The 115,343-nt window shown below is 32.8% G+C and carries 108 protein-coding genes and 1 tRNA gene (1 of these 109 running past the window's edge); 63 read left to right on the top strand and 46 right to left on the bottom strand.

Annotation, left to right across the window (positions count from 1 at the left end; translation table 11 throughout):
* Positions 1 to 198, bottom strand: partial view of a transcription antitermination protein NusB gene (locus tag OEA66_RS15475; RefSeq protein WP_267282238.1) — the start only. The gene continues 708 nt to the left of window position 1, outside the view; only the first 198 of its 906 coding nucleotides appear in the window; its start codon is at positions 196 to 198; its stop codon lies off the left edge, out of view.
* 90 nt (positions 199 to 288) lie between these two features.
* Here OEA66_RS15475 and OEA66_RS15470 point away from each other — a divergent pair, with 90 nt between their 5' ends.
* Together OEA66_RS15470 and OEA66_RS15465 are read left to right on the top strand one after the other, a co-directional pair.
* On the top strand, positions 289 to 1,950 hold the full coding sequence (locus OEA66_RS15470; protein ID WP_267282237.1) for an ABC transporter ATP-binding protein: 1,662 nt from the start codon (positions 289 to 291) through the stop codon (positions 1,948 to 1,950).
* 99 nt (positions 1,951 to 2,049) lie between these two features.
* Entirely contained in the window at positions 2,050 to 2,385 is a 336-nt protein-coding gene (locus OEA66_RS15465) for a DUF3276 family protein (RefSeq protein WP_029295477.1), read from the top strand.
* A 140-nt stretch (positions 2,386 to 2,525) separates the two neighbouring features.
* Here the strand turns inward: OEA66_RS15465 and OEA66_RS15460 are convergent.
* The 11 genes from OEA66_RS15460 to OEA66_RS15410 form a co-directional block, all read right to left on the bottom strand.
* Positions 2,526 to 2,601 (bottom strand) — tRNA-His (locus tag OEA66_RS15460).
* 36 nt (positions 2,602 to 2,637) lie between these two features.
* Positions 2,638 to 3,357 carry a bacillithiol biosynthesis deacetylase BshB1 gene (bshB1, locus tag OEA66_RS15455; RefSeq protein WP_267282236.1) on the bottom strand — a complete coding sequence of 240 codons (720 nt, stop codon included), beginning with the start codon at positions 3,355 to 3,357 and terminating at the stop codon, positions 2,638 to 2,640.
* Between the two features lie 129 nt (positions 3,358 to 3,486).
* Positions 3,487 to 5,133 carry a tetratricopeptide repeat protein gene (locus OEA66_RS15450; protein WP_267282235.1) on the bottom strand — a complete coding sequence of 549 codons (1,647 nt, stop codon included), beginning with the start codon at positions 5,131 to 5,133 and terminating at the stop codon, positions 3,487 to 3,489.
* A gap of 103 nt (positions 5,134 to 5,236) precedes the next feature.
* The gene (locus tag OEA66_RS15445) at positions 5,237 to 6,109 is read right to left on the bottom strand and encodes a PstS family phosphate ABC transporter substrate-binding protein (RefSeq protein ID WP_267282234.1); all 873 of its coding nucleotides are present in this window, start codon (positions 6,107 to 6,109) and stop codon (positions 5,237 to 5,239) included.
* Entirely contained in the window at positions 6,099 to 6,287 is a 189-nt protein-coding gene (locus OEA66_RS15440) for a DUF308 domain-containing protein (protein ID WP_267267000.1), read from the bottom strand. Before OEA66_RS15440 ends, OEA66_RS15445 begins: the two co-directional genes overlap by 11 nt.
* A gap of 73 nt (positions 6,288 to 6,360) precedes the next feature.
* Complete coding sequence (locus tag OEA66_RS15435; RefSeq protein ID WP_267282233.1) at positions 6,361 to 7,203, bottom strand: energy transducer TonB; 843 nt, start codon at positions 7,201 to 7,203, stop codon at positions 6,361 to 6,363.
* 42 nt (positions 7,204 to 7,245) lie between these two features.
* Positions 7,246 to 7,788, bottom strand: coding sequence for an ExbD/TolR family protein (locus OEA66_RS15430; RefSeq protein WP_267282232.1), 543 nt, complete (start codon positions 7,786 to 7,788; stop codon positions 7,246 to 7,248).
* 13 nt (positions 7,789 to 7,801) lie between these two features.
* Positions 7,802 to 8,410, bottom strand: a complete 609-nt coding sequence (locus OEA66_RS15425) for an ExbD/TolR family protein (RefSeq protein WP_267267003.1) — start codon at positions 8,408 to 8,410, stop codon at positions 7,802 to 7,804.
* A 60-nt stretch (positions 8,411 to 8,470) separates the two neighbouring features.
* Positions 8,471 to 9,334, bottom strand: a complete 864-nt coding sequence (locus tag OEA66_RS15420; RefSeq protein ID WP_267267004.1) for a MotA/TolQ/ExbB proton channel family protein — start codon at positions 9,332 to 9,334, stop codon at positions 8,471 to 8,473.
* A 238-nt stretch (positions 9,335 to 9,572) separates the two neighbouring features.
* Positions 9,573 to 12,386 carry a leucine--tRNA ligase gene (gene leuS / locus OEA66_RS15415; RefSeq protein WP_267282231.1) on the bottom strand — a complete coding sequence of 938 codons (2,814 nt, stop codon included), beginning with the start codon at positions 12,384 to 12,386 and terminating at the stop codon, positions 9,573 to 9,575.
* Between the two features lie 182 nt (positions 12,387 to 12,568).
* A complete protein-coding gene (locus tag OEA66_RS15410) occupies positions 12,569 to 13,036 on the bottom strand; it encodes a lipocalin family protein (RefSeq protein WP_267282230.1) in 468 nt (155 codons plus the stop codon).
* A 143-nt stretch (positions 13,037 to 13,179) separates the two neighbouring features.
* Between OEA66_RS15410 and OEA66_RS15405 the strand changes: the two genes are divergently transcribed.
* Positions 13,180 to 13,932 carry a glycosyltransferase family 2 protein gene (locus OEA66_RS15405; RefSeq protein ID WP_267282229.1) on the top strand — a complete coding sequence of 251 codons (753 nt, stop codon included), beginning with the start codon at positions 13,180 to 13,182 and terminating at the stop codon, positions 13,930 to 13,932.
* Complete coding sequence (locus tag OEA66_RS15400; RefSeq protein ID WP_267282228.1) at positions 13,932 to 14,558, top strand: deoxyuridine 5'-triphosphate nucleotidohydrolase; 627 nt, start codon at positions 13,932 to 13,934, stop codon at positions 14,556 to 14,558. Before OEA66_RS15405 ends, OEA66_RS15400 begins: the two co-directional genes overlap by 1 nt.
* On the opposite strand, the gene OEA66_RS15395 is transcribed toward OEA66_RS15400, so the two are convergent.
* From OEA66_RS15395 to OEA66_RS15370, 6 genes are all read right to left on the bottom strand, one after another.
* A complete protein-coding gene (locus OEA66_RS15395) occupies positions 14,550 to 15,788 on the bottom strand; it encodes a 3-deoxy-D-manno-octulosonic acid transferase (RefSeq protein ID WP_267282227.1) in 1,239 nt (412 codons plus the stop codon). The genes OEA66_RS15400 and OEA66_RS15395 overlap by 9 nt on opposite strands.
* Entirely contained in the window at positions 15,788 to 16,303 is a 516-nt protein-coding gene (locus OEA66_RS15390) for a hypothetical protein (RefSeq protein ID WP_267282226.1), read from the bottom strand. Before OEA66_RS15390 ends, OEA66_RS15395 begins: the two co-directional genes overlap by 1 nt.
* A gap of 24 nt (positions 16,304 to 16,327) precedes the next feature.
* Positions 16,328 to 16,795, bottom strand: a complete 468-nt coding sequence (locus tag OEA66_RS15385) for a DUF1648 domain-containing protein (RefSeq protein WP_267282225.1) — start codon at positions 16,793 to 16,795, stop codon at positions 16,328 to 16,330.
* A 6-nt stretch (positions 16,796 to 16,801) separates the two neighbouring features.
* Positions 16,802 to 17,518, bottom strand: coding sequence for a C40 family peptidase (locus tag OEA66_RS15380; RefSeq protein WP_267282224.1), 717 nt, complete (start codon positions 17,516 to 17,518; stop codon positions 16,802 to 16,804).
* Positions 17,519 to 17,599: 81 nt separating this feature from the next.
* Positions 17,600 to 18,247, bottom strand: a complete 648-nt coding sequence (locus tag OEA66_RS15375; RefSeq protein ID WP_267282223.1) for an O-methyltransferase — start codon at positions 18,245 to 18,247, stop codon at positions 17,600 to 17,602.
* A gap of 375 nt (positions 18,248 to 18,622) precedes the next feature.
* On the bottom strand, positions 18,623 to 19,456 hold the full coding sequence (locus OEA66_RS15370; RefSeq protein WP_267267014.1) for an OmpA family protein: 834 nt from the start codon (positions 19,454 to 19,456) through the stop codon (positions 18,623 to 18,625).
* An 86-nt stretch (positions 19,457 to 19,542) separates the two neighbouring features.
* Here OEA66_RS15370 and tilS point away from each other — a divergent pair, with 86 nt between their 5' ends.
* The 6 genes from tilS to OEA66_RS15340 all read left to right on the top strand — a co-directional run bounded on the left by tilS (position 19,543) and on the right by OEA66_RS15340 (position 25,929).
* Positions 19,543 to 20,865, top strand: coding sequence for a tRNA lysidine(34) synthetase TilS (gene tilS, locus OEA66_RS15365; RefSeq protein ID WP_267282222.1), 1,323 nt, complete (start codon positions 19,543 to 19,545; stop codon positions 20,863 to 20,865).
* 1 nt (position 20,866) lies between these two features.
* Entirely contained in the window at positions 20,867 to 22,933 is a 2,067-nt protein-coding gene (locus tag OEA66_RS15360) for a protein-disulfide reductase DsbD family protein (protein ID WP_267282221.1), read from the top strand.
* Between the two features lie 204 nt (positions 22,934 to 23,137).
* Entirely contained in the window at positions 23,138 to 23,662 is a 525-nt protein-coding gene (locus OEA66_RS15355; RefSeq protein WP_267282220.1) for an ExbD/TolR family protein, read from the top strand.
* Between the two features lie 61 nt (positions 23,663 to 23,723).
* Complete coding sequence (locus OEA66_RS15350) at positions 23,724 to 24,254, top strand: hypothetical protein (protein WP_267282219.1); 531 nt, start codon at positions 23,724 to 23,726, stop codon at positions 24,252 to 24,254.
* An 11-nt stretch (positions 24,255 to 24,265) separates the two neighbouring features.
* Positions 24,266 to 25,048 (top strand): alpha/beta fold hydrolase, encoded by a 783-nt coding sequence (locus OEA66_RS15345; RefSeq protein WP_267282218.1) that lies wholly within the window; start codon positions 24,266 to 24,268, stop codon positions 25,046 to 25,048.
* Positions 25,049 to 25,137: 89 nt separating this feature from the next.
* Positions 25,138 to 25,929: a patatin-like phospholipase family protein gene (locus OEA66_RS15340; RefSeq protein WP_267282217.1), complete on the top strand. Its 792-nt coding sequence runs from the start codon at positions 25,138 to 25,140 to the stop codon at positions 25,927 to 25,929.
* A 34-nt stretch (positions 25,930 to 25,963) separates the two neighbouring features.
* On the opposite strand, the gene OEA66_RS15335 is transcribed toward OEA66_RS15340, so the two are convergent.
* On the bottom strand, positions 25,964 to 26,968 hold the full coding sequence (locus OEA66_RS15335) for a DHH family phosphoesterase (RefSeq protein ID WP_267282216.1): 1,005 nt from the start codon (positions 26,966 to 26,968) through the stop codon (positions 25,964 to 25,966).
* Positions 26,969 to 27,435: 467 nt separating this feature from the next.
* On the opposite strand from OEA66_RS15335, the gene OEA66_RS15330 reads away from it, so the two are divergent.
* The 5 genes from OEA66_RS15330 (at position 27,436) to OEA66_RS15310 (ending at position 30,166) form a co-directional block, all read left to right on the top strand.
* Positions 27,436 to 27,696: a hypothetical protein gene (locus tag OEA66_RS15330; protein ID WP_267282215.1), complete on the top strand. Its 261-nt coding sequence runs from the start codon at positions 27,436 to 27,438 to the stop codon at positions 27,694 to 27,696.
* Positions 27,697 to 27,776: 80 nt separating this feature from the next.
* Positions 27,777 to 28,634, top strand: a complete 858-nt coding sequence (locus OEA66_RS15325; protein WP_267282214.1) for a hypothetical protein — start codon at positions 27,777 to 27,779, stop codon at positions 28,632 to 28,634.
* Positions 28,627 to 29,046, top strand: a complete 420-nt coding sequence (locus tag OEA66_RS15320) for a DUF1573 domain-containing protein (protein ID WP_267282213.1) — start codon at positions 28,627 to 28,629, stop codon at positions 29,044 to 29,046. Before OEA66_RS15325 ends, OEA66_RS15320 begins: the two co-directional genes overlap by 8 nt.
* 95 nt (positions 29,047 to 29,141) lie before the next feature.
* Positions 29,142 to 29,300, top strand: a complete 159-nt coding sequence (rpmH, locus tag OEA66_RS15315) for a 50S ribosomal protein L34 (protein ID WP_034755721.1) — start codon at positions 29,142 to 29,144, stop codon at positions 29,298 to 29,300.
* Positions 29,301 to 29,455: 155 nt separating this feature from the next.
* Positions 29,456 to 30,166, top strand: coding sequence for a cell division ATP-binding protein FtsE (locus tag OEA66_RS15310; RefSeq protein ID WP_267267024.1), 711 nt, complete (start codon positions 29,456 to 29,458; stop codon positions 30,164 to 30,166).
* A gap of 45 nt (positions 30,167 to 30,211) precedes the next feature.
* On the opposite strand, the gene OEA66_RS15305 is transcribed toward OEA66_RS15310, so the two are convergent.
* Genes OEA66_RS15305 through OEA66_RS15295 form a run of 3 tightly spaced genes read right to left on the bottom strand, consistent with a single transcriptional unit; the run spans position 30,212 to position 32,956 of the window.
* Positions 30,212 to 30,916 (bottom strand): tRNA1(Val) (adenine(37)-N6)-methyltransferase, encoded by a 705-nt coding sequence (locus OEA66_RS15305; RefSeq protein ID WP_267282212.1) that lies wholly within the window; start codon positions 30,914 to 30,916, stop codon positions 30,212 to 30,214.
* Positions 30,916 to 32,370 carry a sensor histidine kinase gene (locus OEA66_RS15300; RefSeq protein ID WP_267282211.1) on the bottom strand — a complete coding sequence of 485 codons (1,455 nt, stop codon included), beginning with the start codon at positions 32,368 to 32,370 and terminating at the stop codon, positions 30,916 to 30,918. The genes OEA66_RS15305 and OEA66_RS15300 overlap by 1 nt, the downstream gene beginning before the upstream one ends.
* Positions 32,360 to 32,956, bottom strand: coding sequence for a riboflavin synthase (locus OEA66_RS15295; protein ID WP_267282210.1), 597 nt, complete (start codon positions 32,954 to 32,956; stop codon positions 32,360 to 32,362). Before OEA66_RS15295 ends, OEA66_RS15300 begins: the two co-directional genes overlap by 11 nt.
* Before the next feature lie 49 nt (positions 32,957 to 33,005).
* Between OEA66_RS15295 and pdxA the strand changes: the two genes are divergently transcribed.
* The 10 genes from pdxA (at position 33,006) to OEA66_RS15245 (ending at position 41,706) form a co-directional block, all read left to right on the top strand.
* Complete coding sequence (gene pdxA, locus OEA66_RS15290; RefSeq protein WP_267282209.1) at positions 33,006 to 34,097, top strand: 4-hydroxythreonine-4-phosphate dehydrogenase PdxA; 1,092 nt, start codon at positions 33,006 to 33,008, stop codon at positions 34,095 to 34,097.
* A gap of 84 nt (positions 34,098 to 34,181) precedes the next feature.
* Complete coding sequence (locus OEA66_RS15285) at positions 34,182 to 34,706, top strand: YceD family protein (RefSeq protein ID WP_267282208.1); 525 nt, start codon at positions 34,182 to 34,184, stop codon at positions 34,704 to 34,706.
* Between the two features lie 59 nt (positions 34,707 to 34,765).
* Positions 34,766 to 34,969, top strand: a complete 204-nt coding sequence (gene rpmF / locus OEA66_RS15280; RefSeq protein ID WP_034678990.1) for a 50S ribosomal protein L32 — start codon at positions 34,766 to 34,768, stop codon at positions 34,967 to 34,969.
* 127 nt (positions 34,970 to 35,096) lie between these two features.
* Entirely contained in the window at positions 35,097 to 35,579 is a 483-nt protein-coding gene (accB, locus tag OEA66_RS15275) for an acetyl-CoA carboxylase biotin carboxyl carrier protein (protein WP_267282207.1), read from the top strand.
* Positions 35,580 to 35,677: 98 nt separating this feature from the next.
* On the top strand, positions 35,678 to 37,033 hold the full coding sequence (accC, locus tag OEA66_RS15270) for an acetyl-CoA carboxylase biotin carboxylase subunit (protein WP_056075035.1): 1,356 nt from the start codon (positions 35,678 to 35,680) through the stop codon (positions 37,031 to 37,033).
* Between the two features lie 160 nt (positions 37,034 to 37,193).
* A complete protein-coding gene (locus tag OEA66_RS15265; protein ID WP_267282206.1) occupies positions 37,194 to 37,673 on the top strand; it encodes a hypothetical protein in 480 nt (159 codons plus the stop codon).
* Positions 37,674 to 38,000: 327 nt separating this feature from the next.
* Entirely contained in the window at positions 38,001 to 39,248 is a 1,248-nt protein-coding gene (gene rocD / locus OEA66_RS15260; protein WP_267282205.1) for an ornithine--oxo-acid transaminase, read from the top strand.
* 130 nt (positions 39,249 to 39,378) lie between these two features.
* A complete protein-coding gene (locus OEA66_RS15255; protein WP_267282204.1) occupies positions 39,379 to 40,137 on the top strand; it encodes a glycosyltransferase family 2 protein in 759 nt (252 codons plus the stop codon).
* A gap of 69 nt (positions 40,138 to 40,206) precedes the next feature.
* Positions 40,207 to 40,962 carry a glycosyltransferase family 2 protein gene (locus OEA66_RS15250; protein WP_267282203.1) on the top strand — a complete coding sequence of 252 codons (756 nt, stop codon included), beginning with the start codon at positions 40,207 to 40,209 and terminating at the stop codon, positions 40,960 to 40,962.
* A 3-nt stretch (positions 40,963 to 40,965) separates the two neighbouring features.
* A complete protein-coding gene (locus tag OEA66_RS15245; RefSeq protein ID WP_267282202.1) occupies positions 40,966 to 41,706 on the top strand; it encodes a polysaccharide deacetylase family protein in 741 nt (246 codons plus the stop codon).
* Here OEA66_RS15245 and OEA66_RS15240 read toward each other — a convergent pair.
* A complete protein-coding gene (locus tag OEA66_RS15240) occupies positions 41,703 to 42,782 on the bottom strand; it encodes a glycosyltransferase family 4 protein (RefSeq protein WP_267282201.1) in 1,080 nt (359 codons plus the stop codon). The two genes, OEA66_RS15245 and OEA66_RS15240, sit on opposite strands and share 4 nt — an antisense overlap.
* Positions 42,783 to 42,844: 62 nt before the next feature.
* Here OEA66_RS15240 and OEA66_RS15235 point away from each other — a divergent pair, with 62 nt between their 5' ends.
* Both OEA66_RS15235 and OEA66_RS15230 read left to right on the top strand, forming a co-directional pair.
* Positions 42,845 to 43,816 (top strand): WaaS/CpsH family glycosyltransferase, encoded by a 972-nt coding sequence (locus OEA66_RS15235; protein ID WP_267282200.1) that lies wholly within the window; start codon positions 42,845 to 42,847, stop codon positions 43,814 to 43,816.
* Positions 43,813 to 45,003: a glycosyltransferase family 4 protein gene (locus OEA66_RS15230; RefSeq protein WP_267282199.1), complete on the top strand. Its 1,191-nt coding sequence runs from the start codon at positions 43,813 to 43,815 to the stop codon at positions 45,001 to 45,003. The genes OEA66_RS15235 and OEA66_RS15230 overlap by 4 nt, the downstream gene beginning before the upstream one ends.
* 10 nt (positions 45,004 to 45,013) lie before the next feature.
* Here the strand turns inward: OEA66_RS15230 and OEA66_RS15225 are convergent, their stop codons facing one another.
* The 5 genes from OEA66_RS15225 to OEA66_RS15205 form a co-directional block, all read right to left on the bottom strand.
* Positions 45,014 to 45,856 (bottom strand): glycosyltransferase family 2 protein, encoded by an 843-nt coding sequence (locus tag OEA66_RS15225; RefSeq protein WP_267282198.1) that lies wholly within the window; start codon positions 45,854 to 45,856, stop codon positions 45,014 to 45,016.
* A 44-nt stretch (positions 45,857 to 45,900) separates the two neighbouring features.
* Positions 45,901 to 46,731, bottom strand: a complete 831-nt coding sequence (locus OEA66_RS15220; RefSeq protein WP_267282197.1) for a glycosyltransferase family 2 protein — start codon at positions 46,729 to 46,731, stop codon at positions 45,901 to 45,903.
* Positions 46,732 to 46,752: 21 nt separating this feature from the next.
* Entirely contained in the window at positions 46,753 to 47,877 is a 1,125-nt protein-coding gene (locus tag OEA66_RS15215; protein WP_267282196.1) for a glycosyltransferase family 4 protein, read from the bottom strand.
* Between the two features lie 84 nt (positions 47,878 to 47,961).
* Positions 47,962 to 48,786 (bottom strand): class I SAM-dependent methyltransferase, encoded by an 825-nt coding sequence (locus OEA66_RS15210; protein ID WP_267282195.1) that lies wholly within the window; start codon positions 48,784 to 48,786, stop codon positions 47,962 to 47,964.
* Positions 48,787 to 48,815: 29 nt separating this feature from the next.
* Positions 48,816 to 49,160: a phosphomannose isomerase type II C-terminal cupin domain gene (locus OEA66_RS15205; protein WP_267282194.1), complete on the bottom strand. Its 345-nt coding sequence runs from the start codon at positions 49,158 to 49,160 to the stop codon at positions 48,816 to 48,818.
* A gap of 120 nt (positions 49,161 to 49,280) precedes the next feature.
* Here OEA66_RS15205 and gltX point away from each other — a divergent pair, with 120 nt between their 5' ends.
* Both gltX and OEA66_RS15195 read left to right on the top strand, forming a co-directional pair.
* On the top strand, positions 49,281 to 50,789 hold the full coding sequence (gene gltX / locus OEA66_RS15200; protein WP_267282193.1) for a glutamate--tRNA ligase: 1,509 nt from the start codon (positions 49,281 to 49,283) through the stop codon (positions 50,787 to 50,789).
* 48 nt (positions 50,790 to 50,837) lie between these two features.
* Positions 50,838 to 51,794 (top strand): acetyl-CoA carboxylase carboxyltransferase subunit alpha, encoded by a 957-nt coding sequence (locus OEA66_RS15195; protein WP_267267045.1) that lies wholly within the window; start codon positions 50,838 to 50,840, stop codon positions 51,792 to 51,794.
* A gap of 54 nt (positions 51,795 to 51,848) precedes the next feature.
* Here OEA66_RS15195 and OEA66_RS15190 read toward each other — a convergent pair whose 3' ends face one another.
* The gene (locus tag OEA66_RS15190) at positions 51,849 to 52,547 is read right to left on the bottom strand and encodes a DUF6759 domain-containing protein (RefSeq protein WP_267282192.1); all 699 of its coding nucleotides are present in this window, start codon (positions 52,545 to 52,547) and stop codon (positions 51,849 to 51,851) included.
* A gap of 148 nt (positions 52,548 to 52,695) precedes the next feature.
* Here OEA66_RS15190 and tsf point away from each other — a divergent pair, with 148 nt between their 5' ends.
* The 10 genes from tsf to OEA66_RS15140 all read left to right on the top strand — a co-directional run bounded on the left by tsf (position 52,696) and on the right by OEA66_RS15140 (position 71,318).
* The gene (gene tsf / locus OEA66_RS15185) at positions 52,696 to 53,520 is read left to right on the top strand and encodes a translation elongation factor Ts (protein WP_066674778.1); all 825 of its coding nucleotides are present in this window, start codon (positions 52,696 to 52,698) and stop codon (positions 53,518 to 53,520) included.
* Between the two features lie 199 nt (positions 53,521 to 53,719).
* Entirely contained in the window at positions 53,720 to 57,625 is a 3,906-nt protein-coding gene (locus OEA66_RS15180; RefSeq protein WP_267282191.1) for an FIDD domain-containing protein, read from the top strand.
* Positions 57,626 to 57,702: 77 nt separating this feature from the next.
* A complete protein-coding gene (locus OEA66_RS15175) occupies positions 57,703 to 60,780 on the top strand; it encodes an FIDD domain-containing protein (RefSeq protein WP_267282190.1) in 3,078 nt (1,025 codons plus the stop codon).
* A 139-nt stretch (positions 60,781 to 60,919) separates the two neighbouring features.
* On the top strand, positions 60,920 to 63,769 hold the full coding sequence (locus OEA66_RS15170; RefSeq protein WP_267282189.1) for a T9SS type B sorting domain-containing protein: 2,850 nt from the start codon (positions 60,920 to 60,922) through the stop codon (positions 63,767 to 63,769).
* A gap of 114 nt (positions 63,770 to 63,883) precedes the next feature.
* Positions 63,884 to 67,306 carry an FIDD domain-containing protein gene (locus OEA66_RS15165; protein WP_267282188.1) on the top strand — a complete coding sequence of 1,141 codons (3,423 nt, stop codon included), beginning with the start codon at positions 63,884 to 63,886 and terminating at the stop codon, positions 67,304 to 67,306.
* Between the two features lie 136 nt (positions 67,307 to 67,442).
* Positions 67,443 to 68,231, top strand: a complete 789-nt coding sequence (locus OEA66_RS15160; RefSeq protein ID WP_267282187.1) for a hypothetical protein — start codon at positions 67,443 to 67,445, stop codon at positions 68,229 to 68,231.
* A 166-nt stretch (positions 68,232 to 68,397) separates the two neighbouring features.
* Entirely contained in the window at positions 68,398 to 69,177 is a 780-nt protein-coding gene (locus tag OEA66_RS15155; protein WP_267282186.1) for a DUF6759 domain-containing protein, read from the top strand.
* An 85-nt stretch (positions 69,178 to 69,262) separates the two neighbouring features.
* Entirely contained in the window at positions 69,263 to 69,940 is a 678-nt protein-coding gene (trmB, locus tag OEA66_RS15150; protein ID WP_267282185.1) for a tRNA (guanosine(46)-N7)-methyltransferase TrmB, read from the top strand.
* A 118-nt stretch (positions 69,941 to 70,058) separates the two neighbouring features.
* Positions 70,059 to 70,514: a DUF6759 domain-containing protein gene (locus tag OEA66_RS15145; protein WP_267282184.1), complete on the top strand. Its 456-nt coding sequence runs from the start codon at positions 70,059 to 70,061 to the stop codon at positions 70,512 to 70,514.
* Between the two features lie 81 nt (positions 70,515 to 70,595).
* On the top strand, positions 70,596 to 71,318 hold the full coding sequence (locus OEA66_RS15140) for a DUF6759 domain-containing protein (RefSeq protein ID WP_267282183.1): 723 nt from the start codon (positions 70,596 to 70,598) through the stop codon (positions 71,316 to 71,318).
* A gap of 71 nt (positions 71,319 to 71,389) precedes the next feature.
* Here the strand turns inward: OEA66_RS15140 and rpsB are convergent, their stop codons facing one another.
* The 4 genes from rpsB to OEA66_RS15120 form a co-directional block, all read right to left on the bottom strand.
* The gene (gene rpsB, locus OEA66_RS15135; protein ID WP_066674803.1) at positions 71,390 to 72,154 is read right to left on the bottom strand and encodes a 30S ribosomal protein S2; all 765 of its coding nucleotides are present in this window, start codon (positions 72,152 to 72,154) and stop codon (positions 71,390 to 71,392) included.
* Between the two features lie 183 nt (positions 72,155 to 72,337).
* Entirely contained in the window at positions 72,338 to 72,724 is a 387-nt protein-coding gene (rpsI, locus tag OEA66_RS15130; RefSeq protein WP_267267057.1) for a 30S ribosomal protein S9, read from the bottom strand.
* Positions 72,725 to 72,731: 7 nt separating this feature from the next.
* Positions 72,732 to 73,187, bottom strand: a complete 456-nt coding sequence (gene rplM, locus OEA66_RS15125; RefSeq protein ID WP_079465667.1) for a 50S ribosomal protein L13 — start codon at positions 73,185 to 73,187, stop codon at positions 72,732 to 72,734.
* A gap of 228 nt (positions 73,188 to 73,415) precedes the next feature.
* Entirely contained in the window at positions 73,416 to 73,748 is a 333-nt protein-coding gene (locus OEA66_RS15120; RefSeq protein WP_267282182.1) for a hypothetical protein, read from the bottom strand.
* A 267-nt stretch (positions 73,749 to 74,015) separates the two neighbouring features.
* Between OEA66_RS15120 and OEA66_RS15115 the strand changes: the two genes are divergently transcribed.
* The 3 genes from OEA66_RS15115 (at position 74,016) to OEA66_RS15105 (ending at position 78,453) form a co-directional block, all read left to right on the top strand.
* A complete protein-coding gene (locus tag OEA66_RS15115; RefSeq protein ID WP_267282181.1) occupies positions 74,016 to 77,363 on the top strand; it encodes a methylmalonyl-CoA mutase family protein in 3,348 nt (1,115 codons plus the stop codon).
* Positions 77,364 to 77,566: 203 nt separating this feature from the next.
* A complete protein-coding gene (locus OEA66_RS15110; protein WP_267282180.1) occupies positions 77,567 to 77,692 on the top strand; it encodes a hypothetical protein in 126 nt (41 codons plus the stop codon).
* 50 nt (positions 77,693 to 77,742) lie between these two features.
* The gene (locus OEA66_RS15105) at positions 77,743 to 78,453 is read left to right on the top strand and encodes a Dph6-related ATP pyrophosphatase (protein WP_267282179.1); all 711 of its coding nucleotides are present in this window, start codon (positions 77,743 to 77,745) and stop codon (positions 78,451 to 78,453) included.
* Positions 78,454 to 78,512: 59 nt separating this feature from the next.
* Here the strand turns inward: OEA66_RS15105 and OEA66_RS15100 are convergent, their stop codons facing one another.
* Complete coding sequence (locus OEA66_RS15100; protein WP_267282178.1) at positions 78,513 to 79,448, bottom strand: LamG-like jellyroll fold domain-containing protein; 936 nt, start codon at positions 79,446 to 79,448, stop codon at positions 78,513 to 78,515.
* Positions 79,449 to 79,678: 230 nt separating this feature from the next.
* On the opposite strand from OEA66_RS15100, the gene OEA66_RS15095 reads away from it, so the two are divergent.
* The 3 genes from OEA66_RS15095 to OEA66_RS15085 all read left to right on the top strand — a co-directional run bounded on the left by OEA66_RS15095 (position 79,679) and on the right by OEA66_RS15085 (position 83,598).
* Complete coding sequence (locus tag OEA66_RS15095; RefSeq protein ID WP_267282177.1) at positions 79,679 to 80,170, top strand: T9SS type A sorting domain-containing protein; 492 nt, start codon at positions 79,679 to 79,681, stop codon at positions 80,168 to 80,170.
* Positions 80,167 to 82,416, top strand: a complete 2,250-nt coding sequence (locus tag OEA66_RS15090; RefSeq protein WP_267282176.1) for a carbohydrate-binding domain-containing protein — start codon at positions 80,167 to 80,169, stop codon at positions 82,414 to 82,416. Before OEA66_RS15095 ends, OEA66_RS15090 begins: the two co-directional genes overlap by 4 nt.
* 96 nt (positions 82,417 to 82,512) lie before the next feature.
* Positions 82,513 to 83,598 carry a serine hydrolase domain-containing protein gene (locus OEA66_RS15085; RefSeq protein ID WP_267282175.1) on the top strand — a complete coding sequence of 362 codons (1,086 nt, stop codon included), beginning with the start codon at positions 82,513 to 82,515 and terminating at the stop codon, positions 83,596 to 83,598.
* On the opposite strand, the gene OEA66_RS15080 is transcribed toward OEA66_RS15085, so the two are convergent.
* Genes OEA66_RS15080 through OEA66_RS15065 form a run of 4 tightly spaced genes read right to left on the bottom strand, consistent with a single transcriptional unit; the run spans position 83,591 to position 85,922 of the window.
* A complete protein-coding gene (locus OEA66_RS15080; RefSeq protein ID WP_267282174.1) occupies positions 83,591 to 84,295 on the bottom strand; it encodes a hypothetical protein in 705 nt (234 codons plus the stop codon). The genes OEA66_RS15085 and OEA66_RS15080 overlap by 8 nt on opposite strands.
* A complete protein-coding gene (locus tag OEA66_RS15075) occupies positions 84,292 to 84,900 on the bottom strand; it encodes a hypothetical protein (RefSeq protein ID WP_267282173.1) in 609 nt (202 codons plus the stop codon). The genes OEA66_RS15080 and OEA66_RS15075 overlap by 4 nt, the downstream gene beginning before the upstream one ends.
* A 9-nt stretch (positions 84,901 to 84,909) precedes the next feature.
* Entirely contained in the window at positions 84,910 to 85,602 is a 693-nt protein-coding gene (locus tag OEA66_RS15070; protein ID WP_267282172.1) for a hypothetical protein, read from the bottom strand.
* Entirely contained in the window at positions 85,599 to 85,922 is a 324-nt protein-coding gene (locus OEA66_RS15065; protein WP_267267071.1) for a PadR family transcriptional regulator, read from the bottom strand. Before OEA66_RS15065 ends, OEA66_RS15070 begins: the two co-directional genes overlap by 4 nt.
* 90 nt (positions 85,923 to 86,012) lie before the next feature.
* On the opposite strand from OEA66_RS15065, the gene OEA66_RS15060 reads away from it, so the two are divergent.
* On the top strand, positions 86,013 to 86,540 hold the full coding sequence (locus OEA66_RS15060) for a 2'-5' RNA ligase family protein (protein WP_267282171.1): 528 nt from the start codon (positions 86,013 to 86,015) through the stop codon (positions 86,538 to 86,540).
* Between the two features lie 39 nt (positions 86,541 to 86,579).
* Positions 86,580 to 87,137: a crossover junction endodeoxyribonuclease RuvC gene (gene ruvC, locus OEA66_RS15055; RefSeq protein ID WP_267282170.1), complete on the top strand. Its 558-nt coding sequence runs from the start codon at positions 86,580 to 86,582 to the stop codon at positions 87,135 to 87,137.
* 7 nt (positions 87,138 to 87,144) lie between these two features.
* Here ruvC and OEA66_RS15050 read toward each other — a convergent pair whose 3' ends face one another.
* Positions 87,145 to 87,555 carry a DUF8479 domain-containing protein gene (locus OEA66_RS15050; RefSeq protein ID WP_267282169.1) on the bottom strand — a complete coding sequence of 137 codons (411 nt, stop codon included), beginning with the start codon at positions 87,553 to 87,555 and terminating at the stop codon, positions 87,145 to 87,147.
* Positions 87,556 to 87,719: 164 nt separating this feature from the next.
* On the opposite strand from OEA66_RS15050, the gene OEA66_RS15045 reads away from it, so the two are divergent.
* Complete coding sequence (locus OEA66_RS15045) at positions 87,720 to 88,790, top strand: DUF4407 domain-containing protein (protein ID WP_267282168.1); 1,071 nt, start codon at positions 87,720 to 87,722, stop codon at positions 88,788 to 88,790.
* 270 nt (positions 88,791 to 89,060) lie between these two features.
* Here the strand turns inward: OEA66_RS15045 and guaB are convergent, their stop codons facing one another.
* From guaB to OEA66_RS15010, 7 genes are all read right to left on the bottom strand, one after another.
* A complete protein-coding gene (guaB, locus tag OEA66_RS15040) occupies positions 89,061 to 90,521 on the bottom strand; it encodes an IMP dehydrogenase (RefSeq protein WP_267282167.1) in 1,461 nt (486 codons plus the stop codon).
* Between the two features lie 147 nt (positions 90,522 to 90,668).
* Positions 90,669 to 91,169 (bottom strand): DUF4252 domain-containing protein, encoded by a 501-nt coding sequence (locus OEA66_RS15035; RefSeq protein ID WP_267282166.1) that lies wholly within the window; start codon positions 91,167 to 91,169, stop codon positions 90,669 to 90,671.
* A gap of 12 nt (positions 91,170 to 91,181) precedes the next feature.
* Positions 91,182 to 92,435 (bottom strand): DUF4252 domain-containing protein, encoded by a 1,254-nt coding sequence (locus OEA66_RS15030; protein ID WP_267282165.1) that lies wholly within the window; start codon positions 92,433 to 92,435, stop codon positions 91,182 to 91,184.
* Between the two features lie 63 nt (positions 92,436 to 92,498).
* Positions 92,499 to 93,164 carry a hypothetical protein gene (locus tag OEA66_RS15025; RefSeq protein WP_267282164.1) on the bottom strand — a complete coding sequence of 222 codons (666 nt, stop codon included), beginning with the start codon at positions 93,162 to 93,164 and terminating at the stop codon, positions 92,499 to 92,501.
* A complete protein-coding gene (locus OEA66_RS15020; RefSeq protein WP_267282163.1) occupies positions 93,139 to 93,648 on the bottom strand; it encodes a GFO_1088 family ECF-type sigma factor in 510 nt (169 codons plus the stop codon). The genes OEA66_RS15025 and OEA66_RS15020 overlap by 26 nt, the downstream gene beginning before the upstream one ends.
* Before the next feature lie 244 nt (positions 93,649 to 93,892).
* A complete protein-coding gene (locus OEA66_RS15015; RefSeq protein WP_267282162.1) occupies positions 93,893 to 95,053 on the bottom strand; it encodes a GlmU family protein in 1,161 nt (386 codons plus the stop codon).
* Between the two features lie 199 nt (positions 95,054 to 95,252).
* Positions 95,253 to 95,504 (bottom strand): type B 50S ribosomal protein L31, encoded by a 252-nt coding sequence (locus tag OEA66_RS15010; RefSeq protein ID WP_034678914.1) that lies wholly within the window; start codon positions 95,502 to 95,504, stop codon positions 95,253 to 95,255.
* Positions 95,505 to 95,769: 265 nt separating this feature from the next.
* Between OEA66_RS15010 and OEA66_RS15005 the strand changes: the two genes are divergently transcribed.
* From OEA66_RS15005 to OEA66_RS14935, 15 genes are all read left to right on the top strand, one after another.
* Positions 95,770 to 97,185 carry a hypothetical protein gene (locus OEA66_RS15005; RefSeq protein WP_267282161.1) on the top strand — a complete coding sequence of 472 codons (1,416 nt, stop codon included), beginning with the start codon at positions 95,770 to 95,772 and terminating at the stop codon, positions 97,183 to 97,185.
* Positions 97,186 to 97,245: 60 nt separating this feature from the next.
* Positions 97,246 to 97,572 carry a nucleotide pyrophosphohydrolase gene (locus OEA66_RS15000; RefSeq protein WP_056017526.1) on the top strand — a complete coding sequence of 109 codons (327 nt, stop codon included), beginning with the start codon at positions 97,246 to 97,248 and terminating at the stop codon, positions 97,570 to 97,572.
* Between the two features lie 4 nt (positions 97,573 to 97,576).
* Complete coding sequence (locus tag OEA66_RS14995; protein ID WP_267282160.1) at positions 97,577 to 98,023, top strand: hypothetical protein; 447 nt, start codon at positions 97,577 to 97,579, stop codon at positions 98,021 to 98,023.
* Between the two features lie 10 nt (positions 98,024 to 98,033).
* Positions 98,034 to 99,260: a 3-phosphoshikimate 1-carboxyvinyltransferase gene (locus OEA66_RS14990; RefSeq protein WP_267282159.1), complete on the top strand. Its 1,227-nt coding sequence runs from the start codon at positions 98,034 to 98,036 to the stop codon at positions 99,258 to 99,260.
* Entirely contained in the window at positions 99,261 to 99,755 is a 495-nt protein-coding gene (locus OEA66_RS14985; RefSeq protein WP_267282158.1) for a hypothetical protein, read from the top strand.
* A gap of 11 nt (positions 99,756 to 99,766) precedes the next feature.
* Positions 99,767 to 100,564 (top strand): SDR family oxidoreductase, encoded by a 798-nt coding sequence (locus OEA66_RS14980; protein ID WP_267282157.1) that lies wholly within the window; start codon positions 99,767 to 99,769, stop codon positions 100,562 to 100,564.
* Positions 100,565 to 100,665: 101 nt separating this feature from the next.
* Positions 100,666 to 102,243: a BamA/TamA family outer membrane protein gene (locus OEA66_RS14975; RefSeq protein WP_267282156.1), complete on the top strand. Its 1,578-nt coding sequence runs from the start codon at positions 100,666 to 100,668 to the stop codon at positions 102,241 to 102,243.
* A gap of 193 nt (positions 102,244 to 102,436) precedes the next feature.
* The gene (locus tag OEA66_RS14970) at positions 102,437 to 105,592 is read left to right on the top strand and encodes a SusC/RagA family TonB-linked outer membrane protein (RefSeq protein WP_267282155.1); all 3,156 of its coding nucleotides are present in this window, start codon (positions 102,437 to 102,439) and stop codon (positions 105,590 to 105,592) included.
* Between the two features lie 9 nt (positions 105,593 to 105,601).
* Positions 105,602 to 107,083 carry a SusD/RagB family nutrient-binding outer membrane lipoprotein gene (locus OEA66_RS14965; RefSeq protein WP_267282154.1) on the top strand — a complete coding sequence of 494 codons (1,482 nt, stop codon included), beginning with the start codon at positions 105,602 to 105,604 and terminating at the stop codon, positions 107,081 to 107,083.
* An 89-nt stretch (positions 107,084 to 107,172) separates the two neighbouring features.
* Positions 107,173 to 109,518 (top strand): phosphocholine-specific phospholipase C, encoded by a 2,346-nt coding sequence (locus tag OEA66_RS14960; protein ID WP_267282153.1) that lies wholly within the window; start codon positions 107,173 to 107,175, stop codon positions 109,516 to 109,518.
* Between the two features lie 226 nt (positions 109,519 to 109,744).
* A complete protein-coding gene (locus OEA66_RS14955) occupies positions 109,745 to 110,314 on the top strand; it encodes a hypothetical protein (protein ID WP_267282152.1) in 570 nt (189 codons plus the stop codon).
* A 102-nt stretch (positions 110,315 to 110,416) separates the two neighbouring features.
* Positions 110,417 to 111,217 (top strand): WxL protein host-binding domain-containing protein, encoded by an 801-nt coding sequence (locus tag OEA66_RS14950; protein WP_267282151.1) that lies wholly within the window; start codon positions 110,417 to 110,419, stop codon positions 111,215 to 111,217.
* Positions 111,210 to 113,933, top strand: coding sequence for a COG1470 family protein (locus OEA66_RS14945; protein WP_267282150.1), 2,724 nt, complete (start codon positions 111,210 to 111,212; stop codon positions 113,931 to 113,933). The genes OEA66_RS14950 and OEA66_RS14945 overlap by 8 nt, the downstream gene beginning before the upstream one ends.
* Complete coding sequence (locus OEA66_RS14940; protein ID WP_267282149.1) at positions 113,930 to 114,463, top strand: hypothetical protein; 534 nt, start codon at positions 113,930 to 113,932, stop codon at positions 114,461 to 114,463. The genes OEA66_RS14945 and OEA66_RS14940 overlap by 4 nt, the downstream gene beginning before the upstream one ends.
* A gap of 88 nt (positions 114,464 to 114,551) precedes the next feature.
* Positions 114,552 to 114,998, top strand: a complete 447-nt coding sequence (locus tag OEA66_RS14935; RefSeq protein WP_267282148.1) for a hypothetical protein — start codon at positions 114,552 to 114,554, stop codon at positions 114,996 to 114,998.
* Positions 114,999 to 115,343: the final 345 nt, after the last annotated feature.

The following is a 115,343-nucleotide window of genomic DNA, read 5'->3' as shown; positions in this document are numbered from 1 at the left end:
GTTCTTACCAATTTCCATTTGATTTTCTGCAAGATCTTTCAGACCTACCAAAAAATTCAACTGAAAAATATAGAGATTATAGATTTTCTCTATTCCCGAAAACATGTTCTTTTCTAAAACATCAAATTTTATCGGATTTTGGTAGTACGAATACACACTTTCTACTACTTTTTCACGGATTTGTCTTCTTCCTAACATTCAAAGAGCTTTTTATGGGTGCAAAGATATGAAATTTAAAATTCATGAAATTCTCAGTCTGCTTCAATTTTTGTAATTTTGTGAAAGTTTATGAAAGCACTGAAAACTCTGAACCCTTACTTTTGGAAGCACAAAATATTATTGTTTTGGGGGTTACTATTCATCATCGCCAGTAATTTTTTCAATATATATAAAGTACAGTTTGTCGGAAAATCTGTTGATGAATTGACAAAACATGGAAATCTTGGCTTCAATAAGCAGGTTTTGATCTACGTTGCCATTATTGTCGGCTGTTCACTTCTTACAGGATTTTTCACTTTTATGATGCGACAGACCATTATTGTTGCTTCAAGAAGAATTGAATACGAACTGAAAAATAAAATTTACAGACATTATCAGGAATTATCCTTAACTGATTATAAACAAACGACCATCGGAGATTTAATGAACCGATTAAGCGAAGATATTGTTGCGGTAAGAATGTATTTGGGACCGGGAGTAATGTATGTTGTCAATTTGGTGGTCCTATTGTTGATTACGAGTGTATATATGCTAAAAACTGACGTATCTATGACAGTTTGGACGTTGCTACCTCTTCCTATTCTATCTTTTATTATATTTAAAGTAAGTTCAATTATAAATAAAAAATCAAAAGTGATGCAGAAAAGTCAGTCTGCGATTTCCACTTTTGTACAGGACAGTTTTTCTGGAATCCGAGTGGTAAAATATTTTGCAAAAGAAAAATACATTCAAAAAAATTACGGAATCAAGGTTAGTGATTATCAGGATAAAGCTTTAGATTTAGCAAAAACTGAAGCCTATTTCTTTACGATTATTTTATTCGTAATCGGTTTATTGAATGTTGCCGTCATTTTAATTGGTGGCCAAAAATACATTGCAGGAGAATTGACGGTAGGTAAAATTGCTGATTTCTTCATGTATATCAACATTTTGATTTGGCCGTTTTCAATGGTGGGTTGGGTAACTTCAATTAACCAAAGAGCGGAAGCTTCAATGCAGAGAATTAATGAGTTTATGGAAAAACAATCAGAGATTTATAATAAAAACTTTGAAAACTATCCTATTAAAGGAGATATTGAGTTCAGAAATGTTTCTTACATTTATCCAAATACAGGAATTAAAGCTTTAGATAATTTAAGTTTTAAAATAGAAGCCGGAAAATCTTTAGCCATTATGGGAAAAACCGGAAGCGGAAAATCTACTATTGCTTTACTTCTATGCAGATTGATTGATCCTACTGAAGGCGAAATTTTAATTGACGGTAAAAATTTAAAGGAACATAACTTAGAAAATTATAGAAATTTCATCGGATATATTCCTCAGGAAAGTTATCTTTTTTCAGATACTATCGAGCATAATATTGGTTTCTCTATTGACAATCCTACTCACGAAAAAGTTGTTGAATATTCTAAAATTGCAGATGTTCACAAAAACATTATTGAGTTTAAAGATCAGTACAAAACGCTTGTCGGTGAACGTGGAGTAATGCTTTCGGGAGGTCAGAAACAAAGAATTTGTATTGCTAGAGCCCTAATTAAGAACCCAAACATCATTATTTTTGACGATTCACTTTCCGCTTTAGATACAGAAACCGAACAAAATATCCTTGAAAATATTGACACAAAAATAGATAATGCAACATCTATAATTATCACGCACAGAGAGTCTAGCGCTCAAAGAGCCGATAAAATCCTTAATCTTAGCGAAATTACCAATTCTGCAACTGGTTAGCCAAAACATTTTGAATTGTTAAATAAATCATAAAAAAAACTTTGTGATTAAAAGAAATATTTTATATTTGTTCTTAACAAGATTAAAAAATATCTAATAATGAGTGAATACAAGGAACGCCATGAAAATGAAATTTTCACTAAGGTGTTAAAAGCGGGGAGAAGAACTTATTTCTTTGATGTGCGCGAGACGAAAGCAGGAGATTATTATCTTACGATTACCGAAAGCAAAAAGAATTTCGGAGAGAATGGAGAAGCGACATTCGAGAAGCATAAAATTTATCTTTACAAAGAAGATTTTAAAAGTTTTCAGGAGATGTTTAATGAGTCCACAGATTTCATCATTAATGAAAAGGGTGAGGATGTTATTTCAGAAAAGCATGATAAAGACTTTAAAAGCAGAACTTACACCATTGATTCTGACGACGAAGTTTAGCTAAAAGAATTTCTAAAAACACAAGCATCTTGAGAAAAGGATGCTTTTTTTATGTCTGAATTTAAATAAATCTCAATAATTTTCATCAATATTATTGCATAAAAAAACACATTTTCAATGAAGAAAATGTGTTCAAATGTGGGTGAATGAGGGGTCTCGAACCCCCGACCTCCGGAACCACAATCCGGCGCTCTAACCAACTGAGCTACAATCACCGTTTTTGGTGGTGCAAATATAAGAAAGAATTTTTAATTACAAAATAATTCCGTCAAAATTTTTCAAAGCAAGCAACTTTTCTGTGGTAAACCCTTCTGCATAGGTAACCCCAGATAATCTTCCAAGATCTTGAGCACGGTACGTCAAGCTTTCATAAAAGTCTTTTGATGTAATTGGAGTTTCTGGTTCTGTTGATTTTGGATCGTAAAACTGAGTTTTAAATGCCATACAAGCTTCCAATTTTTTCTCTAGATGTTCTGAAATATCAATTACAAATTCCGGCTCAACATTTTTCCATTGAATATAATGGAAAATTTGTTTTGGTCTCCAAACTTCTTGAACTTCCCCGTCAAGTGTTGTTTCAATTTTTCTTAAACCAGATAAAAAGCACGCATCCGACACTAATTTCGCAGCTTTTGCATGATCTGGATGTCTATCATCAATTGCATTAGCTAAGACGATTTCCGGACGGTATTTGCGGATCATTTTTACAATCTCCATTTGATATTCTTCAGAATTGACCAAAAAACCATCTTTCAACCCCAAATTTTCTCTTGCAGCAACTCCTAATATTTTTGCCGACTCAGCTGCTTCTTCTTTTCTTGTAAGGTCAGTTCCCCGAGTTCCTAACTCGCCTTTCGTTAAATCAACAATAACGCAGGTTTTTCCTTCTGAAATTAATTTTGCTATTGTTCCACCACATCCCAGTTCCACATCATCAGGATGAGCTCCAAAAGCAAGTATATCTGTTTTCATTTATTTAAATTTTGTAAACACTCATGTTAAATTGAGAGTCTATATCGATTTTCCAAAGGTAAGATTTAAACAAAAACTTCCCAAACATTACGAATGGGAAGTTTTTATATGTATAATTTAAATTTTAAATTACTTATTGATTTCTGAATTTAATTTTACAGCATCTTGATATGTAGGATCTAACTGCAAAGATTTTGCAACATAGTCTTTAGCTTTAGCCAAATCTTTATCTTTTTCAAGATAAGCTACCGCAAAATATGCATATGCAAGAGTTTGTTTATTAGCTTCAACATCTGCTGGTTTTACAGTAGAAATAAATTTCTCGTAAGAAATTTTTGCCGCATCATTATTACCTCCCTGTTGGTATGCATACCCCTGACTGTAGTAAGCTGGAGCCCAATCTGGAAGCAAACCACTCATCTTTTGCCAAGTTAACACAGCTCCATTCCAGTTTTTAGCATCCTGATAAGCATTTGCTAATTTGTACAATGCATCAGAATCTTGAGGGTTCGCTGCAACTTGTTTTTTCAAAGCTTCAATTGCCGGATTAGTTGGTCCTGCATCTACTGAAGCCTGAGAAGCTCCTCCTCCATTGATTTTAGCCAATTCCATATCCCATTTCAAAGTTTCATCTTTAGCTCCTTTTGCAATGGCAATTTTCTGTTGAGATTCTGCTTGCAAAGCTGATTTTTTAGTTGCGTCAGTTTCAGTTTTAGCTAAACCTGCAGCAATTAGTCCCATCAAGCCTTGATCAGCAGGTTGAACTCTTGATTTTTCTGCCTGAGATACAAAAGTATCAATATTTTGTTTAGCTTCTGCATATTTTCCATCTGCATAATCTACGTAAGCTCTCAATTTAAATTTGATAGGATCATTGATTTTATCAAAAATCTTATCTAAAATAGCTTTAGAATTTGCATAATCTTCATTGGTAAAATACAATTTTGCAATCTCTAACTGTGTGTAAGGATCTTCATCAGCATATTTTGTATAGTTGATCAAATCCTGAGTTGCTTTAGCATTTTCTTGATACTTGATATTATAAGCAGCTATTGCTTTATAAGCCGGTGCATAAGTTGCATCTGTTGCAACCGCCTTATCTAAACTCGTTTTAGCTTGTTGCCATTGTTGGGCCGCCATCCAAAGTGTACCAATTCTTGTATGAACTGAAGCTTTATTTTTAGCTAAAGGCAAAGCTTTGTCGTAAGCTGACATCGCATCTCCAGGGACTCTCTTTAATCTGTAAGCGTCTCCTAAAGTATAATAGTAATATGCCGGAACTTCTTTCTTAGAAGCTCTTTCAATAGCTTTATTCAAAAACTGAATTGCCAAATCTGGAGAGTTATTTTTCTCAAATAAAGTTAATGCTTCTGCAGCTCTATATTGAACTTCTGCATCTTTTTCTTTAGAATCAGCAATTTTTTGAATTTCAGCAATAGCAGACTTATCTCCTTTTCCTAATTTAACAGTTGCTAAACCGATTTGGTTTAAATAGCTTTTCTTATCAGCTGCTAAACCTTTATTGAAGTTTTCTGTAGCCGAAGCAAAATCTGGTTCTGCTTGTCTTAAGAAAGTATTTCCTAAGTAAAAATAGTTTTCTGCTGTAGGTTCTTTTGCTATCATTGCAGAGAAATTGGTTTTTGCAGCAGCGAATTTATCGCTATCAATACTGTTTATACCGTCTTGCAATGTTTGTGCAAAAGCAAAATTGGTAAAAAATACCACTGATGCTCCTAAAGCAATCTTCTTTACATTCATAATCATTATATCTTTCATTATTATTTTAAACTTTTCTATTTTAAAAAACCGAATTACAATTACACAATTTTCAGACCAAAATAATATATTTAAATTGTATAAAAGCTAATATTAAGATTTTTTAACGCATTTGAACTTCACGTTTATAGATATTATAAGGTTGTAATCCTTCTTTTTCAACAATCATCTGACCTAACTGCGTACAAGAATATCTGATAAAACCATTGGCAATGTTAAAATTACCTTCATTTGTTAAGAAATAAAGAACTCTTGTAAAAGGATATTTCATTTCACTAAGACCATTAAAATCCGGAGAATATGATTTACCATTATTAACAACAGGAAGAATTTTAATCATGTCTCTCAATTTCTGAGCTTCTTTATCATAAGGTCTGCTAATTGTGTTTAAACCAATTACACCAATTTTATTTGGATATTTATTTAATTCTTCAATAACATTGATACTACCGGGAATAATAGAAAACTTAAGATCTTTCGGCTGCTTTTTAAGCTTTTGAGCAACGAAATTTAAATTACTTGAGTTTGTTCCGTCAAAAACAAAATTCTTTTCATCTGACTGTAACCCTGCAGTTATTTCCTCCATCGTAATGCTTGATTTCTCAGAATCTTTAGGAACAAAGAAAACAACAGCATCTGCTGCAAACTTGGCAGGAATGATTTTTAAATCTACTTTATCTTCGTAAGCCTTAATTTCTTCAGGAGATAATTCTTTAGACATTACAGAAATCCTAACTTTATCATTCAATAAATCAAGAAAACCTAAATCTTCTTTGTTGGTAACCACTTTGATTTTAGTCTCGGGATAGCTAATCATATATCCTTCTACCAAAGCTTCAGTTACACTCTTAAAAGATTCATCAGTTGAAATTGTCATTTCTCCTTTATTGTAGGAAACTTTTGATTCAGTTTTTTTTGAACAACCCACAATAAATAAAACAGATAAAATAAACAATGATTTAATACTATTCTTCATCTTCTTCGGTGCTTCTAAATTTAGAAATTGCTCTCCAGATTCTGAAAATTCCGTATAGAATTAATACAGCTCCTAATGAATAAGCATAAATAGGTTCGAGGAATTTATAAATCATCATTACGATTCCTAAGACAACGTAACAGATTCCTGCGACTAAGGATAACCAATTGAACATCATACAACAAAAATATTAAAAAAAATAAAAAGAGAAGCATAAGCTTCTCTTTTTTAATTATTATTTAAAATAAATATTACCCTTCAAAATTCATTGAAACCGGGAATCTAAAACGTAAACGTACAGATTGTCCATTGATTTTTCCAGGAGTCCATTTATTTTTAATAGACTTGATTGTTCTAACAGCTTCAGCATTAAAGTCTGAGTTTTTACCGTTAGCTTTTATGTCTGTAATTGATCCGTCTCTTTCAACAACGAAAGTAATTTCAGATTTCACAGCACCTTCATCACCGTTCATCGCAGATCCATCAAAACTATTTTGGAATTTATTTCTAAAAGCATTAATACCTCCAGGGAATTCCGCATTTTGTTCTACTTCATTATAAATCTGTGTATCACTCACTTGAGGTTTTACTTCAGCAGTTGAAGCTTTTGTTCCTGTAGATGGTGGTGGTGGTGGTGGTGTATAAGCTGGAGCTACAACACCTTTTTGATTTTCCAAACCTGTAGTAGTTTTCAATTGCTCAGAAATTGGAGGTGGCGGAGTCTCTACTTTTGGAGCTTTCACCGGTTCCGGAACTACATTTTGGATAATTTCAATTTTTTCCTCTTCCACTGGTGGCGGAGGTGGTGGTGGTTCTTCTTCTTTTGGCTGCTCAATAATTGGATCCTCTTCAATGATTTCCATCAATTCAGAGTTTACAACTTTTGGTGGCTCTGCATTCATATTCTTAATCGTCATATAAATGAAAGGAGACAAAGCAGTCACCAAGAATAATCCTGTACCTATAATAAAAGACTTTGTCAGCAATCTAGGATACTGATGTCTTATGTCATAAGCACCATATTCTTTATTTCTATTTTCAAATACAATCTCGTCTAAAGTAAGATTTTGACTGTAAATATTTTCATCTGCCATTGTATTGCAAATTTAAATGTTAAATTACTCTGCAGTAACTAATTAGTTACCTACTTTCTTGTCGTAGATAGCTTTTTCATAAGGCTTAAGGTCGGTTACACCGTACCTCTCACTTTTTGTAATTGCCATCTCGTCAAGAATATCTACAAAGTTCTTATATACTGCATCGTCAGTAGGCTTAATAATCACTGTAAACAGATCTTTCTTTTTAGCCCTTGCTTTTGCTTGCTTAATTACTTCTCTAATACCCTCTCTATCTGAAGAAGTTTCATTCATCGTCTGATCATTAAGACCCGCAGGATCTTGCTGATGCCAAAAAATCTTATTATCCTTTCCTAATAATAGGGTAATTGAATTAGATAAATCAATTTCTGTTGGTGGTGGTTGTGGCTTTGTAGGATCCGGTTTTGCCGGAAGACCCAAATCCATCACATTCGGTTTACTAAACGTTGATGTAAACATAAAGAACATCAATAGTAAGAAATTAAGGTCAACCATTGGTGTCATATCGACAGCCGGGTTGTTTTTCTTGGATCTAACTTTGCCTCCTTTGGCGCTGTTGTCCTGTACTTGTACTTGTGCCATTTCTTCTTATTAATTATTCGTTAGGTTTACCTTCTTGTGACGTAATCAACCAAAATTTAAGAAAATTAATATCTCTTAAACCCTCAAATAAACTTTTCACTTTAGGATATTCTGTTGTAACATCACCCTTGATTGCTAATTTGTAATCAGGCTTAACGCTTAAACTTTGTTCTACCCAGTCTATTAATTGCTTATTGGTACTATCCATCGGAATCCCAGTAGGACTCTTATAACTTTTTTGCTCATCTTCTGGCAAATCCAAATAGCTTTTCAATTGGCTCATAGGAACACCAATAGATTGTACTTTTTGGAAAGATGCTTTTTGATTATTGTCAAAAGTAACATTGTACTTTTTACCCATTTTTTCTAAAAGCTCTAATCTCTCTGTTGCATTTTCTACTGGCTGGAAATAAAATTTTCCGTCCGGAGTAGCATTAATAGTCATTAAACTTGCATCAGGAAGTAACTTCTCTGAGATTGAAGATGGCGGTTTGATTTGCTCCACGTCAGGTTTTTTAAACTGAGTGGTCATAATAAAGAACGTAAGTAGTAGGAACGTAACGTCGCACATTGCGGTCATATCCGTAACTACACCATGTCTTTTTGGTTTTATTCTCGCCATTATTAATTATCTAATTATTAAAACTTCTTTTTTTGTGTAAAAACACAGGCTCACTATTTCTTAGTGAAATTCTGCAAAAGACTGCTGAATACTCATAGCGATCTCATCGATCTTATAAGTCAATCCGTCAATTTTAGAAGTAAAGAAGTTGTAAAGGATAATTGCTACTGCAGAAGTACCAATACCTAATGCCGTGTTGATCAAGGCTTCAGAAATACCGATTGATAATGCAGCCGCATCCGGAGTACCACCTCCAGCTCCTAAAGCGAAGAATGCTCTAATCATACCGATTACCGTTCCCAATAGTGCTACTAATGTTGCAACAGTACCTAAAGTAGAAAGGATCATCATGTTTTTCTCTAACATTGGCATCTCAAGAGTTGTAGCCTCTTCGATAGCTTTGTTTAGAGCAACCATTTTCTGCTCTTTATTAAGAGTAGTATCGTGAGCTAAAGCTTTGTAAGTTGTAAGACCTTCTTTTACAACATTCCCTACAGAACCTTGTTGTCTGTCACACTCTTCTAAAGCTTCGTCAACTTTATTGCTATTTAATAAACTTCTTACTTTTACTACGAAGTTATCTACGTTACCTGCACCTGAAGCTTTGCTCAAAACAAAATATCTTTCAAATGAGAAAACGATTACAGTAATCATGAATGTTACCAATAACGGTACAATAATACCTCCCATGTAGATCATTCCCAAAAATCCTTCAGGATGCATCTCTTTACCTTCTACATCAGAAAATGCTACTGACGCACCTGCCAATCTTGGATCAGCCTTAAAGTTACCCGGGCTACCCAATACGAATAACCAAATACAAATTCCTATAACCAATAGAATAGGAATAATTACAGCTGGATTAAGACCTCCTGCTTTTCTAGCAACTACTTGCTCATCACTTTTTGAAACATTCATTTCCATATTTAACTAAATTATATTGTTTTAAAATTTTAAAGTTGTAAAATAAAGGCAAAATTAATTAAAATGCAATAGTATCAAATAACATTTTGCCTTTTTTTGATAACGATAATTTGATAAGATTCCGATATCGTAATTATTTTTAAATATTTTATTAATTTTTATCATTTTGAGAAAATACATTAGAAAATCAAAAATTTAAACTCCCTAAAATTTTGATTTTACCAATGTTAAATTTCTTTTAAATAACAATATTAACGATTTTTTTTGGCACAACAATGATTTTTTTAGGTGTTTTTCCCTCCAAGAGAGCTCCCATTTTTTCATTTTGAAGCACTAAATCTTCAACCTCTTTAGCAGATAATGTTGCAGCTAAAGGAATTTTAAATTTCATCTTCCCGTTAATGCTTACAGGATATTCAATTTCGTCTTCAATTAAATATTCTTCATTCAAAATTGGAAACTTTTCAAACTCAATTGAAGAATTATTTCCCAGCAAATTCCATACCTCTTCACAAATATGTGGTGCATAAGGGGAAATTATAACGGCTAATGGTTCTAAAATATTGCGTTTGTTACACTTTAATTTCTGCAATTCGTTTACAGCGATCATAAATGAAGATACAGAAGTATTGAAAGAGAAATTTTCAATATCATAAACCACCTTCTTTATTAAGGTATGTAAAACTTTGTATTCTTCTTTTGTAGGCTGTTCGTCTGAAACTTCAAATTGATCTTCTTTAAAAAATAGATTCCAGAATTTTTTCAGGAAACCATAAACCCCACTTAGACCTTGCGTGTTCCAAGGCTTGGATTGTTCTAACGGACCTAAAAACATTTCATACAATCTTAAACCGTCTGCCCCGTATTCTTCACAGATGTCATCAGGATTTACAACATTGTATTTTGACTTAGACATTTTTTCTACTTCACGACCTGTGATGTATTTTCCATCTTCTAAAATAAATTCTGCATCTGCATAATCTGGCCTCCAAGATTTAAAAGCTTCTGTATCTAATTCGTCAGAAATTCCTTTTAATAAAGATACATCAACGTGGATAGCCTGCGTTTGATAATCTTTTGCCAAATTTTTAGAAACATATTGATTCGTTCCTTCAACTCTGTAAACAAAAGCACTCATTCCCAAAATCATTCCTTGATTAATCAACTTTTGGAAAGGCTCATCATTATTAATATACCCTCTGTCTTTTAAAAACATATTCCAAAAACGGGAATACAATAAGTGACCGGTTGCATGCTCGCTACCTCCGATGTATAAATCTACCTGTCCCCAATAATCTGAAAGTTCTTTGTTCGTAAAAACTTCTTCATTTTTAGGATCCATATATCTAAGGAAATACCAAGAACTTCCTGCCCAACCTGGCATTGTAGACAATTCTAATGGGAAAACAGTTTTTTCGTCAATTAAATCTGTAGCAACCACTTTTTGGTTTGCTTCATCCCAAGCAAAAGTTTTTGAATTTCCTAATGGCGGATCTCCGTCTTCTGTCGGTAAATATTTTTCAACTTCAGGAAGCTCTAAAGGCAAAGCGGAAGTCGGCAATGTGTAAGGCATTCCATCCTTATAATAGATTGGAACTGGTTCTCCCCAATATCTTTGTCTTGAGAAAATCGCATCACGCTGTCTGTAGTTCGTTGTTCCGTGACCAATTCCTTTATTTTCTATTTCAGCAATTATTTTTGATTTTGCATCATTATAATTAAGACCGTTTAAGAAATCAGAATTTACACAAACAGAATCTTTAGAATCAAAAGATTTTTCCTGAATATCTTCTTCAGTCTCTACAACTTTTTTAATTTCAAGATTAAATTTCTTCGCAAATCTATGATCACGCTCGTCATGTGCAGGAACAGCCATTACAGCTCCCGTTCCGTACCCCATCAATACATAATCTGAAATATAGATTGGCATTTTTTCTCCGCTGAATGGATTGACTGCATAACTTCCCGTGAAAGCACCTGAAACGTTTTTCACATCAGACATTCTGTCTCTTTCAGTTTTTTTAGAAGTATCTTCAATATAAGTATCTACCTCAGTTTTTTGTTCGGCTGTAGTAATTGTTTCCACTAAAGGATTTTCAGGAGCCAAAACCATAAATGTTGCTCCAAAAATCGTATCAGGTCTTGTGGTGAAAACCTCAACGATTTCGTCATGACCTTCAACATTGAATCTCACCTGCGCTCCCTGAGATTTTCCGATCCAGTATTCCTGTGAATCTTTCAAAGGTTGTGGCCAGTCTAAAGTTTTAAGACCTTGTAATAATCTTTCAGAATATGCAGAAATTCTCATGCTCCATTGCATCATTTTCTTTTGGAAAACAGGGAAACCTCCTCTTTCAGATTTTCCGTCTTTTACTTCATCGTTTGCCAAAACAGTTCCTAAAGCGGGACACCAGTTTACAGTCGTTTCCGCTCTGTACGCTAAACGGTAATTTAATAAAATATCTTCTTTATCAATTTCAGAAGCATTTTTCCATTCTTCTGAAGTGAAATTTAATTCGTCGTTTTGATTGGCATTTAAACCTTCTGTTCCTTTTTCTTCGAAATGCTGAATTAAAGTTTCGATAGATTCTGCCTTGTCTGTATCTTTATTATACCAAGAGTGGAACAACTCAATGAAAATCCATTGGGTCCATTTATAATAGGAAGCGTCAGAAGTTCTTACTTCTCTGCTCCAGTCGAATGAAAAACCAATTTTTCTCAATTGCTCTTCATATCTATTAATATTTTGCTCAGTTGTAATCGCAGGATGTTGCCCTGTCTGAATTGCGTACTGTTCAGCAGGAAGCCCGAAACTATCGTAACCAACCGGGTGGAGAACGTTGAAACCTTGATGCCTCTTGTATCTCGCATAAATATCTGACGCAATATATCCAAGAGGGTGACCTACGTGAAGTCCTGCTCCAGACGGATATGGAAACATGTCGAGAACATAAAATTTTGGTTTATCTGCTTTATCGGAAGTTTTGTAAGTTTGATTGTCTTCCCAATATTTCTGCCACTTTTTTTCTATCTGCTGATGATCGTAAAACACTTTATTTATAGATATTAGATGTTAGATATTAGATATTAGATTTTTAAATCCTAATCCTAATTTTCACAAAAATAATGAATTTAAAAGAAATGGAAATTGATTTTGAATTAAATCTAATCTATTATTTAAACAAAAAAATCTCACCTTACGATGAGATTGTATATTTTGGAAAATAACTTTTGTTATTGAGCAATTCTTTTGAAAGTATACGTTGTAGACTTATAAACTGTAGGATCTGTAGTATCTTCAATTTTAAGATTTAAAGTTTGAGCATCCAACAAAGTCACTTTTCCTTTATCTGAAACAACAGTCCCTTGGTATTTGATCTCAAAATTCTTTTCTGAAGCATTATAGATATAAGAAAAATTACGCTGAGAAATTGTAGAACAAGTTGGAGTTGTGCCCGCCAAATCTTTATTAGTTCTTTGCCCAGACATATTTTCATTAAACACCCATCTTGATTCTTTTTGACAGTCTGTATAAACAATTTCATCAGAAACACCTGCTCCACTAGCTGGAACCGACGTTCTTACTTCTTTGGTTGGTGACCATGTTCCAACAAGAGGAAACACCTGCTCTGGCGTATCGTCGTCATTACATCCTGTAAAAGCTAATAATGATAATCCTGCAATTAATGCTAATTTCTTCATAGATCAAATTTTTCAAGGCTTAAAATTATGACTTTTTTTAAAATTTCAATCATTTTTTTTGAATTTTGAACTATAATTTACATTTTCTTAAAAATTCCCCGACATGACTCTATTATCAAACTCTTATATTTGTAAAAAAACACATGCCTGAAGTTTCTATCATTACGCCCTGTTACAATTCTTCTCCTTTTTTGGAAGAAACAATAAGCTCGGTAATGAATCAAACTTTTACCGATTGGGAATGGCTCATTACAGACGATCAATCGACCGACAATTCTGTTAAGATCATTCAAAAATATCAAGATTCAAGAATAAAACTGACTATTGCAGAAAAAAATGGTGGTGCAGGTCATGCAAGAAACCTTTCTTTACAGCAAGCTACAGGAAGATTTATCACTTTTTTGGATGCCGATGATTTTTGGGAACCCAATTTTATCGAAGAAATGGTTAATTTCATGAAGAAAGAAAATGCAGAAATTGCTTATTCTAACTATGCGAGATGTAATGAAAATTTAGTTCCACAAATTGAAGATTTTAAAGCTGACAAAGAAGTTACTTTTAATAATTTATTGAAAACCTGCAGGCTTTCTCTTCTGTCATCAATGTACGATTCTAAAAGAGTCGGTAAAGAATTTTTCCCCGAAGGAAGTAAGAGAGAAGATCACGTCATGTGGCTGAATTTGTTAAAGAAAATTCCTATCGGAAAACCGCTTCCAAAAACAATGGCAAAATATAGAATGCGCGAAAACAGCATTTCAAGAAAGAAACAAAATATTGTAAAAGATCAGTATCTGGTCTACAAAGATTTTATGGGATTTTCGACTTTAAAATCTTTGTATTATACAACAAACTGGGCATTGAACGGATTTATGAAGTATTCGAAAATATTTAATTAATGGAGTATTCTAAAGAATTTAAAGCAGCATTAAGTCAACTTTCAACGATTGAAAAAGACCGATTGATTTTCAGATTGCTGAGAAAAGATGAAATTTTATCTAAAAAATTATATTTTGAATTAATCGATGAAGAAACCGTTGATCAAAAGCGTGATGCTATGGAAGATTTGATTAAAGAAAAAGTAGAATATGCTTCAAAATACATCAGCAATCAAAAATATTTTATTGTACTTATCCGTAAAATAAGCGCTCAAATCACTGAGCACGTAAAAGTAACTAGCGATAAATTTGGTGACATCAGTTTGAATCTTTTATTAATCAATGAAATTCTTGAAAGTAACGAGAAACTTAGCAGACAAAGATTCAATGATGTTTACAAACTTTATCTTTACATTATCAATAAAGTAGTAAAAGCCTTAACTTTAACTAAAAAACTAGACGAAGATTACTGGATGGAAATTGATGAATATCTTTCAGTTAGTCATGAAAGAGTTACAGGCAATATTTATCTTGAAAAGCTTTTCATCAATAATGGAATCGATTTTAATTGGTTTAATACAGATAGAATCCCAGATCATTTTGATTTAATTATAAAAGATATTAAGAATCAAGGATTTCTAAAGTGATAAAATCTTTTCAATAATTAGTTTTGAAGAATCGGGTTGTTGAGCAACAAATTTCTCTGCATTCCCAGACATTTCTGCTAATTGCTTTTCATCTTTAATTAAATTTAAAACAAATTTAGCTGCCGAATTTTCTTCTTCAAAAGACCTTCCTCCTTTAGCCGAAATCAAACCATCTGCTTCAGGATTTTTCTTGTACTGATTTCCAAAAAATACAGGAACACCAAAAGTTGCCGCTTCTAAAATATTATGAAGTCCCGCATCATGGAAACCTCCTCCAACTATTGCAATATCTGCGTAAAAATAAAGTTTGGAAAGAAGTCCGATACTATCAATAATCAGAATTTGAGAGTTTGAGAGTTCAGGAACTTGAGAGTTTTTCAATTCGCTGTACAATAAAGCTTCAGGAAAAATTTCTTTTAAATTCCCTACTCTTTTTAAATCGTGTGGAGCGATTATTATTTTTAAATCATTATTCTTTTCTGAAATAATTTTGGCTATTTTTTCTTCAGATTGCCATGAACTTCCAAAGACAATTGTTTTTTTACTTCCAATAAATTCTTCAACGAAATCAACATGATTATTTCGAAGCTTCAAGTGTTTCACCCTATCAAAACGAGTATCTCCGGTTACCGAAGAATTTAGTAGACCAATACTTTTAGCCAAAACATAAGAATGCTGAGTCTGATGAAAAAACCAAGTAATATTTTGTTTTAATTGTCTCACAAACCACTTCCCATAACTTGTAAAGAAAGACTGGCTTTCATAAAATAAAGCAGAAATGACAAAAGTTTTTACATTCCTATCTTTAAGTTCAGCCAAAAGATTATACCAATAATCATATTTTACTGTAAAAAATAACTCGCAGTCAAACTGAGAAACAAATTCTTTAACTGTTTTTTTTTTATCGAAAGGAAGATAACAAACTGCATCTGCAATATGTTCTTTCTTGACAACATTTTCATAACCCGAAGGTGAAAAAAAAGTAATCAGAATTTTATGATTTGGAAAATTTTCTTTTAACTTTTCTAAAACAGGAAGTCCTTGTTCGTATTCTCCAAGACTTGCAGCGTGCATCCACAAAACCTTATCAGATTTTGAAAACCCCGATTTTACAATATTTAAAGATTGTCTTCTTCCTTCAACGCCTTTTTTAGTTTTATCATTAAACAACGACAAAACTTTCATTCCGAAAATGAGAAGATGTACAAATATGGAGTATAAAAAAGTCATTAACTTTTCGTTAAACCTCTGAAGAATTGAATTCCTCCAAAAATCACGGCTCCGTAAGCAATGAAACCTCCTTTTCCACTTGCCACAGAAACTAATGTAACAGCAAGACCACCAACAAACCAAATTCCGCCATAAAGAACGTCTTTATTTGCTTGTTTTTTTTCCAGAGCCTGTCTTTGAAACATTTGGTCACGTCTCAATTTTTCAAGCTTGTGACTTTCTTCATTTGAAATTTCAGAATAGGTAGGTAAAGAATTAAAATATTCCTGATAATTTGCAACATTTTTACTTTCAAACAATTCAGTTTCAAGTTGCGAAATAGGTTTTCCTTGAGCTTCAGAAAATGTTGTAATCAGTTTTTCGATTTCTTCATTAATTTGAATTCCTCTTCTTTTAATTTCAGAATAAGCAAGAATTACGGTTTCTTCAGTATAATATTGCCAACTTACCAAAATCTCAGAAAGCTGGAAACCTTTCGAACTTGAAATTTGAGCTAATGTCTTAGTGGTTTTCATGTTTAGTTAAAAAAATATTAGTTTTTATTTATAGATATATGCGGTAATAATTGCTGCCATTACACTTATAAAAATAATGGGTATAAATAATAAGATGTGAACTCTAGCTTTTGAATCGGGGTTAAAGCTGTACCTAAAAATATAATCCTGAAGATTTAAAAACAGGAGCAAAACCAAGAACAGAAGCCACTTCATCACAAGAGTCATTATGAAATATTGAATTTCATAATTTGCCTTCGTAAGTTCTATCGGGAAATTTCCATTTTCAGGATTTTGAGTAATGAAAAGGAAAGCTACATAGAAAATACCTGATAAAATGGGCAATAAAAAAGCAAATTTCTTCTTTCCAAAATGATCTGGCTTACCTTCAAAATCAAAGTGAGTGGGTATTTTTTCAGGAAGTTTTTTATAAGTTCTGAGAGTATAGCTCCATAAAAACAGAACCAATAAAAAATTCAGAATATCTAAAATTATTAAAACTGCACTTCCCATAAAGATTTAAAGAACGTTTTTAATGACTCTCAATTTATGAGTATGTTTGTTTAATTCTTTATTGAAAATTCCACTGGAATCCAATGTATCAATTCTTACTTTTCCTGAAGCGTGAATGATTTTTTGGTTTTCAAGCATAATACCGACGTGAATAATCTTACCTTCAGAGTTTTCAAAATATGCCAAATCACCGGGTTGACTTTCTTCAACAAAACTCAAAGCTTCACCAACTTCTGCCTGCTGATAAGTATCTCGAGGCATTTTTATATTATGAATTTTATAAATCAACTGTACAAATCCGGAACAGTCAACCGCAAAAAAGCTTTTTCCACCCCACAAATAAGGAATATTCAGAAATTCTTTTGCCGTTAAAGCAATACTTTCACGCACATCATGACTTCTTCGTGAGGCAACCGCAGGAAATTCCACCTCAGAACCCATTGAAAGCAATGTTCTTCCGTCAAGAGTCATTACCGAAGAAAAATCTTCTGTAATCAACGTTACTTTTCTGTTAGCAAGATATTCTTCTGTGACAGGTTTGATTTGTTTGGTATCCATCCAACCTTCATAGCCATCGTAGTGCATTTTAATTTTCGTCCAGTTTTTATTGACTTCCAAAATATCTGCACTTTCACCATACAAAATTTCGGTCACAATTTCTGCTCTGTCCGAATTTTCAGCACGAACAGGCGCAACAGTCACGATACAAATTCCTTTTTCCATTTATATTTTAATTAATATTAAGGTTTAGGCACAGGTTGAGAAAATTATTTTACATATCTCAACCTTAAACTCAACCTCAAATTATTTCCTTCTCAGGAAATTCACTCCGTCTCGCAAAGGTAAAATAAGATTTTCAAAATCTTCATCTTTTGCCGCTAAATCATTTAGTTCTTTGATAATCTGCGTTGATTTTTGCTTTGGATTTTCCTCTAAAACCTTCCCGTACCAGAGCACATTATCAAATAGAACAACAGAGCCGGATTTCGTTTTTGGTTTAATTAATCTGAAATATTCAGCGTAATTTTCTTTATCAGCATCAATAAAAACCAAATCGAAAACCTCTTCTGTATTTCTCAAAAACTCTTTCGCATCTTGGATTTTAAAATCTATTTGCTTGGAATATTCACTTTCAGAAAAATATTTTCTTGATAAATAAGCTAAATCTTCATTCACATCAAGTGTTGTAATTTTACCTTCAGAAGATAAACCTTCCGCTAAACAAAGCGTTGCATATCCTGTAAAAGTTCCGATTTCCAAAACATTTTTAGGATTAAGCATTTTAGAAATAATCGTTAAAAGTCTTCCTTGCTGATAACCGGAAATCATGTGTGGCTGAGTCGTTTTCTGAAAAGTTTCCCTTCTCAAATTTTTAAGAATTTCAGGCTCTGATGAGGCATGATTTTCTAAATACCTATCCATTTCAGGATTTTTTTCTTCAAAAAAGCTCATTTTTTTTATTTGTTCAAATTTAATTAAAATAAATTGGTGTGTTTAAGGAAAATTCAAACTTCGATAAAAAATACCGTAAAAACACGGATTGCCGAGATGACCATTCTCCGTTAACTTTGCACCACTGCAACGAAACTGACAGGAGGTAAAAATACTATATGAAGATGGTGAAAATAAAGTTATTATCAGCGAAAAGAACTCAGAAAAGCACTAAAAACAATCCTTCCGCACAACACAAAACCCTAAAAAGAAAGCGCAGTAATTTCTTAGATCAAATTATATTACTTCTCAAAAAAGAAGATGTAGTCTAACAAAACACAATAAAAAAATTCCGATAATTGCTTATCGGAATTTTTATTAATATTAAATCAGAAATTATTTCTTAGGAGTGATATCCATTAATTTCATGAATTCATCAAGCTTAGGCATAATGATGATTTCAGTTCTTCTGTTCTCAGCTCTTCCTGTAACGCTCATATTTGTCGCTTTTGGATTGTACTCTGAACGACCTCCCGCTGTAATTCTTGCAGGATCTACACCAAATTGACTTTGTAAAACTTTAGCAATCGCTGTACCTCTCAATGCAGAAAGATCCCAGTTATCTCTTGGTAAGTTTGCAGAGCTTAATGGCGCATTATCTGTATTCCCTTCGATTAATACAGAATATTTATCATAATCATTGATTACTTTCGCTACTTTGCCTAAAACTTCCTGAGCTGCAGGTAAAATATTGTAATCACCAGTTTTGTACAACAATTTATCTGATAATGAAATCATTACCACACCTTTAAGAACTTTCACCTGAACATCCTGATCTGTTACATTATCCAAAGATCTTTTCAGTTTGTTTGATAAAGCTAAATTTAAGCTGTCATTTTTAGCATTTGCCGAAATAAGCTGCTTGATATAAGAATTTGAAGAATTGATTTCTCCAACCAATTTATCAATATTCGCAGAGCTTTTTCCTGTATTTGAAAGACATGCATCCAAAGATGATTTCAAAGCATCATGCTGACTTTTTAATAAGTTGTTTTCCGCTGTTAACGTAGAATTTTGACCTTTCAGATCCTGAATTTCACGTTGTCTTTCACCAATATTCTCAATACACTGTTTGTAGTTACCACTTAAGGCATCATACTGCTTCTTACTTACGCAAGATGTCATTCCCAACACCACTGCCGAAGCCATTAAAATTTTAAAAATCTTCATAAATAAACTTTTTAAACGATTTCAAAGGTAACAAAATTCATTTTAATAAATAGGCCTATCTTTGTCTAAAAGAAATTCAGAGCATCATGCTTTCACAATTAACTTTCGAAAAACGGCTTCAAAATCTTATAAAAACTTCTAACCAAAAAACCTATCTTTTAGCAGTAAGCGGAGGTGCAGATTCTATGGTTTTGGCGTTCCTGTTTAATGAGTTACGGATTTCAGGTTGCAAATTTCAGGTTGCGCATATCAATTACAAACTTCGTGGAGGAGATTCAGATTCGGATCAGAAGATTGTGGAAGATTTCTGCAAAAAAAATAATGTTAAATTTCATTTATATGAAGCTTCGCAGAAAGATGAAAAGCCCGAAAATTCAATTCAGCTTTGGGCAAGAGAACTTCGTTACAGATTTTTCAGAGAGATTCAGCTAAAAGAAAATTTATATTTTTTGGTAACGGCTCATCACCTGAACGATCAGCTAGAAACATTTATTATCAATCTTTCAAAAGCTTCAGGAATTAATGGTTTAAGCGGAATTCCAGCGAATGAAAATAATATTTTGAGACCATTGCTGAATTTTTCAAAAGAAGAAATCTACCGGTTTGCTGAAGAAAACAAAATTGATTTCCGTGAAGATCTTTCGAATAAAAAAAGTGATTATTTAAGGAATAAAATCAGAAATGAGATTGTTCCAAAGCTTTCAGAAACCAACGAACAGTTTTTGGAAAACTTCAGAAAAAGTATTTTATATTTAAATCAAACTAAAGATTTTGTCAATCAACAAATCAATGAAATTGAAAAAAATCTTTCAATTAAATCTGAAGAAAACATTATTTTAAATAAAGAAAAACTGAATCAAGAAACGGATTTTATTCAATTTGAAATTTTAAAAAAATACGGATTCAATCAACCAGAAGAAATTCAGAAAATCTTTACCGCAGAAACCGGAAGTTCATTTAATTCAAAAGAATTCAAATTAATTATCAACAGAAACGAATTGATTTTCATTAAATTAAATTCAAACACAGCAATTCAGGAAGAAATAATTTTAACCAATACCATAGAATCTAATCAAAAAACAAGCATCAATCTTTCTCAACACATTGAAATCATTGACGAAATCAATAAAGATTTGAATTGGAAATTTGATGCCGAAAAAGTTACACATCCGCTGAAACTTCGTGTAAAAAAAGAAGGAGACCTATTCTACCCTATTGGTTTTTCGGGGAAAAAGAAAGTTTCGAAGTTTTTTAAGGACGAAAAATTGTCTATTTTAGCGAAGCAAAAAATCTGGCTTCTGACAGATGGAAATGACGCTGTTTTGGGCATTATTCCGTTCAGACAAGATCGGCGATACGCAAAAGATGAGAAAACTCAAAAGGTTCTCACAATTTTTAATCAAAAGTAAAATGAAATTTAAAAACTGGTTTTTACTGATTCTTCTGTTTTTGGCAACAGGAATCAATGCACAAATCAAAAATCCCGTAAAATTCAAATTCGCAGTCAATGACCTTGGCAACAATCAGTACGAAGCCGTTCTGAATGCAACATTGGAAAGCGGATGGCATATTTATTCAAGAGATATTCCGGAAGACACAGGAATTCCTACAGAATATGTTGTTTCGGGAAAAAATATTGAACTGATTGGAAAATTTCAGGAAATCGGAAAAAAACATGAAGAATTTTCTGAAGCTTTCGGCGGAACGATTATTTATTATTCTAATTCAGCAGGTTTTAAACAAAAATTTAAATTAAAAGATCCAACGAAAGCGGGAGATCTTGTTGCAGAAATTACATATCAAACTTGCGACGACAGAGTTTGCCTTGCTCCGAATACTTTAGAGTTCAACAAAAAGATCAGTCCAACCGGAATTACAGAAATAACAACTGATGAACAGACAGAATCTGCTAAAGATTCTACAAAAGCTGTTGAGAAAGTTATTGAAAACCCTTCAAAAGGAGAAATTGTTATTACAGAAGCTTCAAAATTAGACCCTAAACAATTAAAAATCTCATCTATTGATATTTCAAAACCATTAACAGATTGTGGCGTTGAAACTAAAATGGAAACAAATTATTGGAAAATACTAATCTTAGGTTTTCTGGGCGGTTTGATTGCACTATTGACTCCGTGCGTTTTTCCGATGATTCCGCTAACGGTTTCTTTCTTTACAAAAGGTAATAAAAACCCAGCAAAAGGAAAAAGAGACGCTTTTGTTTACGGTTTTTTCATCTTGCTTATTTTTGTATCACTGAGTATTCCTTTTCATCTAATTGATGGTATTGCAGGAAACATATTTAACGAAATTTCGACTAATGTATGGTTGAACATTTTGTTTTTTGTTGTGTTCATTTTCTTTGCGGGAAGTTTTTTCGGATATTACGATATTACTTTACCAAGCTCAATTGCCAACAAATCTTCGAAAGCTGAGGAAGTAGGCGGAATGGTTGGTATTTTCTTCATGGCTCTTACTCTAGTAATCGTATCTTTTTCTTGTACCGGTCCTATTTTAGGAGGTATTTTAGGAAGTATTTTAAGTGACAGTTCGGTGGATATCCCTACGGTTCTTACGTTTGCTTTGGCAGGTTTTGGCCTGGCTTGGGCAATTGTTTTCGGATTATTAGCATTGTTCCCACAGGCTTTACAGAGCCTTCCAAAATCTGGAGGTTGGATGAATACGGTAAAAGTTGTTTTAGGTTTTGTGGAATTGGCTTTGGCTTTAAAATTCTTATCAAAAGCAGATTTAGTATCTAAAACTTTCTTAATTAAAAGAGAACTGTTCATAGCCATCTGGATTATTATTGCAATTGGATTGGTCATTTATTTATTCGGATTGATAAGGTTTCCGCATGACGATAAAAAGCCAAAAATCTCCCTGGGAAGAAAAATTATCGGTGTTTTAGGAATTGGTTTTGTGGTGTATTTAATTCAGGGATTAATTCCAGCAGAAAGACCAAAACTGCAATTATTAAGCGGAATTCTACCTCCACTGAATGTAAGTTATTTCCATGACGAAAAAGACGGAATTTTAGGTATGCATCCTGAACATGATTTCTTTAAATCAATTGAATTAGCTAAAAAAGAAAACAAGCCCATTTTGATTGACTTCACTGGTTATGGTTGTGAAAACTGTCGTAAAATGGAGGAATTTGTTTGGAGCGAACCCGATATTTTACCTATTCTTCAGAACGATGTAGTACTTGCATCTCTTTACGTAGATGACAAAGAAGAACTTCCTGAAGATCAAAAAACAAAAATTGATTTAGGCGACGGGCAAGTAAAAAAAGTAAAAACAATTGGTGATAGATGGAGCCTTTTCCAAAGTGTAAATTTCAACAATAACTCTCAACCCCATTATGTTTTGATTACTCCGGAAGGAAAATTAATCAACACGCCTGTTTCAGGATATATGGATAAAGAAGATTTTAAAAAATTCTTGGAATGCGGTGTTAATTATTTTAAGAATAACAAATAAGATCGTTCAATTATACATTCCAGCCTTATCAATTTTGATAAGGCTTTTTTAATTAAAATAACCATTACTTATTAAAATTAGAATCATTTTAACAATTTAACATTAAATTAAAAATTTAGGTATAAACTTTGCATCGAATCAATTTAAAGTGAAATAAAATTTAACTGATTTTTAAAATTTGTTCAACATTTAAAAAACTGAATTATGGCTGAAGTTATTACCCAAGAAAAATCCGGAGGCAAACAAAAAAAGAAAAACGTCAAAATCGATATGACACCAATGGTCGATTTAAATTTTTTATTATTGATGTTTTTCATGTTTACATCAAGTTTCTCAAAACCCAATGTGATGGATTTGGGATTGCCTGGAAAAGATCCAAATCCCCATCCTATTAATGATATAGTGATTGACCAACGCAATCAAATCACTTTCATCATTGGAGAAAACAACAGAATCTTTTATCATCAAAGCAATGAAAAAGATTTAACAGACTCAGGTTTAAAAGAAACAGATTACAATGGTCTGAATGTTTCAAAAATTATTTCTGAAGCCTATCAAAAAGCTCCGAAAAAAGAAATTTTCACCATCATTGTAAAACCAACCGATGATGCGAATTACAAAAATTTCGTAGATATGATGGATAATATTTCAATCTCCAAAAAAGAACGATACGGAATAAGCGACATCAAACCCTGGGAAAAGAAAGTTTACGAAAACGTAATAAAATAAAACCTTCGAGCATTTTTATAATGCTCTTTTTTTATATAAATTTGAGAATAAATTTCAAACCATGATGAAAAACATTTTAGTTTTAGCAGGAATCGGAATTCTTACTTTATCGTGTTCAAAAAAAGAAACGACAACTGTTGAAAATAAATCAGACAGCACAAAAATTGTAGATTCTATCAATGCTGCCAGAACAAAAATTAACGACAGTATTAAAGCCAAGAAAAGTGAAAACCGTTTCAAAGATTTTAACGGAAATCATAAATTCACCTACGAAACTTCAAACTTTAAAAAAATTATCGGAAATATTGATTTCAAAAAAATTGAAGGAGAAAGAGACAATTACAATGTTTCAGGAAGCATTAAATCTGGAAATAACTCTGTAAATATTCAAGGCTTTGTACAAGTTGTTTCTCCTAAATACATGAATTTCACAGGAGAAATCACTCAAAAAATACCTGAAAACGACAACGGAAAACCGTACACCAGAAAAGGCACAAAAACATTTGCCTCTAAAGACGGTGGTAAAACCTACAGACTTCAGGATATGGTAAATGGTTCAGGATTTGTAGATTATATCGACATTCAATATTAAAATTTAAGGTTATGCTCAATTTTGAAAAAAAAGGCGAAGGAAAAGAGACATTGGTTCTGCTTCATGGTTTTATGGAAAACATTTCAATCTGGAGCGACCTTGAAAAAAAACTCTCCAAGGATTTCGCCCTTTTAAAAATAGATCTTCCGGGACATGGAAAATCCGATATTTTAGCGGAAGTTCACACCATGGAAATGATGGCTGAAGAAGTAAAGAAAGTTCTTGATCATCAAAATTTAGCTAAAATACATTTGCTTGGTCATTCGATGGGTGGCTACGTTTCATTAGCTTTTGCCGAGCAATTTCCTGACATCTTAAAGAGTTTAACTTTATTTTTTTCCACTTATTTTCCGGATGATGCAGAGAAAAAAGATCAGCGTATAAAAAGCTACAGAATTATAAATGATGCTTTTGCACATTACGCAAGAGCCGGAGTTCCCAATTTATTTAATCCCAATGAAAGAGATGTTTTGGAAGGAAAAATAGAAACTGCGCTGGAAGTTGCGCTATCTACCAACAATCTCGGAGCTTTAGCCTGTGTAAAAGGCATGGTTGAAAGAACCGATAAAAAACATATTTTAGAAAATTTAGAGTGCCGGATTTTAGTTTTAGCAGGAAAACATGACAATGCAGTAAAAACTGATAAAACAATCAATAATCTTCCCGATCGCACCAATATAAAATCTTATATTCTCGATTGCGGTCATAATGGTCATTGGGAAAAACCTGAAATTTGTGCCGAAATTATCAATACCGAACTTCTTCATCACTTGCCCAAAAAATTTTTGCTGTAAAGCATAAACTAAGATTTAAAATCAATACAAAACAGAATCAACAAGGTTTTAAAATAAATCATGTATCTTAGTAAGGCTTAAATTTTTCAATGGGTTTATTCTCTTTCAAAAAAAAGAAACCGATTATAGGACTTACACTTTCCGGCGGCGGAATGCGCGGAATTGCCCATATTGCCGTTCTAAAAGCTTTGGAAGAATATGATTTGAAACCTGACATTATTTCGGGAACAAGCGCAGGATCAATCGTTGGAGCGTTTTATTCTTTCGGGAAAACTCCTGATGAAATGATGAAAATTGTACATGAGACAACTTTTTTTTCACGTTCATATCTCAAACTTTCTAAAAATGGAATTTTCAGTTCAAAATTTATTCTAAAACTTTTTAATGATCATTTCCCTGAAGATGATTTTAAAGTTTTAAAAATTCCGGTCTACGTTGCAGCAACAGAAATGACCCACGGTATCGTAGATTTTTTCTCTGAAGGTGAACTTTTCGGACCACTTTTAGCCTCATCAAGCGTACCTTTTGTTTTACCTCCTGTAAAAATTGGTGAAAAAATTTATGTTGATGGCGGAGTTTTAGACAACCTTCCAATTGAGCCTATTATTGATAAATGCGATTTTTTAATTGGATCACACGTCAATTCCATCAGTTATGACGGATTAGAAAACATGAGTTTAATGAAAGAATTTGACCGCATTTTACACTTAGCGATTGCAAAATCTGTTTATTCTAAAGCCAGTCACTGTGATATTTTTTTAGACCCTCCAAAAATGACGAAATTCAGTTTATTCAATAAAAAATTTCTGGACGATATGTTTGCAGAAGTTTATGATTACGCTTGTAAAGAGCTTGAGGAAAAAGGTTATAGAAAGTTATAACTTTTGAATTATACATTATTGCGTAACTAACTTACTACAAATTCTCTTCAGCAATTCTGTTTTTAAAAGTTTCGATTGTATCCGGTAAAGACTCCATTGATTTCCCTCCCGCTGCATTAATATGACCTCCTCCACTGAAATATTTTCTTGAAAATTGATTCACATCCACATCATCTTTACTTCTGAAAGAAATTTTAATAAAATCTTCATACAAATCTTCCATGAAAAATGCTGCCATTCTGACCCCGACAATACTCAGTCCGTAATTTACAAAACCTTCCGTATCGCCTTTCTGGAAACCATATTCCTGAAGTTCTTTTCTCGTCAAATATAAAACTGCAACTTTTCCGTCATTTACCACTTCAATTCTACCTAAAATTAAAGCCAACAAATGCATACGTGAAACGGTATTTGTATCCCAAGTATTCGAAGTAATCACAGAAGGATCTGCACCTTTTTCAATCAAATTAGCTACAATTCTATGCGTCGCCGCACTGGTAGAACGGAAACGGAAACCGCCTGTATCGGTCATAATTCCTGTATAAAGACATTCTGCAATATCTTTATTAACCAACTTTTCATCACCCATTGCTTCGATAAAATGATAAACCATCTGACAAGTTGCCGGAATAATTGTATCAGAATATACAAAATCAAAATCTTCAGGTTGTTGATGGTGATCGATAAGAATTTTTTTAGCTTTCGCTCTCATCAACCAATCACCTAAAAGTCCGATTCTTGCAGGAGAATTAAAATCAAGACAGAAAATAACATCGGCTTCATTAATAATGTCAAAAGCTACCTTTCTTTTGTATTCACCGATGATATTTTTCTTTGCTTCAGGCATCCATTTCAGAAACTTCGGAAAATCATTTGGAACGACAACTTCAGCTTCCAAACCTTTAGCTTTCAGATAATGTTTTAAACCTAAACTTGATCCAATAGCGTCTCCATCCGGGTTATAATGGGTAAGAATTACAATTTTATTTTCCGGAACAAGCAATGTATTGATTTCTAAAAGTTCTGCAGGTGTAAACATTTTCTTTAAATTTGAGTTTCCAAAGATAAAGGTTTTTAATCTAGATAACATTTACAAGTTCTCAAACATTTTTTTGCTTTTTTAAAATTAATTATTACATTTATTACTAATCAATAAAAACACAATAACTAAAACAACACTAATGATGAAAATATCCTCAGTTACAAAATACCAAAATTCTTTTTTATAACAATATTTAAGTTATAAAACAAAAACTCAAATCTAGCAATTATTATTTTTCAACGTCGATTGAAAAATTCAAAACATTTGTAAATACTATTCGCCTTTATTATTTTTCACGTTGCGTTTTAAAAGGATAGCAAAGAACGATATAAAAAAATAAAAGAGTTGATAATATTTCAAAAAGGTAGGAAAACCTGAAGCCTCCCTCAGAAAGGAAAGATTAAAAATTTCAAAGAGAAATAAAAATTGAATAAGTAGGGATTAAAACATCAATATTTATAAACATGAAAAAAAATGTAATTTTATCACTTGTTATGATTTTAACAAGTTCATTATTTGCTACTAATGCGAAAGCAGATTGGAATTGTACAAAAGACGGATATGTTGGACCAGATGGAACTAGCTGTTTATACTATGATGCTTCAACTAAGTGTTACATGAGAGTAGAACATCATAGGGCATTCTTTGGACTATTTCAATGGAATACTGTTTCAATTGCTGGTTGCAGTCAGCAATCCACAGAACTCACATCATCAGTAGAGTAAAAAAATAACACTTGGTATTGTAGAAAATTTCCTACAATACCAAGTTTAATAAAAAGATATTTTATCAACTTAAATATTTTATGAAAAAAATATTAAATATTGTTCTCCTTTTTATTTTTGGCTGTTATTTCTGTCAGGATATCCAAGGATTTGTTTCTAATGAAAACTTAATAGGAATCGAAAATGTAACTATCAGCATTAATAATAAAATAATAGCTCATACTAACGAAAAAGGCAACTTCGTAATTGCTAATTCAAAAGAATCAGACACCATACTATTTAGTAAAAGTGGTTATTTAACAAAAGATATTCTGATGAAAAATTTCAAACAGAATAATTATAAAATAATTTTAGAAAGAGTATACGACATTGAAGCTGTGATTTTTAACGAAAAAGAATATAAAAAAATAAATTACGACTATACTCTTAAAAAGCAGGCAAATATAAGATTCATACCATATCCTAACTGGGAAATGGGCATGAAATTTAAAAATGATTTAGGAAAGAAAGGCTTCGTAAGCGATGTAACTTTATACTTACATAAAACAGATACAGATGTAAGAAACACTGATGTAGAAATAAACTTTTATACAATAGACTCTCTTACAGGGAAGCCTAAGACAAAAATTAATAAAACTAAAATCATTTATACGCCCACAAATAAAAGCAGAAAACATGCAGTTGTAAACGTAGAAAAACTAAAAATTCCTTTTGCTTTAAATGGTGTTTTTGTAAGTATGAAATGGCTTCCCAATGAATTTAATGATAAAAAACTGGGCCCATCTATTAGATATACAACATCATCCGATGAAAAACTTACTTATGAGAGATTATACGGAGACTGGGAATTAAGTGGTGGACAAAACCCTCGTAAAGAGAGCTTCGTTAATATGATGATGGGTCTTAAAGTTTATATTAAAAAAGCAAAAAATGAGTAAAAAATATCTATATATCATCATAGGAATATTAGTTCTTGTAATAATTGGTTTTGCAACACATGAGAAAACAGTCACTTTAATTATGAAAAATAAGGAAAATGGAACTACTGTTGACTTTGGAACATTAAAGAAAAAGAATATTTTATCAAAAAACTATACTTTTAAATATATTAACGACATGCATGATACTCTAAATGTCTATGGAGTTCTTGATGGATGTGACTGCACAGCGAGTAAAGTAAAAGAAGGAATATACTTTCGTAATGACACAATTTCAGTTGAAACAGATTACAATCCTAACAAATATAATGATAAGGGACTTACTGTTAAGCAAATATTTTTAGTAACAAATAAACCTGTTTCAAAATTTGATACGATTTATCCTTTGACACTGAAAGGCATTGTTGAATAAATTAAAAAAAGATGTATAATATTTGCATCTAATAAAAAAATCTATATCTTTGCAACCTGAAAATTAATAGATAATTACGACTTAAACATATAGTAATGAGTAAAAGAACATTCCAACCATCAGAAAGAAAGAAAAGAAACAAGCACGGTTTCAGAGAAAGAATGTCTACGCCAAACGGAAGAAGAGTTTTGGCAGCGAGAAGAGCTAAAGGTAGAAAGAGTCTATCTATCAGTTCTGCAAGAGCTAAAAGATAATTCTTTAGTTACAATATACAGATTATGCTTGAAAAGTACTTTTTCAGGCATTTTTTGTTGTTAAAATATACTAATTTTTTAGGTTTATAGAATATCTTTTTTTATTTTTAAAATCTGAAAAATTGCTTTCTGAAAAGCCTCTTAAAAATCAAATTATGCCACATACAAATATCACGGGAGACAGCATCGTAAGTCTGCAAAATGCAAAGATTGCCCAAAAAAACTTTACGGTACTTTCTGACGTCAACCTTAATATCAAAAAAGGAAGATTCTGCTACCTTATCGGGAAGACAGGTTCGGGAAAAAGCTCATTGCTTAAAACTCTTTACGGACACATTCCGTTGGTTGCAGGACAGGCAAAAGTTGTTGGTTTTGATTTGGCAAAATTAAAGGCTTCAGATATTCCAAATTTGAGAAGAAAACTGGGAATCGTTTTTCAGGATTTTCAATTATTGTCTGACAGAACGGTTGAAAAAAATCTAAAATTTGTTTTGGAAGCTACAGGATGGAGCGACAAACAAAAAATGGACGACCGTATCAACGAAGTTCTTTCAAGCGTAAACATGAAAGGCAAAAAACATAAAATGCCGCACGAACTTTCCGGTGGAGAACAGCAACGTATTGCGATTGCAAGAGCTCTATTGAATCATCCAGATTTAATTTTAGCAGATGAACCTACAGGAAATTTAGATCCCGAAACTTCAAATGAAATCATGACTCTCCTTAAAAAAGTTGCTGAAGATAATCACGCAGCAGTTGTAATGGCAACTCATGATTATCACATGATTCAAAATTTCCCGGGAGAAGCAATCAGATGTGAAGATGGGAAAGTATCTGTTTTAGATACGGCAGAATTATTTGAATAAAAAATTTAGATATTAATAGATTGAGAAAACACTACTTTCTAAAATCTAATCTCTAACTTCTTTGAATACATGAAACTCTTTGGTGAGTTCAAGATATTGGTCCGAGTATTTTCTCGGACTTTTTTCTATCGTAAATTCAGATTCTTCTAAATCTTTTTCAGTTAATGAAAATTCCAGAATCAATCTTTTTATTTTTGAATTATCTATTCCTTTAATATTAATTTTTCGGATTAAAAACAATTGATTTTCATGAGCCAATCCAATAAAAATATCCCCAATTTCAAAGGGAATAATTACTGAAAAAATTCCGTTTTCAGAAAGTAGTTCTGAGGATTTCGAAATCAACTGCTGAAAGTTCAATTCTACAGTTTGCCGCGCTAATTTATCTTTTTCAGAACCCGATTCTTCAAAATATGGCGGATTTGAAACGATGAAATCGAATTTCTCATTGGTGTCAAAATTTTTAAAATCTTGATGACTATTTTTTAATCTTAAATTAAAAGAAGAATTCACAAAATTAATCTGGGTAAGATTAGCTGCTTCTTCATTAATATCAATTCCTAAAAACTGCGCAGAAGAATTTCTTTGAGCCAACATTAATGAAATCAAACCCGTTCCAGTTCCTATTTCCAAGACTTTTGTTGCACTGGAAACATTTGCTAAAGCACCTAACAGAACACCGTCTGTTCCAACACGGAAAACGTTTTTTGACTGTTGAATTTCAAATTGCTTAAACTTAAAAGGTTTCACTATAAATTTGTAGGTAAAGTGATTGTAAAAGTAGAACCTTTCCCAACTTCAGATTTCACAGAAATTTCACCTTTGTAATCTTCTACCATTTTTCGAACCATTGATAAACCCAGTCCCATTCCGCTGTTTTTGGAAGTAAAATTCGGCTCAAAAATTCTTTCGTACATATCATCGGGAATTCCTATTCCATTATCCTGAACTGAAATAATTACCCTCCTTTGATGCTGTTCGATATCGACATTAACTAAAAGATTTCTGTTGTCACTTTGCGCCTGTTTCGCATTTGTAACCAAATTCGTAATGATTCGTGAAAGAAAAACACGATCCATTGTAATCATAATATTACTCTTATTAGCATGAACAAATATCTGATCATCATTGAAAACCCTTAAAATATCTTCAACCTCAGTATTTAGATTGATTACTTCATTATTTTTTTCGGGAAGTTTTGCAAATTCAGAAAAAGCAGAAGCAACTGTTGCTATAACATCAATCTGATCAACCATCGTTTTACTCATTTGCTTCACTCGTTCAGTAACATTCGGATCATTTGGATCAAATTTTCTCTCAAAATTCTGAATGGTCAGTTTCATCGGTGTCAAGGGATTCTTCACTTCATGAGCAACCTGTTTTGCCATTTCACGCCAAGCTTCTTCGGATGCTTTAAAACGTAGTCTTTCTTTTTGATCCTGAATCTGAAGAATCATTCGATTATAAGCTCTCGCCAAAGCATTTAATTCATCATTTTTATAATATTTGATAGGTCGCATTTCATTCTCAAAAAGAGTGATACGCGTAATCATGTCTGAAAATTTTGTAATATTTTTCGCTAAATTATTTGAAGTAACCCAGCTCAGCCAAATACTGAAAATTATAATTAAAAGATCTACCAACAGAATATAAATTACATACTTATGCAAAACATCCATATAGGCAGATTCGTTGTGATACAGAGGAATATAAATGATCCCGATTGGTTCCCAATTATTATTTTTCAGCACCAGATATGAAGAGGTATAAACCGCATCTTTTACTGCATCGTAACCACGAATATCATATCTCGTTTCTTTAGAAAGAATACTATTGACAATCTTAATAGGAATTTTCTTTCGATCAACTTGGTTTTGCTCTTTATTAGAAAGTAAATAATTACCTTTTAAATCATAAATAATAATATCGTGCTGATTGATATCGGCAATTTCAAAAATCTTACTGCTTAAAACTTTTTTAAGATCACTCGTTTGAACAGAAGAACGGCTCAAAGCATAATCAAAATATGCCATGACTGCATTGGTTTTGTTCTGCATATCAATCTTACTCTGCTGAAGCGCATTATTTCGCAAAACAAAATAAGGAACAAGAGAAGATGCCACAACACTTAAAAGACATATTAACAAGAAACCGAAAAATACCCGGTTTCTCAAACTATATCCTTTATATTTATTAAATGCCATTCTGCCTATTAACTAATTTTGAAATGTACTTACCTATGATATCAAATTCCAAGTTGACTTTATCGCCCACCTGAAGAGTATTCATATTGGTAAATTCCCAAGTATAAGGGATTATAGCTACAGAAAATTGAAAATCTTCACTTTTAGCTACCGTTAAACTAATTCCATTTACGGTGATTGAACCTTGAGGAACTGTAACAAAATTACCTTCTGAATTATATCTTACAGTAACAAAATAACTGCCATCTTTGTTTTCGATGCTTACAATTTCTCCGGTTTTATCTACGTGACCTTGTACAATATGTCCGTCAAGCCTCCCATTCATCATCATACAACGTTCAAGATTGACAACACTACCCTCTTTCCAGTTTCCTAGATTTGTTTTTTCTAAAGTTTCATTAATTGCCGTAACTACGTATTGATTGTCTTTAATCTCAACAACGGTTAAACAACAGCCATTATGAGCAAGACTTTGATCTATTTTCAATTCGTTCGTAAAAGGGCAACTTAGTGTAAAGTCTATATTAGTTCCGTTCTCCTGTATTTTTTCAATAACTCCTACTGCTTCAATAATTCCTGTGAACATATTATTTTTTGCTAAATTTGTAAAATTATAATCTTCAAAGATAATCAAAATGAGCCCAAAAAACCATAAAGTACGAGTAGGAATTTCAATTGGTGACTTCAACGGCATCGGCCCGGAAATCATCATGAAATCTCTGAAAGACAAAACCATTACAGATTTTTTCACTCCTGTTATTTTTGGTTCGGGTAAACTTTTTACTTATCAGAAGAATCTTTTTAAATTAAATTTAAACTTCAACTACATCACAGAAGCCTCACAAGCACAAAACGGGAAACTGAATATGGTAAACCTTGTGAAAGAAAATTCTAATGTAGAACTAGGAAAACCTACCGAAGAATCAACAAAAATGGCAATCGATTCTCTTGAAGCAGCGACCGAAGCTTTAATAAAAGGAGAAATTGATGTTTTGGTAACTGCGCCTATCAACAAAGATGAAATGGTGAAAATGGGTTTCAAGCACGCAGGTCACACCGGTTATTTTGAAGAAAAATTTAACAAAAAAGGATTGATGTTTTTGGTAACGGAAGATTTAAAAGTTGCCGTTTCTACACATCATATTCCTTTATCACAAGTAGCTGAAAACATTTCTAAAGAAAAAATTAAGAAGCAGATTCGAGCTTTAAACCAAACATTAATTGAAGATTTTGCAGTAAGAAGACCAAAAATTGCTGTTTTAGGTCTAAACCCACATTCTGGTGACGGCGGCGTGATCGGAAATGAAGAAATTGAAATTATTTCTCCGGCAATAAAAGAACTTTCAGACAGCGGATTCCTTACTTTCGGACCTTTTCCTGCAGACAGTTATTTTCAACCAGGAAAATATAAAAACTATGATGCTGTTTTGGCGATGTACCACGATCAGGGATTAGCTCCGTTTAAAACATTAGCGTATGAAGAAGGGGTAAATTATACTGCTGCACTTCCTTTCATCAGAACATCTCCGGATCACGGTGTTGCTTATGATATTGCAGGAAAAAATATTGCAGACGAACAAAGTTTTGTGGAAGCTATTTTTATGGCAATCAAAATTTTCAATAACAGAAATGATTATAAAGATTTGATGAGCAGCCGTTTGCAACCAAAAAGAATGCCTTCAGATAACGGAATTGATGAAGATTTACCTGTAGAAAATGAAATGTAAAATTTACAAACGGATTAAAAATTAATTTGTTACGGATTTTATTTGTAATATTAAAAAAATTGCATATTTTTGCACACTCATTTTATGGACAAGTTAAGAAACTACGATGTAAGCTTTTCCGGATTAAAAACCGGCAAACATGAGTTCAAGTTTGAGATAGATAAAGAGTTCTTTCAATTATTTGACACTGAACAGGAATTTACAGAGCCTAAAATTACAGTAGATGTTTTGCTTGACAAACACACTACTTTTTTAGAATTTGAAATTAAAGTTGATGGTACAGTAGAGTTGGTTTGTGATATTACAAACGAAAATTTCACTCATCCCATCGAAAACCAAATCGGTATTTTGGTAAAGTTTGGCGAAGAATACGATGACAGCGAAGAAGATGTGATCACCATTCCTACAAACGACCATGCTTTTAATGTATCTCATTTGATTTACGAAAACGTGGCACTTTCAATACCAATGAAAAAAATATCACCTAATATAAGTGATGAAGATTTGGAAATTCTTGAAAAATTCAGTCCAAAAGAGATAGAAGAAGAGGAAGAACAGCAAGGCGATCCTAGATGGGACGCACTAAAAAATTTAAAGAATAAAAATTAAATAGTTTAATGATGGGATGAGGAATCTCATCGATCATCAATTAAAAAAGTTATTACAAAATGGCACATCCAAAGAGAAGACAGTCGTCTACAAGAAGAGATAAGAGAAGAACTCACTACAAAGCTGTAGTTCCTCAATTAGCAAAAGATGCTACAACAGGTGAAATGCACCTTTACCACAGAGCTCACTGGCATGAAGGAAAACTTTATTACAGAGGTAAAGTAGTATTGGAAAAAGAAGTAGCAACTACTGAAGAAAACTAAGAGTCGCTTTTCTTCGAAAAACACTCGTTTTAATACAGAAACCGCCCGATTTTTATAAAATTTGGCGGTTTTTTGTTGTTTTTTATGTTTTTTTGGTATCTTTGGCCCAAAATCAAATATCAAATTTATGGACATTAAAGACATACAAAATCTTATTAAGTTTGTATCTAAAGCCGAAGTTTCTGAAGTAAAATACAAAACAAAAGATTTCGAAATTACTATTAAAACACCACTTGGAGGTAATGAAGTAAGCTATGTTGCTCAACCTGCAATGTATCAGCAAGCTCCTCAACAAGTTGCTCCAGGTCATGCTCCTGCTCCAGTTTCTGCATCTCCAGAAAAGACTGAAGCTGTTTCTGATGACAGTAAATATGTAACTATTAAATCTCCAATGATCGGAACTTTCTATAGAAAACCATCTCCCGATAAAGACGTTTTTGTAAACGTAGGTGACGAAGTTTCTGTGGGGAAAGTGGTTTGTGTAATCGAAGCAATGAAATTATTCAACCAAATTGACTCTGAAGTAAGCGGTAAAATCGTTAAGATTTTAGTTGATGATGCTACTCCAGTTGAATATGATCAGCCATTATTCTTAGTAGATCCATCTTAATAGAAGTTAGATGTTAGACATTAGATGTTAGACTACAATTCTACATTCAAATAACATTAATCTAATTTTCAAATTATCTAATTTTCAAATTTAAGAAGATGTTCAAAAAAATATTAATTGCCAATCGTGGCGAAATTGCAATGCGTATTTTACGTACTTGTAAAGAAATGGGAATCAAAACAGTTGCAGTATATTCTACTGCAGATAAAGACAGTCTTCACGTAAGATTTGCTGATGAGGCTGTTTGTATTGGTCCTGCGATGAGTAAAGACTCATACCTAAAAATACCTAATATTATTGCGGCTGCAGAAATTACAAATGCAGATGCAATTCACCCTGGTTATGGTTTCTTATCTGAAAACGCTAATTTCTCAAGAATCTGTCAGAAAAACGGTATCAAATTTATTGGTGCAAGTCCTGAGCAGATTGAGAGAATGGGAGACAAAGCTAACGCTAAAGCAACCATGAAAGCAGCAAATGTACCTTGTGTACCAGGTTCTGAAGGTTTAATTGAATCTTACGAACATGCTGTAAAAACTGCTGAAGAAACTGGCTATCCTGTGATGATCAAAGCTACTGCCGGTGGTGGTGGAAAAGGGATGAGAGCTGTTTGGAAAGCTGAAGATCTTAAAGAACACTGGGAATCTGCAATTCAGGAAGCTGTTGCTGCATTCGGAAACGGAGGTATGTATATGGAAAAACTGATTGAAGAGCCAAGACATATCGAGATTCAGGTTGCAGGTGACCAATTTGGTAAAGCTTGTCACCTTTCTGAAAGAGATTGTTCTGTACAGAGAAGAAACCAGAAATTAACTGAAGAAACTCCTTCTCCGTTCATGACTGACGAGCTTCGTGAGAAAATGGGTGAAGCAGCAGTGAAAGCAGCAGAATTCATCGGTTATGAAGGTGTAGGAACGATTGAATTTCTTGTGGACAAGCATAGAAATTTCTATTTCATGGAAATGAATACAAGAATTCAGGTTGAGCACCCGATTACTGAACAGGTAATTGATTATGATTTGATCAGAGAGCAAATTCTTTTGGCAGCGGGAACTCCAATTTCAGGAATTAATCATTATCCGAAATTACATTCAATTGAATGTAGAATCAACGCGGAAGATCCTTATGCTGATTTCAGACCTTCACCGGGAAAAATCACTGGATTAAATATTCCTGGAGGACACGGAATCAGAGTAGATACTCACGTTTATTCAGGATATACAATTCCTTCTAACTATGACTCAATGATTGCAAAATTGATTACAACGGCTCAAACCCGTGAAGAAGCAATTGCAAAAATGAAACGCGCTTTGGAAGAATTCTATGTAGAAGGTGTAAAAACTACAATTCCTTTCCACAGACAATTGATGGAAGATGAAGCTTATCTTTCAGGAAATTACACGACAAAATTCATGGAGAGTTTTGTAATGGATAGAAAATATGATAATCATTAAGATTATTTTGATATAAGTTTTAAACCGTCTCACATGAGGCGGTTTTTTTATTTTAAAAGCAAAAATAAAAGCTTAAAAAATACTCCTTTTGGGTGATTGCAGTTTTTGAATATCTCTAATATATTTGGATAATAAATTTATCTAACTAATACTAAAAACTATGAAAAATTTACAATTACTATTTCTTTGTCTGTTTGCAAATATCCTTTTTGGCCAGACAAAATTTGACAATGAAAAATTAACGCTTGTTCAGGATGTCTATCACAATTCTACAAAAAACAATCTCTCGTCATTTATGGAAAAAAAAGGCTTTAAGGTTGGAGAAATGGAAAAAGCAGAAGGTCAGTATGGTGATGCATACAATTTCTCTTCACAATTTAACATGGTTCATGTAGAATACACTCCAAAAGGAGCAATGTACGGCGTAACGCTGCTTTATGCCGGAGCTCCTAATAATATATTTATTGAAATGAAATTAAAAGATGGAGGTTATACTTCCAAAGAACACGAAATGGAGATTGAAGGAAAAAAGTTTATCAAAAAGCAATGGACAAAAAGTGGCCAAAAAAATTCTTTTGTAACTTATGCAGATAGCGATGAGAAAATCGGTTTCCTTGGATATGGTGAATTTGAAGATTAAACTAAGTAATTAAATATCTTTTAAATCTCACAATTTTCTGAATTGTGAGATTTATAGTTTTAAGCTATTGAAACTTTAATGATATCGGACAAAAAACTCGTAATTTTTTTTACTAAACAATTATCAGCCCATACTTTTTTAATTAAATAAAGATGCTGGAATTCAAATGAAAAAAAAGATATAAAAACCAAATCCGCTCTGCCGTTTACTAAATATCTCTAAATTAAATACCAAACATGTAAAAGAGTTCTGTATCTTGACTTTAAACAGAAAAATTTACTTTAACCAAGTTATTTATAATAGCTAAATTTGTGAAAAACAAAGTTTATGTCAACAATTACAGCAAAAAACTCACAATATTTTATCGAACTTGAAGAAAAACATGGCGCTCACAACTATCATCCGCTTCCAGTGGTTTTAGATAAAGGTGAAGGTGTTTTTGTTTGGGATGTTGAAGGTAAAAAATATTATGACTTTCTTTCAGCTTATTCAGCTGTGAACCAAGGTCATTCTCATCCTAAAATTGTTGATGCTTTAGTAAATCAGGCTAAAAAATTAGCACTAACTTCAAGAGCATTTTACAACTCAAGTTTAGGAGAATACGAGAAAAAAATTACAACTCTATTCGGGTTTGATAAAGTTTTACCAATGAATTCCGGAGCTGAAGCAGTAGAAACTGCCGTAAAATTAGCAAGAAAATGGAGCTATGAAGTAAAAGGAATCTCTGAAAATGCAGCTAAAATTGTAGTTTGTGAAAACAACTTCCACGGAAGAACGACAACAATTGTTTCTTTCTCAAACGATCCTGATGCAAATAAAAACTACGGACCTTTCACTCCGGGATTTGTAAAAATTCCATATAATGATCTTTCAGCTTTAGAAGAAGTTTTAAAAAATGATGCTCAAAATATTGCTGCATTTTTGGTTGAACCGATTCAAGGCGAAGCTGGAGTTTACGTTCCAGACGAAAATTTCCTTAAAAATGCTTCAGAATTATGTAAAAAACATAATGTTCTTTTCATTGCAGATGAAGTTCAAACCGGAATTGCAAGAACAGGAAAATTAATTGCTTGTCATCACGAAAATGTACAGCCGGATATTTTGATTTTAGGAAAAGCACTTTCAGGTGGAATGTATCCCGTTTCTGCGGTTTTGGCGAATGACGAAATCATGAATGTCATCAAACCAGGGCAACACGGTTCTACTTTTGGTGGTAACCCGATTGCTTGTGCGGTTGCAATTGCAGCTTTGGATGTTGTGGAAGAAGAAAAACTTTCTGAAAGAGCCGAAAAATTGGGAAAAATATTCAGAAGTGAGATTGAAAAAGTAATTGAAAAATCTGATTTAATTACTAAAGTTCGTGGTAAAGGTTTATTGAATGCGATTTTAATCAACGATACACCTGAAAGTTCTACTGCGTGGAATCTTTGTTTACAATTAAAAGAAAACGGATTACTAGCAAAACCAACTCATGGAAATATCATCAGATTAGCACCACCTTTGGTCATTACAGAAGAACAATTATTAGATTGTATAAAAATAATTGAGAAGACCATTTTAGAATATAAAAAATAGATTTTTCATCATATTTAAAATTAATAACACTCTAAATCAGAGTGTTATTTTTTATTTAAGAAATTAAACAAACGATTGCTTAACTTTTTGAGATTTCTTTCATCTAATTATTTTAATAATGAAAATGACTATGAAAGATCCGAAAATAAGCGCATTGCTGATTGTATTTAATGAAGAGAAAAATATTGAAGAGGCCTTAAAATCAGTTGAGTTTGCAGACGAAATCATCGTCCTGGATTCTTTCAGCACCGATAAAACCGTTGAAATTATTAAATCTAAATTTCCACAAGTGAAATTATATCAAAATAAATTTGAGGATTTTACCAAACAACGCAACCTGTGCATTTCTTACGCAAAAAATGATTGGATTCTTTTTTTAGACGCTGATGAAAGAATTACTCCCGAATTAAAAACTGAGATTTTAAAAGAAATTAAAAAACCGATTACCCAAAAAGCTTATTTCTTCAAAAGAAAATTCTTTTTTATGGGAGAGAAAGTAAATTACTCAGGAACTCAAAATGACAAAAACATCCGTCTTTTCAAAAAAGAAATTGCTCATTATGACGAAAACAAAAGAGTACATGAAGGTCTAAGCAATGTCGATAATCCCGGAACTTTGCAAAATTATCTCCTTCATTTTTCATTCGATTCTTATGAAGCGTATTATCAAAAAATACTTCATTATTCTCACTTAAAAGCTCGGGATCTTCACGAGAAAAAAATTCCTTACAAGAAGATAAAACAACTTTCTAAAAGTGCATTCAATTTCTTTAAAATGTATTTTTTAAAACTCGGTGTTTTAGATGGGAGAAAAGGCTTTATACTGTCCTACTTAAGTGCGTTGAGTTCGTTTAAAACCTACGAATTCCTTAAAGAAGAATATGCATAACGATTATTTTACCGAAGGCAGAAAATTCTGAAAATAAACTGTATTTTTGCATTAGTAAGTCACATTTTTATGAAGCTTTCTGTAGCAATAATTACTTATAACGAAGATAGAATAATCGAAAAAAATCTGAACGCCGTTCACGATTTAGCCGATGAAATCATCATTGTAGACAGCTTTTCAAAAGACTGTACAGGAGAAATTTGTTCTAAATTTCCGAAAGTGAAATTTATTCAGCAAAAATTTTTAGGTTTTGGAAAACAGAAAAATTTTGCAATCGAAAAATGTCAGTCAGAGTGGATTCTTTTTTTAGATTCAGATGAAATTCCTGATGAAGAATTGAAAAATTCCGTCCGAAAAATTATATCTGAAAATCAATCAGAATTCAATGTTTATGATGTTGAATTTAATAATATTTTCTTAGGCGAAACTTTAAAATACGGAGGTTGGGGAAACATCAAAAGAGAACGACTTTTCAGAAAAGGTCACGGAAAATATTCTGAAGACATCGTTCATGAAGAATTTATTACAACCGAGTCCAAAGGCAAGTTAAAAGGCAAAATCAATCATTATACCTACAAAGATATTTATCATCACATCGAAAAATCTAACAAATATACTTCGATGATGGCCGAAAAAATGTACAAAAACGGTAAAAAATCTAATTTGTTCAAGATTTTGTTTAAACCTCTTTTTCAGTTTTTCAAGTCTTATTTTTTACGTTTAGGTTTTCTGGATGGTTTGGTTGGATATTATGCGGCGACAACTGCGGCGTTTTACACTTTTCTCAAATATAAAAAACTGCACGAAATTCATAAATTCAAATAAGTCATGATTCAATTTCTAAAAATGATTTTTGGCTTTTCGAAGAAAGAAAGCATCAGAATTTTGATGTATCACCAAGTTTTGCCAAAATCGATCGCTCCAAAAAATGATTTAATTGTAACTGTTGAAAATCTTGATGAACAATTAAATTTCATCAAAAACAATTATAAAACCATATTTTTCAAGGATTTGGAAAAGAAAAAATCTACTGAAAATAAAATCATCCTAACTTTTGATGACGGATATTACAACAATTTGCAATACCTCCTTCCTTTATTGGAAAAACATCAATTAAAAGCGACTATTTTTATTCCTACCGAATATATTCAGAAAAACGAGAATAGCGAAGAGAAAGTTTACATGAATTTTGATGATATAAAATCTTTGAATCCCCATGTAATTGAAATCGCATTACACAGTCATTCTCATCGCAATTTTTCTCAATTGTCAATTGAAGAAGCAGAAACAGATTTGCTGAAAAACATTGAAATTTTAGAGCAAAATAAAATTAAATTCACAAAAGTTCTTGCCTATCCTTACGGGAAATTTCCGAAAAAAAAACAGAAGAGAAAAGAGTTTTTCACATTGCTCGAAAGAATTGGAATTACATCTGCGATGCGAATTGGAAATAATGTAGATTTTTATCCTTTTAAAAATAAATTTGAAGTAAATAGAATCGACATCAAATATGGAGACACTTTAAAAACTTTCAAATGGAAAATGAAATTTGGGAAAACTAAGCTCTAATCTAATAAATCTTTGTACAGTTTTTCGTAAGAATCTGCCATTTTTTGATAACTAAATTTCGCAGCTCTTTCTTTTAATTTTACTTTATAATTTTCAGTATCAGCATTAAACATTTCCATTCCATCATCGTACACTTTCTTCATATTTTCAGGTGAAAAATCATTAAAATAAAAAGCTAAATCTCCGCCAATTTCCGGAAGACTTGTTAGATTGCTTAGAAAGATTGGTTTTCCAAAATACATTGCCTCAACCGGAGGAATGCCAAAACCTTCTGCCAAAGATGGATGACAATATGATTCACAATGTTGAAGAAGAAAATATTTCTCATAATTTTCAATATTTTCTAAAAGATGAACTCTTTTTTCTAAACTCAAATCTTTAACTTTTTGTAAAAATTTCTCTTTGTAATCCGACTTTGCCGAAGAAGTAATTAAAACTAAATCACGGTCATTTAGAGCAATTAAATTCAATAAAACTTCCTGATTTTTCTTCGGGAAAAGAACTCCGATATTTAGGATAAATTTTTTATTTAAAAATTGATAGTTTTTATCAGAGATATACTTATCATTTTCAGGGAAGACCAATCCGTTATAAATTACCTCAACTTTAACATCGTTTTTTAAGTTAAATAAATACTTATTTTTAAGAAAATCATCTTTTACAAACTCTGAAATACAAACAACTGCATCCGTATTTCCGATATTTTTTTGAACAAGTTTCTTTGATTTTTCAATTTTTCCGGCAGAACTTTTATCATGAAGAAAGTTTAGATCATGAAGTGTAACCACCTTTTTCTGGTTTGATTTTTTAGAATGAAAATAATCTGAAAGTTGATGTGTAACGTGAATTAAATGAAAAGTTGATGTGTTTATTTTCAATATTTTTTGCCAAAAGTTCCAATTGATGAGTTTGAAATCTTGTTTTAATACTGGAATATTTTTTTGTGGACCATATAATGTATAATTGAAATGGCATAATTTTTCGTTTAACCCTTTTATAAGGGAAATACAAACGTTAGCAATTCCAGATTTGGGATATTTTAATCGTTCAACGTCGATAAGAATGTTCTTTTTCATTAAAAACCGGGGCTTTTCCCCAAAAATAAAAATTTAAACTTAAAAATCTTTACTTTTGCTTTATGAAAATTTGTTTAATCAGTTTTGATTTTTGGCATTATGATGAACATATCGTTAATAAACTGAAAGAAAAAGGTGTTGAAGCATATCATATCAATATCGGAGCTTTTACGCATAAAAATTTTGGAGCAAGAATAACGAACGCAATGAGCAAAGTTTTTATTGGTAAAAATCTGAAACACGAAAAAAGACAAGATTTCATCATCGACTCTCTTAAAAAGATTGGGAAACAGGATCAGATTTTAGTGATCAATCCTGAGAATATAGAAGAACGTGTACACGAATTTATCCGAAAACATACAGACAGAAATATAGCTTATTTATATGATAGTATGTCGAGAAACCCAGCTGATCATATTTTGCATTACTTTGATACCGTTTTTTCTTTTGATGATGAAGATGTGAAAGAATATGGATTTAAAAAAATTACGAATTATAATTATCTTGAACACTGCCCAGCTGAAAAACAAAATCCTAAACTTGATTTATTTTATATCACTTCGTATGATACAGGACGGCTTGAAAGGCTGAATACTCTTATCAATCAAATACAAAATTTAAACATAAATTTTAGAGCAATAATTGCCGGAAAAAAAGGCTGGAAAAATCAAATCACACAGATTGTTGATCAGAAAAATATTAATATTCTGAATTTTAGAAGGACTAATATTCCACAGCAATCTTTGCCGAAATTATATAAAAACACGAAAGTAATTCTTGATCTTCAGAGACAGAATCAAATGGGATTGAGCTTTCGGATTTTTGAAGCCATGGCATTAGAAAAAAAATTCATAACTGATAATCAGAACATTAAAAATTATGACTTTTATAATCCAGAAAACATTTTGATCCTTAAAGAAGATTTCAGCAATATTGAAAAGTCTTTTTTTGAAACCAAGTATCAGAAACTTTCAGACGAAATTTATTACAAATACACACTTGACAATTGGGTGAAAACAGTTTTTAACTTATGAAACAAATTCATCATGTTTTGTTTATCACCAAAGAATTTCAGTCTGAATTTCAAGAAAATACAGGAGGAACCGGAGTTTTTTATAAAAATATCACAGATTCTCTAGTTGAAAAAAATATTCATGTTTCAGTTTTCGGTTCATCCAAGAAACCTTTTTCTATTGAAAATGATAAGCTTTCTGTATTATTTGTAAAAGATTATTTTAAAAAATATAAATTCATGGAGTTTTTACGCTCCATTTCCGGTAAAATTCCTTTTTTGAAAGATCTGCATTTCAAAATTTATGATTTGGAGATTAATTATTTGGAAAAAGAGTTATCAAAATTTATTGAAAATAAAGAAATAGATATTATTGAAACTCATGATTGGGAAGGAATAAGCCGTAGTGCAGAAAGTCTACCAATTCCCTGTGTAATCCGTTGTCATGGTTCATGGTCGATATTACGGGATTTCTTTGGATATGGCGCTGCAAAAGGTAAAATACATAATGAAAAGCTAGCTTTTAAAAATGCCGATAACATTATTACCATATCTCAGAATAACGAAAAAATGGTTCAGCAGATTTTTGGGGACAAAAATTATCAATTAATTTATAATGGAATTGACACTGATATTTTTAAGCCTCAAAAAAACAATCCGATTATAGAGAAATCTATATTCTATTTAGGAAATATTTCGTCAGAAAAAGGAGCTGAAACTGCATTGAATGCTTTTATAAAGGTGAGTAAGATCGAAAAAAATGTTACACTTCACTTTATAGGAAAAGAAACTAATCTAGTTAATCAATTAAAGGAAAAAATTTCACAGGAAAAGCTGGAGCAAAAAGTTTATTTTCATGGTAAAAAAAACCGTGATGAAGTAATAAAGCTGATTTCTCAGGCTGAAGTTGTAATATTCCCTTCTAAAGGTGAAACATTTGGTTTGGCACTTGCAGAAGCTATGGCATTAGAAAAACCTGTAATCTGCTCAAATCTGGAAGCTTTTAAAGAAATAGTTTCTGATGGTAAAAACGGTTTGATTGCAGAATCTGAAGACGAATTTGCTGATAAAATATGCGATGTATTTTCAAAAAAATTATTTGCTTCAGATCTGGCAAAAAATGCAAGAAAAACAATAGTCGAAAAATTTTCGTCTGACAAGATGTTGGAAGAAACTTTATCTTATTATACTAAAGTAATAAACCAGTAAATCAACTCTTTTAAAGTTTCTGAAAAGCTTTTGCTTCTTTTTTTCCTGTAAAAGAATTTAAAATATTTAAAAAAACTTTCAAAAGCTTCCACAAAAAAGAATGATTGTTCTGGATGTTTTTAATTTGTAACATTCTACGGGAGCTTGCAAACTCAATTAATTTAATTTCGTTCTGTAAGTTGGGGAATAACTCCTCATAAACAGCTTGTTTTTCTTTATAAATGATTCTTTCATTTTCAGAATTACTTGAAATACCTGAATTATCAAAATCACTGATTACCTCATCAATATGTATATAACTTGCTTTATTTACAATTATTGCTCTCAGAAAAAACTCCCAATCTGAAATAATTTTAAACTTTTCATTATAAAAACCGATTTCCTGAAAAAGAGTTTTCTTTATAAAAGATGAAGGATGAGGAAGAAATGAATGTAGAAAATATGTTAAATCGATATTTTTTGACGGACTAAATAATGTCTGAGGAACTTCGTTTAAACTATAAATTAAATTACCATAAATAATATCTGTATTGCTTAATAAAGGTAAAATTTTAGTTATTACATCAGGATTGGCAAGTTTATCACCACTATTTAAAAACAGCAAATAATCACCGCTTGCCATTTCGATGCCTTTATTCATTGCATTATAAACTCCGGAATCCGGTTCGCTAATCCATGCATTGATGTTATTTTCATTTCTCTCAATAATTCTTCTACTTTCATCAGTGCTACTTCCGTCCACAACAATATATTCAAAATCCTTTGAATTTTGACCGATAACACTTTCAAAGGTTTTCTCTAATCCTTTAGCATTATTGTAATTGATGGTGATTATTGACAGCTTATAGCTCACTTTTTAAATTTTTAGTTTGAAGAAAAATTGAGTGTTTTAAGAAATTAATCTTTTTTCATTTTGAATTTTGGTAAAAATAATAATACCAAACTAATCATCCATTTTAAAATTCTCCATGCTGCAGGGAATTTTTTTATATAAATTACCTGTTGAATTCTTTTAATTCTGGCTTCTTGGCTAAATTTCAGATCTTCTAAGAAAGCAGAAAAATATTTATTTAAAGTAATTTCTCTTTCCGAATGATAAACTGATAAATTCTCAGGTTTTGAAGATATACCTGAAAAATCATAATAGCAAATTGTTTCGTCTAAATGCTTATAAGATGCATTATACAGACATATTGCAACAATAAAAAATTCCCAGTCTGCACTGATTTTATATTCTTCATTGTAAAAGAAATAATCATGAAACAGATTTCTTTTAATGAAAGCAGCCTGATGATTGATTCCTCCTGTATAAAAGAAGCTAAATGTCAATTTTCTAGGGGGAACTTCTACTCTTCTGTAACCTGTATCATTAAAATAAACTGAATCACCGTACAAAATATCAATATCTGAAGTAAGCTGTTGTTGCACTTTCTCTAATACATTATTGTCATAGAAAAAGTCACCACTATTCATAAAAATGATGTAATCTCCAGAGGCTTTTCTAATACCTTTATTCATCGCATTATAAACTCCGGAATCTTTTTCGCTAACCCAATAATTAACTTTAGAATTTTTTTCAATTAATTCTTTACCACCATCTGTGCTTCCACCATCAATTACAATATATTCAAAGTCTGACCACGTTTGATTATTAATCGATTCGAAGGTCTTTATAAGACCATTTTTGTTATTATAATTGATTGTTATAATGGATAACTTTACACTCATTATTAATTTTTGCCTTTTAAATTATTTTTTTGCCGCATCAATATAAACCTGCAAGCATTGTTCCGCAGCATCTTTCCAATCAAACTTCTTTACATGTTCCAAGCCTTTTTCAGCATATAGCTTTCTAAGTTGATTATCGGATAATAACATTTGTATTTTTTCCTGTAAATCTTCTTCAGAATCAGAGTCAAAATAAATTCCTGCATCTCCTGCAACTTCCGGAAAAGAACCATGTTTAGATAAAATAATCGGACAACCACAGGCCATAGATTCTAAAACAGGAATTCCAAAACCTTCATATAAAGATGGAAAAACAAAACATTTTGCATTTTTATAATAATGTCCAAGCTCCTCTTCTTTAAAATATCGTTGGATTACTTGTTTTTCAACACCCAATTTTTTGATAAATGTAGTTTCTTCATCATTAAACTTACCTCCTCCGGCAGCGATTAACACCAAATTAGGATCATTTTTTAATAAAGGTGCTGCAGATTTCACTAAAAATTTAAAGTTTTTATAGTTAGGTCTGGCTCCAACATATAAAATATAATTTGCAGGCAAATCAACATGAGCAGTCGGATCAATTTTAATTGAACTCCCGTGATGAATAACAACTATTTTATCTGGATCAATCTGCGGATAAACTTTAATAATATCATTCTTTGTATTATTGGAAACTGCAATTATTTTAGTTGCTTTTTCCAACAGTTGAAGCTTACGCTCAAAAACTTTAAAGGAATCACCCTCAAAATATTGTGGCAAAAGCTCATGGATCATATCATAAACTGTTAAAACAAATGGCTTTCCATTAATTTTATCTAAAAAATACGGATTATAATATGTTGGAACAAATACATCAAAATTATTATCCTGAAAAGCTTGATTTAATAATTTTTCAGATTTTTTTCTCCTTAAAGTTCTCGTACTTATTTTAAAAAAAGCTAAAGTTTTATAAAGAAAATTTAAACCCTTATTTTTAACGAGAAGATTGGTGTTTTTGACATAAGCATTATCTGAACTGTAAATCGGCAAGATAACCTCTACATCCTCTTTTTGATTGAGTATAGAAAAAACCTCTGTATAATACCTTGAAATTCCTCCATAGGTTTGCTGATCAAAAATCTGCGGATCTAAAAGTATCTTCATATAACTATTGAAATTAGCATACTTGTAATTAACGATTGTATTTTATAAAATCCTTTATGTGGTGATTTTTTTTTCAAAAACAATCTATTTTCGTTCATTATTGGATGCATTATTTTCTAAAATTTTTTGAATTTTCGCATAATCATCTTCAAGAAGCCCTATTCTATCAATTCTGAAATTAAGTCTTGTCTTTTTTAATCCAAAAAACTCTCTGTATTTCGAGATATCATTTATAGCATAATCAATTTGCTCTTTCGAAAATTCTGTAGCAGAAAAAACATGATAATTTTTCTTTCTGTAATAACTTTTACCAAATTTATCAGCAATAATCCTTAATGACTTTTCAGTATAAAAGGCGATGTGCTGTCCTGTTTCATTGGCTATATAAACCCAATTTTCTACATTAGCTTTTGGAACAACATCTGTAGAAAATATTAAATTGTCTGCATAGCTCAATATATTTCCAATCTCCTCTAATGGATTTTCTAGATGTTCAAAAACCTCAAATGCTGTCACAACATCAAATTTATTTACATCAATATCCGTAATATCAAAATGTTTTGAAAAAATATTTTCGCAATAAATATCCTGTCTGTAAAAATCATAACCCAAATCTCGCATCAAGCGTACAAAAATACCATACCCGCCTGCAAAATCAAGATACATCTTAGACTGAGGAAAAAAAGTATCGATAAACTTCGGTATTGTTTGCAATAGCTCATTATTTCTTTTTAAGATACCAATATCTAAAGACGTAATCGCATTATTATAAGCTTCTTCAAGCCAAAAAGGTTCATCTGTTTGGATGAAACCACAATTTTCACATTGATGATAGTCAACATTGTACTTCAGTAAAATTTTCTTTGAGAAAATCTTATTTGCACTGCTTGAACAAATTTTACATTTCATATGAGCTATTAATTTATTTATTATCTCAATTAGCTCCTATCATACTCATCATCCAACCTCACAATATCATCTTCACCAAAATAAGTTCCTGTTTGCACTTCAATGAAGACAACAGGTTTTTCTGATAAATTCATAATTCTGTGTTTGGCTCCCAATGGAATGAAAATACTTTCTCCATAAGACAATTTTATTTCTTTATCATCCAAAACTATAGTAGCATCACCTTCGATGATTGTCCATTGTTCCTGTCTTTTATGATGATATTGGTAAGACAGTTTTTGTCCTGGGTTTACTTCGATTCTTTTCAGTTTATAATTGGCTTCGTCTGCCAAAACGTAATATTTCCCCCAAGGTCTTTCGCCGATTTCTAGCATAATTAATGAATTCTAAATTTGTACAAATGTAGATAATAAGATTAAAAAATCCCAATATCAAAAATATTAAACATCTTTAAAATATTTAATTTAAGTAAATTTGCAAAAATTTTATTTAAAATGGAGAAAGTAAGAGTCCGTTTTGCTCCAAGTCCTACAGGACCTTTGCATTTGGGAGGTGTAAGAACCGCATTATATGATTATCTTTTTGCTAAAAATCAAGGTGGCGCGTTTGTATTGAGAATTGAAGATACAGATACCGCAAGATACGTTGAAGGAGCAGAAGATTACATCGAAGAAGCTTTGGAATGGTGCGGAATTATTCCCGATGAAAGTCCTAAAAAAGGCGGAAAATTTGCTCCATACAGACAATCTGAGAGAAGAGATATTTACGACAGATATACAGAGCAAATCTTGAAAACAGACTATGCTTACATCGCTTTCGATACGGCTGAAGAATTAGACGCAATCCGTGCTGAATATGAAGCTAAAGGTGGTGTTTTCTCTTATGACAATAAAACTAGAAACCGTTTAAGAAACAGTCTTTCGCTTTCTGAAGAGGAAGTTCAAAAACTATTGGATGAAAAAACTCCATATGTTGTAAGGTTTAAAATGCCGGTTGACAGAACGTTAGGCTTAGTAGACATTATCAGAGGGAATTCTGCGGTAAACACAGACGTTTTAGACGATAAAGTTTTAGTTAAAAACGACGGAATGCCAACTTACCATTTCGCCAACATCATTGATGATCACGAAATGGAAATCTCCCATGTCATCCGTGGTGAAGAATGGTTACCTTCATTAGGTTTACATATTTTATTATATGAAGCAATGGGTTGGGAAGCTCCCCAATTTGCTCATCTTTCTTTAATTTTAAAACCAGAAGGCAAAGGAAAATTAAGCAAAAGAGACGGCGACAAATTCGGATTTCCTGTTTTCCCTTTGAATTTTACAGATACTGCAACTGGAAACGTTTCTAAAGGATATAGAGAAAGTGGTTACTTGCCGGAAGCTTTCATCAATATGGTGGCGCTTTTAGGATGGTCTCCTGCAGATGACAAAGAAATTTTGACTTTGGAGGAAATGGCACAAGAATTTGATTTAAATAAAGTTCATAAAGCCGGAGCAAGATTCAGCAAAGAAAAATCTGAATGGTTTAATCATCAATATATTCAAAAAACTTCGGATGAAGATTTAATGAATATTCTTAAAAATTCAGATTTAAATTTAAATATCGAAGATGAAAAATTGCTAAAAATCATTCATTTAATGAAAGAAAGAGCAACGTTTCCGAAAGATATTTATGAAAATGGAAAATTCTTCTTTGAAGCACCAACTTCTTACGATGAAAAAGCTTCAAAAAAAGCATGGAATGATGAAACTTCTAGCCTTTTGACTGAATTTGCAGAAAATTTAAATTCATTAAATGATTTTACCTCTGAAAACATTAAACAAAATTTACATGATTTTGCAGAAAGCAAAGGTTTAGGAATGGGGAAAGTAATGATGCCTCTTCGTCTGGCTTTGGTAGGAGAATTGAAAGGACCAGACGTTCCTGATATTTTAGAACTCATTGGTAAAGAGGAAAGTACCGCAAGAATAAGCAATGCAGTGAATAATTTTAAATAGATTTATCATAATTTTTCATACATTTGAAAGATTTAATTTACTTCAAGAATGGAATATTTAAGTTTCGAACTTCCTATAAAAGAACTGATGGATCAGTATCAAACCTGTTCATTGGTAGGAGAAGAAAGTGGTGTTGATGTAAAATTAGCATGCAGCCAAATCGAAGACAAGATCAGAGATACTAAAAAAGAAATCTACGGAAATCTTACACCTTGGCAAAGAGTACAGTTATCGCGTCATCCGGATCGCCCATATACTTTAGATTATATTAAAGGAATGGTAGATAAAGGAAGTTTTTTGGAACTTCACGGTGACAGAAACTTCGCTGATGATCCTGCATTAATTGGTGGCTTAGCTACTTTAGACGGTCAGAGAATTATGATTCTTGGAACTCAAAAAGGAAGAACTACTAAAGAAAGACAGCACAGAAGATTCGGAATGCCGAATCCTGAAGGATACAGAAAGGCTTTAAGACTAATGAAGCTTGCAGAAAAATTCAAAATCCCTGTAGTAACTTTGGTTGATACACCGGGAGCTTATCCAGGTTTAGAAGCTGAAGAAAGAGGACAAGGTGAAGCAATTGCAAGAAACATTTTCGAAATGACTATGCTTAAAACGCCTATTTTCACTTACATTATTGGCGAAGGAGCAAGTGGTGGAGCATTAGGAATTGGTGTAGGTAACAAAGTTTATATGTTGGAAAACACTTGGTACACCGTAATTGCACCGGAAAGTTGCTCATCAATTCTTTGGAGAAACTGGGATCATAAAGAAGATGCAGCTAATGCATTAAATCTTACTCCAGCAGATGCATTAAGAGAAAAATTCATTGACGGAATTGTAGAAGAACCACTTGGTGGCGCTCATTATGATCCTGAAGTTGCTTATTTAAATTTAAAAGCTTCAATTTTACAAAATATTAAAGCTTTCTCTAAATTTACAGGTAAAGAATTAGAAACACACAGACAAGACAAGTTTATTGCGATGGGGCAATTTAAAGGATAACAAAAAAGCGGTTAAGAAATTCTTAACCGCTTTTTTTATTTTATCGATTTGCTTTTATTCTGCAACATTAAGCTGAATCTCAATATCTTTCGTAACTTTTTTAAGCGAAGAATATTTGGCATCACAAACCGAAGTCGTCAAAACATACTCTCCTTTTTCTACCATTACAAAGTTATGTCCATTTGCGGGAACATCAAGATTGTAATATTTTTTTCCACTGATTTTTACAATCAATCGGCATTTTGATTTATTTTTAATATTAATATAAGCTTCATTATCATTAGGATCATTATTAAAAAGATGCGTCAGATAAGAAGCTGTCTTTTTTGCTTCAGCACTGGGCTCAGATTTTTTACTTGAACTTCCCACCGCAGCATAATTTACTGTACGTTGTGGTGTTGCAGCTTTAGAATTAGATGTTAAATCTTTCCCTTTATTAAGCTCATTATTGCTTACTATTTTTTCAATTTTATCTTTGCTGATTGGTCTTATAGTAGGTTTAGCCTCTATAGAATTATCTGCCATAATAATATCAATAAGTTTTCTTTTTAACTTATCTGTTTTTTCGTGCCCTGGATTTTGTTTGATAAAACCTGCAATAATTCTTGCTTCAGCAGTACTTTCTGCTTCTTCGAGTGTATAAATGATAACAGTTTCTTTTTCTGCAACGACTTTGGCTTTGGCTTTTTTCTTCTTTTGAGCAAAGCCCACACTGAAAATAGATAGGAATATAATTAGAAATAATTTTTTCATGTAGCGGAAACCTTTAAAAATTTATTAAATAAATACTATAACGTGAAAAGTCATTTTTTAGTTTATCATTAAAATCATTATCTTTGCACATCTTTAAAATAAACTATTAAAGTTAATCATAATTTTAAATAAAAAAATAATAAATATTATGTCTTATTCACCAGCTGCTGCAGACGTAGCAAAATTGAGAAACCAAACAGGTGCAGGTATGATGGACTGCAAGAAAGCTTTAGTTGAAGCAGAAGGAGACTTCGAAAAAGCAGTTGATATCCTTAGAAAAAAAGGACAAAAAGTTGCAGCTAACAGAGCCGACAGAGATTCTTCTGAAGGTGCTGTAATCGCTAGAGTAAACGAAGATAACACTTTAGGTGTTGTGATTTCTCTAAACTGCGAAACTGACTTTGTTGCTAAAAACGAAGCGTTCATCGAGCTAGCTTACGAAATTGCTGAAATGGCTATTTTCGCTGCTACTAAAGAAGAATTATTGGCTACAGATTTCCACGGAATGACTGTTGCTGAAAAATTGATCGAGCAAACTGGAGTTATCGGTGAGAAAATCGAGATTGGTGCTTTCGAAAGAATTACAGGACCTTTCTTAGGAGCTTACATCCACGCTGGAAACAAAATTGCTGCAATCACTGCACTTTCTGCTAAAGTAGACGGAGCTGACGAAGCTGCTAAATCTGTTTCTATGCAAGCTGCTGCTATGAACCCAATTGCTCTTGACGAAACTTCTGTTTCTCAGGAAACTATCGACAAAGAACTGGAAATCGAAAGGCACAAACTTACTGAAGAAGGTAAACCTGCAAACATTATCGACAATATCTTGAAAGGTAAAATGCAGAGATTCTACAAAGACAATACTTTGGTACACCAGGATTTCATCAAAGACAGTTCTATTTCTGTTGCTGATTACGTAAAATCTGTAAACGGAGACCTTAAAGTAACAGGATTTGTAAGAGTTAGCTTATAATACCTTTTCAAATTTAAATATTAATCCCGATGATTTTTTTCATCGGGATTTTTTATGCCTAAACACTTTTATGACATTAATAAAACATAGAGTATTTTTTTGAAATTTCGAAAGTATATTAAATTATAATTAAATGTTAAAAACATTACATAAAAATTTGATTATTAATATGTAAATTTGTCGCCCCTAAAACTGAGGCATGAAAAGATTTTTACTTATTATTTGTACATTTTGGTGTTTAATCATTAATGCTCAACTTGATACTGAACATTGGTTTGCTCCGATGTCTGCAAAAGCCGGAACCGGCGGATTGGAAGGATATTTATATCTGTCTACTGATGAAACCACTCCTTTTGCAGTACAGATTTACAATAATAATACATTGTATTCTACAGTTCAGGTAAGTAAAAACAATCCTGCACAGGTAATAATTCCCAATAACTTTTTAATTGCATCGTCACAAAGTCAATTATTCACACCGAATAATATGGGATTAAATGTAAAAGGTTCTAAAAAATTCTTTGCCAATTACAGATTTGCGATGACCAATCATGCTGAAATTTTAACTTCAAAAGGCGCAGCAGGTTTAGGAACTACATTTTATGCGGGAGTTGCTCCAATTACAGGATCAGAAGATCACATGAATGCAACCATCGGAGTAACAGCTACTGAGGACAATACCGTTGTGACAATTTCCGGTTACAATCCGGCTATTACTTTTTCGGATGGAATTTCTTCTCCAACAAGAACTTTTACTCTTAATAAAGGAAAATCTTACATTCTGGATGTTGTAAGTTCGTGGTCAAACGCCAATAAAACAGGTTTAGTAGGTGCTAAAATTGTTGCGACAAAGGCAATTTCTGTAACCAACGGAAACTTTAATGCAGCTTATACTACTCAAAACCTTACCAACAATGATATTTTGATGGATCAGGCTGTTCCTGTTGATCGTTTAGGAAAAGATTTCGTAGTTGTAAAAGGAAACGGAACGGTGACTTCTCAAATGGAAACCGCTTTAATTATTGCTACAGAAAATAATACTCAGATTACATTTAACGGAACCGGAGCCGCAATTACGCTAAATGAAGGACAATATTATCAAGTTCCAAGTGCAAGGTATATAAATCAAGCTGGTAGCGGACATTACAACATGAATATTTCTGCAACCAAAAATGTTTATGTTTATCAATTACTTTCTGGCGCAACCAACGGAAACGAATATGCTTCCGGAGGAATGAATTTCATACCCCCTTTAAGCTGTTTTATGCCTAATAAAATTGATGAAATTGGGTTTATCAACAGAATTGGAGGTCAAACTTTTGCTACTAGATTAAATATTATCACCCAAACCGGCGCAACGGTAACTTTAAACGGCGGACCAATTGCAGCAGGAAACGGACCTTATCCTGTAACAGGAAATCCAAATTGGGTAAGCTACTCTATTCAAAATGTGACAGGAAATATTACTTTAAATTCTACAAAAGCTATGACTGCTGGAATCGCTGCAGGAAGTGGTGCCGTAGGATATGGAGGTTATTTCTCAGGATTCTCTTCTGTTCCTGCAATTACGAAAACAGGTGACTGCTATGCAGGAATTGAGCTGCAGGTTGATAATAATTATGACGCTTATCAATGGTACTTAAATGGAGTTGCAATTAGCGGAGCTACAACTTATTTTATTAATCCTGAATTGTATGGAGCAGGAGCATATACTTGTTCGGTAACGAAAAACAACTGTGAAACAAAATTGACGACAATTTACAATTACACATTATGCCCGCCAATTTCAACAACAACTTATACAATCGGATCTTGTAATACAAAAGTAATCACGCCTGCATTTACAAGTTCTACACAAACAATTGTTCCTTCATTAACGGCAATTATTGCTCAACCAACTAACGGAACAGCAACTGTAAATTCAACTACAGGACAAATTACATATACACCAAATGCGACAACTGTAAATACTACAGATCAGTTTATTTATTATATTCAAGGAAACGGAAATCCTTTTGCTTTTGAATATTTTAAAATTATAATTAACACGGATGTTCTTCAGGTGAATAATACTTCAATAAGCATTTGTAACAGTACTTCAGTAAATGGAACTTATAATTTAACGACTGCAAATGTAACATCGGCTGTTGGAGCAAGTATTACTTATTTTACCAATTCAAATTTAACCGGTCAAATTGCTGTTCCCGCAACTTATACGGGACCTGCAGGAATTATTTACGCTAATGTAACTTCAGCTTACGGATGTTCTAAAGTTGCGCAGATTACATTAATAATAAATCAATCTCCAAACATCAATACAAGTGCTTATAATGCAGAGTTTTGTGATGATAATTTTTCTGGAGTTATCAATATAAATTTTGCAGCAGTTACTCCTCAGATTGTTACCAACTCTGCCAATTTTACCGTAAAATATTATTTAAATCAAGCTGATGCAACCGCAGGAAATAATAACACATTGCCAACTAACTGGAATTACACTTCAAATACAACAGTTTATGTAAGAGTTGAAAGCACAAACGGATGTCCTCCTGCTTTTGGACAAATTAATTTTGTGATTAAAAATAAGGTTCCTTTGTTAACTCCTACGCATGTATTAGAAATTTGTGACACAGACATGAATGGTTCTGAAACTGTCAATTTAATTAATTATAAAAATATTTTCACCACAGATCCTGCAACTACAGTTACTTTCCACAGTAGTTTAGCAGACGCACAATCAGGAGCAAATGCAATCTCTGCAACACAAACAATCAACAACGGAACGACAGGAACTTTTTATTTAAGATTTACTAATGCGACGCAGTGTTTTAATACAGCTAATTTAGCTATCAAAGTAAATGCTGTTCCTAATATCAATATTGCGAATTTTAACGGAAATCTTTGTGATGATAATTTTGACGGAATTGTGAACGTAAATTTTGCTACAATAACTCCACAAATTGTAACAAATTCGGCAAGTTTTACAGTAAGATATTATTTAAGTCAAGCTGATGCAACCGCAGGAAACGGGAATACACTTCCAACTAACTGGACATATACTTCAGCAACAACTGTTTATATAAGAGTAGACGGTACAAGTACAACTTGCCCGACTGCTTTTGGACAAATTAATTTCACTATTGGTAATAAACTTACTCTTCTAACAACCAATATAACAACACAAGTTTGTGATAATGATTTAGATGGTTCTCAAAGTGTAAATCTTAGTGATTATAAAAATCAATTTACGGCAGATCCGTCAGTTACACTTACTTTTTATCCTACTTTAGCTAATGCGCAAGCTGGAACCAATGCAATAGCTGCAACTCAAGTTATTACAACTTCAGCAACTTTCTATATTAGATTTACCAGCAATATTGCTTGTCCGAACATCGGAACTTTAACAATTAGTTTAAAATCTCCAAAAAAATCAAACACCTTACAAAATCAAACCATTTGTTTAGATGCAAAAGCGATTCTTAATGCAGGAGATGGTTTTACCTCTTATCTGTGGAGTACAGGAGCAACTACCTCGTCAATTACCGTTGGTGTAGGAACTTACTTTGTAGACTTAGGATTTAACGGTTGTATTTATAGACAAACAGTAACTGTGACTGCAGCTCAAGCTCCTACAATCACAAGTATTGTTGTTACAGGAACAAGTGCAACAATTAATGTTACGGGAGGAACTGCACCCTATCAATATTCATTAAATGGTTCAGATTACCAAAGTTCAAATGTATTTTCAGGATTAACGAGAGGTCCGCACAAAGTTTACGTGATTGGAAGAGATGGATGTCAACCTGTGATTAAAGACTTCTTAATTTTAAATTTAATTAATACAATTACTCCAAACGGAGACGGAAGAAATGATGTATTAGATTATTCTGATTTAAAAATTAAGGATCAAGTAAATATTGAAGTGGTTGACAGATATGGAGCACTTGTGTATAAATCATCTCCAAACAACTACAAATGGGACGGAAAATCAGGTGGAAGAAATCTACCTACAGGGACTTACTGGTATATTATCCGATGGATTGAACCAGACACAAAATTGCCAGTTTCTCATTCAGGATGGCTTTTAATTAAGAATCGAGAATAGATTTTAAATTTTATTTATGATTTATTAACAATATATTAAAATTTATTTTAATTTTGTAGAAATCCTAATTCCATATTATGAAAAGATTTCTACTAAGCTTTGCAGTAATGCTTCTGACAATCAACAGTCTTTTTGCACAAAGAGATACTGATCACTGGATTGCACCCTATTACAATTCGGGCGGAACATATTCCACTGCCGTTTATCTGTCAACAGATTCTGTAACGCCATTTGCAGTTAATATTTTCAGTAATAATGTGCAGATCAATACTACGCCTATTATGGTCAGTAAAAACAATCCTGTTACTTATGATGTAGGAACTTATATTTCTACAGCTTCCACAAGTGACGGTTTTAAAGTTCTTAATAAAGGATTGTATTTAAAAGGAGCAAAACCTTTTTATTGCACTTTAAGAACAGCGCAAATCTCTCATGGCGAAATTGTAACAAGTAAAGGAAAAGCTGGAATAGGTAAAGAGTTTTATGTCGCAAACACACCTTACGCGGGAAGTACAGCCACCCTTTACAGTTTTACTGCAGGGGTTATGGCTACTGAAGATGCTACAACTGTAACTGTTAGCTGGCCAGGAACAATAACGTTTTTTGGACAACCAGCCACCCCACCGTCCAATCCTTATACTTTTACATTAAATAAGGGGCAATCATTTATATTTGCAGGAAACGCTGCAAGTGCCGCTCCGTTTATGGGAGCCAAAATAACTTCAACTAAACCAATCACGCTCACTAATGGTAACATGAATGGAAATTTTGGAAATTCACCTTCAGGTTCAGATGCAATTCTTGACCAGTCTGTCCCTACCGAAAGATTGGGAAGTACTTTTGCAATGGTGAGAACACTTTCCACATCTTCAGATCTTGAAGGAGGTATAGTGATTGCTACAGAAGATAATACGGAAGTATTTCTAAATGGATCATCAATACCTGCAGCTACTATTAATCAGGGACAATGGTACCGAATTCCAGGTTCTTCATATCAGTTGCAAGGAACTAGCGGACATTACAACATGCTCGTATCTACTTCTAAAAACGTTTACTTATATCAGCTGGTTTCTGTAGATGATAGCAATGCCACTTGTGGATTTAATTATATTCCTCCCCTCAACTGTTTCCTCCCAAGAAAAATTGATGAGATTGGTAATGTAAACGAAATGCCAAACACATCATCTACTATTGTGCTTAAACTTAATATTCTTACTGAGGCAGGAGCTACGGTCACTTATAGTTCTAATGGAGGAACACCAATCACACCAACGGCAGCACAAGGACCTTATCAGCTTCTCGGAAATACAAACTGGGTGACTTATGCAATAGAAGGTGTTACAGGAAATCTAACTATTCAATCTACCAAAGCGGTTACAGCTGGTGTAAACGGAGGATATAGCACTGCTGGCTACGGTGGTTATTTTGCAGGATTCTCTTCAATACCAGTTATTGCAAAACAAACTGGAGATTGTATTCCTGGTATTATTTTAGAAGTTGATGACAGCTACGAAACTTACCAGTGGTATTTGAATGGTGGAATTATTACTGGAGCTACTTCATCAACATTCACACCAGCAGTTGCAGGAGATTACACTGTAAAAGTAACGATGGGAACTTGCCCACCTGTAACTACACCAATATATAAAGTATTTACCTGCTTAACAAATACAGTTAAAACCTTAAATATTTGCGGAACGAAAGCTATTATACCTGCATTTACCAGCTCAACCCAAACACCAGTACCTGGAACTGTACAAATTATTACAGCGCCAACACAAGGAACTGCTACCATAAATCCTGCTACAGGAATTATTACTTATGTACCAAATGCAGGTTACTTAGGAGCAGATAAGATTATTTATAAATTCTGTGGAAATGCTGCTGAATTTGTAGATTGTGAACAAATTACACTAAACCTGAATGTTGTGCCATTTGTACTTACAGATGTAACAATCAAAACTTGTCAATATGCAGGAAAAGGATATTTTGATTTAACTACTGCAGCTGTAACTTCTTACAGCCCTACAACCAAAAAGTTCTATCCAACTTTAGCAGACTTGAATGCAAATACAAATCAAATCAATAATCCTACAAATTATTTCTTTGGATTAGGATCTGTATATGTACAGGTAACGACTGACGAAGGATGTATCGGAACCGCAAAAATCACTCTTGATTTCTACCCTACCCCAGTTGTAAATGAAACTACTTTAACGGTATGTTTTATTGAAAATAATGAAACAAAAGGAGTATTTAATCTTCCAAGTGCAAATGTTACATCACAAACTCCGGTTACTAAAAAGTATTATCCAACGTTTACGGATGCAAGCAACGGAACAAATGAAATAGTACTTCCTGTAGACATGTATATTTCCGGAGACGGTGCTGTTTATGTAAGAGTATTTAATAGTAACGGATGTTATGCAATTGCAAAAATCAATCTTAAAGTTACACCTCCAAAGAGATCACCTTTATTGGTTGACAAATATATCTGTATTGATAGCAGAACTACATTAGATGCAGGAGCAGGATATCAGTCATACGAATGGAGTACTGGTGCAACTACTCAAACAATTCAAGCAGTACCTGTAGGTGATTATTGGGTAATTCTTCAAAATGCTGGATGTTATACCAAACAAACAGTTAGTGTGAAAAAGGCTCTAGAGCCAGTAATTACTTCTATAGAAATTTCTAATAATACAGCGACAGTTATTGTAACAGGAGGTACTGCACCTTTCAAATATGCGGTAGACGGAACAGCAACTTGGCAGGATTCTAATGTATTTACAAACTTGAGCAGAGGTCAACATACTTTCTATGTGAAAGATGAGTTCAACTGTTCTCCGGTTTCTGTAGAGATTACAGTTCCAAATCTTGTAAATGCAATTACTCCAAACGGAGATAAAGTAAATGATTTCATCGATTATAGTGAATTAGCTTACAAAGACAACCTTTCTTTCATGATTTATGACCGATACGGAAACAAAGTGTTTACTGGTGATAAATTCAATAATTATAAATGGGATGGAACTCACTCTAATAAAAAGATTGTTACCGGAACATATTGGTATCATATCAATTGGACAGAACCAAACGCTACTAAAACTCCAATAAAATACACAGGTTGGATTTTAGTTAAGAATAGAGAATAGAATCTTAAATAATAAAATGAGAAATGCCATAACTTAACTGTTGTGGCATTTTTTTATTATAAATTTAATTTTTTTTATATTTTTTTTATAAAACATATGAATTATTACATTATTTTTGTATGAATCCTAATCCTAGACTATGACAAAACTTCTACTTACTTTTTTAATGGTAATTTTTAGTGGTAATATCCTATTTGCTCAGAGAGATACAGAGCATTGGATTGCGCCCTACTATGAATCTACTTCTTACACTGGACGAACATTATATTTATCCACAGACTCGACCACACCTTTTACCGTTACGGTTTACAGCAATAATATTGCACTCGGAACAGTAACAATAAGTAAAGGATCTCCTCAAATTTATGCAGTTCCAGCGCAATATATTGCCGGTTCTGCTGTGTCTGATGCCTTTAGAGTAATTAACAAAGGACTTTATTTGAGTGGAGAAAAGCCATTTTATTGTACATTAAGAATGGCCAGTAGTACAACGCACGCTGAAATCGTTACCAGTAAGGGTAAAGCAGGTATCGGTAAAGAATTTTACGTAGCGGCAACTCCTTCAATTTATACTTCTACAAGTAACAACTTTACTGCGGGAGTTTTAGCAACAGAAAACAATACAACAGTTACTGTAACATGGAGTGCAACTACACCTATAACATTTATTGGTAGTACACCTGCAACAAACACCCATACATTTGTATTAAATAAAGGGCAATCTTTTATTTTTGCCGGAAACGGGGCAACGGCTGCAAATATGCAAGCTTTTATCGGAGCTAAAATTGTTTCTGATAAACCAATTACGTTGACCAACGGTAACATGAATGGAAATTTTGGTACTGTAAGCAATCTTGGTTCTGACTCGATTTTGGATCAATCTGTTCCAGTTGAAAGACTTGGAAATACTTTTGCAATGGTAAGAACAAGATCTACTGCTCCGGATGTAGAAGGCGGAATTGTAATTGCAACTGAAAACAATACACAAGTATATTTGAACGGTTCTGGAACTGCTGTTGCTACTTTAAACCAAGGTGAATGGTACAGAATTTCAGGAAGCAACTATATCGTACAGGGCGGAACACATGCAAATATGTTCATCAGTACTACAAAAAATGTTTATTTATATCAACTTGTAGCTGTTGAAAACAGTAGTGCGACTTGTGGTTTCAACTACATACCACCATTGAACTGTTTTTTACCTAGAAAAATTGATGAAATTGGTAAAATTAACGAAATGCCTTCTGGTACTGGTGGAGCGAGCGTAGTTGCATCAAATACTAATGTAAAATTAAATATTCTTACTGAAGCGGGAGCTGTTGTTACTTATACCATTAATGGAGGAGCACCAATAACTCCAACTGCAGCACAAGGGCCATATACGGTAACAGGAAATACCAATTGGGTAACATATGCCATAGAAAACATGACCGGAACCGTAGCCGTAGTTTCTAATAAAGCTGTAACTGCGGGAATCAATGGTGGATATAGTACATCAGGGTATGGTGGCTATTTTGCCGGGTTCTCCTCTATTCCACTTATTGCAAAACAGACGGGAGATTGTATTCCAGGCTTAGTTTTGGAAGTTGATGATAGTTATGATACTTATCAGTGGTTTAGAAATGGGGTCGCAATTCCTGGAGCTATAACCAATTCATTCACCCCTACAACCGCAGGAAACTATACTGTAACTATTACAGTTGGATCTTGTATACCTGCAACAACGCCAATCTATAAAGTTTTTACTTGTTTGCAAAAAACAACAAAAACAAAAACAGTTTGTGAAGGTTATTTAAATATTGTACCAGAATTCACAACATCTCAACAAAACTTCACACCAGGAAGTGTACAAATTATTACACAACCAACAAATGGTACTGCAATATTGAACCCTACAACGGGTGTTATAGGGTATACTCCAAACTTTGGTTTTGTAGGAAATGATAAAATTGTATATAAATTCTGTGGAAATGATCCTGAGTTTGTAGACTGTGAAGAAATTACACTTACTTTAACAATAGCAGAAAGCCCTACAGTTAATTCTGCGACATTAAGAACTTGTTTTCTTGAAAGTAATGTAGCAACTGGATTATTTAATCTAACAACCGCTAATGTAACGACACAATCAGGTGTTATTAAAACATATTATCCTTCATTAACGGATGCTCACAACCAGACTAACGAAATTTTAAACTTTGCAAATTATACCGCTCCTAATGGTGTAGTTTATGTAAGAGTGCGTAATGCAAACGGATGTTATAATGTTGCTCAGATTACTCTTGTAGTATTTCCACCAACAAAATCAACAGTTCTTGTAGACAAGGTAATTTGTATTGAAGATAAAACTATATTAGATGCCGGTACAGGTTTTTCAAGTTATGAATGGAGCACAGGAGCTACAACTCAAACCATATCTAATGTAGGAGTTGGTACTTATTGGGTGAAACTTAAAACGGGAGACTGTATCACAAAGCAGGAAGTTAAAGTCTATGCTTCAGAACAGCCGGTAATTTCAAATATTGATGTTTCAAACAACAGCATTACTATAACTGCAGTTGGAGGAGTAGGACCTTATGAATATTCAATTAACAATAATAATTTTCAATCTTCAAATGTATTTACAGATCTTCCGAGAGGTGATGTAAAAGTTTATGTAAGAGATACTTTTAAATGTATTCCGATTGAGGTAAGCATTACAATTCCTAATATTGTAAACGTAATTACCCCTAACTCTGACGGAGTAAATGATATTTTAGATTATTCAGCTCTTGCTAACAAACCAAATTTAGTTTTTGATATTTTTGATAGATACGGAAACAGAATTCACCAAGGAAATAAAGAAAATCGTTACACTTGGGACGGAACAACCAATGGTAAAAAGAGAGTTTCTACAGGAAACTATTGGTTCAGCATCAGTTGGAATGAGAATGGTCAAGCTAAAACACCAATCAAATTCTCAGGCTGGATTTTAGTTAAAAACAGAGAATAACAATTCTTCCACTTAAATATTATAAAAACCACGATGTCAAATCGTGGTTTTTTGTTTATTTTAATAACTATTAACGTATTTTATTATTAAATTTGTGATAAAATCAAGTGCAAAATGAAGAAAATTCTATCTTTTTTTCTTATTTTTTATATATTCTCTACTACATTCGCTCAATTAGATAGAGATCATTGGTTCGCACCTATGGTAGATCGTACAGGAAACCCAAATCCGTATCAGAGATTATACCTTTCTACAAATCGTACGACTCCATTCGCAGTCACTATTTACAATAATAATGTGGTTATTGGTACTGTAACGATTAGTAAAAATAATCCTCAGAGATTTGATGTACTCCGCGATTATATTATTACTACTCAGCAAACAGATCTTTTCACACCTACTTCAAAAGGTTTATACTTAAAAGCAGACTTTCCTTTTTATGCCAATCTAAGATTTTCTGTTTTCAATCATGCAGAAATTATTACTTCAAAAGGTATTGCATCAACGGGAACTACTTTTCATGTCGCAACTGCTCCAATTACTGTAAATAATAGTATTCTAAATTTTATGACGAGTGTTTTGGCTACAGAAGACAATACAACCGTTACAATTTCGGGATATAAAAACACCGTACAGTTTTCGAATGGAACAAGTGGTGCTACAAATCCTACACTTACTTTCACATTAAATAAAGGACAATCTTACATCCTCGACGGAATTGGAAATATTACAGGAAATTTTGACGGATTTATCGGTGCTAAAATTGTTGCAACAAAACCTATAAACGTTACCAACGGAAATTTTAACGGTCAATACGCAGGAAACAATCCTACAAGTTCTGATATCTTGATGGATCAATCAATACCTGTAAACCAATTAGGAAATACATTTGCATTAGTAAAAGGTAACGGGAATGTGGGAAGTAGTATGGAAGGTGCTTTGGTTGTTGCGACACAGGATAACACTTTAGTTTACGTCAATAATGAAGGATTACCAATCGCCACTTTAAATACCGGACAATATTTTATAATTCCCGATACCAAATACCAACTTCAAGGAACTACAGGTCATTATAATCTTTATATTGTAACAAGCAAAAATGCGTATGTTTATCAATTACTTGCCGGAGCAGCAAGTACAGGAAATGAAGTTGCAACAGGAGGTTTCAATTTCATTCCGGGGTTAAACTGTTATCTTCCGAAGCAAATTGATGAGCTCGGTTTTATTAATGAAAACTTTGTGCATACCAATGTTAATCCTGCAGGGATACTTACAAATCCAACAAAATTAAATCTAATTACAGAAAGAGGCGCCTCCGTCCTTGTAAATGGAGCTCCCCCTCCCGTAGGAACGGGACCTTTCGACATGACGGGAACTCTAAATTGGGTAACTTATGGCATTCCCAATATAACCGGTACAATTACGGTAACTTCGACAAAAGCAATCACAGCAGGAATTACAGCAGGAAGTGATGCTGTAGGTTACGGTGGTTTTTTTGCAGGATTTCCCACACAACCTGTTATTTTAAAAACCGGAGGTGACTGCGTTCCGGGAATTGTTCTTACGGTAGATCCAATTATCTATGATTCTTATCAATGGTATGTTGGCGGTGTTGCTATTATCGGGGCCAATTCACCTTCTTATACACCTACCGGATCAGGAAATTACACCTGCGCCGTTACAATGGGAACTTGTGCTCCGCTTATCACTGTACCTTACAAAGTTTTAAATTGTATAAAACAAAGTGTTGCATCTTACAATATTTGTGATGTGAAAACAATTACTCCGGCTTTCACTACTTCTACACAGACTCCTGTGGCATCGACAGTATCGATTACGACCGCTCCTATATTAGGAACTGCTGTTATAAATACTGCAAATGGAATTATAACGTACACCGCAACCAATCCAAATGCAGCCGGAACAGATACTTTTGTATATACATTCTGCGGAAACAACATTGATTTTCCAGATTGCGAAACGATTACCGTAACAATCAATATTCAACCTGTAACAACAAACAATGCAACATTAAATGCGTGTAATGTAAATGGTGTTGGAACATTCAATCTTACTACGGCAGTTGTTACAAACAATACTCCCGTTACGATTACTTATTATCCAACTCTAGCAACAGCACAAAACGAAACTTTAACGGCATTAATTACTGTTCCAATAACTTATTCCGCTCCTAACGGAACTATTGTTTATGCTGTTGTGAAAAATAGTACTGGGTGTAAAAGTATAGCACAAATTACTTTAAATCTTTTTCCTTTAGCCATTGTGACACCTGCAAATATGGGCAATCAATGCGACGAAAATCTAGATGGAACTGTAAATGTTGTTTTATCGAATATTACTCAATTAATATTAAACAATCCAACTTACTTTACCAACGTAAGATATTATGCTCTTTTAGCAGATGCCAATTTAGGAAACGCTACAACATTACCCAATAACTGGAGCTATAATACAAATACAACAATTTATATTCGTGTAGAATCTCCTGATGGATGTGCTCCCGTGATTCAGCCTGTTAATTTCACCGTTGGAACTAAGCTAATTTTAATTAAAAATATTTTTTCCACAACTTTTTGTGATGATGATTTAGATGGAACTAAACCAATGAATCTATCTATATTTTTGAATGAATTTACTATAGATCCTCTTGTTACAGTAAGTTATCACTCAACTTTAGCTGATGCACAGAATGATGTATCCCCGATTAGTGGCGCTGTAACACTTACCGGACTTCATACTTATTACATCAGATTTGAAAAAGCGGGTTTCTGCCCCGATGTCGCAACAATTAGAATAACCCTTAAAACTCCTAAGAAATCTGATATTTTAGTTGACCAGGCTATTTGTCCTAAAACTAAAACAACTTTAGATGCAGGCTCAGGATTCACAGCTTATCTTTGGAATACTGGAGCCACGACTCCATCTATTTCTAATGTAAGTGCCGGAAATTATTGGGTGGACCTTACTTTTGACGGTTGTGTTTACAGACAGTTCGTCAATGTTTCAGAAGCAACATTACCTGTAATTAAATCAATTGATATTAACGGAACCACAGTAACAATTGGAGTTATTGGTGGAAATCCCGCTTACCAATACTCGCTTGATGGTTTTATTTGGCAAACATCAAATATATTTACAAATCTTGCTATTGGTTCTTACACAGTTTATGTGAGAGATTCTCTTAGTTGTGGAATTGTAAAAGAAAATTTCGTTATCATTAAACTCATCAACACCATTACACCAAACGGAGACGGCAGAAACGATGAGATTGATTATTCTTCATTAATGAATAAACAGGATCTCGAATTTAGAATTTTTGACCGATATGGTGCAGAATTATTCCGAGGAACTCCTTCAAATAAATTTACCTGGGACGGAAATATGAAAGGCAGACCAGTTCCTACAGCGACTTATTGGTACTTCTTAAGCTGGACAGAACTTGGAAATATTACCACCGTAAAATATTCGAGTTGGCTATTGGTAAAACATAGAAACAATAGCCTTTGGGACAAATAATTTTAAAACTATTATTAAAAAACACTTTCTATAACATACATTAACAGTTTTATTCAAAGTTTAATATAATTTTAACCTGATATTGATAAATCTCACATGAAGATTGACGCAATTCTTATGTAATTTTGCACGAGATATGAAGAAACTTATTATTATAATGCTGTTGGTTTTTGTAAGTAAAATTAATGCGCAAAATTTATCGGGAGAGGTATTTTTAAGAGACAATTCGGTGTTGTATCTTAATCAGGTTTACGTCACCAATCTTAATACGCTTAAAACTGTTCTTACAACTTATAATGGGGATTTCAATATAAAAGCAGATCCCGGAGATGTAATCCGTTTCACATCAATCGTTACGGAAAGAAAAGATATAAAGCTTACTCCACAAATGTTTAACTCTAAAAATTTGGTTGAACTAAAAGTGGCGTATCACGATATTCAGGAAGTTGTAATCAGCAGATTCCGTCCTACCGGAAATTTGAGATATGATGTAAATTCTATTCGTAAAGAAGATAAAGCTTATGCCTTGAAAAAAGTAATTGGTTTACCCGAACCAAAAGGTGACGGAACTTCGCCTGTACTTCCGGTTGCCGGTTTAAGAGACGGAGGTCTTACTTTTAGTCTTGAAAGTATTTTTGATATTCTTTCGGGGGAGCGTAAGAAAAAACAACGTTTGGTAGCTTATGAAAGAATGCATACTTCCGTTACTAATATTAAAAATTATTTAGGTAAAGATTATTTCACGAGAATTAAAATTCCGGAAAATCTTATCGATAACTTTTTACAGTTTGTTTACACTTCAGAAAATATCGAAGTTTATTTACAAGCAGGAAATATTGAAGCGGTAAAATTACCCATCGAAAAATACCTTCCCATTTATCAGCGAAGACTAAGAAATTCTCATCTTCAGGAAGTCATCAATTAATGTTTTGAATCATTTTTGATTTAAAAATTTAATTAAAAACAAATCTTAACACTTTAAACGGTGATGTTTTTTGAAAATTTATTTAATTTTAATGAAATTAATAATTCACTAAAGCTTTAAATAAATTTGTAAGAATTATTGAGACCCATCACCAAATATTTATTCAATGAAAAAGTTAGTTTTACTTTTCACCACTTTATTATTTATATCTTTTTCAGCGCAGAAGCAAGGCAAAGATTACAGCAATATCCTTAAAAGTAAGAGTATTTATGAAATCAATGCTTTTTTGAGAGATGCCCATCCCGATGATCCGCGAAGATCTGTACTCAAGCCAAGAGTAATGGATTTCATGAAAGATTACATCAAAAATGCTCCTCCCGGTGACAAAAAAGTACGAGAAATGCAGGATAATCTTGCAAGGTTGAGAAGAGGGCCATCTACAAAAGTTTCTTTTGAGGAGATGAATGCGATGATTAAGCAAAAACAGATTTTAAAATATCAAAAGCAGTTACAAGTTGGTCAGTCGGCAGTTGTTTATACACCAAGCTCAGCGCAAAATGTTTATGTTACAAACACTACTGGAACCAAAAATACCAAGGTAATTGCCGATACAGAAGCCTCCGAATTTAATATGTTGATGGGAGAAAACCCTACGGAACATAAAAATAAAACGGTAAAAATATTAAACTCATTATTTGATAACGATCCCAATGCAAAAGAGTGCATCGTAATGATCGAAAACAAATCTGATTGTAATATTATTGTAAGAATCGAAGGTATTGGAAACACTAAATACAGGCTTCCAATTCCGGCTCATGGAGACAATTCTATTGTGGTAGAAAAAGGTGATTATCTTTTCACAAGTATTGTTTGCGGAGCACAATATGCATCGCAAAAAACCATTCAAAAACCGTTAATGGTTGCATTGGGAAGCTCTTCGAAATAGATTTTAAAATCTCCTTTTTTCGTTTCGATTTAAAATTTAAATGCTGCATAATTTTCGTAATTTTGCAGCATTTCATATATATTTCATGGGCAAAAACAAATTAAGAAGATTCGCTGAAAATAAAATATTACCAAACGTTATTCAACCTTCGAGAGAGCAGGCTCTAAACGGTTTCGAATTGAAAGGAAACTGGAGAAAAGATTTCTTTAAAAATGACCAACCTATTGTTTTAGAATTAGGTTGTGGAAAAGGAGAATATACAGTGGGACTTGCAAAAACGTTCACAGATAAAAATTTTATCGGAATTGACATTAAAGGGGCAAGATTCTGGTTCGGTGCGAAAGAAGCTGTAGAAAACGGAATGACAAATGTTGCTTTCCTGAGATCACAAATCGAGTTAGTTGAATATTATTTTGCTGAAAATGAAGTTGATGAAATCTGGATTACTTTTCCTGATCCTCAAATTAAATTTAAACGAACAAAACACAGATTAACCCACCCTGATTTCCTTGAAAGATATAAGAAATTCCTTAAACCAGGTGGAATTGTTCATTTAAAAACAGATTCTGAGTTTTTGCACGGTTATACTTTAGGCTATTTACAAGGTGCAGGTTATGAAATCATTTCTGCTCATCATGACATTTACGGAGCATTGGAATACGATCCGAATACGCCCCATTTAAGAGATATCAGAACATATTACGAAGAGTTGTTTTCAGCAAAAGGAAAAACAATTACGTATATAAAATTTAAGATTAATTAATTTCTTAAAAATAAAATTTAAAGGCTGTAAAAATGATTTTGCAGCCTTTTTTATGACAATAAAGTAAATATTTTAGAGTTTAATAAAAAGTTTAAATTTGACCCTTGAAAAAATCAATATGAAAAAGCTTTTATTATTTTCTGTTGTAATTACACTATTACTGAATAGTTGTAGCACCACAAATTATAATTCCAAACAACCAATATATAAGTCTTCCCCGGTAAATCCAAATAGCGGAATACATATTAATCCTAACGCACAAACAGAAAGAGAATATCAGGCTTTACTAAAAACTTATAAACCGGAAACGGCAGAAGTTTTAAACAGTTTGCTGAATGATTCTTCAAACAGTCCAAATGTATCTATTTCAATAGAAAACAAATCGACTTGTAATATGGTTTTAACAATCAGCGGAAATAATTATTTCAAAAAAATCCCAATTGGTATTAATAAAATCGGTTCAGCGATGGTTCCAAAAAATCAAAACTATAATCTTTCGGGAATGCTTTGCAATTCGGTTTATCAGAAAACAAAATTTGTTTCTAATTCTTTTAGTATAAATTTATCCAATTAATTAAATTTAAACTTAATTATATATCTTTGTAATTCACAATTTATTCTGAATAAAATTCAGATTTAATTTAAACACATTTCGATGAAGAGAAAGACTTTTACTTTTTTCTTCTTTAGTCTCATTATTTCATCTTGCGCCAGTAATACTGCTGACAAAGTTGATATTCTTAAAAGTAAAAACATTAATGAGATTGAAGAATACCTTGGAAACACACATCCACAAGATCCCAAAAAAAACATCCTGAAACAACGTGTCATCGCATTGAAAAATGCAGAATGGACGAAAGGTGCAAAAAATTCAAAACCGATGGAAGCAAGACCGGTTTTCATTGAATTACCTGATCAATTAAGTCGTAAAAAAAACAGCGAAGCTAATCAGGAAATCTTTAAAAAGCTAATGTCTGAAACCTCCGAAGAACATAAAGAAAAGACTAAAAAGCTTTTAAACAATATGTTTAATGAAGACATTACTCATAATGAAGCTATTCTTTTGCTTAAAAATAATTCTGACTGTAATTTGGTTTTAGAAATATCGGGAAAGAAATTCTACAATCTAGCCGTTCCAGCAAAAGGAGAAAATTTCATAGTTTTGAATAAAGATTCTTATAAATTCTCCGGAAACCTTTGTGATGTACCCTATCAAAGTTCAAAAGACATTTCTAAAGGTCTTATTATCGTTCTTCAAAACCCAGCTTTAAAATCTGATGATAATAAAGATTTACTTGCACAGAATAGACTAGATAGGGATTCAGAAAAACCTGAAATAAAAAAGAAAATTTCAACAAAAAGAAAGAAGAAAAAATAAACATTCAATATTAAAAACAAAAACCGCCGAATAAATTCAGCGGTTTTATTATTTTAAAGATAATCTTCAGATTATTCAGCAGAATCGAAATCTGCATCTTTATCAGCAGAAACTACTTCACCTTCTTCTTTAGATTTTTCTTTATCAGCTTTTCTCTGAGTCTGACCTTCTTTGATAGATTCTGAAACAACGCTCAAAATCATATCGATAGACTTAGAAGCATCATCGTTTCCTGGGATAACGAAGTCAACTTTTCTTGGGTCAGAGTTAGTATCAACAATACCGAAAACTGGAATACCTAATTTCTTAGCTTCAGTTACAGCGATGTGTTCTCTCATGATATCTACAACGAAGATTGCAGAAGGAAGACGCACCATGTCTGAGATAGAACCTAAGTTTTTCTCTAAATTAGCTCTTTGTCTGTCAACCTGTAATCTTTCTTTTTTAGATAAAGTTTCGAACGTACCGTCTTTTTTCATTTTGTCGATATGGTTCATTTTCTTTACCGCCTTTCTGATAGTAACAAAGTTTGTTAACATACCTCCCGGCCATCTTTCTGTAATATAAGGCATATTAAGTTCAGCAGCGTGTTTTGCAACAACTTCTTTCGCTTGCTTTTTAGTAGCTACGAAAAGAACTTTTTTACCTGCAGAAGTTAATTTTTCTAAAGCGCTACAAGCTTCATCCAATTTAACTGCTGTTTTATGTAAGTCTACAATGTGAATACCATTTTTCTCCATAAAAATGTATGGAGCCATATTTGGATTCCACTTTCTAGTCATGTGACCGAAGTGTACACCAGCCTCTAGAAGGTCTTTTACATTTGCTTTTGCCATGTTTTCTGTTTTTGTTAGTTTACTTTCCGCTTTTTATGCAATCAACAATTTCTTTAGATGGGAGAAATGTTTGGATGCTAAACGTAACGGGCAATTTTTTTGTTTTGATAAATAGATTTTAGATATAAGAAAACAGATTGAATAAATTCTGAAATCTGAAAACTTGTATCTGAAGTCTGAAAATTAACGTTTTGAGAATTGGAATCTCTTTCTTGCTTTTTTCTGACCTGGTTTCTTTCTTTCCACCATTCTTGCATCTCTTGTAAGTAAACCAGCTGGCTTTAAAACTAATCTGAATTCAGCATTGATTTCGCATAGAGCTCTAGAAATACCCAATCTGATAGCTTCTGCCTGACCTGTATTACCACCACCGAAAACATTTACGGTAACGTCATACTGACCAACAGTTTCAGAAAGGATGAACGGTTGGTTTAGTTTATAAACCATCACGTCTGTAGAGAAATAAGTTGCAGCTTCTTTACCGTTTACTGTAATGTTACCAGTTCCTGGCTTTACATAAACTCTAGCTACAGAAGTTTTTCTTCTTCCGATTTTGTGAACTATAGACATAATTTAATTATTTAAATTCGTTAACATTAATTGTTTTCGGCTGTTGAGCTTCATGCTTGTGCTCAGTTCCTTCATATAAATAAAGGTTTTTAAGCAATGCAGATCCTAATCTGTTTTTTGGAAGCATACCTTTTACAGATTTTTCCAATACTTTTAAAGAATCTTTTTTCTGAAGTTCAAGAGCAGTCATAGACTTCTGTCCACCAGGATAACCTGTATGCCAGATATAAGTCTTATCGTTCCACTTGTTTCCGGAAAGAGTAACTTTCCCAGCATTCAAAACAATAACATTATCACCACAATCTACGTGAGGTGTAAAGTTTGCTTTGTGCTTACCTCTCAAAATCTTTGCAACCGTAGAAGCTAGTCTTCCTAATGGTTGTCCTTCAGCGTCTACTACAACCCATTCTTTATTTGTAGTAGCTTTGTTCGCTGAAACAGTTTTGTAACTTAATGTATTCACACGTTTTAGTTAAAGATTAAACATAATTTTCCCCTAAAAGGGTGTGCAAAGGTAAACATATTTTTCTAATCTGAAAACATATTTTGAATTAAAGTCTTGAAAATAATGATTTTAAGGAAGTTAACGATTACGAAATAGCCAAAATATAAGCTGTTTATAAAAATTAAACCTCAATAAAATGAGATAAGAAGAGGATTAGCCTAGATAATTAACAACATAAATTGATAATTAATTACGCAATGATTTGCTTCCTCTAAAACTTGCGAATAAATAATAAGCAACAAAAACTGTAGAAAATTTAATAATAGAAGGAATTGCCAATTCTAAATTAAAAATCAAAGCACCCACAGCAACTAATACTGCCATTGATCCAAAAGACAATCCCATTTTTTGAAGAAGAGAAAATTTTACGTCATCTAAAAAATATGCCAATCCCCACGCCAGACCAAAAGCGATAGAATAATATAGTTCCAAACCAAGATCTTTTGTTTCCGTAAACAAATAATTAATCAGAAAAATAATTGCAGTTCCCAACACAAAATAAATCAGCGCTCTTTTCATACTTTATTATAATGACGCAAAAATAAAGAATTTAATTTTTAGATTTTAAACAATTGATTCACAGACAATAAAATATTTGTTATTATTCTGAATAAGTTTCAACCATTTAATTTAGTTATAATGATCAGAACAAATGTTTGTTAAGTTGGTAAAAACTAAACATCGACAAAATCATCAACACTTTATAAATCAACGAGATAAATACAGACCAAAGGTTTTTAATTTATTGTTATATTTGAAAATTCAAGAAAATTTTCGAGAACTTATATGGAAACCCAAAAATATACTCCAACAAACAAAGTAAGAATTGTAACCGCAGCTTCGCTATTCGACGGGCACGATGCGGCCATCAATATTATGCGTCGTGTCATTCAGGGAACGGGATGCGAAGTCATTCACCTTGGGCACGACAAATCTGCTGAAGAAGTAGTGAACACTGCAATTCAGGAAGATGCAAACGCAATTGCCTTAACATCTTATCAAGGCGGTCACAACGAATATTTTAAATACATCTACGACCTTTTAAGAGAAAAAAACTCTCCGCAAATTAAAATTTTTGGCGGCGGCGGCGGTGTAATTCTGCCCGAAGAAATCGAAGATATTATGTCGTACGGTATCGACAGAATTTATTCTCCGGATGACGGCCGTGAACTTGGTCTTCAGGGAATGATTGATGATTTGGTAAAAAGGTCAGACTTTGCGACAGGAAAAGAAGTAACAGCTGAAGATTTGGACAACATCAGTTTTGAAAATTCGACAAGCATAGCAAAAATCATTTCTGCCGTTGAAAACTTCTCAGAAGAAAAACCGGATTTGGTGAAAGCCATTGACGAAAAATCAAAAGATTTAAATATTCCGATTATCGGTATTACAGGAACCGGTGGAGCAGGAAAATCTTCTTTGACAGATGAATTGGTAAGACGTTTCTTACGTTCAAATCCTGGTAAAAAGATTGCGATTATTTCTATCGACCCTTCAAAAAAGAAAACAGGAGGCGCACTTTTGGGTGACAGAATCCGTATGAACGCCATCAATGATCCGAGAGTCTATATGCGTTCGATGGCGACAAGAGAAAACAACGTTTCTGTTTCTCCATTTATCCATTCAGCATTAAATGTGTTGAAATTGGCTCATCCTGATGTAATTATTCTGGAAACTTCGGGTATTGGACAATCCGGTTCGGAAGTTTCAGATTTTGCAGATGTTTCAATGTACGTGATGACGCCTGAATACGGAGCTTCAACGCAGTTGGAAAAAATCGATATGTTGGATTATGCAGACTTGGTTGCTTTAAATAAATCCGACAAACGTGGTGCACTTGATGCACTTCAGGCGGTAAGAAAACAGTTCCAAAGAAACCATTTGCTGTGGGAAAGTCCATTGGATGATATGCCGGTTTACGCAACAAAAGCATCTCAGTTCAACGACCACGGAACGACTGATTTGTACAACAGATTAATTGAAAAAGTTAATGCTAAATATTCTGATTTAAATCTCAAAGGTTTTGTTGAACAGGAAGTCTCAGAAGATATCACGATTATTCCTCCAAAAAGAGTGCGTTATCTTTCTGAAATCGTTGAAAACAACAGACAGTACGATGCCAACGTTGAAAAACAGGCAGAATTAGCAAGAAAAATGTATCACATTGAAGGGGTGAAAAAATTCCTTTCAAATGAAACGTTGGATGCTGAATATCAAAAAGCAGAAAAAGATCTTCAACAGGAAAATATTGACTTTCTGAACAATTGGGATGATACAAAACAGGCTTTCAAAGCTGACTTTTATTCTTATTTCGTGCGTGGAAAAGAAATCAAGGTAGAAACCTCAACTGAATCTTTATCTCATTTAAAAATTCCAAAAATCTCTTTACCAAAATACACCGATTGGGGAGATTTGATTAAATGGAAAGGTCAGGAAAATCTTCCCGGAGCATTTCCTTACACCGCAGGAATTTATCCTTTCAAAAGAACCGGAGAAGACCCGACAAGAATGTTCGCAGGAGAAGGCGGACCGGAAAGAACCAACAGAAGATTCCATTACGTTTCTGCGGAAATGGATGCAAAACGTTTATCCACAGCGTTTGACTCAGTAACATTGTATGGACAGGATCCTGCCCTACCACCAGATATTTATGGAAAAATCGGAAATGCGGGAGTTTCTATCGCGACATTAGATGATGCGAAAAAATTGTATTCCGGATTTGATTTGGTAAATGCGATGACTTCGGTTTCAATGACCATCAACGGACCTGCTCCGATGTTGCTGGCTTTCTTTATGAACGCGGCCATCGACCAGAATGTTGAAAAATATATTACTGAACATCAATTAGAATCGAATGTTGAAAAAGCTTTAAAAGCAAAATTTGACGACAAAGGTTTAGAACGACCAAAATACAATGGCGAATTACCACCGTCAAATAATGGTTTAGGTTTAAAATTATTAGGTTTGACCGGAGATGAAGTAATTCCTGCGGAAGCTTATGCTGAAATTAAAGCTAAAACCATCGCAACTGTTCGTGGTACCGTTCAGGCTGACATTTTAAAAGAAGACCAGGCTCAGAATACCTGTATTTTCTCTACTGAATTTGCCTTGAGACTAATGGGTGACGTTCAGGAATATTTTATCACAGAAAAAGTGAGAAACTTCTACTCGGTTTCTATCTCCGGTTATCACATTGCAGAAGCAGGTGCGAATCCGGTTTCTCAGTTGGCATTTACCTTGGCAAATGGTTTCACGTATGTTGAGTATTATCTGTCAAGAGGAATGAACATCAATGATTTTGCACCGAATTTATCGTTCTTCTTCTCCAACGGTATCGACCCTGAATACTCGGTAATCGGACGTGTGGCGAGAAGAATTTGGGCAAAAGCAATGAAACTGAAATACGGAGCCGACGAAAGAAGCCAGATGCTGAAATACCACATTCAGACTTCGGGACGTTCGCTCCACGCACAGGAAATTGATTTTAATGATATCAGAACGACTTTACAAGCGCTTTATGCAATCTATGATAACTGTAATTCATTGCACACCAATGCTTACGACGAGGCGATTACCACCCCGACTGAGCAATCTGTAAGAAGAGCGATGGCAATTCAGTTGATTATTAATAAAGAATTAGGTTTAGCGAAAAACGAAAATCCGCTTCAGGGTTCATTTATTATTGAAGAACTTACAGATTTGGTAGAAGAAGCTGTATATGCAGAATTCGACAGAATTACAGAAAGAGGTGGCGTTTTGGGTGCGATGGAAACGATGTACCAACGTTCAAAAATCCAGGAAGAATCGATGCATTACGAATGGCTGAAACATACCGGAGAATATCCAATCATCGGTGTAAATACTTTTTTAGGAAAAGACGGTTCGCCAACGGTTCGCCCGGGAGAAGTGATTCGATCGACCGAGGAAGAAAAACAGGTGCAGATTGAAACGCTTCATAATTTCCAGAAATCCAATGAGGATAAATCTGAAGCTGCCCTGAAAACACTTCAACACGCTGCCATCAATCAGCAGAATTTATTTAATGTGATGATGGATGCTGTGAAATACTGCTCGCTTGGGCAGATTACCAACGCTTTGTTTGAAGTGGGTGGGAAATATCGAAGAAATATGTAGTCCGTAGCCGGACGGGCAGTTTTTACTAATAATTGTTTAAATATAAATCAAACCTCAAGGATTTTCTTTGAGGTTTTTTGTATTTTTGAATGGTTTGTATATTTTATTTTAACCCACCTTAAAAAAATTGAATGAATAGATTCTTTTTCATAACGTTTATAATTTTTGCTGTAACATTCTTAAAAAGTTGTAATTCATACCCTATGGACACCACGCATAAAAGTGATATAAAAAGAAATACTGAAGAATTGCAAAAAAGACAAGAAGCCGAAAAAAACAAGATCGAACCTAACGAACTAAATAATTTCGGAAAGCCAGATAATAAATAAACACTCTTAAACGACTGAAATTTTTAAATCGTTAAGTTCATATTTGCAAAATGAAACCCAAAGCCATCTTCAACTGGAGCAGTGGAAAAGATTCTGCACTTGCTTTATATAAAATTTTAAAAGAGGACCAATTTGAAGTCACTTCTTTGTTGACAAGCATTAATCAAGAATTTCAAAGAATTTCCATGCACGGTGTTCATGTTTCGTTATTGGAAAAACAGGCTGAAAGTTTAGGCTTTCCATTAATAAAAATGAAAATTCCAAAAGAACCTTCGATGGAAGAATACAGCGATATCATGTCAAAAACCCTGAATGAAATAAAATCTCAAGGGGTAACACATTCAATTTTTGGAGATATTTTTTTAGAAGATCTTCGAAGATATCGCGAAGAGCAATTACAATCTATCGGAATGGAAGCCGTTTTTCCACTCTGGAAAAATGATACAACCGTGCTCATTCATGAATTTTTAAATCTTGGTTTTAAAACAATAGTCACATGTGTAAATGAAACGTATTTAGATAAAAGCTTCGCAGGAAGAATTATTGATGAAAGTTTCATTAAAGACTTGCCAGAAAATGTGGATCCATGCGGAGAAAACGGAGAGTTTCACACCTTTACTTTTGACGGTCCGATTTTTAAAAATAAGATTGATTTTGAAATTGGAGAAATTGTGAAAAAGACCTATCCAAAACCGAAAGTTGATGATAATGACGAAGAAGGAGAATATGTTTTTTGGTTTTGTGATTTAATTTCAAAATAGTTTTAAAAAAAATGCCTTTCACTTTGAGCGAAAGGCAAATATTTTAAAATGATATTGTTTTAATATTTAAAGCGTGTCGATATATTTTCTCCATATTTTATAATATAAATTCCTTTTTGTAATGAGTTTATATTGATAGTATTCAAAGACTCATGGCCTGATAATATTTCACGACCTGAAAAATCATAAATGTAATATTTCCCAAAGCTTCCTTTACCTAAAATTAAATTTTTATCTTTTACTGCAATTTTAGAATTATTATCTTTTTTCACTTCATCTACACTCAAAGAGCAGAAATTGGTCAAAGATGCAATTTCCGCATCCGTAATAGCTCTGTTGAAAAGACCAAATTCATCCATTGTCATTCCTGCTTTCATTCCCGTATTCGTAGCATATGTACCAAGTTTAAATAATGCACCATTAAAAACCAAAGGAGCAGATTGAGCCACTGTTGTTTTAAGAACGCCATTCACGTAAGCTTTTATATTTTGTAAACTGTTGTCATAAACAAATATTAAATCTACTAATTCCGGAGTAGTAGAAAAAACGGCAGGAATATCTACATTAGACATTCCGTTAGCTGTTAACCTCACACCTCCTGTACCTGGAGCACCATTTGTAAACATACGAAAAGAATTTCCACCAGTTATAGCATCTCCCAAAAGATAATATACGGTGGTTACATTACTAGTGTAGTTATTAAATTTTACGTGTATCGTCCAAGATCCGCTTAAAGCCAGATTCCATTTAGTATTAAAATAATTTGATCCTGTCGAGCCACTACCTACCAAACCATCTCCTAAACAAGTAGTATTGCTTCCTAACGTTAAATTGCCCACAATTTCGCCAACTAATGTCCCTGTAGGCGGATTGGTTGCAAGATTCGGAATATTAGTGGATGTTCCTTCAAATTTGTAATACAACAGTTCCGGAGTTTGAGATTTCAGGAACAAACTTGCTCCTATCAATAAAAGAGAGTAGATTTTTGTTTTCATATTTTTAATTATTTGACATTAGCATTCTAATTTACTAAATAAATCATACGGAAACATTATTTTATTCAACAAAAATGCAATTCATTAATTAAATCAAAAACAAAAATATTTCAACATATTCTTTATTTAATTAAAAACTTCTCATTCACCGACACATTTTTATCGTTTACCTCAAAATATTTCTCAATTGTTATACAGAATTTACTTTTGTTCTGAAAAATAATATAACAATGAAAAATTCGAAACTTTTAAGCAAATCGATATTGGTTTTCTTACTGTTGTCGGCATTATTTTCTTTTGCTCAGACAGGAATTAAAGTCACTTATTACACGGGTACAACTCAAGATTATTCCGTAGAAACTTCCGGGAAATTATATTTTTCAGGAAGTAATCTTTTGATAAAAACATCGGGTACGGCAAATAACATTTCCATTCCGACTAACATTATTCGGAAAATTACTTTTACCAATACATCTTTGGCGACTCAAGAAATCGGACAGAATGCGTCGAAGTTTAAACTGTACCCAAATCCAGCTTCAGATTTTATTAAAATTTCTTCTGATAAAAAAGATAAGATCAATGTGAAAATTTATTCGCTTTCTGGACAAATCGTTCATCAGGGAACATACTTACCGGATGAAAACATCAATGTAAATAATCTTAGAATGGGATTCTATTTTGTTCAGGCAAACGATACAACATTTAAAATGATTAAAAAATGAAAAAGCATTTATACATCTTTATAGCAATGCTTTTATCTTTCGGATTGAAAGCACAGCAGAATATTATTGCCCATAATTCAGGAAATAATATGTACAGTTCGTCGACTTCAGTGATTGACAGTATTAAATTTGACACCAATTATTCTAAATTCAAATTATCCGGAAACAGCACAACTTTAGACATTCAAAAAACAGTGATCGACAGTCTTACTTTTACTTCAAACACAGTGAATCTGACTAAAATTTATATTATTTATAACGGAACAGATAATGCCACAATTATCAACCCGTATTCAACTCAAGGAGTAAATATTACTGCTTCTGGTGGAACTGTGAATGTAGTTTCTACGGCAACGATCAATAATTTAGAATATAATTTATTAGGAACAAGTGCAACAGGAAGTTTAACGATGAGCTCCACTCTACCTGCAACTTTTGTGATGAATAATTTAAACATTACGAATACTTCAGGACCGGCAATTAATATTATAGGCGGACAAACTCATACATTCAATCTTCAAGCAGGAACCATAAATTCTTTAACAGATGGTTCTTCAAGCACTAAAAACGGGACACTTCAAACCGATGGGAAAATTATTTTCACCGGAACCGGAACTTTAAATATAAAAGGAATCAAAAAACATGGTATTTCTACCTCAGGAATTATTGAAGTTCAGAATGGAAGCATTAAAGTGATTTCTGCCGCATCAGATGGATTTCATTCCGAAGGTTACATGATGAGTAACGGAACTGTAAATATTACTGCAACAGGAGACGCAATTGATGCAGGAGATGCCGCGATTTCAATTTCTGGAGGAAATATTACTGCAACTTTAGCATCAGCAGATGTAAAAGGAATAAAAACAGGAACAAATACAATTTCAATTTCAGGAGGAACAATCAATCTTGCATTAACAGGAGCTCAGTCTAAAGCAATCAACGCAAAAGGTAATATTACTTTCGATGGTGGAAATATTACAGCCAATCTTTCGGGAGCGGCAGTTCTTACAGCGTCAGGAAGCGGTTATGATCCGTCATATTCCACAGCAATTAAAACCGATGCCAATATTATCTTAAATGCAGGAACATTAAATCTTACTTTAGCTTCTACAGCAAACGGAGGAAAAGGAATTTCAGCAGACCAAAACATTACAATTAACGGCGGAACAATTACCGTTACCAATGCAGGAAACGGAGCTACTTATACGAATATTTCAGGAACTTTAGATTCTTATTCTTCAGCAGCGATTACAACTGATCTTAATCTTGCGATTACTGGAGGTTCAGTTACTACAACAAGTTCTGGAACGGGAGGAAAAGGTTTGAAAGCTGATGGAACTGTAACCATCGGAACAGCAACAGGAAGCCCGACTTTAAATATTAAAACAACCGGAGCAAGATTTTTAGTTTCCGGAACAGATTACAGCCATCCAAAAACATTAGTTGCAACCGGAGCAATCAGTATTGTTAATGGAAACAACACTTTCAATTCTACAGACGACGGAATTCATTCAGATACGTCAGTAAGCATTAGTGGAGGAACCAATACAGTAAATGCTATTTCTACAGTTATTGGTGTTGGAGAAGGAATTGAAGCTCCTATCATCAATGTTTCTGGTGGATTAACAAATGTTACAGCATCCAACGACGGAATTAATGCAACCTACGGAACTGTAAGTGGCGGAACAGAACAAAACGACAACAGTCAGTTTAATGTTTCGGGCGGAATTATCATCGTTGCAGGAAACGATGCGGTAGATAGCAATGGAAATATTACTATTACCGGAGGTTATCTTATAGCAACCGGGCCAACAAGCCAGCCGGAAGAAGCAATAGATTTTAATGGAAGTTTTAATATTAACGGAGGAACTGTGATTGCGGGAGGTTCTAATGCGAATATGACCAAAGCAGCAAGTACAACTTCCACTCAGCCGAATATGTTTTTGAAATCAAGTGCTCAATTAGCTTCAACTTCTCTAATTCATATTGAAAATACTGCAGGATCTGAAATCGTTACTTTTAAACCTAAAAATAATGTTTATTACTTTCATGTTTCCACCCCAACTTTACTGAAAAACACCCAATACAAAGTTTATTTCGGTGGAACTTACACAGGAGGAAGTTATGTTGGAGGAAGTACAGGATGGGGATTGTACACAGGCGGAACTTATTCTACTACAGGCGGAACTTTGAAATCTACTTTTACCACATCCAATACAGCGAATGTAAACACACAATCATTCTAAAAGATTTAAACTTTTATATTATTACGAGCCCTGAAAAGAAGAAAAACTTTTCGGGGTTTTTATTTTTTCTTATTTTAGAGAAACCAAAAGCACATTATGAGATTTTTGATAACTATTATTTCCGTTTTTCTTTTTTTATTTTCCTGTACTAAAGTTGAAACTCAAAAACCAATCGACAGAAAAGCAATCGTTGATTCTGCAGTTTCGGTTTTTCAACAGAAATTATATAAAACTCAGCTTGATTCGGTTTTCAATCAATATCATTTTAACGGAAGTGTGGCTGTTTTTAAAGACAGTATTGAGTTATATCGAAAAAATAATGGCTTTTCAGATTTTGAAAACAAAACAGAAATTAACAATACAACCGTTTTCTCGATTGCCTCAATCAGTAAACAATTTACTGCAGTTTTGATTTTGCTTCAAATGGAACAAGGAAAATTGAATCTCGACGATAAAGCGTCAAAATATTTTAAAGAATTCCAGAAGAAAGAGTACGAAAACATCACTATTCAACACCTTTTAAATCACAGTTCGGGTTTAAACAATTTCGGAGAAAAATTGATGTTTAAAAGTGGCTCTGGTTTTAATTATTCCAATGACGGATTTAATGCTTTAGGAAAGATTGTAGAAACAGTTTCAGGAAAATCATTCGATGAAAATATGTTGGATTTATTTAAGAAAGCAGGAATGAAAAACTCTTCAACAGGAACTGCATTTCAAGGAGAGAATTTCGCTAAAACCTATGTTGGAAATTCAAAAACTCAAAAAGTTATCGAAAATATGCCGAAAAGATTAGGCAATAAAGAAATCGGAATTCCTGCAGGTGGAGTTTTGTCGACTATTGATGATTTGCATATCTGGAATAATGCCTTGTATTCAGGAAAAATTATTAAACTAGAAACCTTGAAAAAATTCATGGCTAAAAGCACGGAAAGACAACATCCGGTTCTCGGAACGATGGGTTACGGGTTGGGAATTATGATGAATGATAACAAACCCGTTTCTTACTTTCACAGCGGTTATGTGAAAGGCGCTCCTTCACTCAATATTTATTATCCAAAAACAAAAACTTCAGTCATTATTTTATCTAATATTGCCGATGAAGAAAAAGGCAAATCTGCAGCTTTCAGACCTCATCTAAAGATTAAAGAGGTTTCAGATATGCTAGAAAATATTAATTAGAAACTTTGAAGTTCTCCTGTAGATACGGAATGATGTTTTTAATCATCTCAAGATATTTTTTCTGAGCAATGATGATCGTTGCTTCAAAAAAGAAAAAGAAAGCAAATAAGAAGTTGGCCAAAATTCCTTTCATAAAATTTAAATCTAAAAAACCATCATTCATCTCAAATACAAATCGGAAAAACCAACCTGAAGACATCGGCAGAATAAAAAATACCGTTACCAAATCTTGATACGCAGAAAGACGAATATTTTTATATTTTTTGGGAAGGTCAAAAAATCCCTTCTCTTTAATATAAATAATTAGCGGAAAAACCATGATTAATAAAATCAAAATACCGAAGCTTATTCTAAAAACATCAAAAGGAATAATTAAATAAGATAAAAGCATTACGGCTTGGCAAACCAGAGCAACAATTAATGATTTCTTTAAAATAGGATATAATTTTTGTCTCGTCGATTTTTTAATTAAAACAGAAGTATCTTCCAAACTCCAATTTCCGTCCCAAGATAATTTCAAATCATCGTGCCACGAAATGATTGCGACATTAAACGCATCATTAAAAGACAAATTCTTTTCGGCTTGAACTTCATTAATTTGGCTTATAAAATGATCTTCTACTTCCATCATCAAATCGACAGGAAGTTTCTTCGCTAAAAGATATTGTCTTACTTCGTTTTTTTGTTCGGTCGTCATGAAAGTAAAATATTTATTTTTTTAGTTCGATAGTAAAGTAACTGTATGTGAGTACTTATTCCAAAAATGAGAATCATTTGATTCAAAACAGAATCCCAAATATTTTTATCAAGTAAAAAACTTATTGGAATAAGTAATAAAGCCAAAAGAAGATTTCTTAAAATCAAAGGATGAAAACTCATTGAGCGGTATTCTGAAAATTTCATTGTCTTAAAAGCAAAATTATACACTGAAAAAAGTATGTAAATACTCAATAAAATGATCTGAAATATCCAATAAAAATCCTCGGAATACATAAATGCCAAACCTCCCGCAAGTGATATCACAATTGATAAGTAAGTCATTTTTTCAAATCTTCTTTTTAAAATATTTTTCTCAATTCTAGCAATTTTCTTAAACGAAAGCCAATCTGCTTTTACCATTTCTAGTTCAGACTTCCAATTTATTTTTGTCTGAATAAAAGCTTCCGGAAAACTGATTTCCTCTTTATTCATCAAGCTTGAAATTTGCATTACAAAATGATCTAAAATTTCAACAAAAACAGCATTATCAAGACTTTTAGTTTTAAGATATTTTTCTATTTCCTGTAAATTTTCTTTAGTCATATTTCAAGTTTAAAGGTTAATAAAAGCTTTGATTTTTTTAGCAGATTTTACAAAAGCGATTTGAAAAAGAAATCCGAAAGAATAAAACCAAGTAACACACATTAATATTATAAAATAAGAAAATCCTTTCGTAGCTACATTATTATAAAAATCATAAATAAAACCAGCTGTAACGGAAATTGAACTTGCTGATGTAACGATTATAAGACCAGAAATAAGAATTAATAAATTTCCATTTTGAAAGATATTCAATTTTGTGGCTTTATAATTTTTAGTCAAATTAAAAATCTTGATATTTAACAAATAATGTAAACCAGGAAGACCTAGAAAAATAAATGCTAAATAAGTAACAATTTCAGTAAAAACTTCTTTGGTTGCAATTAAACTAAAAAAGTAGATTGCTAATCCAACAGAAACAGTAAAAAGAACACTTTCTAAGAGAATTTTGTTTATTTTTTTCTCTGAAATCTTTTTTACAAACACAGCGACTTCCCTCCCATTGTAATATTTATCTGTTTTTAAATCATCTTTCCAAAGATTTTTCACCTTGTCGAATGCAACATTAAAACTAGCATTTTCATTAAGAACATAATTTTCTATCTGGTTCAAAAAATGATCTTCCACTTCAATTAAAATATCCAAAGGAATTCTCTTTTCAATCAAATATTGCTCAATCTGTAATTTTTGTTCTGCTGAAATCATATATCAAAAATGGTTTTTAGATTAAACAAATAACTTCTCATTTCATCTTCCTGCGTTGCCTGTTGTCTTTTTCCTTTTTCGGTAAGCAAATAATATTTTCGGCTTCTTCCGTTGATTTCCTGAACTTCAGAAGTAATAATTCCATCAGCTTCCAATTTATGTAAAAGCGGATACAATGCACCTTCCGTCATTTCAAGTTCACCTTCCGTTAATTCTTTTGCTCGCTGTGTAATTTGATAGCCATACATTTTCACTTCTTTTGAAAGCAATTTTAAAATGATATTCTGAAGCGTTCCTTTGTAAAGGCTATTTTTTTTCATTTCGAAAATTTAATACCTCACAAATCTATGCATAATTTTCTTATGTATTAAAATAATTTTTGAAAATTCTAAAAATCTTAACTTTACAAAATGAAAAAAATGTATTTCATCGCCATTTACCCTGATCAAAAAATCATTGATGAGGTAAGAGTTTTCAAGGAAGATTTAGCATTAAATTTTGAAAATTCTAAAGCATTGAATAATGATGCTCACATTACATTATTTCCACCTTTTGAAAGAGAACTTGAATTGGAAGAAGATATTCATATTGCCTTTCAAAAAATCAACACTACTATTTCTCCTTTTGAAATAACGTTAAATGGTTTTGGAAGTTTTCCGAATCCAAAAAATCCTGTTCTGTTTATAAAGCCCGAAGAAAATGAAAATTTAAACCAGCTTTATCATAATGTGGCAGAAAAATTTAGTTTCGGAAAATATGCTTTTCACCCTCACATGACGGTAGGTTACAGAAATCTAACTTATGAAAACTTTTTAAAAGCTTGGGAAATTTATAAAGATAAAAATTATAAAACTAAATTTCCCGTTGATAAAATCCTCCTTTTAAGACACGATGGAAAATGGATTCCGATTAATGAAAAGAAATTGTCTCAACAATAAAATTTAATCCAAAATAAAGAAAGCCGTATCTTTGCCAAGATGACTTCAGCAGAGAAAATAATATTAGGAATTGATCCCGGAACAGCCATTATGGGATTTGGTTTGATATCCGTAAAAAAAGGAAAAATGGAAATGATTTCCATTCATGAATTGATTTTGAAAAAATATCCAAATCATGAAACTAAACTTAAATATATTTTCGACAAAACTTTAGCTTTGATTGACGAATTTCATCCCGATGAAGTTGCTTTAGAAGCTCCTTTCTTTGGAAAAAATGTGCAATCAATGCTAAAATTGGGGAGAGCTCAAGGTGTCGCAATGGCCGCAAGTCTACACAGAAACATTCCAATTACTGAATATTCTCCTAAAAAAATAAAAATGGCAATCACCGGAAACGGGAATGCCAGTAAAGAGCAAGTTGCGGGAATGCTTAAAAATCTATTGAATCTAAAAGAATTCCCTACAAAATACCTTGATGCTTCCGACGGATTGGCGGTTGCAGTTTGTCATCATTTTAATTCCGGAACAATTACAGACACAAAATCTTATTCCGGATGGGATAGTTTTCTGAAGCAAAACCCGGATCGTTTAAAATAAATCTTTTTTATTTCTCTTTATATTCAGAAGGCGCAACTGAAAAATCTGTAGTTGGTTTTCCGTTTTTGTCGTAATAGACATAATTTAATGTAACTTCATTTTCCCTGAAGTTCTTCATATCGGGTGAAGTTTTTATACTTTTCAGGGCTTCTTCTTTTGCAGCAGATTTATAATTATTGATTTCTTCGGGTTTCAACTCTTCTTTCACATCGTCAGTTAAAGTGTAGCTGTATTGTAAAGTTTTATTCTCTTTTGCAGAAACACTATCTAACCTTACCCCTTCACCTAAAATTTGAGGGGTCATTTTATTCATTGTTGCAGCAGCTTCTTTTAATTCATCATCAATTGTTTTTTCTTTTGAACACGATGAAAGAATTAAAACTGCAGAAGCAAAAGTTAGCGTTAATAAGTTTTTCATAATAATATTTATTTGAATGTATTTAAAGATAAGCAATTTTAATTACAGAAATTAAGCTATAAAACAATATGATTTTAAACCAAATTAAAATTACTTGGTAAAACATATTACTATTTGTAACAATGGTATACTTTTTAATACTAATTTTGTATAAATTTTCAATAATGAAAAACGCACAAGCAACTATAAATCAAACAAATCATAGAATAAACTGGTTTCAGAAATTCCTGTTACTCTGTTCAGGAGGAAATATTCATATCTTAAGAAAAACACCAAGTGAATGGAATAAATTTTCAGGAATTGGTGGAATTGTACTTTTCACAGCTATTTTTGCAACATTATCTGCAGCTTATGCGATGTACACAATTTTCGATGATATTTGGGCTTCCATCGGTTTCGGAATTCTTTGGGGTTTAATGATTTTTAATTTAGACCGATACATTGTTTCTTCAATTAAAAAAACAGGAACGTGGTGGAATCAGATTTTGATGTCGATTCCAAGATTGATTTTGGCAACATTCTTAGGAATTATTATTTCTAAACCATTAGAGCTGAAAATTTTCGAGAAAGAGGTCAACAAGCAATTAAATACAATTATTCAGCGAAATAAAACAGAACTTCAAAAGCAGATGAACGGGAGAATTCTTCAACAAAGCGGGCCGTTTGATACAGAAAAAAAACAAATCTCCGATAAAATTGCTCAATACCAAAAGTCTTACGATTCTGCAGCAGTAGAACTGGAAAAGGAAATTTTAGGAAAACAATCTACTTTAACGAGTGGAAAAGAAGGTTTCGGACCCAATGCAAAACGTAAACAGGAATTGAAAGAACAGCGAAAACAAGATTTAGAAAACTATCAAAAACAAGTTTCGCCAAGACTGGAATATCTAGACAAAGAAATTTCAAAAGTGTACACCAATCTTGAAACGGAAAGAAAATCTACCGAAACATTTGAAGATAAATTCAACGGATTTGCTGCAAGATTGCAAGCTTTGGATGAATTAGGGAAAAACTCAGCGATCATTGCAACTGCAGCAGCTTTTATTATGGGACTTTTTATCTGTCTTGAAATTTCACCGGTTTTGGTTAAACTAATTTCTTCGGTCGGACCTTACGATTATCTTTTAGAAAAAACTGAAAACGATTTCAGATTATATTCTAAAGAAAAAATAGAAAAAGGAAATGCTTTGACTGATTTTAGAATTGATGATTTCAAAGACAAATTAAAACCCTGAAAATCTTTTATTTGTAGATAAATATCTATGGTGTTGTAGAAAAACATCTACAAGATTGGTGGTTATTATATGACGAAACATTTCTAATTTTACATCGTAGAAAAGGAGAAACTAAACTCTATATAACTATTACTTTTTAAAAACACAAAAAAGATTACTGACGGAAACTTTAGTAATTTGATGAAAAAATCTTCATATGTCTTGTGATTTGGACATTAAAAATGCCTCTGAAATTTCAGAGGCATTTATTTTATTTTAAATATTCTTTTTCTACAAAGAATAATTAGGAGCTTCCTGAGTAATAATGACATCATGTGGATGAGATTCTTTCAAACCGCTTCCTGTAATCATTACCATTTTAGTTTCAGTTTGTAAAGCTTCAATATCTTTCGCTCCACAATATCCCATTCCGGCTCTTAAACCACCTGTCAACTGGAAAATTACTTCTTCCAAAGATCCTTTACTTGGAACTCTTCCTTCAATTCCTTCTGGAACGAATTTCTTAGCCTCACTTTGGAAATATCTTTCTTTTCCACCTCTCTTCATCGCAGAAAGACTTCCCATTCCTTGGTAAGTTTTGAATTTTCTTCCCTGAAAGATAATTTCTTCGCCCGGAGCTTCATCAGTTCCAGCTAAAAGAGAACCCAACATTACTGCTCCTGCTCCACTTGCGATCGCTTTTACTATGTCTCCTGAAAGTTTTATCCCTCCATCTGCAATTACGGCAACATTTTTAGTCTGAGCATATTCGTAAACGTTATAAATAGCAGATAATTGAGGAACCCCAACTCCTGCAACAACTCTTGTTGTACAAATCGAGCCTGGTCCAACACCTACTTTTAAAACGTTTGCTCCAGCCTCAATCAAATCTTTAGCCGCTTCAGCGGTAACGATATTTCCACCAACGATATCCAAATCAGGATATGCTTTTCTGATTTCTTTGATTTTATTTAAAACCCCAATAGAATGTCCGTGTGCAGAATCGATACCGATAATATCAACTCCGGCTTCAACTAAAGCTGCAATTCGATCTAAAGTATCTTCACCTACACCAACTCCTGCACCAACAATAAGACGACCTTTTTGATCCTTATTTGAATTTGGATATTCAAGCTGATTATCAATATCTTTAATCGTAATTAAACCTACCAATTTATTATTTTCATCTACGATAGGAAGCTTTTCAACTCTACTTTTAAGAAGAATCTCTTTTGCTTTTTCAAGATTGGTGTTTTTATCAGAAGTAATCAGATTATTTTTAGTCATGATTTCTTCAACCTTAAGGTCAAGATTTTCCTGATACTTTACATCTCTATTGGTAATAATACCTATTAATGTATTTTCCGCATCAACCACAGGAAGACCAGAAATTTTATATTTTGCCATCGTTTCTTTAGCTTCTGCTAAAGTATGATCTTTTGAAAGCGTTACAGGATCAGAGATCATTCCGTTTTCAGAACGTTTCACTCTGTTTACCTGAGCGGCCTGTTCGGCAATCGTCATATTTTTATGAATGAAACCCAAACCACCAACTCTTGCTAAAGCAATCGCCAAATCAGCCTCTGTCACAGTATCCATTGCAGCGGAAACGATCGGAACATTAAGCGTAATTTTATCGGTAAGTCTTGATTTTAATGAAACCTGATTAGGTAAAACTTCAGAATAAGCAGGGACTAGAAGCACGTCATCGAAAGTGATGGCTGTCTCTACAATTTTGTTATGAATAGACATCTTTACTTTCTTGCAAAATTAAGGCTTTTTAATGAGATACGAAAATTGCTTTTAATAGTTTAAATAAAACTTAACAATTCATTCTATAAATCGCAAAAAAGCCACTCATAGAGTGACTTTAACAAAATAAATATGTTGAATATGAAATTACTTATCAGTTGCTATACTAATCATTTTGGAGATATCGTCTGCCGAAAAACTACCTCTAACATCTAAAAACACCATATCTTTTTTAGAATTTACAGTAATCAGCATATTTTTAATCATGTCTCCTTTTTGTTTTACTCTGATGTTTACATTGTCACCGTCATGTCTAATAGTTGCCCATTCTTCGTAGTTTTCATTTTTTAAATAATTGGCGTAATCTTTCAGCATTTTCTCGCTTCCATTGGCAACGGTCATCATTTTTATTTTTGAAACTTTCTTTACCATAGCAATTGCAGCTTCACTTTCACCTTCCTTTCTTAAAGCTTTTTTAATGTAAGGTTTCGCTAAAAACAAGGGAACATTAAAACTCGCAAATTGTGCATTTTCATAATCATAATCTGAATTTGAAAAAAAAGCGATGTTCGGTTTGCTGGACACAATACAAGATTGCAGTAAAAACAAAGTACAACAAACGAGAAAAATGTTTTTGAAGATTTTCATGGCTTTTGATTTTTAGTTGATTTGATTTAAACTTCCCGCAGAAGATTTACTGATGTTTGCTTCAATTTTAGGATTCCCTCTATATCTCACCGATCCTGCCGAAGAAGCTTTCACTGTTAACTTATCTTTTGCATTTACAGAAGCGCTACTTCCTGACGTAGATTCTACCATTGCGGTATTTGATCTTAACTGATCTGTTTTACAAGATGCACCACTACTTGCATCGATTGATACATAATCGGTATCTCCTTCTAAAGTTATACTTGATCCGCTTGAACTTTTTATCAAAACTTGATTTGAACTAATTGACGCTTTCACATTCGAGCCCGAACTTGCTTCAACATTCGATATCCCGGAAATTTGAAATTTACCAACAACTGCAGATCCGGAAGATGCATCCAAAGTCATTTCTTTTCCTCTGATTTCGTTCACTGTTGTAAAATTGGATCCTGATGAAGCTTTAATTCTATCCATTTTTGGTGAAGAAACATTGACACTTAAATTTTTGAATCTTAAATTCTTTGTTCCTTTATTATCAATCGAAATTCTTAAAATACCGTTCTCCACTTTTGTAATAACGTTGTGAAGTTTATCAGCATCTGCGAAAACTTTTACACTTGTATTATTTTCCTGTGTGAAAACCACTTTAATGCCTGAACTAACTTCTAATCCTGAAAATTGTCCTACATTTCTGTTTTCTCCATTTAAATAGGAAGATGTATTGTCTGAAGTGAAACTGTTTGTGATTGTAGTTCTTGTCGTATTTGTTTTAGCTTCGCTGGAATTAATAATTTTATTGACATCATCCATAGAAAGTCTCCCGTCAAGCATCACAAGAATATTTTCTCCGCCACCACTGTCGATGCTTAAAAGCATATCGTCTAACGTTCCATCACTTTTTGCTTCCGCTGAAAGAAATTTGATTTTACTACCTGCATTTTTCACAGACATAATTTCACTGTAATTCAAATTATTTAAATAAGATGAAATTTCTTTATTCACATTTGCAAGTTCTCCTTTGGTACTTTCTGTAATCAATACTTTAAGTCCATCAATTTTTGAAAGCAAAGGTTTAATTTGATCAAGCTCTGCATCTGCGATATTTAAATTGCTGAGCATTCCAAACATTGGTTTTGCAATTTTAATAGAGGTCACTCCTTCCACTTCCTGATATTTATCAAAAAGTTGGTCTAATTTATTTTTCTGTCCGTAAACATTAAAGAAATGTGATAGAACAAGTGTACATATAATGAGTATCTTTTTCATGAGTTAAATTTAATTTTAGTTGATTATAAGCCTGATCAGTTGCATAATCTTATCGTTAATAATCTATTCTACATTATCCATTACTTTGGTGTTCAACGCCTGATTAACATTATTGGCCATCACCTGAAATGAATATTTTGTTATATTGATAGCTTCTTCCATGTTTTCGATACGTTTTCCGTTGACGATAACATAAGAATCTTTATATCCTGTGGAGTCTTTTAAAGTATTATTTTTAAAAACTGAGTTTTGTACATATCTCGGCTTTGATTCTTTTTTAATTCTGCTTTTTTTAGAAAGAATTTCATCCAAAACATCTTTCTCCGCAATAGAATTTTCTATAAAAATAGAATCTTTTTTAGCTCCTGTAGCAGAATCTATAGTATGAACAGCAACCTGCACATCGTGATTGTGGTTTTCATTAATAAAATCAGATTTCTGCTTCTGAATTTCGTTTTCAACAAATTTTGCTTGATCTACAACTTCACTGTTTTGATTATAATTAAATACAAAGCCAACACTGAAAAGTATCACCGCACTTGCCGCCATCCAAAACCACTTCGGTAACGAAGGTTTTTGACCTTGAATTGGAATTATTATGGCTTTGGAAACCTCATCTTCATTTCCCTCTGCTTTTTTCAGGAAATCTTCAAAATCCCAGTTCATTTTTTCTTCCTTTAAACTTTGGAAGATCTCGTTATATTTATCTTGAAATTTGTCGTTGCTCATAGCTCATCAATTGTGAGATTTGTTCTTTTACTTTTTGTCTTGCTCGCATCAGATTTACTCTTACTGCGTTTTCTTCCATTTCCAACATTTCAGAAATTTCAGACACATCATACTCTTCTACGTCTTTTAAATGGATCACCATTTTTTGTTTTTCCGGAAGCTGATTGATAAAACCAATGATTTGTTCCTTCAGATTATTCACTTCCATACTGTAGAGTTCCGAACGGTGTAGCTGCAAATCTGCAAAACCTAACTTTACATCGTGATGTTTTAATCGGTTGAGACATTCATTTCTTACAGATTTCAAAGCATAGGATTTAAAATTTCCAAACTGCTCCAGCTCATCTTTTTTCTGCCAGAATTTAATCATCAAATCCTGTACTACATCTTCGGCTTCATCGCTACTCATAACAAATCTTTTCGCAAAACGGAACATCTCATCTCGGAGAATAAATACCGTATTCTTGAAAGTTTCGTGAGTCATAAGTTTTGTTTCTATTAATAAGACAACCTGAAATCGAAATATATTACACTTAAATGAAAAAAACTTCAAAAAAAGTTTTTGAAGTTTCATTTTTATCTCGAAAATATATCAATTTTAAACCATTAAGCGCTTTTAAGCATTTTAGAATTATTAAGTTAAGCTCCGCTTTACAAGCTGCTTCATGAATATCTTCAGATGTTTACTTAAAAAAACTAAACTCACCTTAATGGTTCAAATATATATCTTAATAATTTTCAAAAACATGTTTAAATATTGCCTTGTCACTATCAGTTAAAGGTAATTTCCTTCTTGCCATTACTTTTTCAGCAACTTCGTAAGCTTTATCTAATTTGAAACGCTCATCATCTTTAAACCCGCCCCAAGAAAAATTTTCAATTAAATTTGGAGGAAATCCTTCCTTGAAAATATTCGAAGCCACTCCAATTACAGTTCCCGTATTTAATTGGGTATTAATCGCAGTTTTAGAATGATCTCCCATAATTAAACCTGCAAATTGCAATCCTGTATCCTGAAAATCTTTTGTTCTGTAATTCCAAAGTTTTACATTTCCGTAATTGTTTTTTAAGTTAGATGAATTGGTATCTGCTCCGAGATTACACCATTCTCCAATCACAGAATTTCCGACAAAACCATCATGACCTTTATTTGAATAGCCAAAAATAATGATATTGCTCACTTCTCCACCTACTTTAGAATGAGGACCAACCGTAGTTGCACCGTAAATTTTTGCTCCTAAATTAAACTTAGAACTTTCACAAAGTGCAATCGGACCTCGAAGATTACAGCCTTCCATTACTTCTGCATTTTTCCCGATGTAGATTTTTCCGGTTTTGGTATTAATGGTTGAAAACTCAACTTCAGCACCTTCTTCGATGAATAAATCTTCTTTATTTCCTAAAAATCCGTTGGTGGAAGATAATTCCTGAGAAGTTTTTCCTTTCGTTAATAATTCAAAATCAAAATCGATAGCTTCTTTATTATAAGTAAATAAATCAGTTGGTTTTTTATAGAATACAAGATCTTCTTTAATATCAGTCATTTTTTCAATCTGATTTAAAGAAAACCCTTCCATATTAATTTTTGCAGCAACCAATTCATCTTCATACACCAAAGCTTCACCTTGTTTTAAATCTTTAATTTGTTGGATAACCGCTTCTGTTGGTAAAAAATTAGGAACTAAAAAAAGACTTTCCTTTTTTTCCGGCTCTCTGAATTTCTGTTGAAGATACATTTCTGTAAACCAGGAAATTTCAGTAGAATCTAAAATTTTCTGCCATCTTTCGGAAAAAGTAAAAATTCCGCAACGCATTTCTGCAATCGGGCGTGTAAAAGTAAGCGGAAGAAAATCTTCCCAATATTGTGCATCGGAGAATACGAGTTGCATTTTTTTAGAGGTTAGAGGTTAGAGATTAGAGATTAGAGATTTAAAAGCTTGATATCTTCAAGATTTTAATATCTAATTTCTAATCAAAGCAAAAATACAAATAGTAAAGCTAATTTCTAAACTCTAATTTTTATTTTTTAAATGCAAAAAAAAGTCTTCCGAAAAATCGAAAGACTTTAAATATTGTAAAATCAAAAAATTACTTAGCGAATTTTTTGTATTTGTTCATGAACTTATCTACTCTACCTGCAGTATCAACTAATTTAGTTTTTCCTGTGTAGAAAGGGTGAGAAGTAGAAGAGATTTCCATTTTAATCAATGGGTACTCAGTTCCTTCAAACTCGATAGTGTCTTTTGTGTCTGCAGTAGACTTACATAAAAATACCTCGTCGTTACTCATATCTTTGAAAACAACAAGTCTATAATTTTCTGGGTGAATTCCGTTTTTCATAATAAATTTTTAAAAAATTAAAGTTTGCTTTCGAAATAGTAATGGTATTTCTTCTGCTAAATTTTAGGTTGCAAAAATACAATAATTTTTAAAATATACAAATACTACATCAACATTTTTTTTAAAAGATAAGAATTTCAAAGTATTTTCGTTAAATTTGAAATTTATATAAATTTCTATGAAATTGCTAAAACTTTCTTTAATAACAAAAATCTAAGAAGTAAGCGATACCATATGACCTTTAAAAAACAAAAAATTTCTACATATGAAATTCAAATCATTACTTTTTTTATCTTTTTGGATGCTTTTTTTGGCGATTTCGTGTGACAAAGACGACATTACTTTTGACGCACCTTCTCAGGAACTGAGATTTTCAAGAGATACTGTGTTTTGCGACACCGTTTATCATCAGGTGCGATCTGAAACTTATGTTGTAAAAGTATTTAACAATGAAGATAAAGATGTAATGATTCCGAGAATCAATCTTGAAAAGGGAGCGGCTTCTTTATACAAAATCAATGTAGACGGAAAACCCGGTCACGATTTTCAGAATGTCCCTTTAAGAAAAAAAGACAGTTTATATATTTTTGTAGAAATTGCGCCTCAAGCTTCCGGTCCTGAAGCAATTGCTGAAGACCGAGTTTTGTTTACAACCGGAGCAGGACAACAACACGTTACCTTGTTTTCTGTAGTTCAGGATGCTGAATTTTTCATCAAAACTCCAACAAACCCAAATTTAATCAGTTCAAATACAACTTGGTCTAATAATAAAGCGAAAATTATTTACGGTGATTTAACGGTTGAACCAGGAATTAATCTTAATATCCAACCGGGAACAAAAGTTTATTTCCATAAAAACAGCGGAATGAAGGTCGCTACAGGTGCCACATTAAATATCAATGGAACAAAAGATGACCAAGTTATTTTCCGTGGAGACAGAAATGATACGTATTACGATACGATTCCTAGAAATTGGAATTCTATCAGAATGGCGGCAAATTCTAATTTGTTGATGAACCATACAAGACTTTTCGGAGGAACAAGAGGTTTAGACCTGAAACAGGCGAATGCTACGATTAAAAATTCTTTCATTCATACTTTTCAGGAATACGGAATTTACGCAGTTGGGTCTACAGTAAATGCAGAAAATTTAGTAATGAATAATTGTGGAGAATCTGCAATTGGAATTTTCTTGGGCGGAAATCATTCTTACATCCATTCAACAATTGCCAATTATTCTGAAACTATGCATAGCCTTAACCGAATGGGAATTTTTGCAACCAATGAATGGACTAATGATAATGGGCAAAAAGAATATGGTGCACTTCAGAATTTAAACATTCTCAACAGTATTGTTTATTCAGACAGAGATAATTCTGTGAATTTGGAACAAGTTGGTTTAAATCAATTTAATTATTTGATTAAAAACTCTTCCATAAAGTACACCGATCTTTCCGGTGCTGGATTTTCTTTTGAAAATAATCCCACAAATAGTGTAATTCAAAGTATTAAAAATGTAGATCCGAAATTCGTTAATTATTTTGCCGCTAAACTGAATTTACGTGTAAAAGCAGATTCTCCGGCAAGAGGAAAAGGTGATCTTACGATTGCCAATTCGGTTCCTACAGATATTGTGAATGCTTCAAGAACAACCAACCCAACTTTGGGAGCTTATCAATAAATCTGATAGTTGATATTAAATAAATAGCTCTTTTAACTTTTACCTTGGTTCTCTAAAATTATGGAAATTACAAATCTACAACAGCAAGTCGATGAATGGATAAAAACTATTGGTGTAAGATATTTTAATGAACTCACCAATATGGCAATGTTGACAGAAGAAGTGGGCGAAGTTGCAAGAATTATCGCAAGAAGATACGGTGAACAAAGCGAAAAGGAAAGCGATAAAAACAAAGATTTAGGCGAAGAATTGGCAGATGTACTGTTTGTAACTTTATGTTTAGCTAATCAAACCGGAGTCAATTTACAGGAAGCTTTTGATAAAAAAATGAAAGTGAAAACTGACCGTGATAAAGACAGGCATCAGAATAATGAAAAACTAAAATAATTTCATGAAATTCATTTTATTTTTATTTATAATTCTTTCTATGATCCATTGTTCTTCTGAAAAATCCAAATACAATTTTATTCAAGAAGGGTTTATTAATACAAATGCAACATATTCATGGGGAAGAGCACAAAGAAAAATTATTGTAAAAAATATAGAGAACTCATGTAAAGTATTTGCTATTACGAATGAAAATGGCAAAATTCTTTATCAACAACCGATAAATATGACATTCAGCGATAACCATTATTGGCTTTGTTATGTTGATGATAAAGAAAATTTATATTATTATAATTCAGATTACAGTGACGCAAAAGCAATAATCTGGAATTCTGAATTAAACAAATACGAAGAAAAAGACTGGTGTTCTACCAAAATACATCTTCCTGTAGAATTTAAAAATGAATTAGAAGACAAAGCAACTTTAAATAATTGCTTATCTCTAAAATAGAAATGAAATAATGAAGAAGTTAGAAAAATCAAAATTAAAAGGAAACCAAACCATACAAATTAGCGGTTCGAAAAGTATTTCGAATCGTTTGTTAATTTTGGAAAGTTTGTTTAAAAACATAAAAATCGGTAATTTATCCAATTCCCAAGATACACAATTGCTAAAAAAAGCACTTTCAGCAAATTCAGAAACTGTTGATATTCATCACGCTGGAACGGCGATGCGTTTTTTGACATCTTATTATTCCATTCAGGATGGAAAAACGACGATTCTTACTGGTTCAGGAAGAATGAAAGAAAGACCAATCAAAAATCTGGTTACCGCTTTACAAAATTTGGGAGTTGAAATCGAATATTTAGAAAATGACGGTTTCCCGCCTTTGAAAATTACCGGAAAAAAAATCACTCAAACGAAAGTTGATGTTCCCGCAAATATTTCAAGCCAGTTTATCACTTCTCTCCTATTGATTGCCGGGAAACTGGAAAACGGTTTGGAAATAAATTTAGTTGGCGAAGTGACTTCAAGGTCTTACATCGAAATGACTTTGGATATTTTAACCAAATTCGGAATTAAAAACAGTTTTATTGGGAATACTATAAAAGTTGAATCATTTATCAATAATGAGTCATCAATTGTAAATTATGAAGTAGAAAGCGATTGGAGTTCCGCATCATACTTTTATTCTTTTGCAGCATTGGGAAGAGAAACAATTCATCTGAAAAGTTTTTACAGAGAATCAACACAGGGAGATTCATCGAGTATAAAAATTTATGAAGATTTTTTCGGAATTAAAACAATTTTCATGGAGGAAGAACATCAATTAACGCTACAACCGATTGAAAATTTTCAGTTTCCGGAGAAGATTGTTTTGGATATGAATAATTGTCCGGACATTGCTCAAACACTTTGCGTAACGGCTTCGGCTTTGAAAATTCCTTTTAAAATTTCAGGTTTGGGAACTTTGAGAGTGAAAGAAACCGACAGATTGCTTGCTTTGTATAACGAATTGCAAAAAATAGGAACAGAAACGGAAATTACAGATTCTACGATAAAATCAATCAGTTTCAATGAAGCTGAAGAAAATATTTCTATAAAAACGTATCAGGATCATAGAATGGCAATGAGTTTTGCACCATTTTGTCTGATTAAAGAGTTAAATATCGAAGATGAAAATGTGGTGGAAAAATCGTACCCGATGTTTTGGGAGGATTTGAAAATAATTTTAAATCAAAATTAAATGAAAAAATTCTTCATCATATTATACCTCTTGATTCCTTTGACATTTTGGGCTCAGTATCTTTTGCCTAATGAAGAAATTATTTATTCATTTGAAACCAAAAACGGAAAGAAAATGTCTTTGGTGAAAGATAAAACCAATCAATATATTCAATATCGTTTTGGAACTAAAAACAAAGTTGAAATGGTATTTCCTGCCGAAAGAACCAACGAAAGCTGGAAAAAATTTCATTATAACTCTTATTGGAGAGGTGGAGGAATACAAAATGCCGGAATGGAAATAGACAATCTTTCATTTAATAATAATGGTTATGAATATTTATTATTCAGAACCTATCATGCGGAAGGTGAAGTTTACACTGCTGGAATTATTATTAAAGATAAAAAAGGAAAAGAAACACGTATTAAAGGTAATTATAAAACTGTGGAGGGCTGTATTTGTAATCTACAAGATACAGGAATGATTGAAAGAGAAGATATTGGCTTAACATTTTAAATTAAAAAAAATTGAATAAAACTATAATCATCACAGGAACTTCATCAGGAATTGGTTTCGTGTTAGCAGAATATTTCGGAAAGAAAGGTCATAGAGTTTATGGCTTGAGCAGAAAACACACCGAAAGTCAGTATTTCAAATCAATTCCGACCGATATTACGGAGAATGATGCGGTACAAAATGCAATTGCAGAAGTTTTGAAAACAGAAACCAAAATCGATGTTCTCATCAACAACGCAGGTATGGGAATGGTGGGTTCCGTAGAAGACTCTTCAAAAGAAGATATTTTAAAATTATTTAATCTAAATCTTGTTGGAGCCGTTCAAATGATGAGCGCAGTAATGCCTAAAATGCGTGAGAATAAATTCGGACAAATCATCAACGTTTCCAGTATAGGAAGTGAAATGGGATTGCCTTTCCGCGGATTTTATTCGGCTTCAAAATCTGCTTTAGACAAAGTGACTGAGGCCATGAGATATGAAGTTTATCCTTGGAATATCGATGTTTGTTCACTTCATTTAGGTGACATCAAAACCAATATTGCAGAAAACAGAGTCAAGACAAAAGTTTCTGAGCCTTACAAAAACGTTTTTGATAAAGTGTATGCTTTGATGAATTCTCACGTTGGCGACGGAACCGAACCTTTGGAAGTTGCAGAATACATTGACCAACTTTTAACTAAAAAGAAGTGGAAAGCTCATTATTATTTCGGTAAATTCGGGCAGAAAATCGGCGTTCCTTTGAAATGGATTCTTTCACAGGGAACTTATGAGAATTTAATGAAGAAGTATAATAAACTTGATAAATAGATGTTAGATGTTAGATGTTAGATGTTAGAAATTTAACTTAGCAAAATGACATACAGCCTTTTTTTTAAAACATATTGAAGTTATTTTTAAACATATTTTTTGTGATATTTTGCGTTTTTATACAAGCGCAAAAGAAACATTATTTCCTTATTGATACAGAAACAAAAGTCAAGAAAAAAGTAAAAGATTCACTTTCAGCGGTGAAATTTCTTGATTCTTTGGCACAAAGCAATTATTTTTTCACCGACTTGAAAGAGGTAAAAGTAAAAGGCGATTCCACAGAGATTTTCTATGATAAAGGAAAAAACTTCAATGAAATTTATGTAAATCTTTCCGATTCTATTGTAGACAGGTTTAAACTTGAAAAAGAATTTTTTACTAAAAATTTAGATTCAGTAAAGAAAAAAATCAACAAAAGATATATTGATGACGGATTTGCTTTCAGTAGAATTAAATCTCAGTTTAAAGGTCAAAAAAACGGCTTTCCGGTTGTAGAACTCGACATTAATAAAAATAATAAACGAACTATTGATGGTTTTGTAGCGAAAGGTTACACAAGAATTCCTAAAAGATTTATAAAAAATCTTGAGAAAGAATTTAAAGGAAAAACGTATGACGACAAAAATCTGATTGCCATCAATAAAAATTTCCAAAGTCATCCTTTTATTACTTTAGAACGGCAACCACAAACGCTTTTCACGAAAGATTCTACACAGATTTATCTTTTCATGGAGAAGAAAAAAACCAATACTTTCGACGGAGTTATTGGTTTTGGAAACGATAAAACAGATAAATTTACTCTGAACGGAACTTTAAATGTAAACTTTAAAAATATGTTCAACGGTTTCGAAGCCGTGAATTTATATTGGCAAAGAAACCCTGATAAAGGCCAGACTTTTGATTTGCAAACCGATATTCCGTATTTATTTAACTCAAATGTGGGTTTAAATATGAAAGTAAATATCTTCAGACAAGATTCTACTTTCGCCAATGTGAAAGCTTTACCGGCGTTTTATTATCATCTTAACAGCCGTCAGAAAATCGGTTTAAGAGGAACTTTTGAAAACTCAACAATTATCGACAGTCTTTATATTCAAGGGAAAGATTACAACAAAAAAGGAATCGGTATTTTCTTTGACATGACCGAACCAACCGATATTGATCTTTTTCTTTACAAGTCTAAAATAAATGTAGGATATGATTTTCTGGCTACAAATTATACAGGTGAAAACATAAAAGCCAATCAGAATCAGTTTTACTTTTTTGGTGAATATAACTATCATATCAACGGAAATCATTTCCTGAACATCAAAGGTGAAGGCGCCATGATGGATTCTAAAATCGATTTCTCTGCAAACGAATTGTACCGGTTTGGAGGCTGGAATTCTCTCCGGGGTTTCAATGAAAATTCACTCGCCGCAGATTTTTACTATTATGGAGGTTTAGAATACCGTTATCTCATCGGAAATCAGGCATTTTTTGATGTTTTTGGGCAATACGGACAGCTGAATAATAAGTCGCTCAATGTAAAACCTAAACTTTACAGTGTCGGGCTTGGTTTCAATTTCTTTATTCCGATTGGTTTGATGAGCTTCCAGCTTTCGAATGGTAACGAATTTGGAAATCCGTTCAAGTTTAACGATATAAAAATTCACTGGGGAATTCTGAGTAGATTTTAAGAAGAAAACTCAGCGTTTATCGATGCTTATATATATTATAAAAAAACAAAATTTCTTTTACATCCCACAATTTTCACGTTTATTATTACATTAATTTTTGTCATTGTCTCATATTGAAATTATGTTTTTATCTTAACAACCAATTAAAATTCTTGTAATAATGCCATTCTAAATTTGCACTCAAATTTAGAAAATGAAAAAAACTTTAGCCACGTTTACCGTATTATTACTTCCGCTCTATCTCAGCGCACAGGAAACTAATATTACAGGTAGCGTAAAATCAGAGGACGGAACAGTAGTTTCCGGAGTAACTATTACCGACAAAAATACAGGCAAAACTGTAACTTCTGATGACAACGGAAATTTCACCATTTCTGCCAATCCGAAAGATATTTTAGAATTTTATTCTTCAGATTATTCTTTGTACACCATTGAAGTTTCTTCGAGAAAAAATTATTCTGTAATTCTTAAAAAAGTAAATGAAAAGCAGATTGAAGGCGTTGTAATTACGGCTTTAGGAATTGAAAAAAAGAAAGAAAAATTAGGCTATTCTACTCAGGAAGTAGGAACAAAACAGTTTGAAACCATCACAACGCCAAGTCTCGGAAACCTTTTTTCTGGTCAGGTTGCAGGTTTAAATGTTTCCAATCCGACGGGAATGCAGCAGGTTCCCGCTTTTTCTTTAAGAGGAAATACCAATTTGGTTTATGTGATTGATGGAGTAATTGTTGACAAAGAAGTTTTTCAAAATTTAGATCCAAATAATATTGGCAATATCAATGTTTTGAAAGGAGCAACGGCATCTGCACTCTACGGTTCGAGAGGAAGATATGGAGCTGTTTTAATCACTACTAAAACTGCTAAAAAACAAGGATTCTCAATTGAGTTTTCTCAAAACACAATGGTTACAGCAGGATTTACCAATCTTCCTGAAACTCAAACAGAATATGGAAATGGTTCTCACGGGAAATATGAATTCTGGGACGGAGCCGATGGTGGTGTAAATGACGGAGATATGATTTGGGGGCCAAAATTTACTCCCGGTTTAAAAATAGCTCAGTGGAACAGCCCAATCCGTGATAAACAGACCGGACAAGTTATCGAATGGTACGGAACTGTTGCAGGAAGTGCTTATGACGACAAATCAAGATATGAGAGAGTTCCGATTGACTGGAAATTTTATGATAACTTAAAAACTTTCATGAAACCTGCGGTGATTAACAATAATAATTTTTCTATCAGTTATAAACACAATCAGGATTCTTACCGACTTTCAGGAAATTTTATGAATTATGATGACAGAATTCCTGAAGCTTCTCTTCAACGGTACGGAATCAACTTTGCATCAGAAAATCATTTTGGGAAGAAATTTATTTTTGATACTAAATTTAATTTTAACCAAACCTTTACGCCAAACATTCCAAATTATGACTACAACCCAAGTGGACATATGTATACTATTTTGATTTGGATGGGAGGCGATGTTGACGGAAATGCTTTGAAAAATCATCTTTGGGTTCCGGGACAGGAAGGAAAAACACAAGCCAACTGGAACTACGCTTGGTATAACAACCCTTGGTTTGGAGCTGAAAAATATAAAAACCAAAACCGCACAAATATCATCAATGCTCAAACCGGATTAGAATATAAAGCAACAGATGATTTATCGATAAAAGGAAGAGTTTCGATTGTTGAAAATCATAACAAACAGGAAATTTTAAGTCCATACTCTTATTTCAATTACAGCGCACCAAGAAGTGGAGGTTATATTTTGAATGACACCAAAACATGGAATTTAAACTCAGACATTCTTGCAACTTACAAAAAGAAAATTTCAGAGAATTTTGATTTCTCCATTAATGCGGGAGCGTCAACATTTTATTATAAAAATGACGTAGATAACGCTTCAACAGATGGTTTGAAAACACCTGAACTTTATTCTTTAGACAATTCAATTGGTGCTGTAAAATATTATGATTATTTAAAAGAAAAACTGATTTATTCTACCTACGGAACTTTAGATATCGGTTTATACAATGCATTTTTCATCAACGTTTCCGGTCGTAATGACTGGTCTTCAACTTTACCAAAAGCCAACAGATCATATTTCTATCCTTCGGCTTCATTAAGTACAATTGTCTCTAATTTGGTTACCATGCCTGAAGCAATTAATTTATTAAAAGTTTCGGCTTCATGGGCAAAAGTTGCTTACGATTTCCAACCTTATGCGATTAGAAATTATTATTTAAATAACAGCGGAATTGCATTCAACGGAAATTCTACTTTCTATTATCCAAGAACGCTGAACTATGAAAATTCTTTAAAACCTGAACAGACAAAATCTTACGAAATCGGTTTAAGCGCAGGTCTATTAAAAAACAGAATTACTTTAGATGCAACGTATTTCAGAACTTTAGAATATGATAACATACTTCAGTTTCCGAGCACGCCTTCTTCAGGATTTACCTCTCAAAACGTTAACGGAAATGAATATACTACGAAAGGTTTTGAAATTTCATTAGGCTTAATTCCTGTTAAAACTACAAATTTCACTTGGAGATCTTTAATCAACTGGAGCACTTACGAAAAAACATTAACGGAAATTTACGCTGGAATGCCAAACTATAACAACATTAAGTTGGGCGAAAGAATGGATAGCTACTATGATTTGACGTGGCAAAAATCTCCGGATGGAAAAGTAATTTTAAATCCTACTACCGGAATGCCAACAAGAGCAACAACTCCATCAAACTTAGGACATTTCAATCCTGACTGGACTTTCGGTTTTAACAATACATTTAGATATAAAAAATTAAGTTTAAATATCGGAATCGACGGAAGCATCGGTGGTGTAATGAGATCTCAGGTTGTAGAAAAAATGTGGTGGGGCGGAAAACATCCTAACTCAACAGCTTATAGAGATATTGAATATGCAAATCCGGGAACTTATTATTTCGTACCAGATGGTGTAAATTATAATTCGGCAACCAATACCTATACTCCGCATACTACACCAATAAGTTTTCAGGATTGGGCGCAAAATTATCCTTACCAAGCGAGAGTTACAGAAGATGAAAGTGAATTATTTGCAAATGTTTTCGACAGAACTTTTATTAAGCTGAGATCAGTAGTTTTAGAATATGACTTCACCCATTTATTGAATCCTAATGGTTTTGTGAAAAGTTTTAGCGCAAATATTTCAGGATATAATTTAGCAATGTGGAAAAAATCTAAAAACCTTTACTCAGATCCCGATTTCCAGATTGGAAGCCAGACAAATGGTTCCGGGAACGACATTCAGGATCCTTCAAGCAGATGGTTCGGAATAGGTTTTAATCTTAAATTTTAATCAAAACAAATGAAAAACAATATTTTAAAAATAGCAATTTTAGCCATTGGATTATTTTCTCTTTCATCTTGCGAAACCAATCTGGATAAAATTAACGAAAACCCAAATGATCAGGCTAATGTTGATCCTAAATATCTTCTTACTTATATTTCTAAATCGGCTTTCGGAGTGAATGGCGACAATATGTATGCTTCGAGAATGTTGATTGGAACTGATGGCGAAAACGTTTATCAATACATGAAATGGAATGACGCATCATTCAACACATACAGCGAAGATCTTTTGAATACCGTAAAAATGATGCAGGAAGGTGAAAGAATCAACAATAAAAATTATCAGGCGATTGGTAAATTTTACCGTGCGTATCATTTTTATAATTTAAGTTTAAAATTTGGCAGTATTCCTTATTCTGAAGCAATAAAAGGAGAATCGGGAATCACTCAGCCAAAATATGACAGTCAGGAAACGGTAATGTCCGGAATTTTAACTGAATTAAAAGAAGCCAACGATTTAATAAATACTTCTGATGCGATTGCAGGAGATATTATTTATGACGGAGACGCTTCAAAATGGAAAAAATTAATCAATTCTTTCAGACTGAAAATTTTGATTTCACTTTCTAAAAAAACAACCGTTGGAAGTTACAATGTTGCCAACGAGTTTGCTTCAATTGCAGGAAGCCAGACTTTGATGACCTCAATCTCAGATAATGGAGAGTTGAAATTTGCAGACGTTGCAGACAGCCGATATACGACTTTCAACAGCAGTGGTTATGGTTCAGCTTTATACATGGCAAATTTTTTCATCAACTTATTTAAAGACAGACAAGATCCGAGATTGTTTACTTTCGCCGAGCAGACTACGTCAGCAAAAGAAGCAGCTTTGCCAATTACGAACTTTACAGGTTACAACGGCGGAAACCCGACTTCGCCTTATTCTGACAACGCTGCTTTGGTCGCAGCGAAGAATATTTCTAAAGTAAATGAGCGTTTTTATAAAGATCCTACCAATGAGCCTTCTTCAATTCTAAGTTACTCTGAGCTTGAATTTATTTTGGCAGAAGCTACAGCGAGAGGATGGATTTCGGGGTCTGCAAAAGTTCACTACGACAATGCAATTAAAGCAAGTTTTCAGTTTTATCAGACGTATGTAAAAAATCCTAATCTTTATTTTGCAGGATTTAATGTTGAAAATTATTTAGCAAGTTCTTTGGTGGTTTATAATAATTCAGCGACGCTTCCAACTCAGCTTGAAAAAATTATTACTCAAAAATATATGACAATGTTTCATCAAGCACAATGGACTTCTTATCAGGATTATTTAAGAACAGGTTATCCAAATTTGCCATTGCAATCTGGAGTTACAGCTCCTTCAAGATTCAGATATCCGCAAGTGGAATACAATTATAATAACGCTAATCTTCAAAATGCTTTATCAGCTCAATACGGAGGTCAGGATAATATTAATTCTAAACCTTGGTGGTTACAATAAGAAGCTAACAATTTTGTAATATTTAATTTTAAGAAACCGTAAGATTATCATCATAACTTGCGGTTTCTTTCTTACGACTACTTTTCAAGATGAACAGAAGAGAATTTTTAGAAAAATCGGGTATTTTAATGGCAGGTTTGGGAACATCAGGTATGCTGCATCCCGTTATTTTAAAAGCTTTAACGATTGAAGCAACAGCTGGATCTACATTTTATGATGCAGAACACGTTGTGATATTAATGCAGGAAAATAGGTCTTTTGACCATGCTTTCGGAGCTTTGAAAGGAGTTCGCGGATTTCTAGATCAAACTGCTTTTATAAAAGAAGATGGCCAATCGGTATTTTTTCAGAAAAATAATGAAGGAAAATATGCAGCTCCGGGAAGATTAGATTTAAAAAACACAAAATCTACCTGGATGAGTTCGCTTCCGCATTCCTGGTCGGATCAGCAACATGCTCTGAACGGAATGAAGTACGACAAATGGCTTCAAGCAAAAGCCTCAGGAAATAAAGATTATAAAGAAATGCCTTTGACTTTAGGCTATTATAACCGTGAAGATTTACCTTTTTATTATCAGTTAGCAGATTCATTTACCATTTTCGACCAATATTTTTGTTCGTCTTTAACGGGAACTACTCCAAACCGGTTATTTCTTTGGTCAGGAACCATTCGTGAGCAACAAAACGGAAAGGTAAAAGCCAATGTTTTTAATGATAATATCGATTATGATAAAAACCGACAGGCAAGATGGAAAAGTTTTCCTGAAATTTTAGAAGAACAAAATATTTCATGGCGAATTTACCAGAACGAAATCAGTCTTCCAAAAGGAATGTCCGGTGAAGAAGAATCGTGGCTGAGTAATTTCACAGATAATCCGATTGAATGGTTTTCGAATTTTAATGTAAAATTTTCGAAAGGTTATCACAAAAATATCCCGAATCTGATTCTTTATTTAAAATCTGAAATTGAAAAAAATCCCAAACAAAAAGAACGTTTTGAAAATTTAATTAAAGAACTGGAAGATGATTTAATTAAATATCATCCCGACAATTTTGCAAAACTTTCACAAAAAGAAAAAAATCTTCATGAAAAAGCTTTCACCATCAATTCTGATGATCCCGATTATTGGAATTTAGAAGTAGGAACTGATGAAAACGGAGAAAGATTAATCGTTCCGAAAGGAGATGTTTTGCATCAATTTAGAAAAGATGTAAAAGAAAAAAAGCTACCTCTGGTTTCCTGGCTGGTTGCTCCGGAGCGTTTTTCCGATCATCCTAGTTCGCCTTGGTATGGAGCGTGGTATATTTCTGAGGTTTTAAATATTTTAACTAAAGATCCTGAAACGTGGAAGAAAACAATTTTCATTATTAATTATGATGAAAATGACGGCTATTTCGATCACGTTATTCCCTTCGCGCCACCCGTAAATCCGAATCAACCAGTTGATATGAACGGAAAAGAAGGAGCTGAATATGTGAATAAAAACCAGGAATATATGTCGACTCATGATCTGCTGGATAATGAAAGAATTGAAGGAACAGTCGGTTTAGGATTCCGTGTTCCGATGATTATCGCTTCGCCCTGGACAAAAGGTGGTTTTGTAAATTCTCAGGTTTCAGATCATACTTCGGTTTTACAATTTTTAGAAAAATTCATACAGAAAAAATATAACAAAGATGTAACTGTCGAAAACATCAGCGATTGGCGAAGAGCAATCTGCGGTGATTTGACGTCTGCTTTCAACACATCGGAAAGCAAAATTCCAAAAATGAATTATTTGCATCAAAAAGATTACGCAAAGACCATTAATTCAGCAAAAAACAAACCTACACCCAATCTCAAATGGTATTCTGAAAAAAATCTCAACAAAACATTACTTGAAATTCAGGAAAGAGGCATGAAACCATCAAACCCATTACCGTACGACTATAACGTCAACTTTGAAAATGATGAGATTACGATGACTAATCTCAAAGACACTGCGGTTCCGTTGATAATTTATGATAAAAATAAATTTAATACGCCCGATTATTATTTCTCTTACGCACTTTATTCAAACGAAAAATTGTCTCATCAGATTTCTTCTGCAAATTACAACTATGAGATTATGGGACCGAATGGATTTGTGCGGAAATTTAAAGGAAATAAAAAACCAGACATTGAGGTAACACTAAGTAATAATGTTTCTAAAAATGAGATCGAATTAAAATTTAACCGTTTAGGCAAAGAAAATCTTACCGTAAGTCTAGAAAATCTTTATGAAAGAAAAAAAAGAGAAATTGCATTGGATTCTTCTGACGAAAAAATAATTTTCAATCTCGACAAAACAAAAGGTTGGTATGATATTAAAATAAAAAATGAAAATAACAGTTGGCATTTTGCCGGGAGGATAGAATCCGGAAAACCTACAGTAACCGATCCGCACTGGGCTTAGTTTTGAAAAAAATATCAAAAAGATCTTACATAAATTTCTATGTAAGATCTTTTTTGTTATTGATTTTAGTCATAAAATTCACACATACGTTTTCAATATCTATGCAAAATATTATTTTAAAGCATAATAATATATTGTAAATGAATAACTAACAATAAAAATTATCACTAATTATTTCATATCTATTTGAAATTTTATTAACTTCACAAAACCAAATTTCAACACTATGAGAAAAACAACACTTAGTTTAGCTATGTCTTTTGCAACGATTGCTTTCTCAGCAAATCTAAATGCACAAGACACAAACACAGACAATCACACAATTTCGATTACCGTACCGGAAGTTGCACTAGTGGATATAGAACCCGCAGCTAACAAAAATATTACTTTAGGATTCACAGCTCCAACTGAAGCAGGTCTCCCTGTAACTCCAACCGGTACTAACAACACATTATGGCTGAATTATTCATCCATTAAATCTGTAGCTGATGCTACTCGTACTGTTTCGGTACAATTGGATGCCTTGATTCCGGGGATTGACATCAATGTAACTGCAGCTGGCGCAACTGGAGCAGGTGGAGGAACTTTGGGAAATCCTGCAGCTCAATTAACTTTGAGTGCCGCAAATCAAACGATTATCTCAGGAATCGGAAGTGCTTACACAGGAGATGGTGCAAACAATGGCCATAATTTGACCTATTCATTGGCGGCTGTTGGTGGAATTGCAAGCTATGCAGATCTTGAAGCGACAACCACTGCCGTTGCAACGGTAACGTACACAATTTCGGATAATTAAAACCTGACAGAAATTTAACTTTTAATCAAGGAGAAATTTTTTAATAAAGTTTCTCCCTGGTTTTCTATGGTCTTTATTTTAAAACTAAAACTTACATCAAAAATGATAAGGCGTATTCTCTTTCTCACTACTCTATTATTTTCAGTTTGCTTTTTGAAGGCAAATATTGTTATCCTTAACGGTCTTTCACACAACCATAAGGTTGAAAACGGGCAGGTTTATAAAGGGAGAATTTCTATTGAAAATATAAGTAATCAGCCTCAAAGCGTAAAACTATTTTTACAGGATTTCACCTATCAAGCTGACGGATCCATTAACTATACCGCACCGAACACGAATATAAAAACCAATACAAACTGGATTAAACTCAATACAAATCTTATCAGTTTAAAAGCGAAAGAAAAAACAGAGATATTCTACGAGATTACTGTTCCGAAACAAATTACAGATTCTGGAAGTTACTGGAGTGTTGTCATTGTAGAACCTGTAGAAAATATTAAACCCAGCAATGAAAAACAAGGCATCAATATCACTTCAGTTGTTCGATATGCCATTCAGATTATTACCGATGTAGATTCTGAAAAAGCAAAACCCGATTTGAAATTTGAAAGTGTAAAAATCGAAAAAGAAGAAGGAAAGCAAATACTAAAAATTGCCATCGCCAACAAAGGAAATTTATACTGCAAACCTACTGCAACAGTAGAAATCTACAACAAAAAGAACGGTGAAAAGCTTGGAACATTTTCAAGTCTTACAATGGGATTACTGCCCCAAACCTCAAAATCATTTCTTATTGATATCAGCAAAATGCCATCTGATAAGTACAATGCTGTACTAATTGCAACCGATGAAGAAGAAAATGCTTTTGCAATCAACGTGGAACTAGAAGTAAAGAATGATTAAAAAATGGATAATATATTTTACTCTACTCTTCCCTGTTCTCACTTTTTCTCAGAAAAAAGACAGTTTACAGCCGGGAACATCTACTTCTATTTCTTTTACTATAGAAAACAAAACTTCTGAAACTAAAATATTTATTCTGAGAGTTGAAACGTCAAATAATCAAATTGTCCCTATTTTAAAAGATGGTGAAATGAAAGTTTTGCCAGATGAAAGTAAAAGCTATATAGTTCCATTAAAAATAGCAACTGAAACTCCTCAAGGAGAATATTCTGTGATTTTATACGGAACTGAAAAATCGACAAATGAAAAATTTAATCAAACTTTAGATTTTTTTGTTTTAGGAAGCCGAAAATTGTCATTGACTGCTTTGGAATCTCCTGAATTTGTAAAAGCCGGAGAAAAAATAAAATCAACTTTTCTTTTAAAAAACAATGGAAATATTGCTGAAGATTTAATTTTAGAAAGTAAAAATGCAGTGGTAAATGAAGGAGCATCTTTAATGTTAGCTCCTGGAGAAGGAAAAATAATTACCATTACTAAAAATACCCAATCAGACTTAGGAAAAAACGAATATCAAAATTTAAATCTTACAGTTTATTCTAAAGACAGACCAGAAGAAAATCAAACGGTATATTCAAATGTGAAAATTATTTCGGTAAAACCTATTGAAGATGATATTTTCCACAGATTTCCGGTTTCGGCGTCGGTTTCTTTTATAGGAATGAAAAACAGAGGGAAGTATGATGATGGCTTTCAGGGTGAAATTTATGGAAAAGGAAGTTTAGATCAGGAAAATAAAAACCTTTTGGAATTTCATGCAGTGAGCAAAAATCCAGTTGAATTTAATTCTTTTACTCAATATGAAGAATATTTTGTGAATTATAAACGGGAAAATCTATTTATTCATCTCGGCGACAAAAATTATTCTTCTTCGTTTCTGACAGAATATGCAAGATATGGTCGCGGCGCAGAAATTCGTTTTGATTTCAATAAAATAAGCTTTGGAGGTTTTTACAATCATCCACGGTTTTTCAGAGATATTAAAGACGCATTTAATGTTTATTCTAAACTGAAAATTGCCAAAGAATCAGAAATTACTGCAGGATATTTATATAAAATTCCGAGAACAGAAGATGCAAATTTCAGTTTTACCAATCTTAGATTAGATTCAAATGCACACCTGCCATATCTTGCAGGAAAATTTAAACTAAATAAAAATCTTGAAATTGCAGGAGAAACCTCTTACAGCAAAACTAATACAACAGATGGAACAGCTTTTATGCTTCAAACAATTGCAAGTTATGAGAAGCTGAAAGGAAATGCGATGTACATGAGAGCAAGTCCGAAATATGCAGGATATTTTAACAATACAAGTACGTTTAACGGAAACCTTCAATATCAAATGTCAAAGCGAATTCATCTGACTGCAAATTATGTACACGACGCAAAAAATTTTCAGAGAGACACTTTATTTCTGGCAGCACCTTACCGGAAATTTTTACAATATGGAATTCAATATAAATATTCTAAAAATGGAAATTTGATGTTGTACAATGGTTCACAACGATACGAAGACCGATTAATGCCAAGAGAATTTGATTATAATGAACGATTTTTTAAACTGTCAATAGATCATCAGATTGGAATTTTTCAATTAAATATTGAAGGACAATTGGGAAAAACTGACAATTATTTAACAGGATTTTCTGGAAACTCTAGTTTTTATACCGCAAATATTGGTTTTGTAAAATTTAAAACATCATTTAATTTATACGGAAGCTATGCACTCACATCTCGCTATCAATTGCAAAATCAAAAGCAGTTTTATTATGGTGCAAGAGTTTTAAGCCGATTTTCAGACAACACCTATTTCAGTCTTTTTTATCAGAATAATTATATGCCCGAAGATTACTATACAGATAGAAATCTTTTTGAATTACTTTTTCATCAACAAATTTTTCAAAAACATGAATTTGATGTTTCTGCGAGATATAATTTACAGCGTGGAGAATTGGGAAATAAAGACTTTGTTTTTTCATTGCGTTATACTTTAAAAATGAATATTCCAACTCAAAAAGTTGCAGAATACACAACTTTATCAGGAAGTATCAAAAATTTAGGAGTGAAAAAAATAAGCGGAATCCGATTGATTCTCGGAAACCATCTTTCGATAACCGACAGAAACGGAAATTTTATTTTTAAAAATGTAAATCCCGGAGATTATATCTTGGAAATTGACCGATCGACAACCGAAATCAACGATATTACAGATCGAAATGTTCCAGCTTCTTTACTTTTAACAGATAAAGAAAACATCTTTAACTTCGGATTAACAAGCGCCGCTAAAATTGATGGGAAAATTTACTATACAGAACAAGAAAACAAATTGAGTTTTGCTCAGCTTCCCCAAAAAGGAAAAAAGAAAAGAGAAAACCTGATTATAGAAGCCACAAACGGAAATCAAACGTTTAGAAAAATGGCAATCATAGGAGAAAGTTTCGATTTTACTTATCTGCGCCCCGGAGATTGGAAGGTGAAAGTCTACAGAAATGGTTTAGATAAAAAATATAAAATACCGATTGATCAATTTGAATTTAATCTAAAATCTGACGAAACAAAAAATATAATCATCAATGTCATTAAACAATCGTCTGAAATAAAATATCAACAGGAAACAATCAAAGTCAGCTACAACGAAAATAAAAAACAAAAATGAGTGATCACAAAATACCGTTTTTTATAGGTTTAATCTTTTCTTGTAATCTGTTTTCTCAAACTACAGGAAATCGTACAGTAGGAATAACTCTACCTGTAATTACTTTGATGGATATTGAACCACCCGGAGCGATTACCATGAATTTTACGGCTCCTATTGAAGCTGGAAGACCAGTCGTGGCGCCAAATTCAAACACAACAAAATGGATTAATTATACATCCGCAATTACTCAAGGTGGACTAACGAGAAGAATCACAGCATCAATCAATCAGATTTTACCAGGAGTTGATATAAAAATTCAAACTGCATCAGCTTCTGGAATCGGAGGCGGTACTTTGGGAACCCCTTCTTCGCAAATAACATTGAATACAACAGCTCAAACTTTAATCAGCGGAATTGGTGGAGCTTTTACCGGTAATGGAGCAAATAACGGGCATAGACTAACTATAAGTATGTCAGCAAATACGTACGGGAATTTATCTGCGAGAACAAATACCCCTGTTGTAATTACTTACACCATTATAGAATAAAATTCATACAATGCGAATATTTTATATTTTTTTTAATCGAATACTTTTAATAAAGATGATATTTTTATTTTATATAATATCAATTCATTTGATAAAAGCACAGAGAATTTTAACGGTAGGAGGTAACAACTGGACAGTGGCAGTACCATCAATTACAGAAGCAGGAACAAATTATACGGGAACTTATGAAAGTGTAACTAATCAAATACTATTGTCAGCAAGCGTTCCTTTATTACTGAGCAGCGGAAAAGTATCAGTCCGCTACGAATCTAACCCAACATGGAATTCTAATTTGATTTTACATGCAAGAAGAACTGGTGATGGAACCACAGTTTGCGTTTTATGTTCTATAACTGGGGGAACAGCTTATCAGACAGTAACCACAACAGATATAGAGTTATTCAGAATTGTAGCAGTATTAGCATTAGCATCTTATTCAAATATTCCAATTCAATTGCAACTAACAGGAGTTTCCGTAACTATTCCTGCAGCAACTTATAACAGTAGAATGGTGTTTACGATAAGTGCGCTTTGAAAATTAAAATAAAGTTTTTAATGAGTAACCATTCCCTATTTTTCCTATTGAATTTGCTATCAATCTAATCTTAGATTTGAGTAAAGTTTATAAAGAAACATTATATGGCTATATTCATTTCGATTTAAGATTATTTTTAATTATTGTAGTACTCTATAAGGTTTATTAAAGTTTGGCAACAATAGGTAACATAAAATAAAAGTTAATTGGATTTTTAATAAAATAATAAATTTATGAAGATGGTGTTTATATAAATGAATATAAATTCAAAAATCTGCTTTTTTGGTTGATATCATTAGACATAAAAAAACCTCATTCATTTCTGAATGAGGTTTGAAAAAAAAC

It is taken from the genome of Chryseobacterium luquanense, from assembly GCF_026460945.1.
In the GTDB taxonomy this organism is placed as follows: Bacteria; Bacteroidota; Bacteroidia; order Flavobacteriales; family Weeksellaceae; genus Chryseobacterium; species Chryseobacterium luquanense.
The sequence above is the reverse complement of the archived record's forward strand: the minus strand, read 5'-3'. Positions and strand labels throughout refer to the sequence as shown.

Bases quoted from the DNA above. Each gene is read 5' to 3' on its own strand.
- OEA66_RS15470 (WP_267282237.1), top strand. From the start codon at position 289: ATGAAAGCACTGAAAACTCTGAACCCTTACTTTTGGAAGCACAAAATA.
- OEA66_RS15465 (WP_029295477.1), top strand. From the start codon at position 2,050: ATGAGTGAATACAAGGAACGCCATGAAAATGAAATTTTCACTAAGGTG.
- bshB1 (WP_267282236.1), bottom strand. From the start codon at position 3,357: ATGAAAACAGATATACTTGCTTTTGGAGCTCATCCTGATGATGTGGAA.
- OEA66_RS15450 (WP_267282235.1), bottom strand. From the start codon at position 5,133: ATGAAAGATATAATGATTATGAATGTAAAGAAGATTGCTTTAGGAGCA.
- OEA66_RS15445 (WP_267282234.1), bottom strand. From the start codon at position 6,109: ATGAAGAATAGTATTAAATCATTGTTTATTTTATCTGTTTTATTTATT.
- OEA66_RS15440 (WP_267267000.1), bottom strand. From the start codon at position 6,287: ATGATGTTCAATTGGTTATCCTTAGTCGCAGGAATCTGTTACGTTGTC.
- OEA66_RS15435 (WP_267282233.1), bottom strand. From the start codon at position 7,203: ATGGCAGATGAAAATATTTACAGTCAAAATCTTACTTTAGACGAGATT.
- OEA66_RS15430 (WP_267282232.1), bottom strand. From the start codon at position 7,788: ATGGCACAAGTACAAGTACAGGACAACAGCGCCAAAGGAGGCAAAGTT.
- OEA66_RS15425 (WP_267267003.1), bottom strand. From the start codon at position 8,410: ATGGCGAGAATAAAACCAAAAAGACATGGTGTAGTTACGGATATGACC.
- OEA66_RS15420 (WP_267267004.1), bottom strand. From the start codon at position 9,334: ATGGAAATGAATGTTTCAAAAAGTGATGAGCAAGTAGTTGCTAGAAAA.
- OEA66_RS15410 (WP_267282230.1), bottom strand. From the start codon at position 13,036: ATGAAGAAATTAGCATTAATTGCAGGATTATCATTATTAGCTTTTACA.
- OEA66_RS15405 (WP_267282229.1), top strand. From the start codon at position 13,180: ATGCCTGAAGTTTCTATCATTACGCCCTGTTACAATTCTTCTCCTTTT.
- OEA66_RS15400 (WP_267282228.1), top strand. From the start codon at position 13,932: ATGGAGTATTCTAAAGAATTTAAAGCAGCATTAAGTCAACTTTCAACG.
- OEA66_RS15395 (WP_267282227.1), bottom strand. From the start codon at position 15,788: ATGACTTTTTTATACTCCATATTTGTACATCTTCTCATTTTCGGAATG.
- OEA66_RS15390 (WP_267282226.1), bottom strand. From the start codon at position 16,303: ATGAAAACCACTAAGACATTAGCTCAAATTTCAAGTTCGAAAGGTTTC.
- OEA66_RS15385 (WP_267282225.1), bottom strand. From the start codon at position 16,795: ATGGGAAGTGCAGTTTTAATAATTTTAGATATTCTGAATTTTTTATTG.
- OEA66_RS15380 (WP_267282224.1), bottom strand. From the start codon at position 17,518: ATGGAAAAAGGAATTTGTATCGTGACTGTTGCGCCTGTTCGTGCTGAA.
- OEA66_RS15375 (WP_267282223.1), bottom strand. From the start codon at position 18,247: ATGAGCTTTTTTGAAGAAAAAAATCCTGAAATGGATAGGTATTTAGAA.
- OEA66_RS15370 (WP_267267014.1), bottom strand. From the start codon at position 19,456: ATGAAGATTTTTAAAATTTTAATGGCTTCGGCAGTGGTGTTGGGAATG.
- tilS (WP_267282222.1), top strand. From the start codon at position 19,543: ATGCTTTCACAATTAACTTTCGAAAAACGGCTTCAAAATCTTATAAAA.
- OEA66_RS15360 (WP_267282221.1), top strand. From the start codon at position 20,867: ATGAAATTTAAAAACTGGTTTTTACTGATTCTTCTGTTTTTGGCAACA.
- OEA66_RS15355 (WP_267282220.1), top strand. From the start codon at position 23,138: ATGGCTGAAGTTATTACCCAAGAAAAATCCGGAGGCAAACAAAAAAAG.
- OEA66_RS15350 (WP_267282219.1), top strand. From the start codon at position 23,724: ATGATGAAAAACATTTTAGTTTTAGCAGGAATCGGAATTCTTACTTTA.
- OEA66_RS15345 (WP_267282218.1), top strand. From the start codon at position 24,266: ATGCTCAATTTTGAAAAAAAAGGCGAAGGAAAAGAGACATTGGTTCTG.
- OEA66_RS15340 (WP_267282217.1), top strand. From the start codon at position 25,138: ATGGGTTTATTCTCTTTCAAAAAAAAGAAACCGATTATAGGACTTACA.
- OEA66_RS15335 (WP_267282216.1), bottom strand. From the start codon at position 26,968: ATGTTTACACCTGCAGAACTTTTAGAAATCAATACATTGCTTGTTCCG.
- OEA66_RS15330 (WP_267282215.1), top strand. From the start codon at position 27,436: ATGAAAAAAAATGTAATTTTATCACTTGTTATGATTTTAACAAGTTCA.
- OEA66_RS15325 (WP_267282214.1), top strand. From the start codon at position 27,777: ATGAAAAAAATATTAAATATTGTTCTCCTTTTTATTTTTGGCTGTTAT.
- OEA66_RS15320 (WP_267282213.1), top strand. From the start codon at position 28,627: ATGAGTAAAAAATATCTATATATCATCATAGGAATATTAGTTCTTGTA.
- rpmH (WP_034755721.1), top strand. From the start codon at position 29,142: ATGAGTAAAAGAACATTCCAACCATCAGAAAGAAAGAAAAGAAACAAG.
- OEA66_RS15310 (WP_267267024.1), top strand. From the start codon at position 29,456: ATGCCACATACAAATATCACGGGAGACAGCATCGTAAGTCTGCAAAAT.
- OEA66_RS15300 (WP_267282211.1), bottom strand. From the start codon at position 32,370: ATGGCATTTAATAAATATAAAGGATATAGTTTGAGAAACCGGGTATTT.
- OEA66_RS15295 (WP_267282210.1), bottom strand. From the start codon at position 32,956: ATGTTCACAGGAATTATTGAAGCAGTAGGAGTTATTGAAAAAATACAG.
- pdxA (WP_267282209.1), top strand. From the start codon at position 33,006: ATGAGCCCAAAAAACCATAAAGTACGAGTAGGAATTTCAATTGGTGAC.
- OEA66_RS15285 (WP_267282208.1), top strand. From the start codon at position 34,182: ATGGACAAGTTAAGAAACTACGATGTAAGCTTTTCCGGATTAAAAACC.
- rpmF (WP_034678990.1), top strand. From the start codon at position 34,766: ATGGCACATCCAAAGAGAAGACAGTCGTCTACAAGAAGAGATAAGAGA.
- accB (WP_267282207.1), top strand. From the start codon at position 35,097: ATGGACATTAAAGACATACAAAATCTTATTAAGTTTGTATCTAAAGCC.
- accC (WP_056075035.1), top strand. From the start codon at position 35,678: ATGTTCAAAAAAATATTAATTGCCAATCGTGGCGAAATTGCAATGCGT.
- OEA66_RS15265 (WP_267282206.1), top strand. From the start codon at position 37,194: ATGAAAAATTTACAATTACTATTTCTTTGTCTGTTTGCAAATATCCTT.
- rocD (WP_267282205.1), top strand. From the start codon at position 38,001: ATGTCAACAATTACAGCAAAAAACTCACAATATTTTATCGAACTTGAA.
- OEA66_RS15255 (WP_267282204.1), top strand. From the start codon at position 39,379: ATGAAAGATCCGAAAATAAGCGCATTGCTGATTGTATTTAATGAAGAG.
- OEA66_RS15250 (WP_267282203.1), top strand. From the start codon at position 40,207: ATGAAGCTTTCTGTAGCAATAATTACTTATAACGAAGATAGAATAATC.
- OEA66_RS15245 (WP_267282202.1), top strand. From the start codon at position 40,966: ATGATTCAATTTCTAAAAATGATTTTTGGCTTTTCGAAGAAAGAAAGC.
- OEA66_RS15240 (WP_267282201.1), bottom strand. From the start codon at position 42,782: ATGAAAAAGAACATTCTTATCGACGTTGAACGATTAAAATATCCCAAA.
- OEA66_RS15235 (WP_267282200.1), top strand. From the start codon at position 42,845: ATGAAAATTTGTTTAATCAGTTTTGATTTTTGGCATTATGATGAACAT.
- OEA66_RS15230 (WP_267282199.1), top strand. From the start codon at position 43,813: ATGAAACAAATTCATCATGTTTTGTTTATCACCAAAGAATTTCAGTCT.
- OEA66_RS15220 (WP_267282197.1), bottom strand. From the start codon at position 46,731: ATGAGTGTAAAGTTATCCATTATAACAATCAATTATAATAACAAAAAT.
- OEA66_RS15215 (WP_267282196.1), bottom strand. From the start codon at position 47,877: ATGAAGATACTTTTAGATCCGCAGATTTTTGATCAGCAAACCTATGGA.
- OEA66_RS15210 (WP_267282195.1), bottom strand. From the start codon at position 48,786: ATGAAATGTAAAATTTGTTCAAGCAGTGCAAATAAGATTTTCTCAAAG.
- OEA66_RS15205 (WP_267282194.1), bottom strand. From the start codon at position 49,160: ATGCTAGAAATCGGCGAAAGACCTTGGGGGAAATATTACGTTTTGGCA.
- gltX (WP_267282193.1), top strand. From the start codon at position 49,281: ATGGAGAAAGTAAGAGTCCGTTTTGCTCCAAGTCCTACAGGACCTTTG.
- OEA66_RS15195 (WP_267267045.1), top strand. From the start codon at position 50,838: ATGGAATATTTAAGTTTCGAACTTCCTATAAAAGAACTGATGGATCAG.
- OEA66_RS15190 (WP_267282192.1), bottom strand. From the start codon at position 52,547: ATGAAAAAATTATTTCTAATTATATTCCTATCTATTTTCAGTGTGGGC.
- tsf (WP_066674778.1), top strand. From the start codon at position 52,696: ATGTCTTATTCACCAGCTGCTGCAGACGTAGCAAAATTGAGAAACCAA.
- OEA66_RS15180 (WP_267282191.1), top strand. From the start codon at position 53,720: ATGAAAAGATTTTTACTTATTATTTGTACATTTTGGTGTTTAATCATT.
- OEA66_RS15175 (WP_267282190.1), top strand. From the start codon at position 57,703: ATGAAAAGATTTCTACTAAGCTTTGCAGTAATGCTTCTGACAATCAAC.
- OEA66_RS15170 (WP_267282189.1), top strand. From the start codon at position 60,920: ATGACAAAACTTCTACTTACTTTTTTAATGGTAATTTTTAGTGGTAAT.
- OEA66_RS15165 (WP_267282188.1), top strand. From the start codon at position 63,884: ATGAAGAAAATTCTATCTTTTTTTCTTATTTTTTATATATTCTCTACT.
- OEA66_RS15160 (WP_267282187.1), top strand. From the start codon at position 67,443: ATGAAGAAACTTATTATTATAATGCTGTTGGTTTTTGTAAGTAAAATT.
- OEA66_RS15155 (WP_267282186.1), top strand. From the start codon at position 68,398: ATGAAAAAGTTAGTTTTACTTTTCACCACTTTATTATTTATATCTTTT.
- trmB (WP_267282185.1), top strand. From the start codon at position 69,263: ATGGGCAAAAACAAATTAAGAAGATTCGCTGAAAATAAAATATTACCA.
- OEA66_RS15145 (WP_267282184.1), top strand. From the start codon at position 70,059: ATGAAAAAGCTTTTATTATTTTCTGTTGTAATTACACTATTACTGAAT.
- OEA66_RS15140 (WP_267282183.1), top strand. From the start codon at position 70,596: ATGAAGAGAAAGACTTTTACTTTTTTCTTCTTTAGTCTCATTATTTCA.
- rpsB (WP_066674803.1), bottom strand. From the start codon at position 72,154: ATGGCAAAAGCAAATGTAAAAGACCTTCTAGAGGCTGGTGTACACTTC.
- rpsI (WP_267267057.1), bottom strand. From the start codon at position 72,724: ATGTCTATAGTTCACAAAATCGGAAGAAGAAAAACTTCTGTAGCTAGA.
- OEA66_RS15120 (WP_267282182.1), bottom strand. From the start codon at position 73,748: ATGAAAAGAGCGCTGATTTATTTTGTGTTGGGAACTGCAATTATTTTT.
- OEA66_RS15115 (WP_267282181.1), top strand. From the start codon at position 74,016: ATGGAAACCCAAAAATATACTCCAACAAACAAAGTAAGAATTGTAACC.
- OEA66_RS15110 (WP_267282180.1), top strand. From the start codon at position 77,567: ATGGACACCACGCATAAAAGTGATATAAAAAGAAATACTGAAGAATTG.
- OEA66_RS15105 (WP_267282179.1), top strand. From the start codon at position 77,743: ATGAAACCCAAAGCCATCTTCAACTGGAGCAGTGGAAAAGATTCTGCA.
- OEA66_RS15100 (WP_267282178.1), bottom strand. From the start codon at position 79,448: ATGAAAACAAAAATCTACTCTCTTTTATTGATAGGAGCAAGTTTGTTC.
- OEA66_RS15095 (WP_267282177.1), top strand. From the start codon at position 79,679: ATGAAAAATTCGAAACTTTTAAGCAAATCGATATTGGTTTTCTTACTG.
- OEA66_RS15090 (WP_267282176.1), top strand. From the start codon at position 80,167: ATGAAAAAGCATTTATACATCTTTATAGCAATGCTTTTATCTTTCGGA.
- OEA66_RS15085 (WP_267282175.1), top strand. From the start codon at position 82,513: ATGAGATTTTTGATAACTATTATTTCCGTTTTTCTTTTTTTATTTTCC.
- OEA66_RS15080 (WP_267282174.1), bottom strand. From the start codon at position 84,295: ATGACGACCGAACAAAAAAACGAAGTAAGACAATATCTTTTAGCGAAG.
- OEA66_RS15075 (WP_267282173.1), bottom strand. From the start codon at position 84,900: ATGACTAAAGAAAATTTACAGGAAATAGAAAAATATCTTAAAACTAAA.
- OEA66_RS15070 (WP_267282172.1), bottom strand. From the start codon at position 85,602: ATGATTTCAGCAGAACAAAAATTACAGATTGAGCAATATTTGATTGAA.
- OEA66_RS15065 (WP_267267071.1), bottom strand. From the start codon at position 85,922: ATGAAAAAAAATAGCCTTTACAAAGGAACGCTTCAGAATATCATTTTA.
- OEA66_RS15060 (WP_267282171.1), top strand. From the start codon at position 86,013: ATGAAAAAAATGTATTTCATCGCCATTTACCCTGATCAAAAAATCATT.
- ruvC (WP_267282170.1), top strand. From the start codon at position 86,580: ATGACTTCAGCAGAGAAAATAATATTAGGAATTGATCCCGGAACAGCC.
- OEA66_RS15050 (WP_267282169.1), bottom strand. From the start codon at position 87,555: ATGAAAAACTTATTAACGCTAACTTTTGCTTCTGCAGTTTTAATTCTT.
- OEA66_RS15045 (WP_267282168.1), top strand. From the start codon at position 87,720: ATGAAAAACGCACAAGCAACTATAAATCAAACAAATCATAGAATAAAC.
- guaB (WP_267282167.1), bottom strand. From the start codon at position 90,521: ATGTCTATTCATAACAAAATTGTAGAGACAGCCATCACTTTCGATGAC.
- OEA66_RS15035 (WP_267282166.1), bottom strand. From the start codon at position 91,169: ATGAAAATCTTCAAAAACATTTTTCTCGTTTGTTGTACTTTGTTTTTA.
- OEA66_RS15030 (WP_267282165.1), bottom strand. From the start codon at position 92,435: ATGAAAAAGATACTCATTATATGTACACTTGTTCTATCACATTTCTTT.
- OEA66_RS15025 (WP_267282164.1), bottom strand. From the start codon at position 93,164: ATGAGCAACGACAAATTTCAAGATAAATATAACGAGATCTTCCAAAGT.
- OEA66_RS15020 (WP_267282163.1), bottom strand. From the start codon at position 93,648: ATGACTCACGAAACTTTCAAGAATACGGTATTTATTCTCCGAGATGAG.
- OEA66_RS15015 (WP_267282162.1), bottom strand. From the start codon at position 95,053: ATGCAACTCGTATTCTCCGATGCACAATATTGGGAAGATTTTCTTCCG.
- OEA66_RS15010 (WP_034678914.1), bottom strand. From the start codon at position 95,504: ATGAAAAACGGAATTCACCCAGAAAATTATAGACTTGTTGTTTTCAAA.
- OEA66_RS15005 (WP_267282161.1), top strand. From the start codon at position 95,770: ATGAAATTCAAATCATTACTTTTTTTATCTTTTTGGATGCTTTTTTTG.
- OEA66_RS15000 (WP_056017526.1), top strand. From the start codon at position 97,246: ATGGAAATTACAAATCTACAACAGCAAGTCGATGAATGGATAAAAACT.
- OEA66_RS14995 (WP_267282160.1), top strand. From the start codon at position 97,577: ATGAAATTCATTTTATTTTTATTTATAATTCTTTCTATGATCCATTGT.
- OEA66_RS14990 (WP_267282159.1), top strand. From the start codon at position 98,034: ATGAAGAAGTTAGAAAAATCAAAATTAAAAGGAAACCAAACCATACAA.
- OEA66_RS14985 (WP_267282158.1), top strand. From the start codon at position 99,261: ATGAAAAAATTCTTCATCATATTATACCTCTTGATTCCTTTGACATTT.
- OEA66_RS14970 (WP_267282155.1), top strand. From the start codon at position 102,437: ATGAAAAAAACTTTAGCCACGTTTACCGTATTATTACTTCCGCTCTAT.
- OEA66_RS14965 (WP_267282154.1), top strand. From the start codon at position 105,602: ATGAAAAACAATATTTTAAAAATAGCAATTTTAGCCATTGGATTATTT.
- OEA66_RS14960 (WP_267282153.1), top strand. From the start codon at position 107,173: ATGAACAGAAGAGAATTTTTAGAAAAATCGGGTATTTTAATGGCAGGT.
- OEA66_RS14955 (WP_267282152.1), top strand. From the start codon at position 109,745: ATGAGAAAAACAACACTTAGTTTAGCTATGTCTTTTGCAACGATTGCT.
- OEA66_RS14950 (WP_267282151.1), top strand. From the start codon at position 110,417: ATGATAAGGCGTATTCTCTTTCTCACTACTCTATTATTTTCAGTTTGC.
- OEA66_RS14945 (WP_267282150.1), top strand. From the start codon at position 111,210: ATGATTAAAAAATGGATAATATATTTTACTCTACTCTTCCCTGTTCTC.
- OEA66_RS14940 (WP_267282149.1), top strand. From the start codon at position 113,930: ATGAGTGATCACAAAATACCGTTTTTTATAGGTTTAATCTTTTCTTGT.